Below are 113,759 nucleotides of genomic sequence, written 5' to 3'. Positions count from 1 at the left end.
CCGCCAGGTCGAGCGGTGTCTGCGTGAACTCCGCGACCGCGAACACCTGCTCGGCGAGCCAGCCAGGCAGCAACTCCGCCGGGAACGACGGCAGGAACCGGCCCTTGCCGAGTGGGATGACTGGCGACCATCCGCCCGGTACCTCGGCGTCGTCGAGCAACGCCCGGCCGGTCGCGACCACCTCGGCCGCGTTGGCGCCGGACGCGGCGAGCTGGGCGAGTTGGGCTCCGAGGTCGGCGACCTTCCGCCGTTGCGCCAGGTCGGCGACGATGCCCGCGTAGTGGGCCGCGTTGGCGGCTGACGGTGTCTCGGCCGTGAGCGTGTGCAGGTACGGTGCTCCACCCACCTTGCCGAGGTCGCCGGATTCGGCCAGGTGGGCAGTCACGGTGATGGGGTCGGTGGGTGTGCTGGCCGCGTGCATGCCGCACATGGCCTCCCACAGCACGCTGTGAGCCGGGCGGCCGAAGTCGCTGGGAGCCAGCGTCGCGGCGAGGTCGGCCATCAGTTTGGGAGCGAGCAGGGCGGCACCGATGACGGCTTGCTCGGCCGCCAGGTCGTATCCGGCTGAGACCACGGGTTAGCTCCTTTCGAGTGAGTAGAGGTGGCGGGATTTACGCGGCTCGGCGGCCGACCGCGCGCTGGTCTCGGTTGGAAAGCCGGCCCAGCCGAGGTGCCACCTCAGCGAGCAGGTCCCGCATGAGGTTGAGCGCGGTGGCAAGCTGCCAGCGGGAGGCTTTTTCGTTGCTGTGCAAGGGAATGCGGGCGCGGATCTCGATGTACTCCTGGTTTCCGGCGCGTACGCGGGTCAGCCACGCCCGGCCGCCGATGTCGTCGGCCGTGAAGTCGGCGGAGCGGTGTTCGTCGACGCCGCATCGGTGGTCGCGGGTGCACCAGCCGGTGTGCGGCGTCTCGGCCCGGACGATGCGGGCCATGGTCCGGGCCATCAGCGGGTGCCCTTGTCGTGCAGCTCCCGCAGGCCGTTGATGATCCGCCGGCCGATGCGCAGGCGACGGCCGTCGCCATGGCAGCGTCGGCAAAGGCCGAACGCGCGACCGAACGGCGACCGACGTTTGCCGGTTCCCTTGCAGCGTCGGCAGGCGCCGAAGGGCCAGATCCAGCAGCCGAGGCCGTAACAGAGAGTGGCAATCATGAAAGCGGCGATGAGTAGGCCGAGCAGGGTGGTTTCGGGGGTTGCGGTCGCGGCGAGGGTGGGCACGCAAAGCCTCCAGGGAGCGGTTCGGGGCTTGAGCTGGGGTTGGGGCGACCCGCGACCGGTCGGTGTATGGCCTGACCAGGCCGGTCGCGGGGTCGAGTCGCGTTGACGCGACCGGTCGCGGGCGGGACGCGACCGTCAGGCGGCTTTGCGGCGGCTGATCGCGGCGTCGATGTCGTCGGCCTTGGCTCCCTTGAGCGCCTTGCCGTTCCGCTTGACGTCTACGCTGCGTACACCGAAGGATCGGATCTGCGCCGAGATCGACTCGGCCGTGATGTCGGCGTAGAACTCGTGCATCCGATCCGTCAGCCGCGCGGCGATGTCCTCCCACTGGAGGCCCCGCTCGGTCTGCTCGAACACCGAGCGGACGTCGGCGAGCACGTCCCGGGCGATCCGGGCGACGTCCTCCCCGGCCGCCATCCCGGACAAGGTGCCCGCGGCCTCCCGCAGCTTCCGCGCCTCGATCAGGATCTTCTCGGCGTCGTCGCCATCGGCGAAGTAGGTCCGCACGGTCGGTGTGGCATCCGACGCGCCGCGCAGGATGCCGACGCCCTTGTAGCTGGGCAGCAAGGTTGAGCTGTCGAAGCCTTCGGAGTACGCCCCGGAGCCAAGGACGAGGTCGGAGACCTGCCACGACCCGGTACGCAGGGAAAGGCGGACCTGGTGGTTGTCGCGGAAGCTGATGAATTGCTGCGCGACCTGCCCGTTCCCGATCCCGCTGGGTCGCTGGGTGGCGTCGACGAAGATGACGCCGGCCGCCGGGGCGACCTTGACCAGGTAGACCAGCAGTGAGGCGATCTCCTTGCTGATCTCGCCGAGGTCGAAGTATTCCTGGAATTCGTCCAGCACGATCATCCGTACCGGCATCCGGTACTTCAGATTTCGGGAGATCTCACGGGTCAGCTTGCCTTCCGGGCAAACATCGACAGGCAGCTTCGACAGCCGCTCGTACCGGTCCTGCACGTCGGCCTTGATCTCCCGCAGCGCCTCCACCATCAGCTCGGCGGGGTCGCCGTCGCGGGTCATGGCGAGGCCGAACGCGCACTTATCGGCGACCATGGCGAACTTTCGCCAGTCCGGCTTACCGCCACCGTCGAGGACGGTCAGTTTCACGTACGGGTCGAGCGCCGCGTACAGAGCCAGCAGCCGCGCGGAGAACGTCTTTCCCTGCCGGGGCTGAGCGCCGATCAGGTTGGAGGTCCACATCAGCGGTAGCTCGACCTTGTTGCCGCGTTCGTCCAGGCCGAAGGGGGCAGGCTGCCAGATGTCGGTTGCCTTGCCGCGCAGCAGCGGGGTTCGGCCGGCGCTCTGCGAGAGCGGGTCGCGGTCGGCGACCCACAGGGTGTGTCGCCGGTGTGAGCTGGGGTCGCGGGTGATGAACACCTGGGAGACCGCGACGTCCAGACCTGAGGCGATTGCGCCGCGCGCCTTGACCGCGTCGTCGAACGTCTTGCCGTACGGCAGATCGATCGACACCTGAGATCCGGTCCCCGAGGCGTCACGAGCCATCGTCGAGCCGAATCCGATCTGCTGATGTGGCTTCTCGGGGTGGCCGAGGCCGGCGGCGTAGTACGCCCGCAGGATGATGTCCGGGTTGACCCGCCGGAACCGACCCGCCACGGTTGCGGGAGTGATGATCGGCCGATCCGTCGGCCGCCCGATGTGCGCGAGGCCAGCGACCGCGGGGACCAGGGCGACAGCGAGCACCCACCATGGCGCGGTGACCCACAAGACAGGACCGCCGATCGCGATGACCAACACCTCGGCGGAGAGGACCAGGAATCGCCACAGCCGGGTGCCCTTGACCTCCCGGTGAAGCTTGAGCCACATCGCCGGATCGTTGGCGTCAGCGGCTGCCTGCCGAAGCCGGTATTGCTCGGTCACCCACCACCAGGTGATCTGCTGACCAGCCAGTCGGAAGATACCGACCACCGCCCAGAACGTGGCAAGGATGGCGTACTTCGGAGTCCGCAGCGCGTGAAAGCCGATGCGATAGGTGGTGACCGCGCACGTCTGCCGGATGCTGTGTTTGATGTTCGGCCAGGTCGACCAGCCGACTGGCACAATCGGTACCCGGCCTGACGCGGCGGCCGGCGGATCGACCGGCATGCCGCCGGGCGTTGGCGACTCGTCGAGGGTGACGTCGAAGTGCGTGCCAGGGGCGGGATTTCGGCGGGTACGGGCGGCGTCCAGGTCGACGACGTCGGCGACGTCGCTTTCTGCTGCCTTCCAGTCGAAGTTCTCGTCAGGGGTGGGATTCTGCGGGACCATCAGGTTCTCTCCCGTGGATTCGCCTTGCGGGTTGACGGGGTGAGGAACCGGCGGCACAGCACGGGTTTGCGAGGCCATGAGCTGTGCCGCCGGGCGGCGTTATCGGGACCGTTCGTGGTCGGCGGAGTAGAGAAAGCCGAACAGCGCCTGTCGCAGCTCGATCAGGTCGAGATAAGCGACTGGCCGCGTATAGCCGTGCTTCTCCAACAGTTCGGCAACGTCGATGAGCAGCCAGAACGTGAATCGCTCATCGACGTCGGCCGGTGTGAGCGGATAAGTGCGTTGGGCAGTCATGTTTGGTCGCTCCTTCCGTGTGATCAGGCGGCGGCAAGGGAGGGCGTTTCCGCAGGAACCGGGGTGGATGGTGACGCCACGCTGGCGGCAGCAGCGGGCAGGTAGCGGCGTGCGGTGCTCTCGCTGACTCCGGCCTTGGCAGCGATTTCCGCCACGCTCGCGCCCGGCATCTTGGTGGCGGCCTTGGCGACTTTGCCGGCCGACGCGGGACGTGGTTTGACCCGCCTGACGGGCGGCTTAGTAGCCACCGGAGCAGCAACCGGCCGAGGTACAGGAACCGGCACCGGATTGGCGACCGGAGCGGCGACCGTGACAGCGGCAGATTCGGTCAGTGCGCGGATCCGGCCGCCGATCTCAACGAGGCTGACCGAGGCCACCACGATCAAACCGTCCACACTGAACGGCAGCAGGTACGGTGACGCTCCGCTCTCGCCGTAGTGGGCCGCGACACCAGCCATATGCCAGTACGAGACCCACGCGGCGATACCGGCAATGACCGCCGTCGCAGCAAGCCGGGCGAACGACGTCGCACCTCGGCGAGCCGGGATCCGGGAAATCAGCTCTACAGCCAGCAGCAGCGACAGCGGCGACCACGCCGAAATCGCCTGACTGATCGGATTGTCGTCCGCGTGCAGCACGTTGCCGGCCAGCGACGCCGCGATGCCAAGGGCGAACACCGCGCGGACGGCCCAACCGAGCCGCTTGAGACGGTGGAGGTCGTTGTTCATCAGGCGACCGCCTTCCGGACGGTCGTACGCGTGGCCAACTCGGCGGCCGTGCGAGTGACAAGGGCTTCGGCCCGGCGCAGACGTCGCCAGTCCAGGGCAGTCGGTCCGCCGTGGTCGGCGGCGTTGATGATGGTGATCTCGGCGTCCAACACGTCCAGCTCGGCGGCGATCAGCGGCCACTCGACCTCGATCGCGTCCAGCTCAGCCGCAGTCGGACCGTCAGGGATGCGGTGAAGCTTGCTCACGGGATGTCCTCCGGGAAGGGCTGATCGCACGGCCGGCGGCCGTGCGATCAGCAGAGACAAGGGGAAGGCGAGCAGGGCCGCGCCAAGCGACACAGCCCGTGAGCAGCGGGATACGGCGTGATGCGCTCGCCCGGCACATCGCGTTGAGTCCATAGGCGGACAGGTCTGGCGGCCGTACAAAAGTCACGGCCGAACACCCGGACAATCCCGCTGCTCACGTATTGAGTTCTCAAAGAGCGACCGGACACGGCGGTGTCATGGCGTACGGCAACAAGTGCCGCCGTTCCCGTCCTACCGACCGGCTGAACAACCTGGCTAGCCAGGCCGTCCGAGATCAAGGTAGGGCGACTTGGCTAGTCAGGTCAACCCCCGAAATTGGAACTTCCCTGGCTTGGCTAGTCAGATGTATGGTGGTCGCGTGGCTGAGAACCTCGACTACCTGGGCCAACTTGATCCCGACGACCCGAAACAGGCATCCCAGCAAATCGCCAACAAACTCCGCGCGGCGATCCTCACCCGTCGCCTACAGCCGGGAGACAGGCTTCCGTCGCAGCCTGATCTAGCGACCCGCTACGGCGTCGCGCGGGAAACCGTGAAGCGCGCTCTTGAATTGCTGCGGTCCGAACGACTGATCGTCACCCGGCAGGGCAGCGGCGCGTTCGTCCGCGCGCAGACACAACGAGCCGTCGAGCTACGCCCGCACATCGAAGCCGCTTTCGAGCGCACACACGTCTCCATTGACTTTGCGGGATTCTCCGGTGAGACGCTGCGGGACGCACTTGCCGAAGCTCTCGACAAGGTCCGCGCCGGCCGGCTCGCCCCAGAGACCATCGCTGTCCGCGTACTGATCTCCGACATGACCGCACCGATGGCGTTGCCTGCACGCGCCGAAACTCAGTCGGACGATCCGGCGGTCCGGGAGCGTGCCGAGCGGATCACCCGCCGCGCCGCAGACGGCATCATCGACCAGGTAGCCGAGCTGGGCGATCTCGGCCTGGTCCGCTCCGCCACCGCGGAAGTGCGGATGCACCGGGCGTCGCCGCTGTTCAAGCTCTACCTTCTCAACGGCGAAGAGGTCTTCTACGGCTTCTACCCGGTCGTCGAGCGCACCGTATCCATCAAGGGTGAGCCCATGGCCATCTACGACCTGATGGGGAAAGACGTCCCGCTCTTCCACTACGCGATCACGGACGACGACACCTCGCACGGCAACCAATTCGTTGACGCGTCCCGCCAGTGGTTCGACTCGGTGTGGTCGACGATCGCGTACCGGTACGAAGGATGAGCGGCGACCTCGCAGGGCTGCTCGTTGAGGTCGACGCGATCCTTCTCGACTTCGACGGCCCGGTGTGCAGCATTTTCGCTGGGTATCCAGCGCACGACGTGGCAGCCGAGCTGGTTGAACTGTTGCGTCACCACGATGTCGATCTGCCACCGGGCTTGGCTGGTGAAGCAGACCCTCTTGAGGTGCTCCGATGGACCGGCTCGACCGGCAACTACGACGTGACCCGCGCGGTTGAAGAAGCACTCTGCACGGCCGAACGGCGTGCCGTAGGCACAGCCGCGCCTACGCCGTACGGGCGGGAGACCATCGTGGCGGCCCGGCAAGCGGGCTTACCGGTGGCTGTCGTCAGCAACAACTCAGCCGGCGCAGTGACCGCGTACCTCACGCTGCACAGACTTGAAGGCCACGTAGCCCATGTCATCGGACGCGCGTTCGCTGAGCCTGCACGCATGAAGCCAAACCCTGAGCCGATCCTGCATGCTGTTCGGGCCCTGGAGGTGTCGCCGAGTCGATGCGTCCTGGTCGGGGACTCCATGTCGGACATCGAAGGGGCCAGGGCGGCCGGCACACAGGTACTGGCATTCGCCAACCGTCCTGAAAAGGTCGACCGGTTCAGTAAAGCCGAGCCAGACGCCCTGATCACCAGCATGGGGTCGATCGCAGAAGAACTCATCAGGAGGTGCGAAGAGCCCGACGAAGAGTCACTCGGCCGAATCGGCTGACAAGGGCGAAACGAAGGTGCCGCGCTGCGGCACGGTGAATACCAACCCTCGTTCACGGAGCACCGCGACCGCACGGCGAACGGTACCCCGGGCGAGACCGAACTCTTGGACGAGTTGCACCTCGCTGGGAATCGGCCGATTTGGCTGCCAATTGCCGCGTTCGATCCGCTCGACGAGAATCTCGACGAGTTGGAGATAGGGCGGCACAGGCCCATCCGGCTCGATCACGCTCTCAACGTAAACGACCGCCATCGACCGGGTACTAATATCCACCTACTTGTACGAGCATGGACAAGCCTGTACGAGCCAGACCCGAAACCGACCACCGAAGCCGGAGAGGTAAGCCGTGGAAGGTCACCTACCGAAGCGCCCGACTTGGGAATGCGGCAACTGCGGTCGGCCATGGCCGTGCGCTAAAGCCCAAAACGAACTATCTCTCGAATACCAGGGAAACAGGTCTTCCTTGCTGCTGTACCTGGCACTGCTTCGATGGTCCGCCTTCGACGACTTCGCGGCTGATGGTGCAACCTCTCCTGAGATAGACGACCGCTTCTTCGCCTGGCTCCGGTGAGGTTCCTACACGCATACCGACTGAGAATTTTTAGTAAGGAGCAACTGTGAGTATTCATGTGACCGTAGGCGAGATCACCAGCCGGCCGGACGCCGCAAGCAGCAGAGGAACCGTCAGCGTCACCCTAGCAACGCCTTCGGAAGGCGCTGCGGAAGAATCAATGATCGAGGTTACTTCCAGTCTCAACGAGTCAGCTTGCGTTGTTAGGCTCACGATCGCCGAATCCGAGATCCTGCAAAATGCCTTGGACAGCCTTATCCTTGAGGCGGCAGTTCCTGGGCTAGGCACTGAGTCGTCCGCTAGGGGTAGATACTGATACCTCGCAGATATGCCCCACGTTGGAGGGCGCGGGCATATCCGTTACTCCAGTGACTCCGGTGCCTCGCTGATCGACCAGCACATGAACTAGGAGGCTCGCCACGGCCATTGCGGCCGCGATATACGCGGCGGCGGTCAGGGTGGCCCTAAGCGGGCCGAACAAGCGCAATGCGAAGCTCAAGGGCCAGAAGCCGGCCGCCGTGCCGAACAATGGCCGTCGCAGCTCTAGCTTGAACTAACCGCAGAAGCCTTGGCGGGACATCGGTCCTGACCAAGGCTTCTGCACATGGAGCGGGTGACGGGAATCAAACCGCACTGAACAGCTCAGAAACCGTAAAAGATCCCAGCTAGTCGCCCGGTCGCAGATTGGAGAGGTCCCGAGTGGCCCGGAGTGACCTCTCACGGCTCGGCCTAATGGGCGCATCGGAGGGCTGTCCCTGCAACGACGACTCAACCTAGGGCGCCATTCGCGGACGGAGGACCTTCCTCCGATTCGTTTGCGTTTTTGGATTCCTCGTCAACTAGAGCGAGATACGGCAATACGAGTATCAAATACTGCTCCGCTGGCTGCCCGATCGCCCCCTTTGTGAACCCTTCAAAATACTTCTCCTCCGTGAGCACAAAGCCAGCGAACCCAACAGCGGCGATGGTCCCCAGCAGAAATGCAACGTGTAGATATGGACCAGTCACGAAGCTAATCTCCCAAACGAAGAAATCGCCATTGATTCTGCCGATCCCCGATTTGGACCAATCGGTAGCCAGCGATTGGGGCATAATCACGAGTGCAAGTAAGTAGAGCAATGCCGTGACGGCGATCCACACGCCGGCCAGAATTGAGATCACCCGCGCTGACGCTATTCTACGGAAGCGCTTTGCCATTACCGCGACGGCACGAGTGAGCCGATCGGTTGTTACATCCGAATCAGCATCGAATGCGTCCGCCAGTCGCGCAATTGCAGCGTCGGAATCAATGTTCTCCGCTGGCTTGTTGAGATTCTTCGCAAGACGTTTCCAGGCGTCATGCACCGGTAGGTCTCGTGCATTCAGTGTTTCGACCACGTTCAGGAGTACCGTCGCGACGTCGAGTCGTCGAAGGCGAACCAGCAAATAGATCGAGAGCGGGATCAGCGTTAGAGCCGCGAGCAGGACAATGCGCCACCCCGATGCCACTGCCATGCGCCATGGATCCTCGGAGATCAGAGGCAAGAGTACTAGCAATAACGTAATGGGTATGAAAAAGGGAACATGAACCGTAAACCTAATTGCCCGCGCCGCCCACCTAATCCCGGCAATCACAAGAAACGGGAGAAAATGAGTGATGAAAAGAGTGTCATAGTCGCGATCAATAAGCAAGTATAGGCCAATGGCAATCCATGTGGCCATGTAGGCAAGATATCCGAGTAGATTTGTGCACCCCTTCGCCATCACCGCGAGAACCAATAGAACCAATGATGCGAAGATCGCGGCCGCGGTGGTCCAGAAATCCCATCCCAGCCGGACGGAAGAAAATAGAACAAGTCCCGAAAGTATCGATAGAAGGAGATTCTGGCTAAGGACGTTGGCCAGCCGACCGGAAGTCTTCGGCTCATCTTTGCAAACTTCGCCGAATCCCTGGGCCCGCAGTGCCCGAGTCAGAAGCACACGTAGCGTGACGGTGCCGCCGGTCGACGCACCAGAATTTGACGAAAGTTCCTCTTTACCGCTCATACCGCCTTCGAACTTTCGTGGCTCGCTATGGGTCACTATTCCGGGGCAGGTACTCCCAGTGCTACGCACGTACGGAGGACAGCCAGGGGCACGCTGCTTCAGTTCAATGCCTCTGGGTGGTGGATGAACGTCGCTACTTGATCGGACTACGCGGGAGCCTTGGTTGCGAGCACGTAAGCGATGAAGGTCATACCTACAATCAGACCAATCAAGAATGCGTACAAGGTTGGTTTCCACGCCACCACAACTTGGGCCGGTGGAAGCTGAACTACGCCCTGCATCCTATCGGCGTGTAGGTCAATACTTTCGACAACGTTTTCGAGGCGTCCAATAAACGCATCTCTCTCATATGACGAGATCAGGCTATCCAGGGATCTCGATAGGTCCTCAAGTCGATTAGCTGTGTCCCCCGCACTGCTTACAGATTTCTCGAAGCGGTCAACATTTTCGAGCGCACCTTCGAAGCTCCGACCAGCATAAGCTAGAGTATTGGCAACGTCCTCGTTAATGTTCTGCCCAGCCGTATACAGGGCGTGGGCAACATCCTCATTGATACTGCGCGCGGCAAATTCGAGTGAATATACAACGTCGGGTGAAACCAGGCCATCGTTGATCGCCCTTTTGAGCAGTTCAGCGAGCGGTGGAGCCTCCTTTGACAGTTTCGACAGCACTGCTCTCGTTGCGTCGTCGATCAAATTGATTGGCGCGTAGTTGTCCCGACCAACAAAAGTGCCTGGCCCCGAATTGGTTTGGGAAACTTGGGGACGTTCGTTATGTTGCGGCGTAACCACCTCTATCGCACCCCAGGAGGCGTGATAGCGCCGAAGTTGTCTCGACCGACGAACGTTCCAGGACCTTGGTTCTCCTGCTTGGCTACGAACATCGTGTCTGCTCGATCAGGGCGAGACTCGGCCATCGCTGTAATCTCGGCTCTTGCGTTGGGATTCTCAGCCAGGTAAGCCGCCATGAACGCCACCCAACGCGCTTTCACGTCCGCCTCGGTCGTCAGTTGCTGCGCCAATGCCTTGGCGTCCTCCTCGATGGCCTGAAGTGCGGACGGCTCGGCTTCCTGCTTGCCACGTCCACGGAAGATGCGCCCGACCCAGGCTCGGGCGGCATCTACTTGACCGTTTAGTAGGTAGGCGACGACATTGCCGGCCGCTCCGGTGATCACGGCGGTCGTTTCTGGATCAAGCACTTGGGTAGCCCTCTCGTCAGGCCCTGCGGTAGTTCTGACCGATGCTGACTCTAGGAGAGGGGTATGACAGAAACGCGGTGCGCGAAGGTGTCCGATCAAGGACAGTGGTGACCTTCAGGCGACTGCTTCAAGATCGCCAAAGACCGGGCCATTCCCAGGCCATTACGGGGTAACACCTGAGGTCACTCAAGGCCATCTGAGGCGTGTTCGGGACGAGGTCAGCGGGCATGATCACCGGATCTTGTACGGTTCCCAAGCTGACAGTGCGGGTTCGATTCCCGTCACCCGCTCAAAGCTGGGTTGCCCCTGTCCGCAGAGTGCGCGGACGGGGGCTTTTCGCATGCCAGCCTGGGGGGGCGACCCCCCAGACCCCCACGGTGCGGTGGGCGCTCTGGGGAGCGTCAGGAGCGGTCCGCGCCATTACGGCGTTCTGTGGGCTGAGGAAAGAACCTGCCATCTCCTTGGCTCTTGGGGGCCCATCCCGAGCAAGCGGCGACGGTGCTACCGAACAACTGCGGTTGCGTCGGAATTAGCGATGACGGCGGCCAGCGCTTCGGCCTTTGCGAAGCTCCTGGACATGGAGAACGTGTTCTTGATGCCGTGGAAGGCGCGTGAGAACCCACCGTCGCCGAGCGCCTCCAAGTGGACCTCGCGACGTTCGTCGTGATCCATCAGATAAACCCGCACACCCCACGCGCCCATCGCGCCCTTATGAGAGGCCAGCAAGGCCACGGCGGGCTGAGCGTCGAACTGATCAAGTGGGTTGTTGCTGACCGTCAATGGTTCGACAATGGCCTTGTGGCCGTTCAGCGCCGTGTTGAGCATCGCTGCCACTTCGGCTAGGGGAATTGCGGTTTCCACCATGATCGATTTGGTCTGCATGACGCATCAGCCTTCTTCTAGTTGATCCCACGGGAGCAGCAACGGCGAAGCTCGGAAGCGAGGCCGAGCGACGGCAGGGTGGTTTGCTCTTACCAAGGTCAGGCACGGGTGCTTGGACATTCGGCGGCCTGTGCCGTCGTACGAGCGTCGAGCATGTAGCGGCCGCGACGAGTGGGCGAACGACGTAGCTCGTTCGGCAGGTCGACGCTGCCCTAATTTGCGGCAGCGAGAAGGCGCATTTGATCAGCTCAGGAGAAGGGAAACCGGGGGCACTCGCTGCTGCAATAAATCTTGTGATATTCAGTCGACGAGGCGGCCTGACCATAGCACCCCCTTGCTTCTGGAAGTCGGAAGAATCTCGTCATTCATCGATTTGGTCGAAGTAAAGAGATGCGCAGCGCAAGTCTGGAATTTCGGCTGAAAAAATAATCCCTGCGGCCGATATGCGGCAACACTTTGCACAGATTCTTGTCGGCGGAACGACCCGACAGCACCGACTCAAAGATCGGAAGCTCGCCGCAGCCACATATCAGGGCAAACAACCGCTCAATTGAAGCGGCCAGGCTGAAGTCAATGCCCGGGATGGTGCCGCCCAGGCCGCAGGTGACGACCCGTCCCAGAGCCGACCCGCATCCTCCTGGAGGTGGGGTCAGAGACCCGCCTTGGTGACGCCATACACGGCTTGCGAGTGGGTGTAGCCATCGCCGGCGTCTGAGGACAGCTGCCGGATGAGGCCCTTTCGCGAGAACGCGCCGAACTGAAGGTAGCTCTGGGCCGACCTGATGGCGTTCTGCTGCTCCAACGACACCGGCTCGGCGGCGGGGGCCATGGTGGTGGGCTTGTTGACCGTGGGAGCCGCCTTCTTGGTGGGCGTCACGGTGGGTTTCGTCGTCGGCTCTGTGGTGGCGGCGATGCTGGGCTCGCCGGCCAGGTCCGCGGCGGGGCTCGTGGCTGACACCGTCGCCGCGGCGTTCACGCCGTTCGAGGCGATCGAGCCCAACGCCGCCAGCACGATGATGCCGATGATCAAGGCCACTCCGCCAAGCCCGAGGCCGACGGCGGACTGGGTCCTGCGCACCGCCTTGGCCAGGGCGACGGCGCCGATGATGACGGCCACCAGACCGAGGAGCAGCCCGAGAACCGGCACCCAGGAGAGCAGGAGAGCGGCGATGCCGAGGCCGAGCGCCCAGAGCGGACTCCTGGCCGAGCGTGGGGCGATGGGCGATACCGGGGCGTAGGGCGGAGACTGGGTCATGGCCTGGGGACCTCTCGGTGGCTGAAGGCTCAACTGCCTGTCAAGCAACCTCTGACGGACGGAACCGCTCGGTCAGCCACCACTACGCCTCGACGAACGACAGGAAGTCCCCAGACCGAAGGTTGGTGCGGGTCAGGTGGTGGGGAGTTGGTTGATGCGGACCATGGTGCCGCTGGGGTCTCGGAAGGCGCAGTCCCGGATGCCGTAGGGCTGGTCGGTTGGCTCCTGGACGACCTCGGCGCCGGTGGACTGGATCTGGTCGAAGGTCTTGTCCACGTCGTTGCTGGCCAGGACCACCGTGGCGTAGCTGCCCTTGGCCATCAGCTCGGCGATGGTCTGTTGCTCGGACTCGGTTACGCCCGGGTCGGCCTTGGGGGGATACAGGACGATCGAGGTGTGGGGCTGGTCGGGGGAACCCAGGGTGATCCAGCGCATGCCGCCGTACCCGACGTCGTTGCGGATTTCCCAGCCCAAGGCGTCGCGCCAGAAGGTCAGGGACTCGTCGGGGTCGGTGGCCGGCAGCAGGGTGTTCGCGATGATCAGGCTCATGCGAACCACGTTAGGGCTGGCCGGGAGCGGGTGCTTCTCGAATCCTGATCGGTCTGGTGACCTGCTTGGCCACGCAGGCGGGGATGCCCTCGGTCTGGGTGGTGGCCAGTTTGCGGTAGGCGCTGGGGGACATGCCGACCAACTCGGAGAAGCGGGTGCTGAAGGTGCCCAAGGACTGGCAACCGACGGTGAAGCAGACATCGGTGACGGACAGGTCGCCCCGGCGGAGCAGGGCCATCGCCCGCTCTATGCGTCGGGTCATCAGGTAGCTGTAGGGGGACTCGCCGAAGGCGGAACGGAACTCGCGGGACAGGTGGCCGGACGACATGTGCACGCCCCGGGCCAGGGCGTCCACGTCCAGCGGCTGGGCGTACTCGCGGTCTATGCGGTCGCGGACCCGGCGGAGCAAGGCCAGGTCACGGAGCCGCTGCTCCCGCTTCTCGTCGACACCCACGAGCAACAGAATGCCTGCTCGCGGCCGGTGTCGACAAGGGAAGGTCCACCTAGGAGTTCAGGTCGTCGCCGGTGAGCAGGCCCCGGATGCTCACGTTGCGCGGGCATTCGTCGATGATCACGGCGGTGCCCACGGGGATGGCGCCCAGCTCGGACACCAGCTGGTAGAGGGCGCGGGACTGGGAGCCGGTGGTGGCCCAGTCGTCGACGACCAGCACCCGGTCCTCGGGGCCGATCAGGCGTGACCGCACGCCCAGGCGTTGTGGGTCGCCGCGGTGGTCGGCGGGCACGTCGGCCCAGGTCATCGGCTCGGCGATGGGCCGGCGGGCGCCCTCGCGGTAGGCCTCGACGAAGCCGATGCCCAGCGCCCGGGCGACCAGCGGGCCCACCAGGAATCCGGTCACCTCGGGCGAGACGACCACGGTCGGACTTTCGTGGGCGAACAGGCTGCCCAGCGCCAAGCCGAGACCGTCCAGAATGTGGGGATCTCGCCACCAACCCGAGCGGTCACTGACCAGTACCTCACTGTCGGGGCCGGGGTCGGTCCACCGGAACGCGGCGATCAGTCGGTCACGGAGATCGGATGTCACCGGCACATCCTGACATCGCCCGTGTGGGGGTGTCGCCGCCGACCGAACGAGGCGGATCTACCAGGTGGTCAGAACCTCATCAGACTACGGGTCAAGTTGGTGCGGTTGCCGTGCTCGATCAGGCATGCTGTGCGCGTACCCATGGCTAATTTCTTTGCGTCGGGCCGTCGCCCGCTGAGCCCAGGATCCCGCGCCGGACTCGGCGCGGCCCTCGTGCTGCTCGTGGCCGTGTCCGCCGTGGAGCTGATCGACACCACCCGGGCCAGCTTCGTCGGGCTGTTCGCGGCCGTGCCGTTCCTGGCCGCCGTGTTCGCCGGCTGGCAGACCACGCTGGGTGTAGGCGCGCTGGCGACCGTGGTGGGCATGGTGTTCGCCAGCACCGACCAGGAGTACAGCGTCTCCGGCCTGGTCAACGTGGTCGGCATCATGCTGGCCACCGGCATCGCCTCGGCGGTCGCGACCATCCGGCAGCGGCAGGCCGAGCAGATCGTCGAGTTGCAGCGGCTCGCCGCGGTCGCCCAGCAGGCGGTGCTACGCCAGCTCGGCCCGCAGGTGGGCGCCCTCGCGGTGGCCGGCCGGTACATCTCGGCGACGGCCGCGGCGGACATCGGTGGAGACCTCTACGAGGCGCTGGACACGCCGTACGGGGTCCGGATCATCATCGGCGACGTACGCGGTAAGGGCCTGGACGCGGTCCGGCTGGCCAGCATCGTGCTGGGGTCGTACCGGCATGTCGCGTACGAGCGAGCCGATCTGCGCGCGATCGTGACCGATCTGGACCGGGCGGTGGCTCGCGGTGTCGGCGACGAGGACTTCGTGACCGCGGCTCTGGTCGAGGAGCGCGGCGGCACGCTGACCATTGTCAACTGTGGACATCCGTCGCCGCTGCTGCTGCGTCGCGGTCGGGTGATTCCCCTCGACCCGCCCGCTCCGGCCCCGCCGCTGGGCTTCATGCCGGTCGCCCAGCCGCGGGTCGAGCGGCTCGAACCGGGCGACCGGCTGTTGATGTTCACCGACGGGCTCGGTGAGGCCCGCCGGGAGGGCGAGTTCTTCCCGACCGCCGACCGCGCGTGGCGGCTGCTCGGTCACGGGACCGTGGGTGACGGCCTCGCCTCGCTGGAGACCGCGCTGGTCGACTGGGTGCATGGTCACCTGGACGACGACATCGCCCTGGTGCTGATGGAGTACGCCGGCCCGGGCGCCGATCCGGCTCAGCCGATGCCGAGCTGGGAGGTCGGGGCCGCCGGGTCTTGAGACATGCTCAGCCGGAGTCGTTCTAGGCGACCGCCGGTTGGGTCTCCGCGGTGGGCTCGGGCGTCGGGTCGGGCGCGGGAACGGGTTCGGGCTGACGGTGCTTCCCCACGTACTTGCGGGGCTGGGCGGCCTGGCGAGGTTCCGGAATCAGGCTCTTGATCGTGGCGAACACTGTGACCTCCTGGCCGTGGGTATACGTCCCTCACGTACACCCGGAGCAACGAGCCGGTCCGGCCGTCGATACGTCGCATTCGGCGCGGCGACTTGCAAATGGCCGAACGGTTGTCCCACTTCCCACCCGATCGGAGACGTTTGAGGCGCGGATCGACGGACACCGTCCCCCAGGGCGTGTGATGTCACAGATCGACCAGCGGCTTGTCGACCCTTACCCATCGGTAATACAGTGGCTGTTACTGACGGGTAACTCACGTTCCGGGAGACGGGGCAGGGCCACATGACGCACTACTTGAGCAACCTGCGCGACCTCGAGTTCAACCTCTTCGAGGTGTTCGGGGCCGACAAGGCGTTCGGGCAGGCGCCTTATGACGAGATCGACGCGGACACCGCACGTGACATCCTCCGCGAGGTCAACCGGATGGCGCGGGAGGATCTGTCGGCCGGCTACGCGGCCGCCGACCGTAACCCTCCGGTTTTCGACCCCGAGACGCACACCGCGCCGCTTCCGATCGAGTTCAAGGAGGCGTACGCCAAGTTCATGGCGTCCGGCTTCTGGCGGCTCGACCTGCCCAGCTCGATCGGCGGCACGCTCGCCCCGCGGGCGCTGTGGTGGGCCATCGCCGAGAACGTGCTCGGCGCCAACGCCCCGGTCTGGATGTACGCCAACGGCCCCTCCTTCGCCCACGTGCTGAAGAACGAGGGCACCGCCGAGCAGCAGAAATGGGCCGAGCTCTTCGTCGAGAAGGAGTGGGGCGCCACCATGGTGCTCACCGAGCCGGACGCCGGCTCGGACGTGGGCGCCGGGCGTACCCGGGCGATCCCGCAGCCGGACGGCTCCTGGCACATCGAGGGCGTCAAGCGCTTCATCACCTCGGGTGAGCACGACCTCACCGACAACATCATCCACTACGTGCTGGCCCGCCCGGTCGGCGTCGAGGGTGTCGGCGGCCCGGGCACCAAGGGCCTGTCGTTGTTCCTGGTGCCGAAGTTCCACTTCGACGCCGAGACCGGTGAGCTGGGTGAGCGCAACGGCGTCTACGCCACCAACGTCGAGCACAAGATGGGCCTCAAGGCCAGCAACACCTGCGAGATGACCTTCGGCGAGCACGGCACCCCGGCCAAGGGCTGGCTGCTGGGTGACGTCCACCAGGGCATCCGCCAGATGTTCATGATCATCGAGTACGCCCGCATGATGGTCGGCACGAAGGCGATCGCCACCCTGTCCACCGGTTACCTCAACGCGCTCGAGTACGCGAAGAACCGGGTCCAGGGCGCCGACCTGACCGAGAACAGCAACAAGGCCGCGCCGCGGGTCACGATCGTCCACCACCCCGACGTACGCCGATCGCTGATGCTCCAGAAGTCGTACGCGGAGGGCCTGCGCGCCCTGGTCATCTACACCGCCACCTGGCAGGACCGGGTCGCCATCGCCGAGGCGGCCGGCGACACCGAGACCGCCAAGGCCGCGAGCCGGGTCAACGACCTGCTGCTGCCGCTGGTCAAGGGCGTCGGGTCGGAGCGGGCGTACGAGTTGCTGGGCGCCGAGTCGCTGCAGACCTTCGGCGGTTCCGGGTTCCTCCAGGACTACCCGCTCGAGCAGTACGTCCGGGACGCCAAGATCGACACGCTGTACGAGGGCACGACCGCGATCCAGAGCCTCGACCTGATCTTCCGGAAGATCGTCCGGGACCAGGGTCAGTCGCTGGCCTCGATCGCCACCGAGATGCAGGGCTTCATCGAGACCGAGGCGGGCAACGGGCAGCTCAAGGAGGAGCGGCTGGCGCTGGGCCGGGCGCTGGGCGAGCTCAACACCATCCTCGGCGTGACGATGACCTGGCTGGCCGGCGCGCAGGGTGGCGACACCCGCGAGCTGTACCGGGTCGGGCTGACGTCGCGTCGCATCCTGCTCGCGCTGGGTGACGTCATCGTGTCGTGGCTGCTGCTGCGCCAGGCCGAGGTGGCCCTTAAGGCGCTCGGTGGCGAGCTCAAGCCGGCCGACAAGCACTTCTACGACGGCAAGGTCGCCGCGGCGCGGTTCTTCGCCCGCGAGGTGCTCCCGCGGATCGGCTCCGACCGCCGGATCATCGAGAACACCACGCTCGACCTGATGGACCTGCCCGAAGAGGCGTTTTAGTCTCCGATTCCACCCACGGCCCGCGGATACCTATCCGCGGGCCGTGTGCCGTTTCAGCAGGTCCATCGAGCCCGGTTCGGTGTCGGACCACAACAACCCCGAGTGGTGTATGGCCAAGCCGCACGTCTTGAGCCCGGTGAAGTCCGGATCCTCCCGGTCCGATCGCAATAGAACAGACACATCGGACATCGTGGGGTTGTGCCCGACGATCAGCACCGTGGCCACGTCGTCCGGCACCCGCCGCAGCAGGTCGATGACCTCGGTCCGGCCGCCCTCGTAGAGCCCGTTCTCGTAGTGCACCTCGGGCGACGGCGCGGACGGTGCCGCCTGGGCCAGCGCGACCGCGGCCGCGTGCCAGGTCTGCCGGGTGCGCGCGGCGGGCGAGCAGATGACCAGGCCCGGGGCCAGCCCCTCGTCGGCCAGCCAGGCTCCCGCGGCGTCGGCGTCGGCCGCCCCCTTCTCGGTGAGCCGCCGGTCGAAGTCCAGATGATCGCCGGGAGTCTCCGCCTTGGCATGGCGTAGCAGCACGAGCGTCCGCTTTTCCGTCATCTGATCAGCTTGCCTGATTGAGGATTCGGCCGCCGGGGTAAACACGGCATCGACGTACGACCGTGGAACACCGTTGCCACCACCCCGGCGGCATCCAGCTAGGAGGGCCCGATGGGCATCGGCGGAAGCATTTTCCTACTCGCGTTGGGCGCCATTCTGGCGTTCGCCGTGAACGCGGACATCAGCGGACTGGACATCAACGTCGTCGGCTATGTCCTCATGCTGGCCGGGCTGGTCGGCTTGATCGTCACCGTCTGGTTCTGGAACAGCCGGCGGCGCACCGTCGTGCAGGAGCGGACGCCGATCGTCCGCACCGACGGCCGGGTGGTGGACGAGGTCCGCACCGTCCGCCGCGAGGACCCGCCGCCGCCCCCCGGCTACGGCGCCTGAGCGAAGTACAGGTGTTGCCTATACGCGCTCAGAGCAGCTCTGAGCGCGTATAGGCAACAGGCGCGTGAAGGCGAAACAGGCGCGGATAGGCAACAGGCGGTTACAGCGCCGCTCGGATGGCGTCGGTGATCGGCGTCGCCGGGCGGCCGAGCAGTTCCTCGAGGTCGGCCGGGCCGGTCTCGAGGGCGCCGTTCGCCGCGCCGCGGTCGGCGTCGGAGATCACGGCGGCACCGCCCTCGGGCAGGCCGACGCCGATCAGGAACTCGGCGTACTTCTCCGGTGACAGGTCGGTGTAGGTCACCGGCTTGCCCGACAGCTCGGTGATCGTGGCGGCCAGCTCGGGCATGGTGAAGCCGGGTCCGCCCAGCTCGTACACCCGGGCCTCGCCCTTGATCAGCGCGGCGGCGGCCGCCTCGGCCAGGTCGGGCCGCGCGGCGGCGCTGATCCGCCCGTCGCCGGACGCGCCGAACAGGCCGTTCTCGACGGCGCCGCGGAAGTCGTAGTTCTCGTAGTACCAGCTGTTGCGCAGGAAGACGTGCGGCAGGCCGGACTCGCGGATCATCTGCTCGGTGGCCTGGTGTTCGCCGGCCAGGATCAGGTCGGACGTGTCGGCGTGGGCGATGCTCGTGTAGAGCAGCAGGGACACCCCGGCCGCCTTGGCCGCGTCGACCACGTTGCGGTGCTGCGGGATGCGCTTGCCGGGCTCGCTGCCCGAGACGAAGAGCACCTTCTCGGCGCCGTCGAAGGCCGCTCGCAGGGCCGCCGGGTCTTCGTAGTCGGCGTGCTCCGTGCGTACCCCCAAGTCTTTGATCTTCTCGATCCGGCGACCCGTGGCGACGATCTGGTCGGCCGGCACACCCCGCGCCAGCAGCGATTCGACGGCGTGGCGGCCGAACGGGCCGGTGGCTCCGGTGACGACGATGGTCATCTGATTCTCCTGCGATTGAACGGCGGATGACTGTCACCGGGAGACAACCGAGCAGGTGGAGGATCACTTCCCAACAGAGAGTGGGCACCTTGAAGTGCCGTACGTACCTGAGGGATAGTGTGCAGGTGGACGCCGATGTGTATTCGAAGAACTGCCCCAGCCGCCAGGTGCTCGACCGGATCGGCGACACCTGGAGCGTGCTCGTCGTGAGTCTGCTCAAGGACGGGCCGCAGCGGTACACCACGCTGCAACGCCAGATCGAGGGCATCAGTCCCAAGATGCTCACCCAGACGCTGCGCGGGCTGGAACGTGACGGTCTGCTGACGCGTACGGTGCACGCCGTGGTGCCGCCGCGGGTCGACTATGCGCTCACGCCGCTGGGCGAGAGCCTGCTCGGGCTGGTGGGCGCGCTCGAGACGTGGGCCACGACGCATATCGACGACGTGCAGGCGGCCCGGATGGCCTACGACGCGGCCTGATTCTTGCGGGTGGCGGTCACCGCGGCGATCATCCGGCGGACGACCGCGGTGGTGCGGGCCAGGTCTTCGGCGTCGACGTCGGCCGTGGCCGCGCGCATCCGGACGCCCAGCGGGGTGAAGAACTCGCCGGCCATCTGACGGGCCGGCTCGTGCATGGTGACCGTCACCCGGCGGCGGTCCCTGGGGTCACGGGTACGCCCGACATGCCCCGCCGCCTCCAGCCGGTCGACCAGGGCGGTCGCCGCGGCCGGGCTCAGGCCGAGGCGCTGGGCCAGCTCACCGATGGTGATCGGGCGGCCGGCGGCGTCGCCCGTGCTGATCCACATCACCGCGTTGAGGTCGCTGCGACCCAGGCCGTGCTCGCGGGCGAACGCGTCCACGAACACGTCGCTCTCGACCGTGAACACGCGGAGCGCGTCGATCAGGTCACTCAGAAGTTCATCCCGTTCCGGTTGCCGCGGCACGGCCGACATCATATCTTTTCCATCATCGAATATTTCGACGGTGGAAAGGTTCGGCATGTGGTTCCTCAGTCGGGGTTGGCGCCGGTCTCGTGCTGCTGGCCACCGTCCTGCTCTCCGGGCTGGCCTTCGCGTTCTCGCCGGCGCAACCCGACGCGTCGCCGACCGACGGCCTGCCCGCCGGGGCGCAGGCCACTGACGTCACCGCCCTCGCCGACCGCTTCCCCAGCGGCCGCGAGCTCTCCGCGATCGTCGTCATCGAGCGTGCTTCCGGCCGCCTCTCCGAAGCCGACAACGCGGCTGTCTCCGCGCTGGCCGGGACCCTGGAATCCCGTCCGGTTCCGTCTCCCGATGGTCAGGCGGCTCTCCTGCCGGTGACATTGCCGTCGGCCGACGCGGTTGACGATCTTCGAGCCCAGGTACGCGCGGCGAATCTGCCCGCCGGCCTCACCGGGCAGGTCACCGGCGGGGCGGCGTTCGGCCGCGACATCGCGGCCGCGTTCGAGGGCGCCGACGTCACGCTGCTGCTCGCCACGGCCGGGCGTTGGTGCTGGTGCCGCGCGGGGTGTTCTGGCCGGTCGTGCCGCGGGAGGGCAGCGCCGACCCGACATCGACCGGCGTGTGGGCGCGGGTCGCCCGGGTGGTCGGCCGCCGGCCCGCCGCGGTGCTGCTGGGCGCGATCGTCGTGCTGGGGGTCGGCTCGCTGGGCCTGACGAAGATCGACATTGGACTCGCGCAGACCGAGCAGTTCCGGGTGAAGCCGGAAGCGGTGACCGCACAGGAGGCGCTGGCGCGGCACTTCCCGGCCGGGGCGGCGCAGCCCGCGGTGATGATCGTTCCCGCTTCCGCCGCCTCCGCCGGCGATGTGGCCCGCACGATTCCCGGTGTGGCCGCGGTGCAACCGCCCGAGACGTCGGACGACGGCACCCTGCTCAAGTTTCCGGTGCAGCTGACCGACGACGCCGGGACGCCGGCCGCCGACCAGACAATCAAGCGGCTGCGCGAGGCGGCGCCGGCCGCCCTGGTCGGCGGGCAGCCCGCCGCCGACCTCGACGAGCGGACGGCCAACCTGCGCGACGACCGGGTGGTGGTGCCGCTGATCCTGGGCGTGGTGCTGCTGGTGCTGCTCATCCTGTTGCGATCGTTGCTGGCGCCGGTCCTGCTGCTGATCACCGTGGTGGCCTCGTACGCGGCCAGCCTCGGCGCGGCGGTCGTCGTGCTGCGCACCTTCTTCGACCAGCCCGGCCTGGCCAGCAGCGTGCCGTTGCTGAGTTTCCTGTTCCTGGTCGCCCTGGGCGTCGACTACAACATCTTCCTGATCACCCGGGCCCGCGACGAGACCAGGGCGCGCGGGGACACCCGGGCCGGGACGTTGCGGGCGCTCGCGGCCACCGGCGGCGTGATCACCTCGGCGGGCATCCTGCTGGCCGCGGTGTTCGCCGTGCTGGGCGTGCTGCCGGTGATCGTGCTGACCCAGATCGGCGTGATCGTCGGCCTGGGCGTGCTGATCGACACGCTGCTGGTGCGCACGATCGTGGTGCCGGCGCTGGCCCTGCTGCTCGGCGACACCTTCTGGTGGCCGTCCCGCCCGGCCGCCCGCGCCCGCCCCGCCGTCGATCCTCAACCCGCTTTCACGAGCGGCGGATCCGGGGATCGCTGAGGTAGACCTCACGAGCCGTCGACAGCGGGCCGCCGGCCGCGCTCACCGCCGCCAGCTCGTCGAGGAGGGCGACGTCGGCCGGCGGGAGCTGGTCGTAGTGGATCGGGATCAGGCCCCAGTTGTCCCAGGGCAGGGTCTCGACGGCGTTGAGGGCGGCCAGGTCGCGGATCACGTTGCCCTGCACCTCCCACATGCCGCTCAGCCCGGCCGAATGAACGCCCAGCGTGGCCGGGTCGCGGTGGCCGGCGCGACACTCCTGCCAGGCCTGGCCGCCGACCAGGAAGCCGTCTCTCGGCACGTCGAGCGGGTCGACCTCGAGCTTGGTGTAGGTGCCGGGGTCGGCGCTCGCCACCTGGGCGTCGATCAGGCGCCAGCCGTCGTCGTCCCAGACCTCGGCCACCCAGTGATCGTCGAACCAGCCCTCGGCGAAGTACCCGGCGAACCCGACCCGGGCGCGGGCCGGGCGGCCCTGCGCGCGGAGCATGGACACGAGAAGGACGGCGAAGTCGCGGCAGGTTCCGGCGAGACGCTCGGACGGCGGCTTCGGGTCGAGCCCGCCCAGGTGGGCCAGGATCGCTGCCACGTCGCGGGTGTCGGCCTCGGACCGGCGGGCCGGCGGCAGGTCGAAACCGAACGCCGCGGTGAGGTCGCGATGGACCACCAGGCCGCCGATGACCTGCGTCAGCGTCGCGACGTCGGGTGGCAGGCCGTCGAAGGCCGGGCCGCCCGGATCGGTGGTGGGGCTCTGCCGCCGGTAGAAGTCCAGATCGTCCATGCCGACGACCCTAGGACGCGGGTACGACAGAAAGGACGCCTAGGCGAACAGGGCGAAATAGATGGCGATGTGGTGGCAGAGGGCCGCGACCAGCGTGCAGGCGTGGAAGAACTCGTGGTGGCCGAAGACCGTCGGCCAGGGGTTGGGGCGGCGCAGGGCGTAGAAGACCGCGCCGGCGCTGTAGGCGACACCGCCGGCGCAGAGCAGGACCAGGGCGGCCACGCCGCCGTTGGCCAGGACCTGCGGCATGATCGCCACGGCGCCCCAGCCCAGGGCCAGGTAGAGCGGGGCGCTCACCCAGCGGGGCAGGTGCGGCCAGATCATCTTCAGGGCCACCCCGCCCAGGGCGCCGACCCAGATCAGGGTCAGGGTGAGGAGCGCCTGGGACGACGGGAGGAGCAGGACGCAGAACGGGGTGTACGTGCCGGCGATGAAGATGAAGATCATCGAGTGGTCCATGCGGCGCATGATCTGGTAGCCGCGTTCGGACCACACCCGGCGGTGGTAGAGCGCGCTGATGCCGAACAGGCCCAGCACCGTCACGCTGTAGACGAGGCAGGCGAAGAACGGGGCGAGGCCCGGCCGGCTCGCCGCGATCGAGCAGAGGACCGCTCCGCAGGCGAGCGCGACGAAGAACGCGAACTGGTGCAGCCGGCCGCGCATGCGCGGCTTGCCGAGGTCGGCAGGCTTCATCCGGAAGGGCGTCTGAGTCGTCACGCTCTCCAGGTTACGACACCGTAGGTTACCTGCAAGTAGGGTTAAGTCGCATAGTCACGCGTCAAGGCCCCGCAGGACCAGTGGCAACCGGACATCGCCGTCAGAACCGACCACGATGGGTACGCCCCAGTCCTGTCTCGTGAGGTGACAGGCCGCATGTTCCACGTCGGCGTCGCAGGTGGCGGCCTGGGCCACCACCTGAAGCACGCCGGTGCCCTCGGCGAGAACGAGGCGGCGGCTCAACTGGGTCGTCACGCCGCCACCCTCGACCAGCAGGCCGGGCGGCGAGGCGGAAACGGTCAGCCGGGTGGACGGGCCGAACTGCTCGTCCAGCTTCTGACCCGGCGCCGGCGTGAAGATCACATCGAGCGTCACCTCGCCGGCGGCCAGGAGCGACGGCGGGCGCTCGGTCCGCTGCCGCTCGCCGCTGACCGTGCTGCTCACCGCGCCGGGGGCCAGCCGCACGACACGATGGGCCCCGGACTCGACGACCAGCACCTCGCCGGCGCCGGTGACCAGGACGTCGCTCGGCTCGGCCAGGCCGGAGTCGATGGTCGACACGGTCCGCGTGGCCGGGTCGTAGCGGCGGATCGCCCCGTTGTAGGTGTCCGCGATCAGCACGTCGCCGTCCGGGAGGGCGGCCACCCCGAGCGGATGCTGGAGCAGCGCCTCGGCCGCCGGGCCGTCCACGTGCCCGAAGTCGAACAGGCCCTGCCCGACCGCGGTGTGCATCTCGCCGTTCTCGATCCAGCGCAGCGCGGACGTCTCGCTGTCGGCGATCCACAGCCGGTCGCCGGCCGCGGACAGGCCGGACGGCTGCGCCATCCAGACGTCGGGGATCGGTCCGTCGCGGAGGGACTCGACGGTGGTGCCGGCATAGACCCCGACCGTACGGCGAACTGGGTCGAACCACCACAACTGGTGGATGCCGGCCATCGCGATGATCACCTTGTCGTCGAACCAGGCCAGGTCCCACGGCGAGGAGAGGTCGGCGGCCAGCGCGTCGTGCGCATGATCGTCCACGGTGGAGCGCCACGGCCGGCCGCTGCCCGCCACCGTGGTCACCTCGCCGGTGTCGAGCTTGAGCCCGCGCAGCAGGTGGTTGACGGTGTCCGCGACGATCACGTCGTACCCGGCGATCTCGGCGGTCTTCTCCGGCAGCAGCAACAGACCCTGGGGTTCGGCGAAGCCACCTTCGAAGCGGCGGATCTCCGTCTGACCGGTGGGATCCAGGGAAACGACCGCATGCCGGGCCGAGTCGGACACCAGCAGATTGCCGTCGGGCAGCTCGATCGCCTTGCCCGGGAAGCGCAGCATCGTCTCGGCGGGCGCCGGCGACACGTACGGCGAATCACCGACCCGCAGGCCACCCTGCCCGACCAGTTCGTCGATCAGCCGGGACAGCCCCTCGGCGTGCCCCTCGCCGGCCATCGACGCGACCAGGTAGCCGTGCTGGTCGATCACCGCGAGGGTGGGCCACGCCTTGGCCGCGTACTGCTGCCACATCGTCATGTCGACGTCGTCCAGCACCGGGTGGTGCACGCCGTAGCGCTCCACCGCCGCGGCCAGCGCCGCCGGGTCACGCTCGTGCTCGAACTTCGGCGAGTGCACGCCGATCACGACCAGCACATCGCCGTACTTCTGCTCCAACGGCCGCAACTCGTCCAGCACGTGCAGGCAGTTGATGCAGCAGAAGGTCCAGAAGTCGAGCAGCACGATCTTGCCGCGCAGGTCGGCCAGAGTGACCGCCGCCCCGCCGGTGTTCAGCCAGGCGCGGCCACGCAACTCCGGGGCCCGCACCCGCGGGCCCTTCGCGATGTCGGCCATCAGGGGCGCGGCTTGAGGCAGAGCACCTGCGTGCGGCCGTCGCTGGTGGGATTCAGCACGTACGGCTGGCCCGGGTCGGCGCACTTCTCCTTGGCGTCGGTCACCGACACCACCTCAAAGGCGCCCGGCTCGGTGCAGACCGACTTGACCGCCTCGTCACCGTCCCGCTTCACGCACTCGCCGGCCGTCACCTCGAACCCGGCGGCACCGCTGTCGTCACCACCCGAGAACAGGTAGACCAGCCCGAACACCAGGCCGAGACCGAGTACGCAGACCAGCACCACGATCAGCACGATCGGGAACATCCGCACCTTGTTCGGCGGGGTCTCCACCTTGGCCGGCGGGGCCTCGGACTCGGGCCGGAACTGCTCGAACCGGCTCTGGTCGTCGGGCACCGGGGGCGCCCAGTTCGTGGTGGCATCCGGGCCGGGCGGGCTGACCGTGCCCGGCGCGCCCGGGTAGACGCCACCCATCCGCGGGCGCTCGCCCTCCATCCCCGGCGGGGGCGGCTGGGCGCCGGGCGGCGGGAAACCGTCCACATGCGGCGGTGCGGCGTGCATCTGGGGCAGCGCGCCCGGCGGCACGTACGGGTCCGGACGGCCGCGACCGGAGATGTCGGTCGTGTGCTCGCCGTAGTGATCGTTCGAGCCGGGCGGCGGACCGACCGGGCCCACCGGCATCGGCGGCATACCCGGCGGCGGCGGTCCGGCCGGCCGGCTGCGGCCGGCCACGTCGGTGGTCAGCTCCGAGAACGGCGGGCCGCTCGGCGCGTCCGGCGGGTTGACCCGGGCGCTCGCGCCCGGCCTCGCCTGTCCTGGTGATTGCGGCGCGGCCGGCGGGGGTCCGCCACCCGGGCGCTGGTACAGGGCGTGGTCCTGCGGCCCGCCCGGTCCGGGTTTGTCCGCCTCGGACCTGGCCTTCTTGTCCCACGGCCAGGCGCCGTCGTCCTCGGGCTGGTCGTCCGGCGGCGTCGGCCCGGCCGGCCTGCCGTAGACGCGGGCCTGGGGTGTCGGGGCCGCCGGGACCTCGTCGCGGGAGACGCCGCGGCCGCCCATCGGCACGGAGGCGCTGGCCGAGACCGGGCGTGCGGTGCCCTTGGCCGGGCCGCCCTGGTCGCTGGGGTCGCGCGGCTGCGGGACGCCGCGGGCCTCGCCGGAGGTCGGCGCGGGCGGGAAAGCCGCGCCGAAGGGTCCGTCGGGGTCGTTCTCGTCGGGTCCGCTCGGCTGCGCGGGGGTCCCGCTGGTGGCAAACGACGCTCCGGGTACGCGCTGAGCACCGAAAGCGTTGCCACCCTGGTCGCCGAACGGCGACGCGGCCTCGTCCCCGGGCCGGCCGAAGGGTTGTCCGGCCTCGTCCCCGGGCCGGTTGCCGTCGCCGGGCCGACCGCCGAACGGGCCGCCCGAGGATGGCTGGCCGCCGAAGGCTTCGTCTCCGGGGCGGCTGGCGAACGGGCTGCCTGAGGACGGGTCGGTGCCGGGGCGGCTGCCGTAGGTTGAGGCGGCTTCCTCGCCGGGCCGCGCGCCGAACGGGCTGCCCGGCTGGTCGGCGCCGGGGTGGCTGCCGAAGGGTGATGCCGCTTCGTCGCCAGGCCGGGCGCCGAAGGGCCCACCCGAGGACGGGTCGGTGCCGGGGCGGCTGCCGTAGGTCGAGGCGGCTTCGTCGCCGGGCCGGGAGCCATAGGGGTCGTTGCCCGGTCGGCTGCCGAAAGGTCCGCCTGAGGACGGGTCGGTTCCCGGGCGAGCGCCGAAGGTTCCGCCGGATGACGGGTCGGTGCCGGGGCGGGCGCCGAACGGGCCGGAGGCGGGCTCGTCGCCGGGGCGCGGGCCGAACGGACCGGACGCGGCCTCGGCGCCGGGGCGTGGGCCGAACGGGCTCGCGGATGCCGCATCGTCGTCGAACGGGTTGCCCGACGCCGGGTCGTCGCCGGGGCGGGAGCCGTAGGAGCCGGCCGACGCGCCATTGGCGCCCGGGTGACCGCGGAACGGGTTGTCCGAGGCCAGGTCGTCGCCGGGGCGGGAGCCGAACTGGCCGGCTGCCGCGTCCGAGCCGTCGAACGGGTTGCCCGAGGCGGACTCGTCACCAGGGCGCGATCCGAACTGGCCGACCGCTGCGTCAGAGCCCGGACGACCGCCGAACGGGCCGGGGTCAGAACCGGGGTGACCACCGAAGGGGCCGCCGGACGCGGGGTCGCCTGGGCGTGAGCCGAACGGCGGCTCCGCGCCGGGGCGTGAGCCGAAGGGCGATCCCGAGGCGGGCTCGTCGCCGGGGCGGGCGCCGAACGGCGAGGGGTCGTTGTCGGGGCGTGCACCGAAGGCGTGGCCGTCACCGGGGCGCTGACCGAACGGGGGTTCGTCGCGAGAGCGGGAGCCGAACGGAGGTTCGTCGCGAGAGCGGGAGCCGAACGGGGGCTCGTCGTCAGAGCGGGAGCCGAACGGGGGCTCGTCGTCAGAGCGGGAGCCGAACGGGGGCTCGTCGCCGGGGCGTGAGCCGAACGGTGAAGCGGAGGCGGCCTCGGCGGCGGGCGGCGGGCCGAACGGGGAACCGGCCGACGGGTCGTTGCGCGGGCCGAACGGGGTGCCGGCCGCGGGCTGCTCCCCAGGGCGGGCGCCGAACGGTGGCCCACCGGCGGCGGCCTGGTCGTCGGGGCGGGAGCCGAACACCGGTCCTCCGGGGACGGCCTGGTCGTCGGCGGGCGGGCGGGCGCCGAACGGTGGGCCGCCGGCCGCGGGCTGGTCGTCGGGGCGGGATCCGAAGGGCGACTGGCCGGACGGCGGCCCGAAGGACGGGTCGGGCTCGTCGCCGGGGCGCTGGCCGAAGAGGGCGCCGGCGCCGGGGGCGTTGCCGGCGCGCGGACCGAACGGTCCGTCGTCGTCGGTGACCTGGCCGAAGACCGAGCCGCTCGGCTTGCCGAAGACTGATCCGCCGGCCGAGGGCTGGTCACTCGGCGTAGCGGACGGAGGGGGCGGAGCCTGGTCGGGTGACGGCGGTTCGCCACGGCGAGTGAGGCCGAACACACTTCCGCCCTGGGGTGGCTCGGCGGCGGGACGGACGCTCGTGAAACCGGAGAACGACGAGACGCTCGCGGGGGTGGACGGCTGGCGCTGAGGGAGCGGGCCGCCGCCCTGGGAGACCGACGGCTGCTCCGGCGACGGGCGCTGCGGCAGCGAGCCGAACGGCGACTCGCCGGCCGGCGGCGCGGCGTCGCCCAGAGAGGAAGAGCGCTGCGGGAGACCATCGGCGGCCTCCGCGCGCGGGGCGGCCCCGTCGAGGGAGGTCGGGCGCTGGGCCGGCTGGCCGAAGGGCGAGTCGCCACTGGACTGGGGGCGTTGCGGGGCGCCACCGAAGGGGGAGTCGCCAGGAGACTGGGGGTGCTGGGGGGCGCCGCCGAAGGACGAGTCGGCCGAGGGCTGGCGGATCGGCAGTTCGCCGGGGTGGCCGTTGCTCAGGCCGGAGCCGGGCTGGCGCTGGGGCATGCCCTGGTCACCCGGGGGAGGGAAGCCGGGGCCGCTGGTCAGTGTCGCGCCGGGCACCCGGGACTGCTGGTCGCCGAAGGGGCGCTGGCCACGGGTGGGTGAACCGGCGGCGAAGCCGGTGTAGTCGCCGGTGCGGGCGCCCGACCGGTACGGGTGTTCGTCCGGCTCGTCGCCGGGAGCGCCGGAAGGGCCGGCGCCAGGACCGGAAGAGCCGGCCGCGCCAGGACCGGAAGGACCGGCCGCGCCGGGAAGAGCGCCGGGGAGGTCAGCGCCGTAGCGGGTGCCGGGCGCGTCGGGGAACTGGCGGCCCGGAGGCGGCGGAACGGCCGGCACCACGAAGGGCGAGCCGCCGTTCGGGGTGCTCTGCGGCGGCGGGCCGTACGTGTGTGGTTCGTGCTCGCCGTCGGAGTCCGGCGGGAAGCCCTCCCCACCCGGAGCGCCGTTGCCCGACGTGGCCTCGGCCGGTTGCCGACCGGCGTGGTGCCCCTCGGACGTCATATCCGCCTCCTCCATCGCTTCTCGGCCGGACGGCATCGCGGAAGGAAACCCGCCCGCCGGGGTGCGCACCCTCGGCGGCCGTGCCCATCGACCGGCCTGGCCGTGCGGGACCGCCGGCCGTGGGGAGCGGACGCCGGATCCCGGTCGCGGCCCCCGGCGGAACCCTCCGACCGGGCTGGCGACCGTGCCCAACCGTACCGGGCGTTGCGGCCGGTCGGAACTCCGGTGTACGTCCGTAGGCGTCACATTCCGTACCTATCGGAAGGCCGGAAAAAGATGGCCCGCCCGGGCTGAGCCGGGCGGGCCATGATCGCCGCTGGGGGGCAGCGATGGGGGAAAGCGCCTGGTTCCACGTTCGCTTCCGGGGCGCTTGCGCTGGTGGCGAATGTGGAACTGGGGTTCGGTCTAGGAGAAGTGCCGCTGCGTGAAGATCGCGATCTCATCACGCATGGTCTGGGTCGGAGCCGACTGCCACGCGCGCTGGAGAGCGCGGTTCTCACGGGAGATAACGCGGCGGCGGCGGATGCGGTCGATCATGCTCACGGTGTTTGCTCCTCGTCTTCCGGTACACCACGAGTGTGGCTCGCCGGAAGACGAGTTGCCAAACGATTAGAGGGTGACGCCGAGCACCCGCCTAAGAATCGTAGGTATTAGGTCCAGGAGAGCAAAGCTTCCTCGGGGTCTTCGAGGAACCGGCCGATGTCGCGGAGGAACTTGCTGCCCAGCTCACCGTCGATGATCCGGTGGTCGAAGGACAGCGCGAGCGTGGTCACCTGACGGATCTTGATCTTGCCCTTGTGCACCCACGGGGTGGGGCGGATCACGCCGAAACAGAGGATCGCCGCCTCGCCGGGCGGCAGGATCGGCGTGCCGGCGTCGACCCCGAAGACCCCGACGTTGGTGATCGACAACGTGCCACCGGCCATGTCGGACGGTGGCGTCTTCCCGGTCTTCGCCACCTGGACCAGGGAGTTCAGCGCCTCGGCGAGCTCGCGGAGGGTGAGCGCGCCGGCGTCCTTGACGTTCGGCACGATCAGCCCGCGCTCGGTGGCCGCGGCGATGCCCAGGTTCACGTAGTCCTTGACGATGATCTCGCCGGTGTCGCCGGACCAGGTCGAGTTGACCATCGGGTGCCGCTTGACCGCGACCAGCACCGCCTTGGCCACCAGCAGCAGCGGCGAGACCCGCAGGTCGCGGAACTCGCGGCGGTCCTTGAGCCGGTCGAGCGCCCTCATTGAACGGGTGACGTCGACCGTGAGCCACTCGGTGACGTGCGGCGCGGTGAACGCCGAGGCCACCATGTTCTGAGCGGTCAGCTTTCGGACACCCTTGATCGGGATGCGCTGTTCGCGAGAGCCGGCTTCCGGAGCCGCGACCGGTTGGACAGCGGCGTGCACGTCCTCACGGGTCACCGAGCCGGACGGGCCGGTGCCGACCAGCCCCGACAGGTCGACGCCCAGGTCACGGGCCAGCTTGCGCACCGGCGGCTTGGCCAGGACGCGGCCGTTGGCGGGCGCGGCGGGAGCCGGGGCCGCGGTGGTCGTAACCGGGACGTCGCGGGGCGGCGTGACGGGCGAGGGGCTGGGCGCGGTGAGAGGACGAGCAGGCGCTGTGGGCGTACCCAATCTGGTTCGTCTCTTCGCGGTTGTGGTTTTCGGGCCGTAACCCACCAGCACCGCGGTCCGCCCGCCGGGCGCCGCACCACCGATCAGGCCGGGCTCGACCATCCCCTCCTCGGGGGCGACCTGCACCTCGGCCAGCGTCTCGGGTGACGGCGCCGGACCCGCGGACGGATCCGTGTCGATCGCCACGATCGGCGAGCCGACCTCGACCGTCGTGCCGGCCTCGACGTAGATCTTGGCGACCCGGCCGCCCCACTTCGCCGGGATCTCGACCGCCGCCTTGGCCGTCTCGACCTCGACGATCGGCTGGTTCAGCTCGATCAGGTCGCCCACCTTGACCAGCCAGGACAGGATCTCGCCCTCGGTCAGACCCTCGCCGAGGTCGGGCAGGTTGAACTCCTTGATCCGCGACATCGGGGTCACCACCCGAACGCGCGGTCGACGGCGTCCAGCACCCGGTCGAGATCAGGCAGGTACTCCTCCTCGACGCGGGCGGCCGGATAGGGGATGTCGTAGCCGGTCACGCGCAGCACCGGCGACTCGAGCGAGTAGAAGCACTCCTCGCTGACCCGGGCCGCGATCTCGGCGCCCAGGCCCAGGTTGCCCGGCGCCTCGTGCACCACGATGCAGCGCCCGGTCTTCCGGACCGAGGCGAAGACCGGATCAAGATCGAGGGGCGAGAGGGTACGCAGGTCGATCACCTCGAGCTGCCGGCCGTCCTCGGTCGCCGCCTCGGCCGCGTCCAGAACCGTGCGGACCATCGGCCCGTAAGCGACGATCGTGGCGTCCGACCCTTCGCGGACCAGCCGCGACGCGTGCAGCGGGAAGTCGGCCGCGGCCTCGAGCTCGACCTGGCCCTTCTCCCAGTAGCGGCGCTTCGGCTCGAAGAACACGATCGGGTCGTCCGAGGCGATCGACTGCTGGATCATCTGGTACGCCTCGGCCGGGTTCGAGCAGGTCACCACCTTGAGGCCGGGCGTGTGCGAGAACAGCGCCTCGGGTGACTCGGAGTGGTGCTCGACCGCGCCGATGCCGCCGCCGTACGGGATCCGGATCACGATCGGCAGCGCCACGTTGCCGTTGGACCGGTAGAACATCTTCGCGACCTGGGTCACGATCTGGTCGAAGGCGGGGAAGACGAAGCCGTCGAACTGGATCTCGCAGACCGGCCGGTAGCCGCGGATGGCCAGGCCGATCGCGGTGCCGATGATGCCGGACTCGGCCAGCGGGGTGTCGATCACCCGCTCCTCGCCGAAGTCCTTCTGCAGCCCGTCGGTGATCCGGAAGACGCCGCCCAGCTTGCCGACGTCCTCGCCCATCACGATGACCTTGGGGTCACGCTCCATGGCGCGGCGAAGCCCGTGGTTGAGCGCCTTGCCCATGCTCAGAGTCTCGGCCATCAGTGCGCACTTCCCTCGAACGAGGCGTGGTAGGCGGTGAACTCGGCCCGCTGCCGGTCGATCGTGGCCGAACCGGTCGGGTAGACGTTGTCGAACATCGAGATCGGCTGCGGGTCGGGCATCTCCAGCACCCGCTCGCGCAGGTCGAGGGCGAGCGTCTTGGCCGTCTCGTCCACCTCGGCGAAGAAGTCGTCGCCGGCGATCTGCTGCTTGGTGAGGAACGCCCGCATCCGCGCGATCGGATCCTTGGCCTTCCAGGACTCCATCTCGCTGGCGATCCGGTAGCGCGACGGGTCGTCGGAGGTGGTGTGCGCGCCCATTCGGTACGTGTACGCCTCGATCAGCGTCGGCCCCTGGCCGGTGCGCGCCTGGTCGAGCGCCGTCTTGGTGACCGCGTAGCTGGCCAGCACGTCGTTGCCGTCGACCCGGACGCCCGGGAAGCCGTAGCCCATCGCCCGCCGGTACAGCGGCACCCGGGTCTGCCGCTCCAGCGGCTCGGAGATCGCGTACTGGTTGTTCTGGCAGAAGAACACGATCGGGGCGTGGAAGACACTCGACCAGACGAACGCCTCGTGCACGTCGCCCTGGCTGGTCGCGCCGTCGCCGAAGTAGGCGATCGCGGCCTCGCCGTCCGGGGTGCCGGTCTTGCCGTCCATCGTGATGCCCATGGCATAACCGGTGGCGTGCAGGCACTGCGCGCCGATCACGATCGTGTAGGTGTTGATGCGGAACTCCAGCGGGTCCCAGCCGCCCTGGTCGACGCCGCGGAACAGGCCGAACGGCATGATCGGGTCGACGCCACGGGTATAGAGCACGCCGTGCTCGCGGTAGGTCGGGAACGCCATGTCGTTCGTGCGCATCGCCCGGCCCGAGCCCACCTGAGCCGCTTCCTGGCCGAGGAGGCTGGCCCAGAGCCCGAGCTCGCCCTGACGCTGCAGGGCGACCGCCTCGGCGTCGAGCCGGCGCACCGTGACCAGGTCGCGGTAGAGGCCGCGGTACTCGTCGTCGGTGAAGTCGACGGTGTAGGTCACGCCGTCGTCGGTGGTGACGCTGTCGACGCGTTCGCCGTCCGGGGTGAGCAGCTGGACGAAGCCGCCGGCCGGAGCGTCCGCACCGGCCTCGCTATCGCCGTTCGCCATCTGTGTCTCCCTGTTCATCTCGTGCCCACGGCGGGGGTAGCCCGTCCGCGCGGCGGAACCGCTGGGGTGCCGCGCCTGACCCTGGTGAGGCTGCCGCGCGGCTCGCCGGCAGGAGTCACGCCCCCTGCCGGGGAGTGACGGCCCGCACCCTCGCCTCGCTGGTCGGCGAATGCGACGGCGGCGGTGCCGTCTGGTCCCCATCCTGGCAGAGAACGTGAGCCCCGTTACAGGTCGGGTCGATCACACTAACGAAATTCTGCTGTTACCTCGCAGCGGCGCTTTGTCCGGGTACGCCGCTTTTGGGCTCGGCCTTCCGCGCGAAACGCTCTTGGCCGCCGCTGCCTCCTAGCTCCCCCGTCGTTCACCCCACCAGCAGGCAGATCGGTGTTGATCTTTCTCTGGGGGAGCGGCGAGTGGTGCAGGAACCTGGCGACGACGGGCTGGTGCCCCCGATCAAGGTGCTCCGCCGGCGCCTGAACGGGGTATACCGCGCCGACGGGTTCCGCGGACCGACCCGTCGGTACGTCCTCATGGTGGCGCTGCTGGTCGGCCTGGCGTCACTGCCCACCCTGGCGGCCATCACGGCCGGCTCGAACGAACTCGACGACGGCCGCACGGGCGCCATGGACGTCCCGTTCCTGCCGCTGCCGTCGTCCGGGCCGGTGATCCCGATCCTCCCCGACCCGCCGCTGGACCCGTCGGCCGAGCCCGCCACTCCACCACCGTCCTCCGCTGGGCCCTTTGCCGGGCCGTCCGCTGGGCCGTCCGCTGGGCCGTCCGCTGGGCCTTTGGCCGCCGGGCCGTCCGCCGCTAGGCCCGAGAAACCCAAACCTCAAAAACCCCCGCTGGGGTACGCCCAGAGCACTCCGCCGGGGCGCCCGGGCGGGTCGGCGTCCCACCCGGCACCTCACCGTCCCACCTCATCGGCCAAGCCACAAGATCATCAGGACGAGTGGGGCTGGCTGCCGGCCGGTGGGTCCGGCAAGCCGGGCGGCGGATCTTCGAAGCCCGGTGGATCTTCGAAGCCCGGCGGCTCCGGGAACCCCGGCGGGTCCGGGACCGGCTCCGGCAAGCCCGGCGGCTCGGGCAAGCCTGGTGGGTCCGGGAAGCCTGGTGGGTCCGCGCCCGGTTCTGAGAAACCCGGTTCTGGGAAGCCCGGCGGCTTGGCACCTGGCTCCGGTGAGCCTGGCTCTGGCGAACCTGGCTCCGACGAGCCCGGCTCTGGCGAACCTGGTTCCGACGAGCCTGGTTCGGGGGAGCCCGGCGGCGACGAGCCTGGTGGGTCGGGCGCACCGCATGAACCGTCGGAGCCCGATGAGCCGTCGCAGCCTGGCGATGGTTGGCCGTGGACTCCGGATGAGCCGGTGCCCGGTGGAGATGATCAAAGCGACGACGAGCCCGCCTCGCCGGGGTTCCCGATGAAGCCGGTGCACCAGCCGCCGGGAACGCCGACCCGGCCCGATGAACCGCCGTTCCGCCCAGCACAGCCGCCCTGCCACGACCGGGGCAAATGCGGGTCACGGCCGTCGCATCACCACCGCCCCGACTGGTCGAACCACAAACACTGCGACGACGCCTCGCACCGGTCCCACTGGTCGCACCACCAGGACGGCGACGACAACGAGATCACCGTCCGCGTCGAGCCCACCGGCCGCCACGGCAAGCGCCGGACCATCCGCGAGCAGCCCACTGACTGGCAGGCCGCTCCCCAGCGCGCCGCCCGCGACAAAGCGGACTCCGATCGTGCCGGCCGCCGCGGCAGGCAGGCCAGCGACGCCCGCGGTCCAGCGAGGCCGGTCAAGAACCGCGCCGCGGATCGTCACCACGGACGCGATGAAGCCGAGGCCAACACCGGTCGTGCAGCAGACCGGGCCAGCAGTCGCGCCAAAGCGAATCCCACCAGCGACCGCGACGCGGATCGAGTCGGCGGGGGCCGTGGTGACGCGGGCCGTGGTGACGTGGACCGTGGTGACGGGGACCGTGGTGACGTGGACCGTGGTGACGGGGACCGTGGTGACGTGGACCGCGGTGACGGGGACCGCGGTGAGAGGGACGCCCGCGGAGGGCACCACGACGGCGGACTGGACAAAAAGGACAGCGTCGCCAAGCGCGGGAAGTCGCAGAAGTTCGTGAGCTCGATCGTCGCCCGCCGGTCGCCCGACCGGTCCGAATCCACCCGGAGGTCTTCCGTGGCCGAGCGCCCGCACAACGTCCGACCCGCCCGTTCCGCCGAGCGCACCCACAACAGCCGGCGCTACCACCACGCCGCCGAGACGCGCCCGGATGAGCCGCAGTCGGGTGGCCGTTCCTACCGCGGACACCACCGCGCCGAGAGCCGGCACGGCGTCGACGGCCAGCACCGCGCGGACGAATCCTGGGCGGTCAGCCACCACGGCCGCCACCACGCCGGGCAAACCCGCCACCAGTGAGTGGTGCCTATAGGTGCGCAGAGCAGCTCTGCGCACCTATAGGCACCAGGGCAGGTCAGTCGCCTGGGCGCCGCAAAACGATCCTGCGCATCAGTGCAGGTCAGTCGCCTGGGCGCACGGAGACGACCCGACGCGTCAGGGCGGGTCAGTCGCCGTTGAGGCGGTGGCGGTTCTGGTCGATCCAGGCGTCGATGGCGTCCGCGTCGTTGGGGTCGACGCCCTCGGAGATGAGCTGGGCCACGGCCGCGGTGGCGGGGCTTCGCCGTTCGCCGGTGGCGTAGAGGCGGGCGAACTCGGGGATCATCTCCTCGACCACGTCGTCGATCTGTTCGCCGGCGGCCATGGGCAGGCCGCGCATGCGGACCGCGTACGAGCTCCAGGCCCGGGTGACCCTCGGCAGCATCGCGGCGTCGTCCATGTCGAGGACGGCGCGCCGGTGCACCCAGTCGAGCAGGAACAGCCCGGCCACCGCGGGGCTCCAGCGCAGCGGGTCGGCGTCGGGCAGGCTGCTCGCGTGGTCGGTGATCAGGCTCAGGCAGAAGTGCAGGCTGGCCAGCTCGTCGTCGTTGCGCAGCTCGTCGAGGCCGAACCGGGTCGCCTCGGGTGACGACATGAAGTCGCGCATCAGCTCGGGCACGCTGCGGGTGGGCGGCTCGGGCAGCCGCGGCACCGTCGAGGCGGGCAGGGTCTGCAGGCGGGACACGGCCAGGGCGCGGTCGGTGGCCAGCGAGCCTTCGGACGGGAGGTCGGTCAGCCCGTCGGTGATCTCCAGGTGGCGGTCGACCTCGTGCCGGAGGCGGGCCGGGTCTTCCTCGCGGAACCAGGTCAGCTCGTCGGCCGCGCACATCTCGCGGACCTGGCCGAGGATGCGCGAGGCGGGACTGCCCACGTACAGGTCCTTGGCGATGCCGATGTTGTGGTCGACCAGGGCCACCAGGGCGTGGTCGGCGCCGCCGTCGGTGCTGTCCTCGTACGCGAAGGTGACCAGGTAGGACGTCTGGTCGCCGTACACGTCGCCGTAGGCGTAGCAACCGGTGGCCCGGACCCGCCCCACCTGGTCGGTCCAGGCCGGCGCCTGCGAACCGGGCCGCACCTCGCCCGCGCCGGCCGCCTCGGGCACCAGCCGGGCGAACACCGAGCGGATCGCGGTGGCCGATGCCGTGCGGCGGCGGGTGGTCGCGCCGAGGAAGTTGCCGACGAAGTCTTGCACCGCCGCGGCGCGATCGTGTTCCGCCACCGCGTAGACGCTTCCGAGCAGCGCGGTCGCGAGCATCTCGGCGTCCAGCGCGCAGTCGAGCTTTGCCACGTCACGGGCCGCGTGCAGGACCGCTTCGTACGGTGTCTGAGGGGCCGCCATGCCGCGAGCGTACTCGTCCCCGGGCCTGCTGGAACTACTCAGAACGGACGGCGGCCAAGGCTTCACGCGCCTGTGCGTACGCGTTCAGCACTTCGCGGACCGGCGCCACCACGTGCTCGCGGGCCACCCCGGTGACCGCGCTCCGCAGCCGCTGCTCGGCGCGTCGCTGTGTTCGCCGGGCGGCCCAGTTGATCAGGGGTTTCAGCAGCAGCCAGAGCAGGATCCCGAGCACCAGGCCGCCGACCAGGAGCACCAGCGGCAGCGCGAAGCCGGCGATCTTGATGACGTCGAGGGGGGCCAGGTCGAAGGCGCCGGCCACCAGCCAGCCCAGCCCGCCGACGGCGGCGACGAGCAGCAGCCACTGGAGGCCGCCGACGAGTCGCCACCAGATCGGCGTACGCCGCATACCCAGGTCGGTGGACCCGACGGCCCGGTCGAGGGCGTCCGGCAGGTCGTCCGACCGGGACCGGGACGCGGTGTTCAGCGCCGGGGACCAGACCGCGGGGATCGGCGCGGCGGCACGGGCGGCGACCGCCCGCACGCTGAGCCCGACCGCGGACTTCTGGGCGGCGGTGGCGGGTGGCACCGAGGTCCGCGACACGACGTCGGTGTCCGCGGCCGTGAGGTGCAGCCGCTTCAGGGGGTCGGGCCGGAGCTTGTTCAGGCCGCGGACCAGCGGCCAGCCGGTCGCGGCGGCCGCCCGCTGCCGGTAGGCCGAGCCGGTCGCCGACGCCACCGCGGGCACCCCGGCCGACGCGGCCAGCGCCTCGGACAGCTGCCGCACGGTGGCCCGGTCGACCTCGTCCTCGGCGGCCGGCGGACCGATCATCTCGGCCAGATGCTCGCTCACCGCGTCGAGGTCACCGGCCAGCCGGCGCAGCGCCGACTGCCGTTCGGCGACCGTTTTCTCGAGCGTCTCGCGCAGCTCGGTCAGCATGCCCGGCTGCTTGGCCGAGGTGGCCAGCACCGGTGCGGACGCGAGCCCGTCCTCGTCCAGCAGCCGGCGCAGGTCGGCCAGCACCAGCTCGGTGTCGGCCGAGGACAGCCGGTCGGCCTGGTTGAGCACGACGATCGTGACTTCGCCGATCTGCCGGAACTGGCGCAGGTAGGCGTTGTGCAGGATCCGGTCGCCGTACTTCTGCGGGTCGACCACCCAGATCACCTGGTCGACCAGGCCGAGCAGCCGGTCGACCTCGAGCCGGTGCCCGCGGTCGACCGAGTCGAAGTCGGGCAGGTCGAGCAGCACCAGCCCGCGCAGCGCGGCTTCGTCGTCGCCGTCCAGCGCGCTCTCCCGCACGTAGCGCTGCCGTGGCAGCACGCCGACCCAGTCGAGCAGCCGGTTCGCCTGCTCCAGAGGGCCCCACACGCAGGCGTGCGCGACGCCGGTGGTCGGCCGGCGGACACCGACCGGTGACAGCTTGAGCCGGGCCAGCGCGTTGAACAGGCTGGACTTGCCGCTGCCGGTGGACCCGGCGAGCGCGACCACGGTGTGGTCCTGGGACAGCTTGAGCCGGATCCCGGCCCGCTCGACCAGCGTGTGCGCGGCGACCAGGTCACCGTCGGGCAGGTACGGGTCGGTCACCCGCAGGAAGCGGGACAGCGACTCGAACCGGCCGACCAGCCGATCGGCGTCGATCCGGCCGTCGTCACGGGTCAGGGATCCGCGCACCTTCTCCACCAGACTCATCTTTCACCGACCGCGGTCAACGCGAGTTCGCCCCGCGCGCGTTCCACCTCGGCGGCCGCCTGACGCAGCGTGGCCGCCGGCTCCAGTTCGAGATTCACCGCGGCGGTACGGTCGGTGAACCGGGCCGCCTCGGCGTCGAGCAGTTCGTCCACGCGGGACAGCAGGTTCTCGCGGGCGCGGGTGGCGAGCGTACGAATCGCCTGATCTCCGAAGATCGCCTCGAGCAGCTTCTGCGCGGCGAGCGTGGTGCCCGCGCCGACCGCGACCTCGGCGCCGGTGGGTATGAACGCCGTCGAGGTGAAGACCGCGATCATCACGGCAAGACCGACACCGTTGACCGCGTACGCGCCGGCGCGCGCCACGAACCGCTTGTCACCGGCCTCTTCCCGGACCAGCTCCAGCACCCAGTGCTGCCAGTCCCGGACCAGCCGGTCGGCCCGCTGCGGCAGGTCGGCCGACGGCTTGACCATGGCCGGCTCGAGCAGCGCGGCCCCGGACGGATGGGCCTGCCACGCCCCGTAGGCCTGTTCGGCCGCGTCCGACGACACCCCGCGCAGCAGCGTGACCAGCTGCGACTCCAGTGCCGCCTGCAGGTTGCGCCCCGGCGAGGGCCGCCCGGTGAGCACCGAGATGACCTTGTCCCGCAGCTGGCCGACCCGCGACTCCAGTGCCCGCAGGAACTCGCCGGTCCCGACGAACTCCTGCCAGCGGGCCAGCACCTCGCCGCGCAGCAGCCGGCCATCCTGGAGCCCGTCGTCGACCGTCCGCTTGGCGTTCCGGTAGGCGGCGGTCACCCGCTCGTCCAGCGCGGACGCCGCCAGCGCCTGGTCGTCGGCCGCGTCCGCCAGCCCCTCGACGGCCGGGCCGAGCGCGGACAGCGCGCCGTCCAGCGTCTGCCGGACCACGGCGGAGCGGGCGTTGGCGTCGGCGGCCAGCGTCTCGAACCAGTCGTGCAGCGGCCGGGTCACGTCTTCCGGCAGCAGCGCCTGCCCGCCCAGGGCCACCTCGGGCAGCACGAACAGCGGCGCCGCGGCCATGTCGTGCTGGGCCAGCATCTCGCCCAGGTGGGCGGAGATCTCGCCGGCGGCGTCGGGCGGCACCCGGTCGAGCACCAGCGCGATCACGGTGCCGCGCAGGCGGGCGGTGGTCAGCAGCTCCCACGGCACCGCGTCGGCGTAGCGCGCGGCGGTGGTCACGAACAGCCACAGGTCGGCCGCGGCCAGCAGCTGCGCGGCCAGTTTGCGGTTGCCCTCGACCACCGAGTCGATGTCCGGGGCGTCCAGGAAGGCCAGGCCGGGCCCCATGGCCGGCGCGGTGACCAGCTGGAGCGTGCGCGGGTCGGAACTGGACACCGTGGTCCGCACCAGCCCCGGCAGCAGCTCGCCCTTGCGGAACCAGGGCATGTCGTCCGGGTGCCCGACCAGCACCGGCGAGCGGGTGGTCGGCCGCAGCACCCCGGACGCGCTCACCGGCGCCCGGACCAGGCTGTTGACCAGCGTCGACTTGCCCGCGCCGGTCGATCCGCCGACAACCACGAGCAGCGGCGCGTCGAGCCGGGCGAGGCGCGGCAGCAGGTAGTCGTCCACCTGCGAGACCAGGGCTTTGCCGATCCGTCGCGCTTGGTCGGCCGAGGGCATCACCATCGGGTACGCCGCGGCGCCGATCGCCGCGCGCAGGTGGGACAGGGCCTCGGCCAGCTCGCCGACGGCCGGTGACGCCTCGGCCGGTGGCGCCGTGGGGACCGGCGGCGCCGCGGTCGTGGGGACGGCCGGCGCCGCGGGTGCCGGGGCGTTCCGCGGCGCGAGCGCCAGCGCCAGCGGCTCCTGCAGCGTCGGGTCGGGCGTCAGCACCGGCTCGGTCTTCGCGGTTTCGGCGATCGGTTCGGTGGTCGGCTCCGTTGCCGGTTTGGCGTCGGCGACGGGCGCGGTCGGCTCCTCCGACTCGGCCACGTCGGCCGTGGCCCCGTCGTCCGGGGTCTCCACCAGGGTGGGCTCGTCGACGGCGACCTCAGCGACCGGGTCAGCGGGGTCGTCCGGGTCGTCCGGGTCGTCCGGGTCGTCCGGGTCGTCCGGGTCAGCGGGGTCCGGCGGGTCGACCGGGTCCGGCGGGTCGACCGGGTCGGCCGGGTCGACGGGGTCGGCCGGGTCAGCGGGGTCGGCCGGCTCCGTTTGGGCGGCGGCCGATGACCCGGCCGGCGCGGCGGCCACGGTGGGTTCATCGTCCGGCTCGAGGCTTGACCCACCACCACGCCCGGCGGTTGGCAACGGCGCGTCGCCGGCAGCTGCTGTCTGCTCGACCTGACGGGACTGTTCTGTCCGCGTATCCAATGGTTTATCGCTCTGAGAAGTTGATTTTTGCCCCTTGGATTCGGACGTCGGGGAGCCGGGCGCGGCGGAGGCCGCCGGACCTGCCGCGTCACCCTGCGTCGTCACGCGTAAAGCGTGCCCGATCTATACGACACAGACAACAGGTACCCGTGTGCCGTGACCGGACAGGAATGTACCGGACGGGACTTGCGTCGCATCCGCTCAACTTCGACTTGACGACGTGCGGGCCCGTGGCATGATTGAGTCCGGTCCGCTCAACTTGCGGCCCGACAAGACGTAGACAAGAAGCGAGGATTCCCAACATGGCACGTGCGGTCGGCATCGACCTCGGCACCACGAACTCCTGCGTCAGCGTTCTGGAAGGGGGCGAGCCCACCGTCATCGCCAACGCGGAGGGCTCCCGGACGACCCCGTCCATCGTCGCCTTCGCGCGTAACGGGGAGGTGCTGGTCGGCGAGGTCGCCAAGCGCCAGGCGGTGACCAACCCCGACCGGACCATCCGTTCGGTGAAGCGTGAGGTGGGCACCAACTGGTCCGTCGACATCGACGGCAAGAAGTACACCCCGCAGGAGATCTCCGCGCGGGTGCTGATGAAGCTCAAGCGCGACAGCGAGGCCTACCTGGGCGAGACGGTCACCGACGCGGTGATCACCGTCCCGGCCTACTTCAACGACGCGCAGCGCCAGGCGACCAAGGAGGCCGGCGAGATCGCGGGCTTCAACGTCCTGCGGATCGTCAACGAGCCGACCGGCGCCGCTCTGGCCTACGGGCTCGACAAGGGCACCAAGGAGCAGACCGTTCTGGTCTTCGACCTCGGCGGCGGCACGTTCGACGTCTCGCTGCTCGAGCTCGGTGAGGGCGTCATCGAGGTCAAGTCGACCTCGGGTGACAACCACCTCGGTGGCGACGACTGGGACCAGCGGGTCATCGACCACCTGGTCAAGACCTTCCGCGGCGCCAACGGCATCGACCTGAGCCAGGACAAGATGGCGCTCCAGCGTCTGCGTGAGGCCGCCGAGAAGGCGAAGATCGAGCTGTCCGCGGCCACCACCACCAGCATCAACCTGCCCTACATCACGGCCGGGCCGGACGGCCCGCTGCACCTCGACATGAGCCTGAGCCGGGCCGAGTTCCAGCGCATGACCCAAGACCTGCTCGACCGCACCAAGGCGCCGTTCGAGCAGGCCATCAAGGACGCCGGCGTCAAGGTGTCGGATGTCGACCACGTGATCCTGGTCGGCGGCTCGACCCGCATGCCCGCCGTCTCCGAGCTGGTCAAGAGCCTGACCGGCCGCGAGCCGAACAAGGGCGTGAACCCGGACGAGGTCGTGGCGGTCGGCGCCGCGCTGCAGGCCGGCGTGCTCAAGGGCGAGGTCAAGGACGTCCTGCTGCTCGACGTGACCCCGCTGTCGCTGGGCATCGAGACCAAGGGCGGCATCTTCACCAAGCTGATCGAGCGCAACACCACGATCCCGACCAAGCGTTCCGAGGTCTTCACCACGGCCGACGACAACCAGCCGTCCGTGCTGATCCAGGTCTTCCAGGGCGAGCGCGAGATCGCGGCGTACAACAAGAAGCTCGGCACCTTCGAGCTGACCGGTCTTCCGCCGGCGCCGCGCAACGTGCCCCAGATCGAGGTCACCTTCGACATCGACGCGAACGGCATCGTGCACGTGGCCGCCAAGGACATGGGCACCGGCAAGGAGCAGAAGATGACGATCACCGGCGGCTCCGCGCTGCCGAAGGACGACATCGAGCGGATGATGCGCGACGCTCAGGACCACGCCGACGACGACAAGAAGCGCAAGGAGGACGCGGAGACCCGCAACCTGGCCGAGCAGCTTCAGTGGCAGACCGAGAAGTTCCTGGCCGAGAGCGGTGACAAGCTCCCCGAGGACAGCCGCACCAAGATCTCCGAGGCGCTGAGCGAGCTGCGTGGCGCGCTCGGCGGCAACGACATGGACAAGATCAAGACGGCGCACGAAAACCTTGCGAAGGTGTCCCAGGAGGCCGGTTCGCTGCTCTACGCGCAGCAGCAGGCCGACGCTCCGCAGGACGCCCCCGGCCCCGACGGCGCCCAGGCGTCCGGTGGCGCGGGTGCGGCCGGTGGCGCGACGACCGGCGGCCCGGCCGGCGGTCAGCAGGACGACGTGGTCGACGCCGAGATCGTCGAGGACGACAAGAAGTGAGCCGCGCGGAGGACGAGAACGACGGTCAGGCGACCGAGCGGGTCGTCATCCGCGACCGGCGCAAGATCAACCCGAACGGAAAGTCGGCAGGGGAATCCGTGAGCGACGCCAAGGAGACGAAGGCGAAGGAGTCCAAGCGGGCCAGCGGCGGCGCACACCGCGCCGCCGACCCGGAGGAGGGCGCCGAGGTCGTGGCCGAGAAGCCGGCCGCGGCGCCGGAGTCGCCGTCGCCGTCCACGCCGGCCCCGCCCCCGCCCCCGGCTCTGGGCGCGGAGCTCGAGGCGTTGCGTCATGACCTCGAGGAGCGGACGCGTGACCTGCAGCGGGTGACGGCGGAGTACGCCAACTACCGCAAGCGGGTCGACCGTGACCGGGGCGCGGCCGCCGAGCAGACCACCGGCGCGGTGCTCACCACGCTGCTGCCGGTGCTCGACGACATCGATCGTGCCCGCGAGCACGACGATCTCAAGGGTCCGTTCGCGACGGTGGCCGAAGTGCTGACCGCGGCCACCGGCAAGTTCGGCCTGGTCGCGTTCGGTGAGAAGGGCGATCCGTTCGACCCGACCCGGCACGAGGCGGTGGCCCACCTGACGTCCCCGGACGTCAAGGAGCCGACCTGCGTCGAGGTCATGCGCCGGGGTTACACGCTGGGCGAGCGGCTGCTGCGGCCCGCCCTCGTCGCGGTCGCCGACCCGGAGTGATTCGGCAGATGACCCCACCCGCCGGTCGGCCGGCGGGTGGGGTGGCGACGCAGAGGAGGTGGATGAGTTGAGTTCGAAGGACTGGCTGGAGAAGGACTTCTATGCCGTCCTCGGGGTGAGCAAGTCCGCCTCCGCCGACGAGATCAAGAAGGCCTACCGCAAGCTGGCGCGTGAGCTTCACCCCGACCGGAACCCGGGCAACCAGGAGTCGGAGGACAAGTTCAAGGCCGCGTCCGAGGCGTACGACGTGCTGTCGGACGACAAGAAGCGCAAAGAGTACGACGAGATGCGCTCGCTGTTCGGTTCGGGCGCGTTCCGCCGGGGCGCGCGGTCCGGCAGCGGGTTCGACCCGTCCGACCTGTTCGGTGGTTTCACCGGCGCGGGTCAGGCGGGCGCGCCCGGCGACAAGCGGTTCGGTGGCGCCGGTTTTTCCGACATATTCAGCTCGATCTTCTCGGGCGGAGGCAACACCGCCGGGCCGCGGCGCAGCGGGCCACAGCGGGGCCGCGACGTCGAGGCCGAGGTCACCCTCGACTTCGTGCACGCGGTCCAGGGCACGACCCTGCCGCTGACCCTGCGGTCACCCGGCGTCTGCGACACCTGTCACGGCAACGGCGCCAAGCCGGGGACCGTGCCCAGGACCTGTCCGCAGTGCGCCGGCACCGGGCTGATCTCCCGCAACCAGGGGTCGTTCAGCTTCTCCGAGCCGTGCCGCGAGTGCCAGGGCGCGGGGAGCATCGTCGATCAGAAGTGCCCGGAGTGCCGTGGCACCGGTGGCGTCACCAAGAACCGCACGATCAACGTGCGGTTCCCGGCCGGCGTCGGCGACGGGCAACGCATCCGGTTGAGCGGCCGCGGTGAGCCGGGTGAGCGCGGCGGGCCCGCCGGCGATCTGTACGTGCAGGTCAAGGTCCGGCCCGACGACCTGTTCGGGCGCAGTGGCGACGACCTGACGCTGACCGTGCCGATCACCATGGCCGAGGCCGTGCTCGGCACCGACCTGCGGGTGCCGACCATGGACACCCCGGTCACGCTGCGGGTGCCGCCGGGCACCCCGAGCGGCCGCAAGCTGCGGGCCCGGGGCAAGGGCGTGCAGCGCCGCAACGGTGAGGCGGGCGACCTGATCGTCACCGTGGACGTGCAGGTGCCGGCTCAGGTGTCGGACGAGGCACGGGACGCCCTGGAGCAGTTCGCCAAGCTCACGCCCGCGGCCGGGCGCGATCGCATCGACGCGCGACTGCGGAGACTTGGGTAAGTTCCGTGATGAGGGTCGATCGTTAGAGGAGGTGGCACATGTATGAAGAGATCCACATCTCGATGGAGCAGGCCTCCGACGCGAAGGTCCTGATCATCTCCGTGGCCGCCCGGCTGGCCGGCATGCACCCGCAGACGCTTCGGCAGTACGACCGGCTCGGCCTGGTGCAGGCCGGCCGGGCCGGGGGCGGCGGCCGGCGATACAGCGAGCGCGATGTGGCGCTGCTCCGCGAGGTGCAGAAGCTCAGCCAGGACGACGGCGTCAACCTGGCCGGCATCAAGCGCATCATCGGGCTCGAGCAGCTGGTCGGCGACCTGCAACAGCGGGTGGCCGAGCTGGAGGCCGAGCTCAACGAGACGTACGCGCGGCTGGCCGAGGCCGAGGCGATGGCCGCCTATCCGGGTCGTGACCTGGTGCGCCAGAGCCGCCCGTCCACCGCGTTGGTGGTCTGGCGGCCGCGCAAGCCCTGAAGCAGCGGTTCGGAACGCAGGGGTCTGCTCGCCTATCGGTGAACAGACCCCTGTGTGTCAGCGGCGGTGGCGTCAGCGGCGGTGGAAGAGCCCCAGCCGGCGCGGGTGCCGCACCAGGCCGCCCTCGATCCACTCCTCGTAGTCGAAGAGCTCGGGCCGGGTCATCAGCACGCGGCAGTTGTGGGCCCAGATCTGCATCGGCTCGTCGCCGACCTCTTCGGCGCGCTCGACATACTTCTTCAGCCGGCGCTTGCGCTGTGAGGACGCGTTGGGGCGGACACCGTCGGCGGCGTAGATGTACATGCAGTGCAGCGCGAACCGACGCGCCGGGCACTGCCGGTCCATCGCCAGCTCGAACAGGGTGGGGCCGAGGACGTCGCCGGCGATCAGCAGGTCCCAGTCCGGAGGCATGGAGTCGAGCGGCACGGCCTCGGGGTGGTATGCCCACGCCTGAAGCTCGTCCGGACTCGGGTCGACCGGGTTCGCGAATCCAATGAATGTCGATTCACGCAAGCTCACGTTCGCCGCCTGTGTGTCTCTGAGCACGAAACTGTCAGCGGAACGCTAGCGCGCACCGGCCGCCGAGCGAAAGGTCTACTCGTTCACATTCTGGTACTGATCAGTAGCTTTCTGCAGCACCACGAGATAACCCTGGTCAGTCGGGTGTCACCACGGGTGTCGCGGCGCGGGACGCGGCGACACGCCGGCGGATGAATGCCTTGAACCACACGTAATCCGTCAAACGCGCCAACATCGGTCCGCTCACCACCGTGATCAGGACGTAGGCGGTGGCCAGCGGGGCCAGTTCCGGCTCGACGCCGGAGGCCACCGCGAGGCCGGCGATGACAACCGAGAACTCGCCGCGCGGCATCAGCGCCAGCCCGGCCCGCACCCGGCCCGGCAGCGCGATGCCGACCCGGCCGGCCGCGACGTAGCCGGTGGCGACCTTGGTCAGCATGGTCAGCACGGCCAGGCCCAGCGCGGGCAGCAGGACCGGCGGCATGTCGGCCGGGTTGGTGGACAGCCCGAAGAACACGAAGAACACCGCCGCGAACAGGTCGCGGAGCGGGGACAGCATCTCGGTCGCGCGGTGCGCCACCGCGCCGGAGAGCGCGATGCCGACCAGGAACGCGCCGACCGCGGCGGACACGTTGAGCTCGGCCGCCACGCCCGCGACGAACAGGGTGAGGCCGAGCACGCTGAGCAGCAGCGCCTCCGGGTCGCGGACGGACATGAACCGGGAGATCGCCCCGCCGTACCGGATGGCCACCACCAGCACCGCGACCACCGTGACCACCGCGACGGCCAGCGCCTCGAGCCCGCCGATCAGGCCCATCCCGGCCAGCACCGCGGTGACCAGCGGCAGGTAGAAGGCCATCGCCAGGTCCTCGATGACCAGCACGGACAGGATCACCGGGGTCTCCCGGTTGCCGAGCCGGCCCAGGTCGCCGAGCACCTTGGCGATCACGCCCGAGGACGACACCCAGGTGATGCCGGCCAGCACCAGCGCCGCATCCCAGCCCCAGCCCAGCAGGAACGCGAAGGCGGCACCGGGCAGCGCGTTGAGCAGCATGTCGAACACGCCGGCGGGCGCCGAGGCGCGCAGGTTGCCGACCAGTTCGGTTGCCGAGTACTCGAGGCCGAGCATGACCAGCAGCAGGATCACGCCGATCTCGGCGCCGACTTCGATGAACTCCTCGCTGGCCGAGAGCGGCAGCAACCCGCCGTGCCCGAAGGCCAGCCCGGCCAGCAGATAGAGCGGGATGGGCGAGAGCCCGATCCGGCGGCCCAGCCGGCCCAGCATGCCGAGCGCGAAGAGGAGGGCGCCGACCTCGATGAGGAGGATCGTCGTCTCGTGCACGGCTCAGTCGTCGGTTTCGCCGGCCAGGATCGCCGTCACGCCGTTCAGGCCCTCACGGGTGCCGACCGCCACCACCACATCGTTGGCCTCGAACTGGAACGACGGGCCGGGGGAGGCGATCACCTCGCGGTCGCGCAGGACGGCGACGATCGAGGCGCTGGTGCGGGTGCGGGCCCGAGTGTCACCCAGCCGCCGGCCCACGAACGGCGAGCCGGCCGGCAGCGCGACCTGTTCGGTGAGCAGCCCGGCGGCCTGCTGGCGCAGCCCGGCGAGCTGGCCCAGCATCAGGGAGGCGCCGAGGACGTCGGCCAGGGCCTCGGCCTCGTCGTCGGTGAGCGGGATGGAGGCGAGGCAGGCGTCCGGGTCGTCCACGTCGTAAAGGACCAGGTCGCGCCGGCCGTTGCGGTGTGAGACCACCCCGACCGTACGGCCGGAGGAGGTGATCAGGTCGTGCCGGACGCCGATTCCCGGCAGCGGAGTCTGTTCTACCCGTGCGCGCACGTTCTCAACGCTAACTCACGGACAGGCGCGGTCTGGTCTTTCCGACCCGCAGCACCAGGAGCAACACCAGGCCCACGGCGCAGAGGGCGGCGCAGAACACGTACGCCAGCCGGTAGTCGAACCGCTGAGCCACCCCGAACAGCGGACCGGCGAGCATCGCCCCGATCGGGAAGGTGTTGGTGAACAGGGTGGTCGCCCGGCCCGGTTCGGCCGGCAGCAGGTCTTGCACGAAGCTGATCGACGGACCGGAGACCGCGGCGATGAACAGCGCGTTCATCAGCTGGGCGGCGAGCAGCATCCAGACCTCGCCGGCCGAGAACACGATCAGGAAGTAGGCGATACCGCAGGCCGCGCCGCCGACGATCACCGCGCGCACCGGCACCCGGGTGGCCAGCCAGCCCAGCGCGAGCAGCAGCGGGATCTCGAGCAGCGCGCACAGCCCGAGCACCAGCCCGGCGTCGGACACCTCGCCGCCGAGGTTGCGGCTGATGTGCAGCGGCAGCGCCTGCACGCCCAGCGTGAGCGGGCACTGCAGCGCCGTGAAGATCACCGTGACCAGGATCAGCGTGCCGCGGCCCGGTCCCGGCGTCGGGCCGGCCGGGGTCACGTCGCCGGTGACCGGCTCGACCGGGCCGACGTCGGGCAGGGTGACCGCGGACAGCAGGGCGGCCAGCGCGTACAGCGCCGCGGCGACGCCGTAGACCAGCCGGAAGCCACCCGCCTCGATCATCACCGCGGCCAGTGGCGGCCCGGCCACCCAGGCGATCGAGAAGACCGTGCGCAGGCTGGTGATGCCCATCGCCGACCGGCCCGGCACCACCCGTTCCAGCACCTCGCGGGCGTACGCGAAGGATTGGGGGAAGAGCGAGCCGGCGATGGCCAGCAGGGTGACCTGGATGCCGAAGACCGCCCAGTAGTCCCGGACGACCGTGAGCAGCCCGGCCCCGACCAGGCCGAACAGCGCCGCGCCGATCAGCAGCCGGCGCCGGATCGGGTGGCGGTCGGAGAGCCGGCCGATCAGCGTGCCCGCCACCACGCCGGAGAGCGGCCCGGCGATCAGGATCACGGTGACCTGGATCGGGTTGGCCTCGACCTCGGTGTTGAGGAAGAGCGAGAGGAACGGCACCACCAGGGCGATCGAGACGCCGACGGTGAGGAAGACCAGGCCGAGCGGCAGGAAGGTGCGTGCCAGGCCACGACGGGTGGTGAGGGTCGGCATTCCTCAGACGTTACGGCGCACCTATGACAACAAGGGTTGTTCGCGACCTACCTCGACCCTCGCACAGCGTTCGTGACGACTTTGGTCTCCACCGTCGCGAATAAGCCTTGCCGAGTCGACGATTAGGGTTGAGCGGACTAGGCTCAACTCTGCGAGTCCGTGTTTGTCTTCAGGGGAGCTCATGAACGCCGAACGCCTCACGACCAAGAGCCGTGACGTCATCAAGGCGGCCGCCGCCGACGCCGGTCAGCGTGGCCACGCGACCGTCGAGCCGTGGCACATGCTGCTGGCTCTATTGGACACCGGCGGGTCAACCGCCCCCGGCCTGCTACGCGCGGTCGGCGCCAATCCGATCGACATCCGGCGGGCCGCCGTCCGCACGCTGGAGCAGATGCCCTCCGCCCGTGGGTCGAGCATCGGCGAGCCGAGCCTGTCCCGCGAGTTCGTCAACGCGATCGGCGAGGCCGAGCTGCTGGCCAAGCCGCTCGGCGACGAGTACGTCTCGACCGAACACCTGCTGGCCGGCCTGGCCCGGGTCGGCGGTGGTGTCGGCAAGGCCCTGCGCGACGTCGGCGCCACCGAGGAATCGCTGGTCGCGGCCTTCCCCGAGGTGCGTGGCGGCGATCGCCGGGTGACCTCGGAGGAGCCCGAGGAGAGCTACAAGGCGCTCGAGAAATACAGCATCGACCTGACCGCGCTGGCCCGCGAGGGCAAGATCGACCCGGTGATCGGCCGGGACGCCGAGATCCGCCGCGTGGTCCAGGTGCTTTCCCGCCGTACCAAGAACAACCCGGTCCTGATCGGTGAGCCCGGCGTCGGCAAGACGGCGATCGTCGAGGGCCTGGCCCAGCGCATCGTCGCGGGCGACGTGCCCGAGTCGTTGCGCGACAAGCGCCTGGTCTCGCTCGACCTCGGCGCGATGGTGGCCGGGGCGCAATACCGCGGCCAGTTCGAGGAGCGGCTCAAGTCGGTGCTCGAAGAGATCCGCAACTCCAACGGCAAGGTCGTCACCTTCCTCGACGAGCTGCACACGGTCGTCGGCGCCGGCAAGGCCGAGGGGTCGATGGACGCCGGCAACATGCTCAAGCCGATGCTGGCCCGCGGCGAGCTGCGGATGGTCGGCGCGACCACCCTCGACGAATACCGCGAGCACATCGAGAAGGACCCGGCGCTCGAGCGGCGCTTCCAGCCGGTCGTGGTCGGCGAGCCGAGCGTCGAGGACACCATCGGCATCCTGCGCGGCCTCAAGGGCCGGTACGAAGCCCACCACCGGGTGCAGATCACCGACGGCGCGCTGGTCGCCGCGGCCGCGCTGTCCGACCGCTACATCACCGAGCGGTTCCTGCCCGACAAGGCCATCGACCTGATCGACGAGGCCGCGTCCCGGCTGCGCATGGAGATCGACTCCCGTCCGGTCGCCCTCGACCAGCTCCAGCGTCAGGTCGACCGGATGCGGGTGGAGAAGCTCGCGCTGACCAAGGAGACCGACCCCGCGTCCCGGGCCCGGCTCGAGAAGCTGGAACGTGACCTGGCCGACCGCGAGGAGGAGCTGACCGCGCTGACCGCCCGCTGGGAGCGCGAGCGGGGCGGCCTCAACCTGGTCGGCGAGCTCAAGAAGCGGCTCGACGAGACCACCGCCGAGCAGGAGCGGGCCCAGCGTGACGGCGACCTCGAGAAGGCGTCCCGCCTGCTCTACGAGGTCATCCCCGCGCTGAAGAAGGACATCGAGGCGGCCGCCGCGGCCGAGACCGACGCGCCCGCCGAGCCGCCGATGGTCAAGGAAGAGGTCGGCGCCGACGACATCGCCGAGGTGATCTCGTCGTGGACCGGCATCCCGGCCGGCCGGATGCTCGAGGGCGAGACCGAGAAGCTGCTCCGCATGGAGGAGTCGCTGCGGGCCAAGGTGGTCGGCCAGGCCGAGGCGGTGGCCGCGGTGGCCGGTGCCGTCCGCCGCGCCCGGGCCGGTGTCGCCGACCCCGACCGCCCGACCGGCAGCTTCCTCTTCCTCGGCCCCACCGGCGTCGGCAAGACCGAGCTGGCCAAGGCGCTGGCCGAGTTCCTGTTCGACGACGAGCGGGCGATGGTCCGGATCGACATGAGTGAGTACGGCGAGAAGCACTCGGTCGCCCGCCTGGTCGGCGCCCCGCCCGGGTACGTCGGCTACGAGGAGGGTGGTCAGCTGACCGAGGCGGTGCGCCGCCGTCCGTACAGCGTGGTGCTGCTCGACGAGGTCGAGAAGGCCCACCCCGACGTCTTCGACGTGCTGCTCGCGGTGCTCGACGACGGCCGGCTCACCGACGGACAGGGCCGTACGGTCGACTTCCGCAACGCCATCCTGGTGCTGACCTCCAACCTGGGCTCGTCGGTCATCTCCGACTTCACGCTCAGCGAGGACGCGCGCCGCGAAGAGGTCATGGCCACCGTCCGCTCGCACTTCAAGCCCGAGTTCGTCAACCGGCTCGACGACATCGTGGTGTTCCACTCGCTGACCGCGCGTGACCTCGCGGCGATCGTCGAGCTCCAGCTCGGCCGGCTGCGCAAGCGGCTCGGCGACCGGCGGCTCAACCTCGAGGTCAGCGAGGCCGCACTGCTGTGGCTGGGTGAGCGCGGGTACGACCCGATCTACGGCGCCCGGCCGCTGCGGCGCCTGGTGCAGTCGGCGATCGGCGACTCGCTGGCCCGGGCCCTGCTGGCCGGGGAGATCACCGACGGCGACACGGTGCTGGTCGACCTGGGTGACGACAAGGACACCCTGGCCGTACGCAGCGCGTAGGAGCAGGACACGAAAAAGCCCCGGGCGACGTTGCCCGGGGCTTTTTCTCAGTCGCGCGCCACCCGTTGCCGGTAGGCGTGGGTCATCAGGATGTCTTCGAAGGCATGCTCGCCCTCGTCGGACCAGATCCTGATCCCGCCCCGGACGAGCTGGTAGCGCACGTCCTTGTAACGGGTCCTCGTGTCGTCATGGTGAACGACGGTCAGGGTGTCGGCGTGTGGCATGGGACTCACCGGTCCTTTGCGGGTCTGGGGCGGCCGCGGTGTGGTCACGCGGCCGGCGCAATCGGGTGGGTGCCCGGATCCGGTCTGCCTGCTCCCCGGCGTCATAGGTGCGCGGTCGGCGACTCGGACGGGCACGGTGGGCCGCTGGGGGTCTCTCCTGCCAGCTGGGCGCCACGAGGACGAAGTGTAGGTGCCCGGATCGGCCGGTGTCGTCCCCTGAAGGGCCGACATCCGTGGGATAAAAACCACCATCTCGGGCGATGTTGCCACAGAGGCCAGGGCCGTGTGCCGTTGTGCGGGGATGGCGCCCGCCCGATACCGTGAACGAATCTACGAGGGGGGATCGTGACCAATCCGACGCACCCGGGGCAGCGCCCGGTCACCGTCAGCGTCTCCACCTATCTGCTCTGGGCCGCCGCGGCCTTAGTGCTGTTGCAGAGCATCCTGTCGCTCTCGATGGTCAGCACGACCACGCGCGTGACCACCGATCTCTACGAGGGCAGCGCGGCCGAGGGCATCGAGTCGTTCCTGGTCATCTCGGTGGTCGGCGGTGCGGTGCTCTACGTCCTGCTCGCGGCCACCTTCGCGATCCTGGCCATCTTCAACAACCGTGGCCGCAACGGCGCCCGCATCACCACCTGGGTGATCGGCGGTCTGATGGTGTGCTGCGGCGGCTTCGGCCTGCTCGGCCAGGCGGCCACCGGGCCGCTGAGCAGCCTCGAATCGGCCAACTCGACCGGCGGGCCGACCAGCTCGGAGATCCAGGCGGCGCTCGACAGCGCGCTGCCGTCCTGGTACCAGCCGTCGGTGCTCACCCTGAACGTGCTGTGGACGCTGGCCACGCTGGCCGCGCTGATCCTGCTGGCGCTGCCCGCCTCGAACGCGTACTTCCGCGCGCCGGCCCGGGGCTTCGACCCGTCGGTGCCGTACCCGGCGTACCCCGGTGGCCAGCCGCCGTACCCGCAGTACCCGACGTCGGGCCCGCCGCAGCAACAACAGCCGCAGCAGCCGCAGTACCCGACCTACCCGCCGCAGCACCCGACCGGTCAGCCTCCGGCCCAGCCGCAGCCTCCGGCCCAGCCGCAGCCTCCGGCCCAGCCCCAGCCGCCCGCCCAGCCGCCTCCGCCGCCCTCGTCGGACGCGTCCGACCCGTGGGCCCGGCCCGAGGGCGATCAGCGGCCGCCGTCCGATCCGACCGCGCAGCCCTGACCGGACGATCATCCGGGTAGGTTCCCCTCATGTCCTACGCCGCCACGTATCCCCCTCAGGCGCCTCCACCGGCCGCGGATCCGCCGCGCCGGCCGGTCGCGACCCAGCTGGCGGCGGTGCTGCTGCTGGTGATGGCGTTCGTCGGCCTCGCCTACGCGGTGGTCACGCTGATCGTGACGCCCGGCGTGATCGACCGTTTCCGCGCCGACGCCGGCAGCGCGGCGAGCGCCGACGTCGACGGGTACGTGACGGTGGTGTGGACGTTCGCCGCCCTCGGCACGGTGCTGGCGGTGGTGCTGTTCGCGCTCTACATCGTGCTGGCGCTCGGGCTGCGCCGCGGCAGCAACGGCTCGCGGATCGCGACCTGGGTGGTCTGCGCGCTGGGCGTGCTCGTCGGGTGCGGCTCGGCCATCGCGGTGGGCGCGCAACGAGCCGGTGACGGTACGCCGGGAACGCTCGGTTCCGCGCTGACCGAGGCGTATCCGGGGTCCTGGATCGGCCTGAACGTGACCCTGCTGGTCGCGCAGATCGTCGGCTACCTGATCGTCGCGCTGCTGCTCGTGGTCAGCCGGGGCTACTTCCGCCCGGCCGGCGACCCGGCCCAGCGCTCCCAGTCCTATGTCGCATTGCCGACATACGGATCGGCGAACGCCTATCCCGGTCAGCCTCAGCCGATGGCCGGTCAGCCTCAGCCGGTGTCCGGCGCGCCCGGTCACCACCCGACGGCCGCGTTCCCGGCGTCGCCCACCTTCCCGGCCACGACCGCTCACCCGGCTGGTTCCGCCCACCCGGCCGCGGCCTTCCCGGCGGCGCCACCAGTCGTCCAGCCGCCCTACGGCCCGCCTCAGCCGGCCGTGGTCCCGCCCGGTGCGGCGCCCACGGCCGAGGACCACGCTTTCTGGTCCCGCCCAGCGGCCGCCGCCCCCGCATCGGCCCAGCCCACACCGGGTGCGGCCCCGTCCGCGCCGCACCCCGCTCAGCCCACCCCGGCCGATGCGCCCGCCGACGCCGGCGCCGCACCGGGCGGCCGCCTCGCGTCCGAGGAGGCGGCCCGGTCCGACCAGGCCGCGCCGATCCCGCCCGCGGCCGCCTCGCCGACCCCGGTGGCGCCGCCCTACGACGAACCCGACCGTCCGTCGGGGTCGTCCGGCGCCGGCAATGACGTCAAAGAGTGAAACGCCGAGGGTGCAAACGGACGTGACATCGGTCACACCGCATAGGCCTTAACGGATCTAGTGGCGGGATAGGCCATCGACCAGCGCCATTGCCTGCATACCGCGCGATTGTGAGATTGGCCAGAATCCGATGAGTACTGACCGGAACCGGTGCCGACCGGCCGTGAGAGTGGTTACTCAGCGTTGCCGGCTGAGAATCGGCTGTGCGTTCGCCGAGGTGAAGCCGGGTGTGCACGGTCACCCTTGCGTGTCGGGACATTGATGGTTGTGTGTCACCCGAACGGGTACCGTTGACCACCGAGGATGGGTGGGTCACGGCCGTCCGGCCAGCCTCACACCGGCCTTATCGGCGGGTGTTTTCTGACGTACGGCTAAAGGTGTTATCGCGCGTTGAACGCTGCCGCCCCAGCGACGTTCAGGGTTAGATCTCGCTCCTGAGCCGCGGATAGGTGCTTTGAGCAGCGTCGATCCCTTACGGATCGCCCTAAATCGACGGTCATTCAGTAAACAATATTTCCAATAGACCCGCCGTACTGGCGAGGGTCAATTGTTCCTTTCCGCCCCGGCGGGGCGGAACGGTCCGGTTTCCGGCAGCCAGTACTCTCAGATGTAGGGAAGGGCGCTACGACCTGCGTAAATTCATCGACTAAAGGGTCGTTGCACAGTGTTGTGGCGTGCTTTCATCGGGTCGTGAAGCAAGGGGACGGCAAAGGGTGCCGGCGCAGCACCCGGCCGAGCTTCACGTCGCGGGTGGCGGAGGGCCGCCGACGGCAACGTGGCCAGACGGATCGACGAATCGACAATGTGAAGCGTCTCACTCCGAGGTGGGGGATCGAGAGCTTGACGGCGTTGGGCAGCGACCAGACGGCTGCTGAGGCGTTGCAGGAGGCAGAGACCGAAGTCGGTGCCGAGGAATGGGCGACCAACGGAACCCGCAGGGGCGACGGGAAGTCGAACAGATAGACCAACCCGGTGCTCGATGTCGGCCTTACGGCCTGAAAGTCAGCCGGTTCGTTCCTGCATCCATGCAGGAGAATCGATGCAGTTGGTGGAAGGATGGAGATCGTGGGAACTGCGTTGGCGGAAATGACAATGCCTCAGATCTCGCCCCTCGCGGGCGAGCCGATTGAACGTGCCGACGCCGAGCGTCTGGCGGGAGTGCTCAAAGCACTCGCCGACCCCGCACGGCTGCGGCTGCTCAGCCTCATCCAGTCCGCAACGGACGGCGAGGCGTGCGTCTGCGACCTTACGGCCCCGCTTGGCCTCTCGCAGCCCACTGTTAGCCACCACCTGCGGATCCTCACCGAGGCAGGGCTGCTCGAGCGTGAGAAGCGTGGCGTGTGGGCGTACTACCGGCTGGTCCCGACCGCGATCGCGACCATCGCCGATCTGCTGACCCCGCCGCGTAAGCGGGCGACGAAGAAGGCGCGCTGAGCACCAAGCTGACCGACAAGGGCAGCGTTCTGCCTGGCGTCACCACGTCGTTGGCGTGACGCCAGGCTCGAGGACTCAGGAGTTATTCGGGTGAACTACGTCCCCGGCGATCTGCGCGATCAGCTCGCGTTTGTGGGATATGACGTGGTCCAAGCCGGCCTGGTCTGTGGATCGGGCGGCAACCTGTCGGCTCGTATCCCGGACGAGGACGCCTGCTGGGTCACCGCGAGCGGCGCCTGGCTCGACCGCCTCAGCCGCACCGACTTCACGGCGGTGCGGGTCTCGGACGGTGAGCCGGCGACGGTCGGGCTCGTGCCCGGAACGTCCGGCCGGCAACACCTCGAGCCGACCAGCGAGCTCGCGCTCCACCTGGCGCTGTACCGCGCCCGGGAAGACGTTCAGGCGATCGTCCACCTGCACCCGCAGACGGCGCTGCTGCTGGACGCGCTGGGCGAGCACATCCGGATCGTCACCACCGACCACGCGTTCTACCTGCGCCGGGTCTCGACGGTTCCGTTCCGGCTCCCCGGCACCATCGAACTGGCCGCGCTGACCGCGGCGATGGCCGCCGACGGCACCGACTGCCTGATGCTCAGCCAGCACGGGTGCGTCGTGATGGCGGACACCGTCGAGCTGGCCCACAAGCGTGCCCGCAACCTGGACGAGGCCGCGCAGCTGACCTACCGCGCCTTGACCGCCGGCCGCCTGGACGGCCTGCGGGAGTGTCCGGAGGAGTTTCTCGACCGCCTACAGGCGGCCGCCCCCGTCACCATCTGACCGCTGGCCGTAGACGCCGCCGCCGTGGTGCGGCGGGTGTGGCCGGTGCTCCTCGATCTCGTCGTGGATCGAGTCGGCGATGCCCACCACGGTGGCCGCCGCGACCACGCCGATCGCGGTCGCCGGGCCGGCCACCGCTTCCGGATCACCCTCGGCCGCCTGGCGCTTCTTCGCCTTTCGCTCGCGGAGCATCTCGAGCGCGATCGGCAGCACCGAGATCAGCACGATCAGCGCGACCACGGGCAGGATGTACCGGTCGATGTGGGCACCGACGACCTTGTAGATCGAGCCGGCCAGCAGGTAGCCGATCAGCAGGATGCCGTCGGTCCAGAGGACGGCGCCGACGATGTTCCACATCAGGAACTGCCGGGCCGGCATGCCGAGGGTGCCGGCCACCGGGTTGAGGAACGTCCGCACGATCGGGATGAAGCGGGCGAGCACCACGGCCTTGGCCGGGCCGAACTTCTCGAAGTAGTACTCGGCCTTCTCCACGTACTCGCGCTTGAACAGCCGCGAGTCGGGGCGCTCGAACATCTTGCGGCCGTACTTGCGGCCGAGGAGATGGCCGAGCTGGGCGCCGAGGATCGCGCAGATCGGGGCGCCGATCAGCAGTCCGACGATGGAGATCTTGGTGCCGTCGCCGAACATCGCGTCGGCCACCGGCGACGCCGCGACCCCGGCCAGGAACAGCAGCGAGTCGCCGGGGAAGAAGAAGCCGACCAGCAGGCCGGTCTCCGCGAACAGGATCGCCCAGACCCCGTAGAGCCCGAAGGTCTGCAACAGATCCTTCGGGTCGAGGGGGTTCAGGGCGAGCTGCTCGTCCAACGCACGGAAGTCCACGGGGAGCCAGGGTACCGGCAGATATCTGGCACTTCCCTGTGTACGGCCTGAGCGTTCACAACCTCGGGTCGACCGGCTCGGACTCGCAGGCCAGAACGGCGAAGACCAGCTCATGGATGCGCCAGGTGGCGGCCCCTTCGGCCAGCCGGTCCAGCGCCGCCAGGCCGAGCCCGTGCTCACGCAGGGCCAGGTTGCGCTTACGTCCCAGCGACCGCCGGCGCAGCCCGCCCAGCTGGTCCGGCCGGGTGTACTCGGGGCCGTAGATGATCCGCAGGTACTCCCGGCCGCGGCACTTCACCCCGGGCTGCACGAGCCGGCCCTGGTGGTCGGTGACCTTCAGGCCGGCGTACGGCTTGACGACCATCCCCTCACCACCCGCCTCGGTGAGCGCGAGCCACCACTCGGTCGCGGCCGCCTCCGACGCCTCGTCGCCCAGGTCGACCACGATCCGCCGGGTCGGCGTGAACAGCGCGGGGTCGGCGGCGACGAGCCGGTCGGCCATGGCCAGGTGCCAGCCGTGGTCGCGATCGGCGTACGAGACGCCCTGGCCGGCCAGCACCGCGAACGGCGCCAGGGTCACCGGCTCGTCGGTCGCGTACGTCCGGTACGCCGCCGAGTAGCCGTCGATCTCGGCCGACCGCAGCGCCAGCCGGTCTCGCAGCTCACCGACGTCGAGCCCGCGCCCGGAAGCGGCCGAGACCACCGACAGCGCGGCGGGCAGGGCCGCACGCCCAGCCGCGCCGACCCCGGCGTAACGGGTGCGGATCAGCGACGCGGCCTTGGCCGACCAGGGCAGCAGCTCACAGTCGAGCAGCAGCCAGTCGGTGTTCAGCTCGTCGAAGAGCGGGGTGGCGGCGGCCCGGATCCGGCCCAGGAGCTCGGTCGAGTCGGGGAAGAACGGCCGCCCGGTCCGGGTCCAGATCGCACCGCCGGAACGGGACACCCGGACCACGGCCCGCGAGCCCATGTGCTTCTCCTCGCACACGACCCGGCTGGCCCCGGCCGCCCGCAGGTCGCCGAAGGCCGACGCCGGGTGTTCGAGGTAACCGTCGAGCGTCGACGTCGAGCAGGGCGCCATGGTCGGCGGCAGCCACACCAGGTCGGCCGGGTTGATCGCGAACCGGCCCATCACCTCCAGCGCGGCCGCCGCGTTCTCGGCCGGGATGGTCGTGCGGCCGTACCCGTAGTCGATGTGCCGGCGTCCGGTCACGTCGGCGATGTCCAGTTCGTCGGCCGGGCGCGACGGGGCGACCAGCGGGCGGGCGGGCGCGTAGTACTCGCGCTCGGCCGGCACCGCCACGATCTCGCGGGACGGCCAGCGCAGCGCGGTCAGGGTGCCGCCGAAGACGCAGCCGGTGTCGAGGCAGATGGTGTTGTTGATCCACTCCGGCACTGGGGTGGGCGTGTGCCCGTACACGACGGCGGCTTGGCCACGGTAGTCACGGGCCCAGGGGTAGCGCACCGGCAGGCCGTACTCGTCGGTCTCGCCGGTGGTCTCGCCGTAGAGCGCGAACGAGCGGACGCGGCCGGAGGCCCGGCCGTGGTAGGCCTCCTTGAGCCCGGCGTGCGCGACCACCAGGTTGCCGCCGTCCAGCACGTAATGGCTGATCAGGCCGTCGATGAAGCGACGCACCTCGGTCACGAAGGAGTCGTCGGTGAGTTCAAGCTGCGCGAGGGTCTCGGGCAGGCCGTGGGTGAGCTGGACGTTGCGGCCGTTGAGCTTGCGGGCCAGCTTCTGCTCGTGGTTGCCCGAGACGCAGAGCGCGTCACCGTCGGCCACCATGTTCATCACCAGGCGCAGCACGCCGGGGGAGTCGGGGCCGCGGTCGACCAGGTCGCCGACGAAGACCGCGGTGCGGCCCTCGGGGTGGCGGGCCCGGTCGTCCTGGACGACGTAACCGAGCTTGGCCAGGAGCAGGTCGAGCTCGGCCCGGCAGCCGTGCACGTCGCCGATGATGTCGAACGGGCCGGTCAGCTCACGCCGGTCGTTGAACAGCTTCTCGTACCGGATGGTGGCGTTCTCGATCTCGTCCGGCCCGCGCAGCACGTGCACCTTGCGGAAGCCCTCGCGGGCCAGCCGGCCGAGCGAGCGCCGCAGGTCGCGGGACATCCGGCTGATCACCTGCGGGCCGAAGTTCCGGTCGGGCCGGGCCTCGGTGCGTTCCCAGGCCAGCTTCTCGGGCACGTCGAGGACGATCGCGACCGGCAGCACGTCGTGCTCCTTGGCCACCTTGACCAGCTCGGCCCGGCCGTGCTGCTGCACGTTGGTGGCGTCGACCACGGTGAGCCGGCCCGCGGCCAGCCGCTTGCCCGCGATGTAGTGCAGCGCCTCGAAGGCGTCGGACGAGGCGGACTGGTCGTTCTCGTCGTCGGCGACCAGGCCGCGGAAGAAGTCGGAGGACAGCACCTGGGTCGGCTTGAAGTGCTTGCGCGCGAACGTGGACTTGCCCGACCCGGAGATGCCGACCAGCGCCACGAGGGCGAGCTCAGGGATGTCGATCTGGGTCATGCTGATTCCTCCTTCCGGAAGATCGCCATCTGGGTGGGCGTACCCAAGGCCTCATCGATCTCGCCGACGCCGCGCATCTCGACCGCATAGCCGTAGGCCTCGGCGGTGGAACGGGCCCACCCGCCGAACTCGGCGCGGGTCCACTCGAAGCGGTGGTCCGAGTGGCGCAGGCCGGTCAGGCCCTCGTAGCGGACGTTGTACTCGGCGTTGGGCGTGGTCACGACGACCGTGGCCGGCTGGGCGTGGCCGAGGACGCTCGCCGCCAGCGCGGGCAGCCGGGGCGGATCGAGGTGTTCGATGACCTCCATCAGCACCGCCGCGTCGTAGCCCCGCAGCCGGTCGTCACGGTAGGTGAGCGCCGACTGGAAGAGCTTGAGCCGGGCCCGCTTGCGCTCCGGCATCCGGTCCAGCCGCAGCCGGCGTTCGGCCAGGTCGAGCGCCCGCGACGAGACGTCGACCCCGACGATCTCGGCGAAGTGCGAGTCTTTCAGGAGCGCGCCGAGCAGGGCGCCGCCGCCGCACCCGAGATCGAGCACCCGGGCCGCGCCGGCCTCGCGCAGGGCGGCCACGATCGCGTCCCGTCGCTGCTCGGCCAGCGACTGCCGGCGGGCGACCGGCAGCTCGGCCTCCTCGTCGGTGGCCGTGTCGGCCGGCGCGTCCACGCTGTCCGGGTCGGCCTGGTCGAGCTGTTCCAGCGCGCTCGCCGCCATCGACTTCCGGTGGGCCAGGTAACGCCGGGTGATCAGCACCTTCTCGGGGTGCCCGGCCAGCCAGCCCTCGCCGGAGCGCAGCAGCTTGTCGATCTCGTCCGGCGCCACCCAGTAGTGCTTGGCGTCGTCCAGGACCGGGAGCAGGACATAGAGGTGGTTCAGCGCGTCGGCGACGCGGATGGTCCCGGTCAGGACCAGATCGATGTACGGGCTGGGCCCGGCCAGCGGATGTGTCTCGGGGACGTCGTCCAGCGGGATGGGCGTGGCCACCACCCGCCAGCCGAGCGGCGTGAACAGCCGTTCGGCCAGCTCCGGCGTGCCGCGCAGCACGGGCACCCGCAGTTCCAGCGGCAGCGCCCGCTCGGCCAGCTCGGGCCGGTCCTTCGAGCGGCCGCGCAGCGCCGACCGGAACACCTTGTTCAGGGCGCCGGCCAGCAGGCTGGAGGCGGCGTACGGCCGGTCGTTGACGAACTGACCCAGGGCGAACGCGTCGGCCCGTCCCCGCAGCCGCTGCGGATCCACGTCCAGCAGCAACGCCGCCGTGCACCGTTCCTCGGTCGCCTCCGGGTACAGCACGTAGGCCGTACCGGTGGGCAGGTCGGCGGTATGCACCTTGTCGGGGTGCTTCACCAGCAGGTAACCGAGGTCGGTGGCCGGGCGGTGCGTGGTGGTCAGGGTCAGTAGCACCGGGACATGATCCCAGCGTGGCGTCCCCCGCGCCGACCGGTTTTAGCCCATCCCCGATTTCCGATCCGCGTAATCGCTGCGGAATACTGCGAGGCTGGAGGACAGTGCCTACTCAGTGAAGAGCCGGTACGCGCGATCATGACCCCGCTTCGCTCGGCCATGACGCGGTCCTGCCCTCTGCCGCAGGCGAAGATCTAAGGAGTAATTCCGATGCCCATCGCGTCCCCAGAGGTCTACCGCGAGATGCTCGACCGCGCCAAGGCCGGCGCGTTCGCGTACCCCGCGATCAATGTGACTTCCTCGCAGACCCTCAACGCCGCCCTGCAGGGGTTCACCGAGGCCGGCAGCGACGGCATCGTCCAGATCTCCACCGGCGGCGCCGAGTACGTCTCCGGCCCGACCGTCAAGAACATGGTCACCGGCGCGGTCGCGCTGGCCGAGTTCGCCACCGAGGTGGCCAAGAACTACCCGGTCAACATCGCGCTGCACACCGACCACTGCCCCAAGGACAAGCTCGACAAGTACGTCCGCCCGCTGCTGACCGTCTCCCAGGAGCGGGTCAACCGGGGTCAGGCGCCGCTGTTCCAGTCGCACATGTGGGACGGCTCGGCCGTGCCGGTCGACGAGAACCTGCGGATCGCCGAGGAACTGCTGGCCGAGTGTGCGAAGGCCCACATCATCCTGGAGATCGAGGTCGGCGTCGTCGGCGGCGAGGAAGACGGCGTCTCGGCCGCGATCGACGACAAGCTGTACTCGACCGTCGAGGACGGCCTGGCCACCGCCGCCGCCCTCGGCCTGGGTGAGAAGGGCGTGTACATGACCGCCCTGACCTTCGGCAACGTGCACGGCGTCTACAAGCCGGGCAACGTCAAGCTGCGCCCCGAGATCCTGAAGGAGATCCAGGAGGCGGTCGGCGCCAAGTACGGCAAGGAGAAGCCGTTCGACCTGGTCTTCCACGGTGGGTCCGGCTCGCTGTTGTCGGAGATCCACGGCGCCCTGGACTACGGCGTGGTGAAGATGAACGTCGACACCGACACCCAGTACGCGTTCACCCGCCCGGTCGCCGACCACATGTTCAAGAACTACGACGGCGTCCTCAAGATCGACGGTGAGGTCGGCAACAAGAAGGCGTACGACCCGCGGGCCTGGGGCAAGCTGGCCGAGGCCGGTCTGGCCCAGCGCGTCGTCGAGGCGTGCGAGAACCTTCGCTCGACCGGAACCACTCTCTCGAAGTAATCGCACCGTCACGGCCGGTCTCCTTCGCGGGAGGCCGGCCATTCCTGTGTTGCACGGTTACGCACGGGTATGGGTACGATCGTCCTCCGTCTCCGATGGATGGAGGTGACCGTGCTCGGTATCGAAGGTTATGAACCTGTCTGGCACCACGACGCCGAGGCCCTCGCCGCCGTGCATCGACACCGGTTCACCAAGCTCATCGGCCGTCCGCTGCAGTCCGGCTGGCTGATGTGGGACATCGCCGAGCGCGGCTGGTTCGCCGACGGCCCGGTCGTCCTGCAGTTCGGCAAGACGCATGTCGAGGTAACCCACCGTAAGTTCGACGAGTGCGCGATCACCTGGAACCAGATCGACATGCGCGTCCCGATCGACTGGTACGAACACTTCGACTGGCGCCCCGACCCGCACGCCGCCCTCCGCAACGCCCGCGGCAAGGTGCTGCGCGCGGTCAACGTCATCGAGCTGGTGACGACGGCCGAGTGGCGGCCGCGCATCCTGCACGCGGTCGAGTTCCTCTTCGACGGCGCCCGCCTGGCGATCTACAACGCGATGGACGAGAACGGGCTGACCGACGTGCCGGCCTCGGACCTGCCGGTGGCCAACACCTACCGCCGCGTCCACATCGCCTGATGGCCACGCGCCTCTCTGAGCGAGCGCGGCTCTATACGCGAACGCGCCTCTATACGCGAACGCGCCTCTCTATGCGAGCGCGGCGACCGCCTCGTCCAAGGAGTCGGTGACCACGATCAGGCCGGACTGGTCGCCGTGCGGCGAGCGGGCCAGCAGGGGGCGGAGCAGGGCCTCGACCGGCAGCTGGGCCCAATGGTCGACGCCCAGGAAGACGAAGGCGCCGGACGGACCATCCGTACGGTAGAAGGTCTTGGTCGCGGCCTGGAAGATCTCCTGGACCGTGCCAGCCCAGCCCGGCGCGAACACGATCCCGCCCCGCGACAGCCGCAGGATCGAGTCTTCCCGTACCGCGTTGGAGAAATACTTGCCGATCTGGCCGGCGAAGAGGTTCGCCGGCTCGTGACCGTAGAGCCAGGTGGGCAGGGCGAGGCCGCCGTTGGTCAGGCCCGCTTCCGCCGGGTACGCCGCCCGTACGGCGATCGCCGCCGCCGTGAACGGGTCGTGATCGTGGAAGTCCGGCGCCCTGCTCAGGTCGTCGATCGCGGCGTTCAGCTCCGGCCGACCGCGCTGGGAGAAGTAGGCGCCCAGGTTCGCCGCCTCCATCACCCCCGGCCCGCCGCCGGTCACGATCAACCGGCCGGCGCCGGCCAGGCGCCACGACAACTCGGCCGCCATCCGATAGGCGGCCGACCCGCGAGGCTCGGCGTGCCCGCCCATGATCCCGACCGGCCGGGGCGCCTCGGCGTCGTGCGTCCGGGCCCAGCCGGCCAGCGCCTTGCCCAGCGCGTTGTCGATCCCGGCGTCGTGCAGCCGCTGCGCGATCGCCTCCCGGATGTCCGGCGTTGCCCCACCGTGGTCGAGGAAGTGCTGGTAGACGCTCGTGTCGTACATGCCGGCGAAGCCGTTCTGGGTGAACCCGGCGGCAAGATCCTCAGGCGTGTAGAGCAGGGCCGGGTGCGTCGGGTACGGCCGCGTCTCGAACGGCGGCACCACATGCGCGCCCCGCCGGGTAAGATCGACCTCCACCTCGTCGGACGCCATGTGGCAGCCCAGGAACAGCGTCTCGCGCACGTCCACGTCGGTGAAGTCCGGCGGGTCGACGTCCAGCCGCAGGCCCAGCACGACCAGGCCGGCCAGGGACCGCTTGGCGTGGTGGGTGTCGAACTCGGCGCGCGACTCGATCTCGTCGGCGGTCGCGTCGAACGGAAGATTTCCGCCTAAGACTGGCTGCAGGGGGTCACCGGGCATGCCGGTAGGTTACTGAGTCATGCACAACCTTCTCCCCGAGCCGCCCGCCACGCTGCTGCCGGCCCAGGCCGACGCCGATTCCGCGCTGGCCGAGGCCCGCGCCGTCGGCACCGCGGAGGCGTACGCCGCGGTGGCCGCCCGCTTCCCGGCGTTCAGTGGCGCCTGGGCCGCGCTGGCCGAGCTGGCGCTGACCGCCGGCCAGCCGGTGACCGCCTACGCGTACGCCCGCACCGGATATCACCGCGGCCTCGACGCCCTGCGCCGCAACGGGTGGAAGGGCCAGGGCCCGGTGCCCTGGAAGCACGAGCCCAACCAGGGCTTCCTGCGCTGCCTGCACGCGTTGTCCCAGGCGGCCGACGCGATCGGCGAGGCCGACGAGGCGGCCCGCTGCGCTCAGTTCCTTCGCGACAGCGACCCGGCCGCGGCCGACGCCCTCTCCTAGGGCCGGGTCATGAACAGGCCTTAAGTCCTCAGGCCAGGAACCTCCGCACTTCGGCGGCGAACTGCTGCGGGGCGGTGTGGGTGGCGAAGTGGGACTGGCCCGGCAGCACCACCCGGGTCGCCTTCGGCATCGCCTCGGCCAGCGCGTCCATCGTGGCCGGCATCGGCGCCCACGTCTCCCCGCCCTGGATGATCAGGGTGGGGAGGCTCACGTCGGCCCAGCGCCCGAGGTCGGGGCGGTCGGCGGCCATCGCCTCGAGGTCGTGGAGGCTGCCGGCGGCCTCGGCCGGATCACCCTGACCGTCGAAGGCCGCGAGGATCTCGGCCGGCACCCGCGCGACCCGCTCCGCGAACAGCCGGATCGCCCCGGGCACGTCGCCCGCGTCGAGCAGGTCCCGGTAGGGCTTCAGCGCGTCGGTGCCGCTGGTGAACAACGGCGGCTCGAACAGCGCGATCTTGTTCATGGTCTCGAGCCGGAGCGCCGCGTGCAGGGTGACCACGGCGCCGTAGGATCCGCCGACCACGTGGGCGGTCCCGCCGGTCGCGGCGATGACGGCTTCGAGATCAGACACATCGTCCGCGTACGTCTTGGAGCGCCGGCCCGGGTCGCTGGGCTGGTAGCCGCGCCGCGCGTAGACCCAGAGCTCGTAGTCCTCGTCGAGGTGGGGCACGACCGGGTCCCACGAGTCGAGCCCGCCGGCCGACCCGTGCACCAGCACCACCGCCGGTCCCCGCCCGCGTCGCCGGACCGCCAGCAGCGTTCCGTCGGCCGAGGTCACCGTCATGTCTCGCTGCTCGTCTCCCACCCGCGGGAGTCTGGCACCCGGCCACCGGCCGCGCACCGGGGTTCTCACGGGAGTCTGGGCCCGGCCGGACGGCGCGCGCCGGGTTCTCACGGGACGATGACGACCTTGCCGGAGACCGTGCGGGACTCGGCCAGGCTCAGGGCGGCCGCGGCGTTGGCGAGCGGGAACTCGGCGGCGATCTGCGGCGTGACGACTCCCTCGGCCACCAGCTTGAGCACCTGGGTCAGGTCGGCGGCCAGCCGGCGGCGGAATGAGGCGCGGAAGCGCAGGCCCGCCCAGAAGCTGTAGAAGTTGGCCCGCTTGCCGTTGGGCAGGTAGTTCCAGAGCAGCAGCCGCCCGTAGGACTTGAGCACCGGCAGCTGCGCGTTGCCCTCCTCGTCCTTGGTCGCCGCGGTGCCGTACGACACCAGCGTCCCGCCGCGCCGCAGCAGCGCCCACGAGTCGACCAGGGCGGGCCCGCCGACGTGGTCGAACACCGCGTCCACCCCGTCCGGCGCCAGCTCGCGGATCTGCCGGTACATCTTCTCGGGATCGCGGTAGTCGACCGGGATGGCGCCCAGCCGGCGCAGGGTCTCGTGGTGACGCTCGGACGCCGTGCCGATCACGGTCATCCCGGCGTGCCGGGCCAACTGGACGAGGGTGGAGCCGACCCCGCCGTTGGCGCCCAGCACGACGATCGTCCCGCCGCGCCGCACCCGGGCGCTGCGGTGGAGCATCTGCCAGGCCGTGACGCCGTTGACCGCCACGGTCTCGGCGGCCGCCGCCGACACCTGGTCGGGCACCGGCACCAGGTCGGCCGCGTCGAGCTGCAGGTGGCTGGCCCAGCCGCCGGTCTTGATGACCGCGGCGAACCGGCGCCCGACCAGCGCGGGGTCCACGCCAGGGCCGACGGCGGTGACGGTGCCGACCACGTCGTAGCCCGGCACGAACGGGAACGCCGGCTGGTCGTAGTACTTGCCGCGGCGCATCTGCTGCTCGGCGAACGAGACGCCGGTCGCGTCCATCCGCAGCGTGACCTGGCCCTGGGCCGGCGCCGGCAGGTCGCGGACCCGGACCTCGAAGCCGCTCGGCTCGACCTTGCCCGGCATCACGATCTCGTTGGTCTGCATGGCTCTCGACTCCTCGCTGTTCGCTCGTATGCTTACAGCCGTAAACATACGACCGTAGGACGGCCGACGCAAGGGTTAACGGAGATAAGTTTGCATGTGTAAGCTGACGGCATGGCAGACATCGAGACGGCGCGTACGCGCAACCGCCGCGGCGAGGGCGCCCGCCTGCGGGACGAGATCGTGGGCGCGGCGGTCGACCTGCTCGACGAGACCGGCGACCAGAGCGCGATCACCCTGCGCTCGGTCGCGCGCCGCGTCGGCATCGCCGCCCCGTCGATCTACCGGCACTTCCCCGACCAGCCGGCCATCATGCTGGCCGTCGTGCAGCAGGCGCTGACCGAGCTGGAGGGCGAGCTGAGGGCCGCGATGGCCGCGGCCGGCGACGACCCCCGCCGGCAGTTGTACGCCGTGAGCCACGCCTACCTGGGCTTCGCCGAGAAGCATCCCGAGCGCTACCGCAGCGTGTTCGGCGGCCTGTGGAAGCCGGCGCTGGGCGAGTCCTCGGTGACCGCCGACGACCTGGCCGCGCTGGGTGACGCCACCCTGGGCCTGCTCGCCGAGATCCTCGAGGCCTGCGTGACCGCGGGCCACTCCACCAGCACCGCCCCGGCCGCCGACGCCGTCGCCCTGTGGCTGGGCCTGCACGGCCTGGCCCACCAGCGCAGCGTCTCGGCCGTCTGGCCCTGGCCGCCCGAACTCGCCGACCGCATGATCAACGCCCTCGCCCACCTCGGCCCGAGTTAGGCCTGGTCAGCGCCCTCACGCACCTCGGGCCGGCCTCGACCTGCCGGCCGCTGCGATCCGGCCGGGCCTTCTCTAGAGGCCCTCGGCGACCGCGGCGGCGATCTTGAGCCAGGCGTCCTTGGTGCCGGTGGAGAGAGCGCCGTAGCGGATCGGCTCGCCGGAGTCGATCACCTTCTCGTACGGCGCCAGCAGGACCGCCCTGGTGCGGGCGGCGAAGTGGCGCTGGATGGCCGGCAGGTCGATGTCCTTGCGGGTGGTCGGCATGGTCACCACGCTGATCGCCTGGCGGACCAGGCGCTGGCGGCCGGTCTGTTCGAGGTGGTCGAGCATCCGGGCCGCGGTCTCGGCCGAGTCGTTCCGGGCCGACATGGTGATCACCAGCTGGTCGGTGGCGTCCATCGACGCCTGCCAGTTCTGCGCCCGGACGTTGTTGCCGGTGTCCACGAAGATCAGCTTGTAGAAGCGGCTGACGATCTCGCGGATCTCGGCGAAGGCGCTGGCCGTGAGCATCTCGCCGGCCGTCGCGGACTCGTCCGAGGCGAGCACGTCGAACATGCCCTCGCCCTGGGCGCGCACGTACTGGGACAGGTCGCCGACCCGGCCGTGCGAGCCACGGAACAGGTGCAGGTCGCGCATCATGTCGCGGACCGTACGGGCGTGGAAGTCCTGCTGGGCCCGCATGCCCAGGGTGCCCTGGGTCTCGTTGTTGTCCCAGGCCAGCACGTACCCGCCGCGCTTCTGGCCGAAGGTCATGGCGAGCAGCAGCACGGCCACGGTCTTGCCGGCGCCGCCCTTCGGGTTGACCACGGTCACCTGGCGCAGCCCGCCGAAGTTCCGGCGGACCATCTCGACGTCCTGTTTGTACTCCCGCTCGTACTTGCCGGGGGCCATCCGGACCAGGCCCATCGTGCCCTTCTGGAGCAGCGCGCGCGGGCCCATGGTCGCGGTCGGCTCGGCCGGCTTGGCCAGGCGGCGGCGGGCGAACTCCTCGGCGGTCGGCGTGCCGTCGGTGCCCCACGGGACCTGCTGGTACGGGTCCTCGGGCGGCGGCTGGTGGGGCTGACGCTGGTCGACCTGAGGCGGGTACGGGCCGGGCCGCTGCTGCTGGTGCGGAACCGGCGGAGGCGGCGGTCCGGGGCGCTGCTGCGGGCCGGGCTGAGGCGGCGGCGGACCCGGCTGGTGCGGCGGCGGTCCGGGCTGCTGGTGCGGCGGCGGGCCGGGCTGCTGCGGGCCGGGCTGGGGGCCGGGGTGATGCTGCGGGCCGGGGTGATGCTGCGGGCCGGGGTGCTGCGGGCCAGGGTGCTGCGGCTGCGGGCCCGGCGGCCGGTAGACCGGTCCGGTGCCGTTCTCCGCCGACGGACGCTGCGGCTGAGGCTGCGGGCCGGGCGGGGCCGGCTGCGGCGGTGGGGGCGGCGGCACGCCAACCCGGGCGCGCCCCTCAGCATGCGGAGCCGAAGCGGCCTCAGAGGACGGTGTAGGTGAGTGCGTGGGCGCGGGATCGGCCGGGGCACTCCGCTGCTGAGGCGGCTGGGCCCACGGCGAATCCGACGCCGGCTTGCCGTCCGATCGGTCGGCGCCGTTGCCCTCGGCCGGCGGCTCGGCCTCCAGATTCGCCCACGGCGTGGACGGCGGAGACACCGGGGCCGGCGACGGCGTGGAGACCGGCGCGGGCGGCGGCGGAACAGGCGTGGCCTGCGGCGGGACTGGCGGAACCGGCGGGACGGCCGGGACCGGCGGCGGCACGGAGGCCGCGCCCACCGGCCGGGGAGGAGGCGTCTCATGCGGCACCGGCCGCCCGCCGTGCACCGGAGCGTCCAGCTCCTCCGGCGGCCAGAACGGCTCGACATCCCGGTCAGGCGTGGCGCTGTTGCTCGTGCCCGGGACGTAGACGCGGTCGGCGTTCTCGTCCTCCACGGATACTTCCTCCCCCGGTCAAGTGCCCGTACTGGGTTTCAGCCTCGCACAGGCGCTCCGGCCGCGTACACCGCCCATGCGCCCGGCTCGATCCACCATGATCGCTTTCGGCTGGTGGAGCCCCCGACACCGTCGTCGAGGAACTGCACCTCGCCGTCGCGGGGCAGGACCGCCACGGCCCGTCCGCGGGCGCGACGCACCTCTACCCGTACCCGCGTCGGCCGGAACCTTTTGCGGGCAATCACCGGAACCGCCACCGCCACCTCGACCCGCCCGTCGGTGGGGTCGCCGTCGGCGAGCAGCCGCAGGCCGTCGAACTCGGCGTACCCGGCCGCGTTGCCGATCGCGCAGGCCAGAATGGGATCGGTGCCGTCGGAGAGCACCGCGTCGTCCACCTCGATGCGGCCCCGCCACGGCACCGCGCGCCCGTCGTCGTCGGCGCCGCCGATCAGCGCGCCGTCGATGGTGACCGACCCGCCGTCGTTGCGCAGCAGGTCGAGGCGGCGCACCGAGTCACCCAGCACCGCCTCGGCGACCTGCCGCGGCGTGCGCGGGAGCCCGAGCTGGGCGGCGAGATCACCGGTCGCGGCGGCGTCCAGCGGCAGGATCGCCAGCGGCGGGAGGTCGGGCACGGTGCGGTCGGCGGCCAGGTCGTCAGGCCGTTTGCTGGGCGGGGGAGCGTACCGCCGGACCAGCCGGCGCACGACGGCGCGCAACTGACCGTCGGTGGCCGCGGCGACCACCAGCCGATGCTTCGAATCCGAGGAGGGCCAGGTCAGGCCGTCGGGCCGGGCGGGGCCGTCGAAACGCGCGAGCGCCTCGTCGATCTCCGCGTCCGAGGCGGCGACCACGGTCTCGACGCGCGCGCCGGCTTCGCGGAGCTCGTCGGCACAGACCAACACGGGGGTACGAGGTGAGCACGCCGACTGGCACCCGTCGCAGGAGGATCCGCAACCCCCGCCACCCTCGGCCAGACTGAGCAGCACGACGTCATACACGCTGATCAGAGCACCGAGTGTCGTTCGATGACGGCCTCGCGACCGGGGCCGACACCCACGATGGAGATCCGCGCGCCGATCTTCGACTCGACGAACTCGACGAAGTGTTGCGCGTCCTTGGGCAGGTCCTCGAAGCGCCGGCAGCCGGTGATGTTCTCCTTCCAGCCGGGCAGCGTCTCGAAGATCGGCGTCGCGTGGTGGAAGTCGGACTGGCTGAGCGGCATGTCGTCGTGGCGCACGCCGTTCACCTCGTACGCCACACAGACCGGAATCTCGTCCAGCTCGTCGTAATTGTCGAGTTTGGTCAGGGCGAAGTCGGTGACACCGTTGATCCGTTGCGCGTACCGGCCGATGACCAGGTCGAGCCAGCCGATCCGGCGCGGGCGGCCGGTCGTCGTGCCGTACTCGTGGCCGACCTCACGCAGGTAGTCGCCGAACTTGTCGTGCAGCTCGGTCGGGAACGGGCCCTCGCCGACCCGGGAGGTGAACGCCTTGAGCACGGCGACCACCCGGTCGACCCGGGTGGGCGGGATGCCGGCGCCGGTGCAGGCGCCCCCCGCGGTCGCGTTCGAGCTGGTCACGAACGGGTAGGTGCCATGGTCGACGTCGAGCAGCGTGGCCTGGCCGGCCTCGCAGAGCACCACCTTGCCGTCGTCCAGGGCCTGGTTGAGCTCGAGCGCCGTGTCGCCAACCATCGGGCGCAGCCGCTCGACGTAGGACAGCAGCTCGTCGATCACCTCGGCCGGCTTGATCGCCGTCCGGTTGTAGATCTTGGTGAGCACCTGGTTCTTGAAGGAGAGCGCGGCCTCGACCTTCTGCCGCAAGATCGACTCGTCGAAGAGGTCCTGCACGCGCACGCCGAGCCGGTTCATCTTGTCGGCGTACGTCGGGCCGATGCCCCGGCCGGTGGTGCCGATCCGGCGGGCGCCCAGGTAGCGCTCGCTGACCTTGTCGAGCGAGCGGTTGTACGACGGGATCACGTGGGCGCTCGAGCTGATCCGGAGGCGGGACGTGTCGAAGCCGCGTGCTTCGAGCCCGTCGATCTCGTCGAACAGCACGGCCAGGTCGATGACCACGCCGTTGCCGATGACCGGGGTGACGCCCGGTGACAGGATGCCGCTCGGCAGGAGGTGGAGCGCGTACTTCTCGCCATTGATCACGACGGTGTGACCGGCGTTGTTGCCGCCGTTGAACTTGACGACGTAGTCGATACGGTCGCCCAGCAGGTCGGTCGCCTTGCCTTTGCCCTCGTCGCCCCACTGGGCGCCGACCAACACGATCACTGGCACAGCTCTGAACGCCTTCCGTCGCGTACCTCGTACGCGGGAATGCCCGGGTACTGCCGAAGTTTACCCTCGGTAGGATCCTCTGCTGTGCGCGTCCTTTTGATCGGGTCCGGTGGGCGGGAGCACGCCCTCGCGGTGAGCCTCGCCGCCGACCCCTCCGTCGACCAGCTGATCGTCGCTCCCGGCAACCCCGGCATCGCCCCACTGGCGACGCTGCGCCCGGTGACCGCGACCGACCCGGCCGCCGTGGCGGCGCTGGCCGTCGAGGTGGCCGCCGACCTGGTGATGATCGGACCGGAAGCGCCGCTGGTGGCCGGGGTCGCCGACGCGGTGCGGGCCAAGGGCGTCGCCTGCTTCGGGCCGTCCGGGGCGGCCGCCCGGCTGGAGGGTTCGAAGGAGTTCGCCAAGTCGGTGATGGCCGCGGCTTCGGTGCCGACGGCGCGTTACCGGGCGTGTTCGACGGTCGACGAGGCGCGGGCCGCGCTTGGCGAGTTCGAGCCGCCGTACGTGGTGAAGAACGACGGCCTGGCCGCCGGCAAGGGTGTCGTGGTCACGTCCTCGGTGGACGAGGCGCTGGCCCATGCGCGCGACTGCGGCCGCGTGGTCGTCGAGGAATTCCTGCCCGGCCCCGAGGTGTCACTGTTCGTGGTGACCGACGGGGTGGCGGCGGTGCCGCTGATGCCGGCCCAGGACTTCAAGCGGGTCGGTGACGACGACGCCGGGCCGAACACCGGCGGCATGGGCGCGTACGCCCCGCTGGCCTGGGCGCCGGCCGACCTGGTCGAGCGGGTGATGCGCGAGACGGTCGAGCCCACGCTGGCCGAGATGCGTTCGAGGGGTACGCCGTTCGCCGGCCTGCTCTACGTCGGCCTGGCCCTGACCCCGGCCGGCCCGAAGGTGATCGAGTTCAACGCCCGCTTCGGTGACCCGGAGACCCAGGTCGTCCTGGCCCTGCTGGCGACGCCGCTGGCCGGCCTCTTGCACGCCGCGGCCACCGGCACGCTGGCCGAGCACCCGCCGCTGGAGTGGCGCCCGGGCGCCGCGGTGACGGTCGTGGTGGCCTCGCACAACTACCCGGGCCCGCCGCGCACCGGCGACGTGATCACCGGCGCCGAGCGTCCCGGCGTGATCCACGCGGGCACGGCCCGCCGCGACGACGGCGCCCTGATCTCGGCGGGCGGCCGGGTCCTGTCGGTGACCGCGGCCGGCGGCGACCTGGCCGAGGCGCGGGCGGCGGCCTACGCCCTGGTCGGCGACATCACCCTGGACGGCTCCCATCACCGCACCGACATCGCCCTGAAAGCCGCCCGGAGCGAGCTCGACGGGCGCCCCTGAACTGATCAGGGACGCCCGTCGGGCCAAGGCGGAGGTCAGGCCTTGGGGATGTCGAAGAGCTTGGCGACCTGGGCGGCCAGGGCGAGGTCACCCTTCGCCTTGATCTTGCCGGTCATGAACATCATCATCGGGTTGCCGTCGCCCGAGACGACCTTGAGGAACGTCATCGGGTCCATGGTCATGGCCAGCTTGGGCTCGCGGGCCGGCTGGTTGGTGACCGTGCAGGCGCCGTTCTCGATCACCGTCTCGTAGGTGTCGCTGCTGCCCCCGGCCCCACCGGTGATGATCCAGTGGATCACCGCCTGGGTGCTGCCGGCCCGGTCGGCGCGGAAGAGCGTGGGCATCCGGTTGAAGATCTCGTCGAGGATCTTGTTGCGGTTCTCGCCGCCCATCACCTCGGCGATCTGTGCGTCCGGGGTGGCCTTGACCAGCGTGGCGAACTCCTTCGGGCCGAGGGCCGCCAGGGACTCCGGAGTGAACTCAGTCATGGTTGCGGACCTTTCGGGATCATCGCTGTCGCTACTCGCCAGTAACCCTAGCGAGAACGCGCCATTTCCGCGCAGTCTGCCGACCCCCAAAGAAGCGTTGGACAGTCGACCCGCCGTTGTGCCACACTCCCCAACATGTCTTTGGGGGAAGAGGACGACAAAGCCGCGCTCCGCGCGATGGCCCATCCCGTACGCCTGCGGATCATGTCCTTACTGACCGGCGCGTCGCTGACCGCCGCCGAGGTCGCCCGTGAACTCGGCCTGACCCACGCCAACGCCAGCTACCACCTGCGCAACCTGCATGCCGGCGGCATGATCGCGCTGGCCGGCGAGGAGAAGATCCGCGGCGGCGTGGCCAAGCGCTACCGCTACCTCGCCAGCGAGGACCGCGGCCTGCCGAAGACGCCGGACGGCAATCGGATGCTCTTCGCCGCCGCGGCCAACGAGCTGAGCCGGCGGACAACCGCGGCCAAGTGGGACGGCCCCAAGGTGATGGCCGACGCCGAGCTCTGGATCGACCCGGCCGGCTGGAAGCGCATCAAGGAGTCGATCGCCGAGCTGATGATCGAGCTGCATCTCGCGGCGAAGCCACCGCGTGCGCCCGGAACCATCCGCACCTCGACCACGGTGGCGATGTTCGAGATGGAGGCCGAGGCATGATCCGGGAGTCACTCGGCCCGTTGAAGCTGGCCGGCTACCGCACCTGGCTGGGCGGCCGGGTGACCAGCGCGTTCGGCAACAGCATCGCCCCGATCGCGCTGGCCTTCGCCGTTCTCGACATCAGCGGCTCACCCCGCGACCTCGGTCTCGTGGTCGGCGCGCGGACGCTGGTCAACGTCCTGTTCGTCCTCTTCGGCGGCGTGCTCGCCGACCGGCTGCCCAAGAACCTCCTGCTGGTCGGCTCGTCGCTGGCCGCGTTCGCCAGCCAGGCGATCGTGGCCGCGCTGGTCCTCACCGGCACGGCCACCATCCCGTTGCTGATCGGGCTCAGCGCGTTCAACGGCATGGTCGGCGCGCTCTCCTGGCCGACCTCCTCGGCCCTCGTCCCGCAACTCGTCCCGCCCGAACTCCGCCAGCAGGCCAACGCGGTCGGACGGCTGTTCTTCAACGCCGCCAACATCCTGGGCGCGCCGATCGGTGGCATCATCGCCGCCGCGGCCGGGCCGGGCTGGGGCATCGCCGTCGACGCGCTCACCTTCCTGCTCGCGGCGATCTTCTACGGGCTGATCAAACTGCCGCCCGCCGAGCCCGCTCCGGTCGCCGAGAGGCAGAACATCTTCCGCGATCTGCGTACGGGCTGGGTCGAGTTCCGTTCCCGCACCTGGCTGTGGGCCGTCGTGGCCGGGTTCTGTGTGGTGAACGCGGCCCTGGCCGGCGGCCTCGGTGTGCTCGGACCGGCGGTCGCCGACGACACCTTCGGGCGCGAGCGCTGGGGCTTCGTGCTCGCCGCGGAGACGGCCGGGATGATCATCGGCGCGGTGATCGCCATGCGCCTGCGGGTCCGACGGCTGCTCTACTTCGGCGTGGTGGCGACGGCGTTCGTCGGTCTGCAGATGTTCGTCCTCGGCGTGCACCCGGTGTTCCCGCTGATGCTCGCGGCCGGCTTCATCGCCGGGGTGACGATCGAGCAGTTCGGGATCGCCTGGGAGACCACGATGCAGGAGCACGTGCCGGGCGACAAACTGGCCCGGGTCTACTCCTACGACATGCTCGGCTCGTTGCTCGCGGTGCCCATCGGCCAGGTCGCGGTCGGGCCGTTCGCCGAGGCCTTCGGCATCGAGACCACCCTGGTCGGGCTGTGCGCGCTGACCCTGCTCGCGGTGGTCGGCATGCTGTGCAGCCGCGACGTTCGTCACCTGGAACACGCGCTCGGAGAGCCCGGGCCGTCCACCGTGAAAGAATCCGTCGCGTGATCATCCCCGATGTGCTCGCCGCCCGGTACGCGTCCGCCGACCTCGTCGCCCTCTGGTCGCCGGAGGAGAAGGTGCGGATGGAGCGCCGGCTCTGGGTGGCGGTGCTGCGCGCGCAGGGCGAGCTGGGCGTCGAGGTGCCCGAGGGCGCGATCGAGGCGTACGAGAGGGTGCTCGACCAGGTCGACCTGGCGAGCATCGCGGCGCGCGAGCGGGTCACCCGCCACGACGTGAAGGCACGGATCGAAGAGTTCAGCGAGCTCGCCGGCTTCGAGCAGGTGCACAAGGGAATGACCTCCCGCGACCTGACCGAGAACGTCGAACAGCTGCAGATCCGGGCCTCGCTCGAGCTGATCCGCGAGCGGGTCGTGGCCACGCTGGCCCGGCTGTCCGCGCTGGCCGTCGAACACCGCGACCAGATCATCACCGGCCGGTCGCACAACGTCGCGGCCCAGGCCACCACGCTCGGGAAACGTTTCGCCTCGGCGGCCGAAGAGCTGCTCATCGCGTACGAGCGGCTCGATGATCTGATCGCGCGTTACCCCCTCCGCGGCCTGAAGGGTCCGGTCGGCACCGCCGCCGACCAGCTCGACCTGCTCGACGGCGACCCGGCCGCGCTGGCCTCGCTGGAGGCCAGCGTCGCGCAGCACCTGGGCTTCGAGCGGGTGCTCAGCTCGGTCGGCCAGGTCTATCCGCGCTCGCTCGACTTCGACGTGGTGTCGGCCCTGGCCCAGGTCGTGGCCGGTCCGTCGTCGCTGGCCACCACGATCCGGCTGATGGTCGGGCAGGAACTGGTCACCGAGGGCTTCAAGCCGGGCCAGGTGGGCTCGTCGGCGATGCCGCACAAGATGAACACGCGCTCGTCGGAACGGGTCAACGGGCTGGCCGTGATCGTCCGCGGCTACCTGTCGATGGTCGGTGAGCTGGCCGGCGACCAGTGGAACGAGGGCGATGTGTCCTGTTCGGTGGTTCGCCGGGTGGCTCTGCCCGACGCGTTCTTCGCCACCGACGGCCTGTTCCAGACCTTCCTGACCGTGCTCGACGAGTTCGGGGCGTACCCCGCGGTGATCGCCCGCGAGCTCGACCGCTTCCTGCCGTTCCTGGCCACCACCAAGATCCTGGTGGGCTCGGTGCGCAAGGGTGTCGGGCGCGAGACGGCCCACGAGGTGATCAAGCAGCACGCGGTCGCGGTGGCGCTGGCCATGCGCGAGAAGGGCGCGGCCGGCAACGACCTGTTCGACCGGCTGGCCGACGACGGGCGGCTGCAGCTCTCCCGGGACGAGATCGACGCGCTGGTGGCGGATCGGACGGCCTTCACCGGTGCGGCGCATGCACAGGTGAAGACCGTCGCCTCCCGGATCGCGTCGATCGTCGAGGCACATCCGGCGGCAGCTGAATACCGGCCGGCGCCGATCCTGTGATGCCGCCGGGACCGGGCGGATCGTGGGTCACACCCTGCCCCGGCGGAGCTTTCTTCTAGACCCCGGAGACCTGGGTGATCCAGGCCCGGTTGTACGCGACGCTGCCGTAGTACTGGTTGGCGGTGCCGTCGGCGGTGCTCGCGACGCCGACCTGGGCGCCGTTGTAGACCTGCGGGCCACCCGAGTCGCCACGCCAGGCGTTGCCGTTGACCCGGGTGCTGCCGATCGCCCGGCCGCCGTACGCGTCGGACTGGTTGGTGCTGGTCACCCGCACGCTCGCGGTCTTCAGCACCGACGACGCATCACAGCCCGAGTAGCAGGTCATGCCCCAGCCGTAGATCGAGTTCGTCGAGCCCACCGGCGGGTACGCGCTGCTCAGCGGCATGTAGGTGGTGGAGATCGAGCTGCTCAGCCGCATCAGGGCCAGGTCGCTGCGGGTCGAGGTGGAGGAGACCGTACGCGTGACGCCACCCGAGCCGCGGTTCACGCTGCCGACCCGGACCGACATCGAGCCGCTGATGCAGTGCCGGGCGGTGAGCACGTAGTTGGCCGAGATGATCGTGCCGGAGCAGGTGAAGCTGCCGTTGCTGAACACGGCGGCGGCCCAGGGCGCGGAGGCGACGGTGCCGCCCCCGATGATCTGGGGTGTGACCGGGTCGACGGCCGCGATGGCGGCCGAGGGGATGGCGAACGCGCTGGTGAGCGCGGCGGCCAGCGAAGCGACGAGGATGCGGGGGCGCATTCCGGGGCTCCTTCTTCGGGGGTAGGGGTCCCTCGGAACGTACTTGCCAGTAACGAGCCTGCCTAGAACTCAATTGACACCTATCACGGTGTGATGACCGCCCTGATTTGGCGATCATCACACCGGTCGTGGCCGTCCCGGGCGAGCGCGCAGGTCAGGGCGTTTCGGGTCGGCTGGTCGACACCTGCCGACCGACCGGCCGCGAGGCCGACAGGGTAGGCTTTCGGCTGCTCGCCCCTTATCAGGGGCACACCCAAACTGCGCACCTACACAGTCAGGAGTGCCCGTGGCTCGCGTCGTCGTCGACGTCATGCTCAAGCCGGAGATCTTGGATCCGCAGGGCCAGGCGGTCGCGAACGCGCTGCCTCGGCTCGGCGTCAACAGTGTGTCCTCAGTCCGGATCGGTCGCCGGATCGAGATCGAGTTCGCCGAGGAACCCGACCTCGACACCGCCCGTGAGATCGCCGACAAGCTGCTCGCCAACCCGGTGATCGAAGACTTCCACATCTCGATCGTGGACGAGTCCGCTCCCGCCGAGGTCGCGTGACCATGCGTATCGGTGTGGTCACCTTCCCCGGCTCGCTCGACGACGGGGACGCGGCCCGCGCGGCGCGCATCGCCGGCGCCGAGGTGGTCCGGCTCTGGCACGGCGACGCCGGCCTGCACGGCGTCGACGCGGTCGTCCTGCCGGGCGGCTTCTCCTACGGCGACGCCCTGCGCTGCGGGGCGATCGCCCGGTTCGCCCCGGTGATGGAGACGCTGGCCGACGCCGCCCGCGGCGGCCTGCCGGTCCTGGGCATCTGCAACGGGTTCCAGATCCTCTGCGAGGCCCATCTGCTGCCCGGCGCGCTGACCCGCAACCAACACCTGCACTTCCGCAACCGCGACCAGTTCCTGCGCGTCGAGTCCGCCTCGACCGCCTGGACCAACGCCTTCACCGCCGGGCAAGAGATCCTGATCCCGGTCAAGAACGGCGAGGGCTGCTACGTCGCCGACGAGCACACCCTCGACCAGCTCGAGGCGGACGGCCGCGTGGTGGCGCGATACACCCGTGGCAACCCGAACGGCTCGCAGCGCGACATCGCCGCGATCACCAACGAGGCCGGCAACGTGGTCGGCATCATGCCCCACCCGGAACACGCCGTGGAGGCGCTGACCGGCCCGTCCCTGGACGGCCTCGGCTTCTTCACCTCCGTCCTGCGGGCCCTGGCCGGGGCGACCGCGGGCGGTCAGCTCGCAGGGGGACAAGACCGATGACGACCCAGCAACAGTCGGGGTTCGCCGCCACCGATGTCCTCATCAACTCCTTCGGTGACGGCCCCGACACCGTCGAGCGGGCGCGGGACACCCCCGAGGAGCTCCAGCCCCACACCGACCTCGGTCTCAAGGACGACGAGTACGACCGCATCCGCCAGATCCTCGGCCGCCGTCCCACGGCCTCCGAGCTGGCCATGTACTCGATCATGTGGAGCGAGCACTGCTCCTACAAGTCGAGCAAGGTGCACCTGCGCCAGTTCGGTGAGAAGACGCCGAAGAACACCCGCATGCTGGCCGGCATCGGCGAGAACGCCGGCGTCGTGCAGATCTCCGACGAGCTCGCGGTGACCTTCAAGGTCGAGTCGCACAACCACCCCAGCTTCGTCGAGCCCTATCAGGGTGCGGCCACCGGCGTCGGCGGCATCGTCCGGGACATTCTGGCGATGGGCGCCCGCCCGATCGCGGTGATGGACCCGCTGCGCTTCGGCGCGGCCGACCACCCCGACACCGCCCGGGTGCTGCCCGGCGTGGTCGGCGGCATCGGCGGCTACGGCAACTGCCTGGGCCTGCCCAACATCGGCGGCGAGATCGTCTTCGACCCGACGTACCAGGGCAACCCGCTGGTCAACGCCCTGAGCATCGGCGTGCTGCCGGTCGAGCGCCTGCAACACAAAGAGGCGGCCGGCGTCGGCAACATCGTCGTGCTGCTCGGCGCGCGAACCGGCCGCGACGGCATCGGCGGCGTGTCCGTGCTGGCGTCGGCCACCTTCGACGAGGGCGCCGAGACGCGTCGCCCGTCGGTTCAGGTGGGCGACCCGTTCATGGAGAAGCTGCTGATCGAGTCCTGTCTGGAGCTGTACGACGCCGGTCTGGTCGTCGGCATCCAGGACCTCGGCGGCGCCGGCCTGACCTGCGCGCTCACCGAGACCGCGGCGGCGGCCGGCACCGGCATGCGGGTCTACCTCGAGCGGGTACCGCTGCGTGAGGCGTCCATGTCGCCCACCGAGATCCTGGCCAGCGAGTCCCAGGAGCGGATGCTGCTGATCGTGGCGCCCGAGATGCTCGAGCGGGTGCTGGCGGTCGCCGAGAAGTGGGGCGTCTGGGCCACCGCGATCGGCGAGGTCACCCCGAGCGAAGAGAACGGCGTACCCGGCCGGCTGGTCATCACGTGGAACGATCACCTGGTCGTCGACGTCCCGCCCGGTTCGCTGGCCGACGACGGCCCGGTCTACGCCCGGCCGATCCGCGAACCCGCCGACCTGATCCTGCTGCAGGCCGACCGGGCCGAGACGCTGCCCCGGCCGACCACGGCCGACGAGCTGCGGGCCACGGTGCTGCGGATGGTGGCGTCACCGAACCTCTGCGACAAGACCTGGGTCACCGAACAGTACGACCGCTACGTGCTCGGCAACACGGTGCTGGCCCAGCCGGAAGACTCCGGCGTGCTGCGCATCGACGAACGCACCGGGCTCGGCGTGGCCCTGTCGGTCGACGGCAACGGCCGATACACCCGGCTCGATCCGTACGAGGGGGCCAAGCTCGCGCTGGCCGAGGCGTACCGCAACGTGGTGGTCACCGGCGCCGAGCCGGCCGCGGTCACCGACTGCCTCAACTTCGGCTCGCCGGAAGACCCGGCCGTCATGTGGCAGTTCGCCGAGGCGGTCCGCGGCCTGGCCGACGGCTGCCTCCAGCTGGGCATCCCGGTCACCGGCGGCAACGTCAGCTTCTACAACCAGACCGGCGCGGCCGCCATCCACCCGACGCCGGTGGTCGGTGTGCTGGGCATCCTCGACGACGTCGCCCGGCGTACCCCGATGGGCTTCCCGCCGCCGCCGACCGCCGAGGGCGACCTGCTCTTCCTGCTCGGCGAGACCCGCTGTGAGCTGAGCGGCTCGGAGTGGGCCTGGGTGGAGCACTCGCACCTGGGCGGTCGCCCGCCACAGGTCGACCTGGCCCACGAGCAGGCGCTCGGCAAGCTGCTGGCGCGGGCGTCCCGGGCCGGCCACGTGAGCGCCGCCCACGACCTGTCCGACGGTGGCCTGTCCCAGGTCCTGGCCGAGAGCTGCCTGCGCCGCAACATCGGCGCGCGGGTGACGCTGTCCGAGGAACACCCGGCGTTCGTCTGGCTGTTCAGCGAGTCGGCCGGCCGGGTGCTGGTGGCGGTGCCGCGTGGTCACGACAAGGCGTTCGTGGCGGCGGCCCGCGAGTTCGGGGTGCCGTGCACCGCGATCGGCGCCACCTCGAACGAGCCGGTCCTGGAGATCGTCGACCAGTTCACCATCGAGCTCGACGAGCTGCGCGCCGCCCACACCGAGACGCTGCCCAGGCTCTTCGGCGGCACGGCCGAACTGGTCAACCGCCTCGGCGACCCGGAACACGCCGCTCACCCGGAGCTCGACGCCCCGGCGGCAACCGACGCTACGACCGCTGCCGGCGTCCCGGCCGCCACTGCTGCCACCGACGCCTCGGCCGGGGCCGACTATTCGGTGCCGGCGGATTCATCGGGCCCGGAAGGATCCTCGGCCCCGGCGGGCGACCAGCCGGCTGCCGTGTCGTCCGACGCCTCGACGTCGGGCGATGACGCTCCCGACGACCCGGCCGCCGGCTCGGCTCCGGTCGACGAGCCGACGTTGGTCGAGGAGTCCGCGGACGGCAGCACCTTCGAGTCCCAGGCGGCCAAGGACCCGGCCGGCGTTCTCGCCGAGTCGGACCTTCCCGCCGCGGCCCCTTCTTCCGCCGCCGACGAGCAGCCGGCCGAGACCGACGAGCCGGCCGAGACCGACAAGGTGGCCACCGGCACGGCTCAGGTCCCCACCGAGGGGACCAAGACCCAGCCACCCACCCCGCCGGACAACTTCCCCACCGCCGACGTCAAGTAGCGATCACAGCGCCGCCCTTCGCGACAAAAGGGCGGCGCTTCGGTCAATCAAGCGCCGCCCTCCATCGGAGGGCGGCGTCGCCATTTCCAGCATTCTCAGCGCGGCAAAAAGGCCGGACCCCCAACCCGGGGATCCGGCCTTCACGTCACTCAGGCTTGCTCAGTCGTCCATCCACGGCAGCCGCCGCTGACCCGGACGAGCGGGCTCTTCCGGCGCCGGCGGCCCCTGCCGAGGCGGCCCACCACGCCGTCCACCCTGTCCTTGGTCGGCACCGTAGTAGCCGCCCTGGCCACCACCCTGGGCACCGCCCTGGTCGTACCCGCCGCGCTGGTCGTAGCCGCCACCGGAGTCGTACCCGTTGTCGTAGCCGCCGTCGTACGCCTGCTGCGGCTGCTGCGGCTGCTGGTATCCGCCGCCACCCGCACCACCGTAGGTGCCGCCGTCGGCCGGAGCGCCACCAGCAGCCGCGCCACGCGGGTCGTAGCCGTTGTCGTACCCGGCGTCGTAATTGGCGCCGGCGCCGCGCGGGTCGTACCCGTTGTCGTAGCCGGCGTCGTACCCGTTGCCGGGCGCGGCGCCGTAGTTGCCACCGGCCTGGGCCCCGTCGTCCCACGACCCGTACTGCTGCTGTGGAGCCCCGCCCGGCCCGTACGCCGCGCCCCCAGCGCCCGGCGGCGCCTGCTGGTAGTCGTCGGCGTAGTCGGCCGGCTGGTACATGCCGGTCGGCTCGTCGTAGCGCTGCTGCGGCGCCGGCTGCGGCTGGCCACCGTAGTAGCCGCCACCACCGGCCGCCTGGCCGTCGTCGTAGTACTGCTCGTCGTACCCGCCGCCCTGGGCCGGAGCCGCCGCCGCGCCGTAGGTCTGCGTCGGCGAACCGTACGGCTGCGCGCCGCCGGTGCCGGCGTACCCGGTCTGCTGAGCGGGCACACCGTAGGGGTCGGGGAACTCGTCCTCCGGCGGCACCGCGCGCTGGAGCACGGTCGGCGCGTCGGCCATCCCGCCGGCACCGGCCACCATTGTCGCGTCCGCGCCCCGGGCGCCGACCGGCGCCGCCACGCGGGTGGCGTCGTTGCCGTACGCCCCGCCGCGACCCGCCGGGCCGGGACCGGGACCACCGGGCACGCCGTCCGGGTCGCTGTCGTCGCCGCCACCGCTGTTCCGGCGGCGCATCAGGACCAGCACGATCGCGCCGACACCGGCCGCGACGAGCAGGCCGCCCAGGATGATGAAGAGCAGTGATCCGTTGCCGTCGTCGCCGGCCGTCTTGTCGGCGTTCAGCGGGGGCGTGCTGGCGTCGTCGGTCGCGTCGTCGGTGGCCTCGTCATCGGCGGGAGCGCTGGCCTCCTCGGTGGCCGACGGCGTCGCGGACGGGCTGGCGCCGGCCTTGATCGGCAGCGTCAGGTTGACCGTGACCGTCTTGTTCGCGCCGCCCTGCACGTTCACGGTGGCCGGGTCGTAGCCGTCCTTGCCGGCCCCGACGGTGATCGTGCCCAGCGCGATCGGCTTGTTGTCGGACGAGCTGAAGGCGAACCCGCCGTCGCCGTTGCTGGTGGTCTCGTACCGGTGAGCGGCGCTGTCCTGCATGATCACCTGGGCGCCGCTGATCCGCTTGCCCTTGTCGTCCTTGATCCGGCCGGAGACCTGCCGCACGTTCTGCGGCTTGTCGGGCCCGGTGACCTGGATTTCCTCGGCGGCGCCGGACGCGCGGTTGTTCAGCAGGATCTGCACGCGGAAGGTGCGGGTCTGCCCGGCGGGCACGTCGGGTGCGGTCAGCGTCGAGGTGAGCGACTCTTCCTTACCCGCCTTGAGGGTGACCGAGTTGGAGCAGCCGCCACACTGCATGCCGCCGCTGTTGACGGTGACCCGGACCTGGTTGTTCTGGCCGGGCACATCGATCTCATCGGTGTTGCGCACGGTGTAGCGCAGCTGGACCTGCTTGCCCGACTCGACCTCCGTCTGGACGCTGTCGATCTGAGCCTCCAGCCCAGCCGCCAGAGCGGGTGAGGCGGTCGCCGCGATCATGCCGCCGACCAGCGCCAATAACGCACCGGCCTGGGCCGCTCGGCCTCGTAGGTGCGTCGTCACGTCCACCACCTCTCCCGGTCGCACGGTTCTCCGGCCGCCTGTTGAGGTCCGGTAGATCCGGCGACGATTTACACCGTCGGCCACTATGCCCTGTCGCGGGTACATTGCGCGACCCAGGGCCGCCGGGACTTCTCTCGGTTACGAGTCGTATCGTCCCGACGTGTCCCCTGCGCACAATAATTCCGAGTCCGTCCGGAGCGCGTTGGACGCGCTGGATCGCGGCGACCAACCCGACCGTACGGTGCTGCGCGACGCCGTCCGAGCCCTGCTGGCGGCGCTGGCGCGAGACGCGCCGGGCCGATCGGTCGAGGTCCGGGTTCCGCCGTTCGGCGCGATTCAGTGTGTTCCCGGTCCCAGGCACACCCGCGGCACACCGCCCAATGTGGTCGAAACCGACCCGATGACCTGGCTGCTCGTCGCCACCGGACGCCTGAGCTGGGCGGATGCCGTCGCCACCGGCAAGATCCACGCGAGCGGCATCCGGACCGACCTCAGCGAGTTCCTGCCGGTGGAAAGCCCGTGACACAGCCGTGACGAGGCTTCGACGAAGCTGGTGACGGGTACGGCTGACCCGGGCCGGGCCCTGGCGCCTCGCGTACACTCAGTGGCGAATAAGCGGATCTGCACGAGGGAGCAAAGTCTGTGCCCCGAGGCGACGGCCGATTGACCAACGATCTCGACCCCCAGGAGCGTGGCCCGCAAGATGCCTGTGGCGTCTTCGGGGTCTGGGCTCCCGAGGAAGAGGTTGCCAAGCTCACATATTTCGGGCTCTTCGCACTCCAGCACCGCGGCCAGGAGGCCGCCGGCATTGCGGTGAGTGACGGTTCGGGTGTGGTTGTGTACAAAGACCTCGGCCTCGTGTCGCAGGTCTTCGACGAGCCGACCCTCGCCAGCCTCAAGGGCCACCTGGCCATCGGACACGCGCGTTACTCCACGACCGGCGGGTCGAACTGGGAGAACGCACAGCCGACGATCCGCGCGACCACGGCCGGCACGACGATCGCGCTGGCCCACAACGGCAACTTGGTCAACACGGCCGAGCTGGCGCGTGAGGTGGCCGACCTCGGTATCGAGCTCGACCCGGGCCACACGTCCGACACCGCTCTAGTGACCGCTCTCCTGGCGGCCAAGCCCGACCTCTCGGTCGAGGCCGCGGCCATGGAGGTGCTCCCGCGTCTGCGGGGCGCGTTCAGCTTCGTCTTCATGGACGAGGGCACGCTGTACGCCGCCCGCGACGCGCAGGGTGTCCGGCCGCTGGTCCTGGGCCGGATGTACCGCGGCTGGGCGATCGCCAGCGAGACCGCGGCACTCGACATCGTCGGCGCCAGCTTCGTCCGCGAGGTGGAGCCGGGCGAGATCCTGGCGATCGACGAGCACGGCCTGCGCTCGTCGCGGTTCGCCGCGCCCGAGCCCAAGGGCTGTCTTTTCGAGTACGTCTACCTCGCCCGTCCCGACACCACGATCGCCGGCCGCAACATGTACTCGGCCCGCGTCGATGTGGGCCGTCGCCTGTTCCGGGAACATCCGGTCGAGGCCGACGTGGTGATCGGCGTCCCGGAATCGGGCATCCCGGCCGCGATCGGGTACGCCGAGGAGTCCGGCATCCCGTACAGCGCGGGTTTCATGAAGAACGCGTACGTGGGCCGCACCTTCATCCAGCCCTCGCAGACGATCCGCCAGCTAGGCATCCGGCTGAAGCTGAACCCGCTGCGCGAGGTGGTCCGCGGCAAGCGGATCGTGGTGATCGACGACTCGATCGTGCGCGGCAACACTCAGCGTGCCCAGGTGCGTATGCTCCGTGAGGCCGGGGCGCTCGAGGTGCACGTACGCATCTCGTCCCCGCCGGTGAAGTGGCCCTGTTTCTACGGCATCGACTTCGCCACCCGGGCCGAGCTGATCGCCAACGGCCTGGAACTCGAGGGCATCCGGCGCTCGATCGGCGCCGACTCGCTGGGCTACGTTTCGCTGGACGCGCTGATCTCGTCGACCGAGCAGCCCAAGTCGCGGCTGTGCATGGCCTGCTTCGACGGGGTTTACCCGATCGAGCTGCCGGCCGGCAACCTGATCGGCAAGCACGTGCTGGAGGGGGTCGGTAAGCGCGCCTCGATCCCCGACGACCAGGAAGCGGCGGTCGCCGAGCTCGAGGCCGAGTACGACCCGCGCGATTCTGTGGTCGACGCGCTGCAGCGTCCGTAAGACACTCAAACTTCAGCAGCAGGTAGCACAGCCTTAAGGGGATTACCGTGACGCACGTGTCCGAGCGCAGCAGTGCCGGCTCGAACGGCGCCGAGGGGTCGGAACACACGCCTTGGACGGCCAACTCCGGCCGCGGCGGGCGCAAGCGCACGGTGACCTACGCGGACGCCGGCGTCTCGATCCACGCCGGCGACCGCGCGGTCGAGCTGCTCAAGTCGAAGGTGAAGCGGACCACCCGCCCCGAGGTGATGGGTGACCTCGGTGGCTTCGCCGGCCTCTTCCGGCTGAACACCGCCAAGTACAAGAGCCCGATCCTGGCCTCGTCGACCGACGGCGTGGGCACCAAGCTGGTCATCGCCCAGCAGCTCGACATCCACGACACGATCGGCATCGACCTGGTCGCGATGGTGGTCGACGACCTGGTCGCGTGCGGCGCCGAGCCGCTTTTCCTGCTCGACTACATCGCCTGCGGCGAGGTCGTGCCGGACAAGGTGGCCGAGATCGGCGCGGGCATCGCGGACGGCTGCCGGTACGCCGGCTGCGCGCTGCTCGGCGGCGAGACCGCGGAACACCCCGGTGTGCTGCGCCCGGATGAGTACGACGTCTCCGCGACCGGCGTCGGTGTGGTGGAAGAGAGCGAGATCCTCGGCCGTGAGCGGGTCGAGATCGGCGACGCGGTGATCGCCATGCGCTCGTCCGGCCTGCACAGCAACGGCTACTCGCTGGTCCGGCACGTGCTGCTGGGCGCCGGCCGGATGCGGCTCGACTCGGTGGTCGACGACTTCGGCTCGCAGCGCACGCTCGGCGAGGAACTGCTGACCCCGACCAAGATCTACGCGAAGGACTGCCTCGGCCTGATCGAGGAGACCGACGTACGCGCGTTCTCCCACGTCACCGGCGGCGGCATCCCGGGCAACCTGGTCCGGGTCCTGCCCGAGCACGTGGACGCGGTGGTCGACCGCGCCTCGTGGCGCCCGCAGCCGATCTTCGACCTGATCCAGGCGAAGGGCCGCATCGAGGACCACGAGATGGAGGCCACGTTCAACATGGGCGTGGGCATGTTCACCGTGGTGTCCTCCGACGACGCCGACCGCGCGATGGCCTATCTCACCGGCCGCGGCATCGAGGCGTGGCAGGTCGGCGAGATCATCGACGGCACCGGCCAGGTGCAGATGGTGGGCCAGTACACCCGGGGCTGATTCTTGTCCCTCCGGTTAGTTGCATCCGATTCTTGTGAGGTCGGACACCGCCGGAAAGATCGGGAAATGATCTGCGGTTGTCGATTTGTCGGTACCGCCGATCTTCCCTGCCTGGACGAGGCGACTTAGCCTGGCCTTGGTCGATGTTGCCGGGGGTGGGCTATGGCGTGGAGTGGGATGAAGGGCGTTTCCGCCACGCCCAGCTATGTGGTCATGCAGCCCACGACCCTCTGCAACCTCGACTGCGCCTACTGCTACCTGCCGTTCCGCAAGGACGACAAGCGGATGCCGGTGGCCGTCTCGGCCGCCGTGGCCGAGGCGGTCGCGCCGTGGTCGCGTACCCAGCGCTTCTCGATCGTCTGGCATGGCGGTGAGCCGCTGGCCGCGGGCCGGGACCACCTGGCCGCGCTGTTCGCGCCGTTCGGTCCGGCGGTCGAGCACCACATCCAGACCAACGCGACGTTGATCGACGACGCCTGGTGCGACTTCTTCCAGGCCCATGACGTACGGGTGAGCGTCAGCGTCGACGGCCCCGAGCACCGTAACGGCGAGCGCGTCACCCGCGGTCACCGTCCGGCCTACGACCGCATCGCGCGTGGCATCCGCGTACTGCGCCGGCGCGACATCCCGTTCTCCGCCCTGTGCGTCGTCGGGCGCCCCGAGCCGGGCCTGGCCACCGAGCTGTACGACTACTTCCTCGACCTGGGCTGCGAGGTCCTCGGCATCAACGTCGAGGAGCAGGAGGGCGTGAACGAGCGCACCAACCGGCACCCGGCCGCCGACGTCACCGCGTTCTGGTCGGAGCTGGTCGCCGCCTGGCGCCGCGACCCGCGGATCCACCTGCGCGAGATCGAGTGGTCGCTGCGCTACGCCGCGGCCGTGCTGGACGGCAACGCGGACGCCGTGCTGCCACGCCGGCTCGACCCGATCCCGACGGTCGCGCACGACGGCTCGGTGGTGCTGCTCTCGCCCGAGCTGGCCGGCTTCCACGACCCTCGGTACGGCGACTTCACCAGCGGCAACGTGCTCACCACCCCGCTGGCACAGATTCTGGCCGGCGCGGCGGGCACGCCGTGGATCGCCGAATTCCTGGAGGGGGTGGAGGCATGCCGCCGCACCTGCCCGTACTTCGGCTTCTGTGGGGGCGCCCACGCCGCCAACCGCTACTTCGAGCACGGCCGGTTCGACGTGACGGAAACCGATCACTGCCGGAACAGCAAGATCCGCCTCTTGGAAGGGGTCCTGGACCATGCCCGAGATCACGAGCCCACCGCAGTCTGACGGCGTGCAGCCCGACCGCGTGGCCGACGATCCCGTGACGGCCCGCGTCCGGGACGCCGGCAGCGGCCTGACCGCGCTGCTGGCCGAGGCCGAGGCGGCCCGGCACCAACGGGCCGAAAGTGCGCAGGAAGAAGCTCAGGATGGCGGCACGGCAGTGTGCGCCTGGAACCACTTCGAGAACATCCCCACGTTCTACAACTGGAACAACCGGCCACGCTGAAGCGCGGCACCGGAACCCCACGCGAGATGACCCGCGTGGGGTTTCCTGTTACCGGTGGAGAACGGGATGCTCGATTGACCGATCACACAGGGGAGCACGCGGTCAGCCGCGTGCTCTCGTCTGTGCGATCCGGGTTCAACCGTCAACGCCTCGAAGGCGACCAGCGGTCTTCCTGGTCGTCCGCATCATCATGGTCCTCGTCGTCGTCAACGAACTCGTCGTTGTCGTCGTCGAGGTGATGGTCGGACTTGCCACCAGCACCCGCCAACTCGCGCTGCAAGGCGGTGAGGTCGGTGTTCGGGGAGTGGTACTTCAACTCCCGGGCCACCTTCGTCTGCTTGGCCTTAGCACGGCCGCGCCCCATGGCTCGACCCCCTCGCACAGAATTCGGGGCAGCCCGAAGGCGGGCCCCGATGACGTCAGGCATCTCTCGTGGGTCTTACGGTACATGGATGATGCCGCCTTCGGCACCTCGGGTTGTGTGAGACACGACCGCGCGTCGCGGCGTGTCTCAGCGGAGATAGACGCTGCGCAACCTGCCGACCTCGGTCATGCGACGCTCGGCGAGCCGATCCGCGGCCAGGGCCGGTGGCACACCCTCGTTCCGGGCGAGCTCGAGGATGCGGCGCGTGGTCTGGAAGATGCCGGTGGCGCGCAGTTTCGCCCGCTCGAAATTGAAGCCCTCGATCTCGTCGGCGACCTGGATCACACCGCCGGCGTTCACCACGTAGTCCGGCGTGTAGAGGATGCCGCGCTCCTCGAGCAGCTTCTCGATGCCGGGGTGGGCGAGCTGGTTGTTCGCCCCGCCGGTCACGACCTCGGCCCGCAGCAGCGGCACGGTCTCGTCGTCCAGCGCGCCACCCAGGGCGCACGGGGCGTACACGTCGATCTCCGACGTGATCAGCGCTGTGGTGTCGGCCATCAGATCGATCTGGGGGTACGTCGTCCGCGCCCACTCCTGCGCCGCCTCGCTGACGTCGGTGGCCACCACCGCGGCGCCGTCCTCGATCAGATGACCGGCCAGATACTTGCCGACCTTGCCCAGCCCGGCGATGCCGACCCGGCGGCCGGCCAGCGTCGGGCTGCCCCAGGTGTGCTCGGCCGCGGCCCGCATGCCCTGGAAGACGCCCCACGCGGTGAGCACCGACGAGTCGCCGGCGCCACCGTGCTCGGCGCTGCGGCCGGTGACGTACCGGGTCTCGCGGGCGATCAGGTCCATGTCCGGGACGTAGGTGCCGACGTCGCAGGCGGTGTAGTACCGACCGTTGAGCGACTCGACGAACCGGCCGTACGCCCGCAGTAGCGCCTCGCTCTTCAGCTCGGCCGGGTCACCCCAGATGACCGCCTTGCCGCCGCCGAGGTCGAGCCCGGCCAGCGCGTTCTTGTAGGCCATGGCCCGGGACAGCTGCAACACATCGGCGACCGCGTCGTCCTCGCTGGCGTACGGATAGAACCTGGTCCCGCCGAGGGCCGGACCGAGCGCGGTGGAGTAGATGCCGATGACCGCCTTCAGGCCGGATTGCCGGTCCTGGCAGAAGACGACCTGTTCGTGACCGGTGGCGTCGGTGCCCTCGGTGTGGAACACGCCCATGTGATGCTCCTCGGGATGTGGACCCTTGTGGGGTCGCTTGCTTGGCGGCCCCGCGGGGTGGTGCAGGCCTCACGACCGACTCTATGACCTTGTGCGCCTCTCGTCAGTGCGGCGGTTTGCGTGAAAGGATCGCGGCGTGCCGTCACTGTTCGCGTCGTACCTGCGGGTTTACGAGCCGCTGACCGCCTTCGACCGCGACCGGCAGGTTTACTGGCGCCGGTACGCGCGGGAGGGTCGCGCCCTGGGCCTGGCCGAAGGACCGGTCAAGCAGCGCACGGCCGTGCTCGAAGCGCTGGGCGCGGGCTGGACCCGGTTGCCCGACCTGCCCGACGAGGCGTACGTGCTGGAGTGGGCGGACACCCTGCTGGTCTGCCCCTGGAACCTGCGCCTGCGGGTGGCCGAGGCGGCCCTGAACGCCCGGGACGGTGTGCCGTCGGTGCTGGCCGACGCGTTCGTGCCGCCGGTGCTGGCCGGCCAGGCCAAGGCGATCGTGGATGACTGGCGCAGCGGCGCCAAGGTGCTGGAGCACGGCGTGCCACGGGTGCACGAGCAGATCGCCACCTGGGGCGTGCCACTGCGCTGGTTCGTCTTCGTCGACCTGGACGAGCGCGAGATCGTGCTGGACGGCAACCGCCGCACCCTGCGCTACCGCACCGAGATCTCCAAGGCGCGGCGGCGCGCCCACCGGGCCGTCTCGGTGCTGCGCAAGTCGCTGGGCGACGCCCCGATCACCGAGGCGGTGGAAGAGGGCACCAAGTGGCTCGAGGAGTTCCATCCGCGGTCGGTCGTGGAGCTGGATTATGGCGGTTTGACCAGTCTCCTTCCGGAGGACGATCTGGCCCAGGACGATTCACCCGGATTGGTAGCAGCCGGACTTTCTGCCCTCTCCCGAGGCGACGCCGATGCGGCTACTGAGGCATACGAGAAGATCGTGGCGCGATGGCGGGCCGTCCAGCTTCTGGAACGATGCAATTGAGCAGCCAAAATGGCGCTAAATGACGACGCTGGGAACGCTCCCAAGGCGAACACTCTTCGTGATCAGCCGCTGCCGAAGCGTGATAATCAGACCAAACGGCACACTATCTGGCGTAGAAAACACGGAAAAATCGGACAAGCTTCAACCGTCTATCTAGGGACGTTCAGCCGTTCGGGCCATGTCGGACATCGGGGACTAGCCGGACCATGAGAGACGCACCGGCCGGCGGGACCCCGGCCGATGTCGTTTAGGTACCTGTGGAGGAGTGACCGATGGCATCGCGTACGCACGACCCAGAGCCGCTACTAACGCCGGCCGAGGTGGCGTCGATGTTCCGAGTCGACCCGAAGACCGTCACCCGGTGGGCGAAGGCCGGCAAGCTCAGCGCTATTCGAACGCTGGGCGGCCACCGTCGTTATCGGGAGTCGGAGGTTCGCGCCCTGCTGCAGGGACAGATTCCCGCGCAGCGTCAAGGCGACTGACACCGCGTCGACGAAGATCGTTGCAAGGGGCGAACGCTGGGGAAGGCGATCGCCCCTTCTACGTTCCCGGGTGCACCAGAATGATCACGGTGCCCTCGGCGCCGCGGCGGATCCGGCTCCCGATCAGGGACAGCCGGCCGAACAGGCCATACTTCCGCCCCAGCTCCGCCGACACACGCTTGCGGTCCTCCCTGGTGCCGAACCGGGCCTGACCCTCGACCACGTCGCCGGTGGTGTTGCCGCGGAAATCGCACGCCTGCACGGTGACCCGGGGGTTGTTGCGGATCCGCTTCACCTTGTGCGTGCTCTTCGGCGTCCAGAAGGCGATCTCCGCGCCGTCCGGCATCACCCAGAGCGGCGTGCCGACCGCACTCCCGTCCTTGCGGAACGTGGTGAGCAGCGCATATTTCGCCGCGCCGATTTGCTCCAGCGTCGCCATGGCTAAAGAGTAAGCGGAGTGGATCAGCCCCCGATCGGCGACGTGTTCGGCGACATGGTCACGGACGCGTACGCGGTCCGTACCGGCATCGGCCCCCGCCCCCTGGCCGGTGGACGCGTGCCCCGGCCCGTGATCGAGGTGATCGAGCGGGACGACGGCCTGATCAACGGCGCGCCGGCCGACCACTACCTGGCCGAGCCGGACGAGTGGCAGCCGCACGACCACCGGGCCCTGCGCCTGTGCCGTGGCCACGTGCTCGACATCGGCTGCGGCGCCGGCCGGGTGGCCATCGAGCTCCAGCGCCGCGGCGTCGCCGTCACCGGATTGGACACGTCGCCCGGCGCCGTCGCCGTCGCGCGCCGTCGCGGGCTGCGGGACACCGTCGTCACCACCGTCGACGAGTACGCCCGCGCGACCGCCCGCTATGACACATTCCTGCTGCTCGGCAACAACCTGGGCCTGATCGAGGGCGCCGACCGGGCGCCGGTGCTGCTGGCCGCGCTGGCGTCCCTGGCCAACCCCGGGGCCCGGATCGTCGCCCAGGGCACCGACCCGTACGGCACCACCGACCCCGTGCACCTCGGCTACCACGAGCGCAACCGGTCACGGGGCCGCCTCGGCGGTCAGCTCCGGCTCCGGCTGCGCTACCGCCTGCTGGCGACCGACTGGTTCGACTACCTGGTCTGCTCGCCCGCCGAACTCGAGCCGCTGCTGGCCGGCACCCGGTGGCGGCTCAAATCGATCGACGACAAGGACCACCCCTACTATCTTGCCGTCATGGAGCTGACCGGATGAGCGCCCCGCTCTCCCGCGATCAGGTGCGCCTCAGCCGCCGCGTCTCGATGGTCCTGCGCCACCGCCCCGAGTCGGTGGGCATCACCCTGGACCGCAACGGCTGGGTGCCGGTCGACACGCTGACCGCGGCCCTGGGCATCACGCGCTCCGAACTGGAGGCCGTGGTCGACGGCAACGACAAGTCCCGCTTCGTCATCGAGGACGACCGCATCCGCGCCAGCCAGGGCCACTCCCGCCGGGTCAACGTCGACCTCGACCTGATCCCCGCCGACCCGCCGCCGGTGCTCTACCACGGCACACCCAGCGCCAACCTCGAGCCGATCATGCGCGAGGGCCTGCGCCCGCGCAGCCGCACGCACGTCCACCTGTCACCCGACACGTCCACCGCCACCCGGGTCGGTTCCCGCCGCTCGCCCGACGTGGCCATCCTCCGCGTCGACACCGCCGCCATGACCGAGGCCGGCCGCATCTTCTACCGCAGCGCCAACGGCGTCTGGCTGACCGACGCCGTGCCGCCCGCGTACCTCTCCCGCTGAAAGTTCCCCCGGCACGACCAAATCAGTGCTGTTCTCGTACGGGCAGCCGGTCGGCGCCACCAGGTGGTTCCTCGCCGGTGGTCAGCCGGGCGCGCCTATACCTTTTGTGCGGCCCACCCGACCGTCGCCGAGATCCGCTGCTCCCACTGCGGCGAGCTGCTGCACGCCGCCGACACCGACGTCACGCCGCTGCGCTGACCCTCATGTCTTCATAAAGGACGCCTGAAGTCTCACCGGCCCAGCCGTCGCGGCATCGACAATTGTGGCGATGACCAGGGTGGCTGATCGGTATCGGTTGGTGGACCAGCTCGGCGTCGGTCGCTCGTCGGTGGTGTGGCGGGCGTACGACGACGTTCTTGGTCGTGGGTCGCGGTCAAGGTGCTGTCACCGGAGGTGGCGCAGCGCGCGCGGCTGCTCGATCGGATCCGGGCGGCCGGGCGGCTTCGAGACCGGTTCGTGGCCGAGGTGTACGACGTCGGCGAGACCGAGGCCGGGCTGCCGTTCGTGGTGATGGAGCTGGTGCCGGGGCGGTCGCTGGGCTCGCTGCTGGCCGAGGGTGAGCTGTCGTATCCGACCGCGGTGACCGTCGGCGCGCAGGTTGCCGCGGCCCTGGCGGCCGCGCATGCCCGCCGAGGAGCCCACTGAGGAAGCCGATGCGGAACCCGGCGCGGCGGAACCCGGCGCGGCGGATCCAGGATCGGCGAAACCCGGCGGACCACTGGGTGGCCGAGTTCGCCACGCTGGCCGGCCAGGCGGCGGATGCCGGGACCCGGGTCGGTCTGGAGTTTCTGCCCTGGTCCAACGTCAAGACCGTGCACGACGGGCTGGCCATCGCCGGCGCGGCGGATCACCCGGCCGGCGGTCTGATCATCGACGTCTGGCACACCGAGCGGGCGCACACGCCGCCGGCCGAGCTGGCCGACGTCCCGGTGCGGTTCATCGTCGGTGTCGAGCTCAACGACGCGGACGCCGAACCGGTCGGCACGCTGTTCGAAGACACCGTCACCCGGCGGCGCCTGTGCGGTGAAGGAGCCTTCGACCTGGCCGGCGTCATCACGGCGTTGCGCGTGGCCGGCTGGCACGGGCCGTGGGGGGTCGAGATCCTCTCCGACGATCATCGGCGGGCGCCGCTGGCCGAGGCCGTCGACGCGGCGTTCCGCACCGCGAAGGCTCAGCTCGACCGGTAGGGTCCGGCGAGGCGCATCGACGGGGAGGAACGCGATGAATCATCTGGAAGCGCGCGGCCAGAACGGCACGGTCACCTTCGACGGCGCCGAGATCATCCTCACCCGGAGCCGCCTTCTCGGTACGCCGTTCGACCAGCGAATCCCGGTCAGCGCCATCGCCGACGTCGAGCTGCGCCCGGCCGGTTCCCTGGTCAGTGGCTTCATCAAGTTCCGGCCGGCCGGTGGAACGCCCCCGACCGGCGCCGACATCGTGTTCAGCCGGCGCCAGGAGCCGCAATTCGCCGCGCTGCGCGACGCGGTGGCGGAAGCGATCGGCCGGCGCGGCGCCGCGGCGGGAGCCATCGGCCGGCGCCCGGCCGAGGAAGGATCGGTCGCCGACGAGTTGACCAAGCTGGCCCGGCTGGTCGAGCTCGAGCTGTTGACCCGCGATGAGTTCGACGAGCAGAAGGCAAAGCTCTTGAGAGGGTGACCACGCACGCAGAATGAAGGCCGCGCGGCTCTGTTTTGGACGCGTCAGCGGCCAGGAGCCGCGTGGCCGGCCTCGGCGGGAGCGACGGTCGGCGCCACCCACCTACATACGACATCCTGATTTTGACTCTCTGTAGTTTCCTCTTCACGCTGGATGGACCTTCGCCGGCCGCGAAACCGCCGGTAAATTGCCCTTTTCTGCATCCTCAGCGCAGGGACGTCGCTCGGGACTCCGGTTACGTATCGCAACAGAGAACATCGGGGTCGGCATCCAGGGAGGAGCGACGTTGCTGAAGTTCAAGAACGGCGCGGAGCAGGCGGCATACACGTTCGCGGAGGCCCTGAGCGAGAAGGGCATGGCCTGCATGAAGCAGGCCGAAGAGGCGGCCGAGGCGTTCCAAGCCGGCAAGCAGCAGATGCGACGCCAGTTCAAGGCGCGCGGGCTGTCCCAGGTCGACGCGGACATCCGCTGGTCGGGCATGACCGCGGCGAAGAAGGCGCTGTCCGACAACGGGTGGTACATGAGCCAGGCCACCATGTACAACCAGGCCGCGGCGGTCCAGTACGCGAAGGCCCTCTACCTCAAGGGCGGCGACGACTAGGCCGCGCGGTGTCGCAATGTCGCGATCGTCGAGCCGGCCAGCGCCAGCAGGCACTCGGGCAGCTGGCCGTCGGTGATCGCGGCGCTGAACAGGGCCTCGCCGGTGGAGACGTCGCCGTTGACGTACGCGCTGACGAACCGTGCCACCCAGCGCTTGTCGTAGCGCGCGTCGTCGATGCCGGGGAAGTCGAGCGTCCAGGCGCCGCCGAGCGGCACGTTCTGCCCGACCATGGTCGCGGCCAGACACCAGGCCACGTCGTAGGCGCCCACCACCCCGGAGCGGTCGACCACGGCGTCGAACGTGCCGACCACGGCATCACTGTCGCCGCTGAGCGCGCAGTGGAGCACCTGCGTAGCGTCGTCGAGCGCATGCTGTGGTACATCGGTCACGGAAAGAACGTACGTGGTTCCGTCAAGGTGTGCAGCGATCATGCGGCACGAAGCAGGCAGGTCAGCCTGGCCGTGCACACCCGGTCACCCGCCTCGTCGGTGATGACGATCTCGTAGGTGGCCACCGTCCGGCCCCGGTGCAGCGGTGTCGCCGTGCCGGTGACCAGCCCGGAACGAACCGCTTTGTGATGGGTCGCACTGATGTCGACGCCCAGCGAGACCGGCCGGTCGACGGTCTGCCCGTGCAGCGCCGCCCCCACCGAACCGAGCGACTCGGCCAGCACGCACGAGGCGCCCCCGTGCAGCAGCGAGTACGGCTGGGTGTTCCCCTCCACCGGCATCGTGGCGACCACCCGTTCGGGCGACGCCTCGAGGAACTCGATGCCCATCCGATCGCCGAGCACCCCGGCCGGGCCGATGTAGTTATCCACAGGCCGTGACGCTACCGGTCGCGCAGGTGGTGTCCGCCCCCTATGGTTCGACGGAGAATCGTTCTAGGAGGCACCATGACCGAGCCGCAAGAAGTCGTCGAGACCCGTGGCGACGACCGCGTCGACCTGATCGCGACCGACACGACGGGCGACGGCAAGCCCGACGTCTGGGTTGCCGACACCGACGGCGACGGCAAGCCCGACCTGTTCCAGTTCGACACCAACGGCGACGGCAAGGTCGACATCACGATGGTCGACCTCGACCAGGACGGCACGCCCGACGCGGTGGTCGACGGCGACGGCGGGTTGCCGCCGGCGGTCTGACCCGTCAGTCCAGGCATCCGGTCAGCGCCGCGGCGTAGGTGCCGTCGCTGAGCGGGTGCGGCTTGTCGCCTCCGAAGCCATAGCTGGTCGCCTGGGTCCCACCGGGCACGATCAGCTGGAACAGCCGGCGGCCGTCGGTGCACGACATCGCGGTCACGAGCATCGTCACGCCGTCGGCGCCCTTGCATTCCTTCGTCGAGGCGGGCGCGGTGATCGGGCCCGCCGCCGGGAACATGTCGTCGCAGGCGGCGATCCCGGGCTCGGACGACGCCGCGGCCACCGGCCGCAGGTTGATGAAGATGCCCTGATCGGCGCAGGCCGACTGGAGGCCGGTCAGCTGGGTGGCCAGCGGCTGCAAATAGACGAGGTTGTTCTCGCCCGCCTGGCCGGCCTGCCACACCACGTCGATCAGCTTCGTGCCGTGGTCGCGGATGTCGTCGTAGCGCGAATCGGCGAACACCTTCCGGATCTTCCGGTACTCCGGCTCGGTCAGCTTCGCGTCCGGCTCCTGACCGGCGTACGACCGGTCGCCCGCGGCCATCGCCTCACACGCCACGATCCCCGGGTCCTTGACCGCGATCTTGCGGTAGGCGAACCAGCCCCCCGACGCCGCGAACACCACCGCGATCACGAGGACCAGCCACGGCCACACGGCGCGCTTGTCGTCGTTCACGTCCCCACTCCATCGCGCGCGCGGGCTTCCCGGCAGCGGCCCAACGGACGCACCCCACCGCCGACCGGCCAGCGTTTCCCCCCACTTCAAGATCTTCATTTCGTGCCTGGGTGGTGGGTACAGACCGCAGCTCCCGCCGAGGCGCTCTCTTTAAGATCAAGAGCTGGATGTCGTAGCTGGGCGGGTGGCACTGACCGCTGCTCCCGCCGAGGCCGGGCGCGAGGCTCCAGGCCGCTGGCGCGGCCAGAACGGAGCCGCGCACCCTTCATTCTGCGTGCGTGGTCACTCCGGGTTTAGCGTGGTTCCCATGGCCAAGTACGAGCTGAACCCGTCCGGCGTCGCCCACGCCCGCAAACTGATCGAGGCCAAGCAGTACGTCCTCGACAGCGACTGGGGCGATTCTCAACCCCGGGCCGACGACGAGAACAAGTACCTCGAGAACCATTCGTGGGCGCAGTACGCCGAATGGTTCCTGGGCCTGACCGAGGGCGCCACCGACGAGACCAAGTCCCGCTACGCCTTCACCTACGGCGACCTCCGCCGGGTCCACCGCTCCGGCCTGATCGCCTGCGTCTACCGAGCAGCCGAGTGGCGCCACAAGGACGTCGAGCGAGCCGCCTACGACCTGCTCCAACTCCTCGACGAAACCTCCGGCAAGTAAATCCGACGCGTCCTGAACCAACCGGCGCGGCGTTGCGAAGGGCCGGACGGCGAAGTCTGACTATCGCGGGCATCTGGCTGAACGGCCGCAACGCGAATGTGGGACTCGGGTGGCACGGTCGGCCGCAGGCTGGGTAGCCGCTCGACGGAACCACAACAGGCGAAGCCCCGATTCGGGATCAATCAACCGGGGGAATGCCACCAGGCGCGACCATTGCAGCGCGGGGCTTCCGGGGGCTCGGCCCCCGGAGCAAATAGCGAGGCGGCCACCGGCTCGCACTATGCGAGCAGGAGACCGCCGGACGACTCGTGACTACCGGCGCGAGGCTTGCGGGCTTCGTCGCGCCGTTTCACGCCACGTCCGCCTTCTGCCAACCCGGCGGGAGCTTCTCAAGGCCGATCAGAACGTCAAGGCCGAGATGCTCCTTCAGCATGTATTTGAGATTGCGACCTTCGATGATCTCGATACGTCCGTTGGCTGCGGCAAAGTCGCGGCTAGCCTTGCCCACCCATGAGGTGGTGACGAGGACACCCTTGGCGGCGCGCTTGTGGTCCATCACGCCGGCAAGGGCGTGGACGGCTTCGAGACCCACGATCTTGCTGTAGCGCTTGGCCTGGATGATGCACAGTCCGCCGACGATGGGGTCCTCGTTGATGGCGACGCCGTCGACGCCTTCATCCTTGGAGGCCTGCGTGACCCAGGACTTCATGCCGATAGCTTCGAAGAGTCGGCGGATGAGGTGCTCGAACTCGCTGGGCGAGAGCTTTAGCAAATCGGTGCGGCTGTCCATGCCGGCGATAACGTCCATCTCGTCGACGAACTTGTACTTCGAAAGGTCGAAGGACACCACCGGCCGGACCGCTTCGAGGTGGTACGGGTGCGGGGAGACGATGGCATTGAGATGGCTGCGCAGGCACAGCACGGGATCCAGCTCAGGTTCATCAAGCTGCACCTCGGCGAACTTGTTTCGCTCCGCATCGATGCTGATGAGCAGCGGTCGGATGGCGCGGCCAGTAGCCTTGTCTTTGGTGGAGACGTAGCCATTAAAGACGATGCCGGTGACGAGATCCGGCGAGGCGGCGTCGAAGACCTCTGCGATGGTGCGGAGGGTCAGTCGCGCAAGAAGGTCGCCGTACAGCTTCTTGGTCTCGGGTTCCTTGCGTGGCACGGCCGTCATGCCTTTCGCCTTTGTGTAGCGGTAGGCGACGACGGTGGGCACAGCGTCCTGGAGTGGTAGCTCGTACTCAACGAGCAGCTCGCGGGAGGCGGGGTCGTAGTGGGCGGCGGCCTTGCCGGTGAGGCCCTCGGGGTAACGGGATTGGGCGAGAACATGCTGGAGGCGGTCGACGAAGTCAGTCGGGCCGCCGTTCGACAGGGCTGCGCTCAGTTCGAGTGTGGCGTCGGCTGCGCGTCTGTTTCGGCTGGCGACTAGCTGCGCGTACTCGATGATTCTCGCACTGAGGGCCTCGGTCCTGAACTCCGCTTCCGCGAGCTTGCGGGCGTGGTCCTCCTGTTCCGCCAGACGTTTTGCAACGGCTGCACCTTGGGCATTCGCGCGGGCGTCGGCGATTCGGCGTCGTTCTTCTGCTTGCTCCCGTTGGGTGGCCTCACGTGCCGCCTTGGTAGCCGCCTGCTCGGCTAGCCGTTGGGCCTGTACTTCATGCCGCAGCCGCGCCGCGTCGGCCTTCTTCGCTGCGGCCTCGGCCCGGTTGGCCTCACGGCGGGCCTCCGCTTCCTGGCGCTTCTGCTCGGCGATCAGCTCTCGGTGCCTGCGTGCCTCCGCCTGGGCTTCCAACTTCTTGGCCTGCTTGCGGGCGTCGATCATCTGAGCGATCAGGCCTTTGCGTTGCGCCATGCGCCCTCCGCCGTTCGAGACAGACAAGCACGACCATAACGCCGCCCGTAACGCATTGGGAAGGAGCGGTTGCGCATAGTAACTCCTCGGCCGGGGGAGGGTCGGTCTCGCGCGCTGGTTAGCCGTCGGTGGCCGTACTGCGCTGCGCTGCTGTGGGTAACTAACTGGGTGTCAACGGAGGTCTACAGCGACGGACAACCACGGACTTCGGCAGACTGCTATGCCTGGTCAGACATGCCGCTACTGGCGAAGAGGCCAAGAGCTTTCCTTGACACGGAGGTGTCAATTGGGCCGGTCGTGACACTTCTTGTACTTCACGCGGCGACCGCAGGGGCAAGGCTCGTTCCTCTCAGAACCCTTAAGACACCAGAGCTAAGACATCGACTGCCAAATCTGCCTGTATTGAATCAAGGCACCGCGCGGCGCGGCCGGACGCGCTCGGCCTGCTGGCGGCCTCCGGCCGGCATCGGCCGGCGCACCGGCCAAATCCTGCGACGGTGCTGAGGATCAGAACGGCGCCTCCGGCGGGATCTCGGGCATCTGAGATGGCTGTGGGCCATCCCGTCCACCAATCGCCCCAGGCGAAGCCGAGCAGATCGTCCTCATGGCGCCAAGGTCGTTCGTCCGGTAGGGCGCTCCACCTTGGCGCCATGAGGACGCCCCGCTCCACGGTGTGTGGGTCGACGGCGGACGGGATGGAGTGGGCGTTAGTCAGCACCACGCCGGTGGCGGTCTCAGGGTGATTCAGGCGAGACTTTCCGCTCTCGGACGGCAACGAACGTCCCGTAGTCCTTGGCCGCCTTGAAGAGGGTATTCAGGCCGGGTCGGTCGCCAGCCAGCGCGTAGTCGAGCCGAAGCCCCCACGTCTTGGAATGTCCGTCGAACGAAGCGCCGCTGGACTTGATGAGGTCGGTCTGCTGCCCGAACTCCGGGCCGTCGTGGTGCTCGGCGACGATGAGCAACTCGTAGTCGCTAGTCTTGCGCTCGCTGATGTCGGTCATGTGTTCGAGGCTGACCGCAAGTCGCCGGCCCGTTCCCCGTTCAAGGTGCTCGGCTATGTCCGGAGCATGCCGCCAATCCATCAGCGTGCCGTTGACCCGCCGACTCGGGTCAGGCAAGGCGCACGGCGGAACTGGACAAATGCCGTTCGGATGTCAACGGCTCGCGGGCTCCAAGATTGCCCGCTCGGTGATGAACAGCCAGCCGGACAGACTCTGTGGGTCCGCCATCCGAGGCCGGCGACCCGTGCATCGAACGTGCGATTTGCAACGATGATCATGGGCAATCACCGGGAACCAAGGAACAACACCACCGCCGTGATCAAGCCCGGAAAGCAAAACGCCCACCATGCGCTTCCGCAGGTGGACGGTGCTCAAAGCCCGGCGAGGCTGAGGTGGCCAGGGGCGGGGTCGAACCGCCGACCTTCCGATTTTCAGTCGGACGCTCGTACCAACTGAGCTACCTGGCCGTGATGGTACTTGGCGGTCCTGACGGGACTTGAACCCGCGACCTCCGCCTTGACAGGGCGGCGAGCACTCCAACTGCTCCACAGGACCTTGCTATTCAGTTGCCGTACCCCCAACGGGATTCGAACCCGTGCTACCGCCTTGAAAGGGCGGCGTCCTGGGCCACTAGACGATGAGGGCAACTGCGCCATCATTGCATACCCGCAATGGTGCCGGTTGTTTGCCCCAACCGAGCCCCCCGCTTGAGGCTTGGAAAGCATACGTGATCCTCATGCTCCCCTCCAAACCGGTATCCGATATCGCTGTGACCTGGGGCTATGCGGCGGCTGCGGCGGTTACGACCTGGAGGGCCTCGGTCAGGCCGCCCAGCAGGGGGACCTCGGCGGGCAGATCCTGCTTGTTCCAGCCGGGGCCGGCGGCGGCCACCAGGAAGGGGCGGTGCGGGCCGGTCAGCAGGCGGTCGAGGTGGGCGGTGTCGGCGGTCCCGGGGGTCTGTGACCAGATCACGACCACCGTGGGGCCGGTGCGTTCGACGGCGCCGGCCAGGGCGTCGGGGGGTACCCGGGCGCCCAGCAGGCGGCTGGCGAAGCCGGCTTCGGCCAGGGCCGCGGCCAGGGCCTCGAGCGGGAGGGTGTGCTGTTCCTCGTTGGCCGCGGTCAGCAGGATGCGGGGGGTCACGCCGGCGGGCGGGCGGGAGACGGCGCCCAGGGTTTCCGTGACCGTGCGGGAGAGCAGGTGTTCGACCTCGATGTACTTGAGGGTGGCGGCGTAGCGCTCGCCGATGCCGAACAGCACCGGCATGATCACCTCGTCCCAGGCGCGGACGACGCCGCGGCGGGAGATGGTCATCTCGAGGATGTCGCGCTGGGCCGCGGCGTCGAGGCGGATGGCGGCGCGGGCCAGGCCCCGGGCGGTTGCTCCGGCGCGTCCGACGGGGATGGCGTGGCCGCCGCCGTCGCGGGCGGTTGTTTCCGGCGGGTCGGTGGTCCAGGCGGGGTCGGCCGGCGCGGTGTTCTCGATGGGTACGGGCATGCGCCTCGCCCAGGCCGCCGCCTCGGCCGGCGCCACACCCTGTGCGGTGAGGCGACGCATGACCTGGAGCCGGTCCATGTCGTCGGAGGTGTACCGCCGGTGCTGTCCGGGCGCGTGCTGGCTCGGCCCCAGCCCGTACCGCTGGTGCCAGGTGCGCAACGTGGTGACGGCGACGCCGAGGCGGCGTGCGACCGCCCCGGCCGTCAGCGCCTCATCCATCACCGCCCCGCATGCCCTGCGGAGCGGAGGGGACGGAGGACATGGGCGGGGCGGGGAAATCAGGGGCGGGGGAATCAGGGGCGGGGGCGTCGGCGGCGACCCCGAGGACGCCCCGGAGCCACGGGACGTAGGTGCGGCTGTCGGCGGCCACCTGGTCGCGCAGCTCGTCGGCCGGCGCCCAGCGCAGCGCGGCCACTTCGGCCGGGTCGGGGCCGGTGGGAACGGCGGCGGGGACGGTGCCGATGAGCACGTGGTCGTACTCGTATTCGACGCGTCCGCTGGCCGGGTCTTCCGCGTAGTACGGGTACACGCCGACCACCGACAGCGTGACCCCGCTGATGCCGATCTCTTCCTCGAGGCGCCGGGCCGCCGCGTCGACCAGGTCTTCGCCGGGCCCGGGATGTCCGCAGGCGGTGTTGCCCCAGCGCAACGGGAAGCGGGTCTTCACCGCCGCCCGCTGCTGGAGCAGCACCCGCCCGTCGGGGTCGCGCAGCAGCACCGAGAACGCCCGGTGCAGCTGGCCGGGCGCGCGGTGCGCCTCGTCCACGGTCATCGACCCGATCGCCGCGCCGTCCGCGTCGACCAGTTCCACCAGGTGTGACTCCCGGTTCACGCGCCGACCACCCGTGCGGCCGCGAGTTTGCCCGAGATCAGCACCATCGGTACCCCCACTCCAGGTTGCGTGCCCGACCCGGTGAACACCACGTTCTCCAGCTTCGGATGTAGGTTGCCGGGCCGGAAAGGCCCGGTCTGGGTGAACGAGTGCGCCGCCGCGAACGGGGTGCCGGCCGCCATGCCCTGCGCCTCCCAGTCGGCGGGCGTCACGATGCGCAGCACTTCCACGCCGTCCCGGAAACCGATGTAGCCGCGGCGTTCCAGCTCGGCCATCAGCTGGTCGGCGTAGACCGGGCCGAGCCGGGCCCAGTCGAGCGGGGCGGTGTCGAGGTTCGGCGTCGGCGCCAGCACGTAGAAGGTGTCGGGCGTGGGGTGGGTCACCAGCAGCGACGGGTCGCTCATCAGCTCACCGCGCCGGATCACCTCGTCGAAGGTGCCCTTCCAGGCGCCCCCGAAGTGGATGTTGTGGTGGGCGATCTTCGAGTACGACGCCTTCGACCCGACGTGCAGCACCACACAGGACGGCGAGTAGCGGAGCCGGCGCGGGTACGCCGATCCGGTCAGCGCGAAGGCCACCGGCAGGTCGGGATTGAGGACGACCACGTCGGCCGGGATGCGTTCGCCGTCGGTGGTGATGACTCCGGTCGCGCGGCGGCCGGCGACGTCGACGGACGCGACCGTCGTCCCGTACCGGAATCGCACCCCGTGTTTGGCGGCGGCCCCGGCGAGCGCGGTGGGCACGGCGTGCATGCCGCCCTTGGGGTAGTACACGCCGGCGACCGAGTCGAGGTAGGCGATCACCGCGTAGATGGCGAGCGCGTCCTGCGGGGCGAGCCCGGCGTACATGGCTTGGAAGGAGAAGATCCGGCGGGTACGCGGATCGCGGAAGAACTGGTCGATCTTCGGCTGCAGCCGGCCGAAGCCACCCATCCCGAGCAGCTTGAGCAGGTTGAGGTTGACCAGGTCGAGCGGGGTGTCGAGGTTCTTGTCGATGAAGTGGTCGCGTTCCAGCTCCCACAGCCGGCGCGAGTAGTCGACGAACCGCAGGTATCCGTCCGCCTCGCGCGGCCCGCAGACCCGGGAGACCTCGGCCGCCATCCGGACCGTGTCGGTCCGCACGTCCAGCGTGGACCCGTCCGGATAGTAGGCGCGGTAGGCCGGGTCGAGTGGCGTCAGCTCGAGCCAGTCGGCGAGGTTCTCGCCCACCGCGTTCAGCGGCTCCTCGATCAGCGACGGCATGGTGAGCACGGTCGGTCCGGTGTCGAAGTCGTACCCGTCGACCGACAGCCGTCCGGCTCGGCCGCCGGGGACCAGTTCGCGCTCGACCACGGTCACCTCGCGTCCGGCCGCGGCGAGGTAGAGCGCGCAGGAGAGCCCGGCCAGGCCGGCCCCGACCACGACGACTCGATCGGTCGGTCCCGTCACGGTTCGCACGGCGTTCATCATGCCGGTCGGTTCGTGGCGGCGACGGCCAGGTGGGTCAGCGCGTCACACGCGTCGGGGTGGATCGGTGCCTCTTGCAATGCGGCCAGCCCTTCGTCGACGCGGCGGCGGATCAGCGCCTCGACGCGTTCGGGCGCCCCGGTCTCCTGGATGACCGAGGCCATCCGTTCGATCCGGGCCCCGTCGGCGGCGAGGGTGCGGTCGGGTGCGAGTTCGGCCAGCTGCGCGGGGGTCGCGAACCGGCGGGCCAGCATGAGCAGGGCGGTGGGTTTTCCGGTACGCAGGTCGTCGCCGGTCGGTTTGCCGGTGACCATCGGGTCGCCGTACACGCTGAGCAGGTCGTCGCGCAGCTGGAAGGCCTCGCCGACGCGGGAGCCGTATCGGGCGTACGCGGCGTCGGTGTCGGACCGCGAGTCGGCCCCGGCCAGGGTGAGCCCGAACTGGAGCGGCCGCTGCACGGTGTACTTGGCCGTCTTGTAGCGGGCGACGAGCAGCGCGCGTTCCAGCGACCAGTCGTCCGGCCGGGTCTCGCCGAGCACGTCGAGGTATTGTCCCGCCACGGTTTCCACGCGCATCCGGTCATACCGGCCGCGTACGGCGAAGAGCGTGGCCGGGCTCAGCGCGGCCCGGGCCATCAGCTGGTCGGCCCAGACCAGGCAGAGGTCGCCGAGCAGGATCGCCGAGGTTTCGCCGAACTTGACGGCGTCGCCGCGCCCCTGATCGTGGTCGTGCCGCGCGGCGAAGATGCGGTGGGCGGTGGGTGCGCCACGCCGGGTGGCCGATTCGTCCATCACGTCGTCGTGCACGAGGGCGAAGGTGTGCATGAGTTCGAGCGCGGCGAGCGCCGGGACGATCGGCTCGAGTGGTTCGTGCGGCTCGGCCGGGTCGGCGACGCCGCGCCAGCCCCAGTAGGCGAAGGTCGGCCGCAGCCGCTTGCCGCCGCCGAGCACCAGGTCACGGCCGGTGCGCGCGAACGCGCCGAGGGCCGGGTCGACGGCGTCGAGGGTGGCGATCTGGGTGGCCAGGAAGTCGGCCAACGTGCTCTCGACCTGGGCGTGCAGACCGGGCTCCCCACAACTCTGGTGGGGGATCGCATGTCCCGTGAGGGTGTCATTGGCCACGTGCTGGACAGTACCGTAGACTCTGAGTTGCGTCGATTGCTGAGTCGATTTCGTTAGGATGGACACCATGAGCGACGACCTGTCCGCCTCCTACGAACGCTGCCGTGAGCTGCATCGACGCCACGGGCGCACCTACTACCTCGCCACTCGCCTGCTACCCACGTGGAAGCGCCGTCATGTGCACGCGCTGTACGGATTCACGCGGTACGCCGACGAGATCGTCGACCGCACCGAGGATCTGCCGCCGGCCGAGCGCGCGGCGCTGCTCAACGAGTGGTCCGAGCGCTTCCTGGCCGGCCTGCGCGGCGAGCCGATCGACGACCCGCTGCTCCCGGCCGTCCTGCACACCATCGCGGTCTTCGACCTCGACCTGGCCGACTTCGACGCGTTCCTGCGCAGCATGGCGATGGATCTGACCGTCACGTCCTACGACACCTACGACGACCTGCTGGGTTACATGGAGGGCTCGGCCGCGGTGATCGGCACGATGATGCTGCCCATCCTCGGCTCGCCCGACCCGGTCGCCGCCCGTGAGCCGGCCCGCCAGCTCGGCCTCGCCTTCCAGCTCACCAACTTCATCCGGGACGTCGCCGAGGACCTCGACCGCGGCCGCACCTACCTCCCCGACGACCATCTGGCGCGTTTCGGCGTGAGCCGCGAGGAGCTCCAGCGGCGGGTGGCCACCCCCAAGATCAAAGACCTCATCCGGTACGAGGTGAGCGTCGCCAAGGACCACTACCGGCGGGCGGCGCCCGGCATCCCGATGCTGCAACCGGCCTCCCAGGCGTGCATGCGCACCGCGTTCCGGCTCTACGGCGGCATCCTCGACGAGGTGGTCGCGGCCGACTACGACGTCTTCACCCGCCGGGCTACGGTCCCGAACCCCCGCCGCGCGAGCGTCGCGATCCGCTCGATCTTGACCAGGCCCGGAACGCCGGTGGAGGTGCTCGCGTGAAGACCGCGGTAGTCCTGTTCACCCGTGATCTGCGCGTACGCGACAACCCGGCGCTCGCCGCGGCCTGCGCCAACTTCGACCGGGTCGTCCCGCTCTACGTGCTCGACCCCAGGCTCCAGGGCCTCTCACCCAACCGCACCCGCTTCCTGCACGAGTGCCTGGCCGACCTCCGGGAGACGCTGCTTGGCAAGGGCGGCGACCTGGTGATCCGGCGCGGCGACCCGGTGGCCGAGACGATCAAGCTGGCCCGCGAGGTGCACGCCGAGGGCATCGCGCTCACCTCCGACGTCAGCGCCTACGCGCGGCGCCGCCAGGACCGGTTCGAGGCGGAGGCGGCCCAGCACCGGATCTCGTTGCGGCTCTTCCCCGGCGTGACCGTTATTGATCCCGGTGACGTGAAGCCCGGCGGCGGCAACGACCACTACAAAGTGTTCTCCCCGTATCACCGCGCCTGGGCTGGGGCGAAGTGGCGGGACGAGGTAGCCACCCCGCGCAGCGTCACGCTGCCGGACGGCCTCACGACCGGCCAGTTGCCCCCCGTCCCGACGGGTGAGTCACCGGACGCGCTGCCCGGCGGCGAGACGGCCGGGCGCCGCCGGGCCACCACCTGGCTCGAGCACACCGAGCCGTACGACGATCGGCACAACGACATGCCGGCCGACGGAACGTCGCGGCTCTCGGCGTACCTCCGCTTCGGTTGTGTCTCTCCGCTCGCGCTCGCCCACGCCGTGCGCAAGCAGAACGGCCCAGGTCTGGACGCTTTTGTCCGGCAGCTCTGCTGGCGCGACTTCTACTACCAGGTCGCGTACGCCTTCCCGAAGCTGTCCACCGAGGCGCTCCGGAGAACCGGCGAATCCCATGGCTGGCGGGACGACTCGGACGCCCTGCAACACTGGCAGGACGGGCTGACCGGGGTGCCGGTGGTGGACGCCGGGATGCGCCAGCTGCGCGCCGAGGGCTACATGCACAACCGCGCCCGGCTGATCACCGCGTCGTTCCTCACCAAGCACCTCGGCCTCGACTGGCGGCCCGGCGTGGCGTGGTTCTTCCGCTGGCTGAACGACGGCGACGTGCCGAACAACTCGGGCAACTGGCAGTGGGTGGCCGGGACCGGAAATGACACCAAGCCGTACCGTCGCTTCAACCCGATCCGTCAGGGCGAGCGCTTCGACCCTGACGGCGTGTACGTTCGTCGCTACGTACCCGAACTCGCCTCGATCGAGGGCAAGGCGGTGCATCAGCCGTGGCGCCTGCCCGACGCCCAGCGGCGTGCCCTCGACTACCCGGAACCGCTGGAGTCCCACCGCGACGAGGCGGTCTGGTTGCGTCCGTAGTTTCCGTCGGTTCGCCGGCGGGAAGCGGGTCCCGCCGACGTTGCGTTCGTCCGTTCGGCCGGCGGGACCCGCGCTGTATTTCCCACCCGACCGGCGTGGAAACGCTCCCAGTCACTGCGGCAGGGTGCGCCAGGTTCCGTAGCGGTGCACGGCGATCCCCCCGAAGGCCGGCTCGGTCCGGGTCGCGGCGTCGACCTTGGCCAGCTCGGCCGCGAGCACGGTCGCGCCCTCCTCGTGGAAGGTGCAGTGCGCGCAGTCCGGCAGCGTCTCGGTCTCGGCGCCCAGCCGTACCCGCTTGGCCTGCACCGCGCCGCGGTCCAGCCAGTCCTCGCCGACCGCCATGATCGAGTTCGGCCCGGTGCCGGAGTCGCGGTAGCTCATCACGGTCACCGCGGTGACCCGGCGCAGCACCTCGTCCGCGAAGTTCTTGTTGCCGACCTGGTACTCGCCGTACCAGAACGGCACGTCCGCCTCGAACGGCAGCGAGGTCGCCGCGCGCATCTTGTCCAGCAGGCTCAGGAACGACTTCAGCGTCGCCTGCTGGTCGGTCGACCAGGCGGTGAGCAGGTACGGCTCCACATCCAGGTGCACGCCGGCGAAGAGGCCGGTCTTCAGCGCCGTCTTCTGCCAGGCCAGGGCCGCCCGGTGGTCGGTGACCCAGGACGTGTCGCCGCCCAGCGCGGACAACTTGATCTTCTGGGCCCCGGCCTGCGCACGCATGTCCTGCAGCCGGGCCAGGTCGCCGTTCACCAGGACCGACGGCGAGACGTGGACGAAGATCTCGGACACGCCCTGCTGCGCCGCCCAGGTGACCACCTCGGTGGCCGGGTTGTCGCCCCACAGCCACATCGCGCGCGTCGCCGCTGGCATCGCGGTCATCCTGACCTTGCCCGCGGTCGACACCTCGGGCACCGCCAGCGCGGCCGCGACCATCATGAGCACGGCTGCCACCAGCCCGGACCGCCATCGCCCTCGCATGAATCGTCCCCCCGCGCTCGGTGTTCCGTCGTTCCGCGGAGGTTCAGAATCGGGTGTCGGACCGGTCGGTTGAGGAGTTGAGCGCCGCCTCGATCCGGTCGACCGTCGCGAAGTCGCCCAACCGCCTGGTCACGTACGCGACCGCCAGCCCACGCCCCGGGTCGGCCCAGCCCGCGTTGCCGCCCAGCCCGCCCATGCCCCAGGTCCCGTCCGCCTCGAGCTGCACGCCCAGCCCCCACGTCAACGGGTCGCCGCCGATGAAGCGATCGACGCCGGTGAACTGCCCCGTCGCCATCATCGCCCCCACCGGCCGGCGCATCAGCTCGTCGTAGAACCGGGCCACACCCAGCGCCGTCGCATGCATGTTCACCGCCGGGACGGTCGCCGACCGCCACAGCTCACCGTTCACCACGGCCAGGTCGCGGGCGCCGGCCGGGTTCCCGACCGCCCGCTCCTTCACCGAACCCGGCTCACCGGCGTTGCGCTCCGGCCAGTCCGGCGCGTCGAACTCCAGCTCGGCGCACCGCGCCCGATCGGCGGGGCCCAGCCCGAAGGCCAGGTCGGCGCCGAACGGCCCGGCGATCTCCTCGGCCACGAACCGGGCCGGCGACCGGCCGTCGACCCGGCGTACCAGCTCACCCAGCAGATGGCCGTAGGTCAGCGCGTGCTCGGCGGCGACCGTGCCCGGCGGCCACTCCGGCGACGCGGCGGCCAGGTCGGCGCAGAGCACGTCCCACTCGGCCCACGACTCGGCCGGCCGCGGCACCGGGAACGCCGGCAGGCCCGCGGTGTGCGTCAGCGCCTGGCGTACCGAAGCCTCGGTCTTGAAGGACGGCCAATGCCGGGCGATCGGGTCATCGAGGCCGACCCGCCCCCGCTCCACCAGCCTCAGCACCGCCAGCGCGATCACCGGCTTACCCACCGAATAGACGTTGACCAGCGTGTCCGCGTCCCAGGGCACGGTCCGGGCCGAGTCCCGCCACCCCTCGCGCAGATCGACCACGACCTGCCCGTCCTTGACCACAGCCAGCGCCGAACCGCCCCGCGGCTCCTGGTCGAACGCCTCTCGCAGCGCGCCTCCGATCGACATCTCCGTAACCTAACCTGAGCCCCATGGCAGCTGAGGTGCGCGAAGCGGACGTTGTCGTGGTCGGGCTCGGCGTCGGTGGCGAGGAGGTGGCCGGGCGGCTCGCCGAAGCCGGCCTCAACGTCGTCGGCATCGAACACACGCTGGTCGGCGGCGAATGCCCGTACTGGGGGTGCATCCCCAGCAAGATGATGATCCGGGCCGGCAACGCGCTCGCCGAGGCCCGCCGGATCCCCCAGGTCGCCGGGTCGGCCACCGTGCGACCCGACTGGGCGCCGGTCGCCCGCCGCATCCGCGAGGAAGCCACCGACAGCTGGGACGACAAGGTCGCGGTCGACCGGTTCACCGGCAAAGGCGGCCATTTCGTACGCGGAACTGCCACCCTGACCGCCCCCGGCCGCGTCCGCGTCGACAACCAGGAGTTCACCGCGGCCCGCGGCATCGTGATCGCCACCGGCACGTCCGCCGTCATCCCGCCGATCGACGGCCTGGCCGGCACCCCGTACTGGACCAACCGCCAGGCCATCGAGGCCGCCACCCTCCCCGACCGCATGATCGTCCTCGGCGGCGGCGCCATCGGCGTCGAACTCTCCCAGGTCATGGCCCGCTTCGGCGTCGCCGTAACCATCATCGAGGGCGCGCCGCGCATCCTGTCGGCCGAAGAACCCGAGTCCTCCCGGACGGTTCTGGAGGCGTTGACCCGAGACCAGGTCAAAGTCCTGACCGGGGTACGCGCGAAGCACGTCCACCATGACGCCTCCGGCTTCACGGTCACGCTCTCCGACGAGACCGTGGTCACCGGCGACCGCCTGCTCATCGCCACCGGCCGAGCCGCCCGCCTGCAGAGCCTCGGACTGGAGGCGATCGGCCTCGACCCCGCCACCCGGTTCCTCACCACCGACTCCCGCATGCGCGCCGCCGCCGGCGTCTGGGCGGTCGGCGACGTCACCGGCAACGGCGCCTTCACCCACATGGCCATGTACGAGGCCGACATCGCCGTCCGGGACATCCTCGACCAGGGCGGCCCCGACGCCGACTACCGAGCCCGCCCCCGGGTGACCTTCACCGACCCCGAGATCGGAGCGGTCGGCCCCACCGAGGCCCAGGCCCGCGCCGCCGGCGTGGACATCAAGGTCGGACACGCCGCCCTGCCCTCGACGTCCCGTGGCTTCATCCACGGCCCCGGCAACGACGGCTTCATCAAGCTGATCGCCGACCGCGAACGAGGAGTCCTGATCGGCGGAACCACCGCGGGTCCGGCCGGCGGCGAAATGCTCGGGGCGCTGTCGGTCGCCGTCCACGCCGAGGTCCCGATCGCGACGCTGAGCAGCACAATCTGGGCGTACCCCACGTTCCACCGGGGCCTGGGCGACGCCCTGCGCGCCCTGGCCTGACCACTTATCCACAGCCACCCAGGCCCTGTGGATAACCGACTTCCCCACCCGATTTCCGGCCTACTCTCAGGCCCACCCAGTGCCGGGGTGGGGGAGGAGGCGGCGCGTCGCGCAGCGCAACCCACCCCCCACCGAGGTGGGCGTCCCGGCCGCGGTGGTCACACGCTGTGCGGTGGGCGGGTCAGCGCAGGGACAGGTCGGCGGTGACGGTCGTGCCGCTGGGGCCGGTCGAGATGCGTACCGTCGCGAAACGTCGGGCCAACCACAAACCTCGACCACCGGGGGTACGGGGTGATGGCAGACCGCCGGCGGCCATGGCGGCCTCGCTCATGCCGGGGCCGTTGTCTCTGACCTGGCAGATCAGGTGGGCGCCCTCGCGTCGAAGGGTCAGGTGGCCGGCGCCGCCGCCGTGCCTGATCGCGTTGCCGCAGAGCTCGTGGACGACGAGGACCACGTCCTCCAGGCGCTGTGGCTCGAGCCCGAGCTCCGAGACATGTGCGGCCACGGCCGCCCTCAGGCCGGCGAGATCGCCCACGCCGAAGGGCAGGTCCAGGGAGGCGCGTGGGGTGGTCCAGCCGGCTGCGGAAGGCGGGCGGTTACGACGCTCCCCTACGTACGGAGTGCTCAGTTGCTCGGGTAAGACCGCCATGGGAGCGCTAGTACCCGCTGGCCACCGTGGGCATGCGACCCGGTGAACCTTAGGAAAACCCGGCGCTGACCTGCGGTTATGAGGAACACTGGTCCCCGATTTGGAGTGCGGGCGGACGACCGGGTAATGTTCTCTCTCGGCAGGGGAACGGGCGAGAGCGCGGCGCAAGTCGCGATGGCCGTCCTGCCAGTCCTCCTAGTTCACGGTGCGGGGCTTTGCTGCGCGCTGCGGGTTGGAAGGACGTACTGGAACGGAACGGCACGAACCGGGAGATACCGGTTGACAGGGCCAGGACGAGACAGTAAAGTTGAACGAGTGCCCCGAGGGCGGGCCGCTTACCAAGGCGGCAAATCTTCGGTGTGTGGTTGTTCTTTGAGAACTCAACAGGGTGCTTGATAAGCCAGTGCCAATTTATGGCGAGGTTTTGTTTTGCCTCGCAATTCCTTTGGCAACAAGATTGTTTGTTGCTGGGATTTGAAATATCTCTAGATTTTGTTGGAGAGTTTGATCCTGGCTCAGGACGAACGCTGGCGG

Annotated in this window: 109 protein-coding genes, 3 tRNA genes and 2 pseudogenes (1 of these 114 running past the window's edge); 46 read left to right on the top strand and 68 right to left on the bottom strand. The window is 70.0% G+C overall.

The window, feature by feature from the left end; all coding sequences use genetic code 11:
• The 7 genes from AB0M54_RS26965 to AB0M54_RS26935 all read right to left on the bottom strand — a co-directional run.
• On the bottom strand, positions 1-574 hold the beginning of the coding sequence (locus AB0M54_RS26965) for a DUF3987 domain-containing protein (RefSeq protein ID WP_364474347.1). Its footprint begins 1,376 nt before the window's first position; only the first 574 of its 1,950 coding nucleotides appear in the window; its start codon is at positions 572-574; the stop codon falls past the left edge of the window.
• A gap of 37 nt (positions 575-611) precedes the next feature.
• On the bottom strand, positions 612-944 hold the full coding sequence (locus tag AB0M54_RS26960; RefSeq protein WP_364474345.1) for a hypothetical protein: 333 nt from the start codon (positions 942-944) through the stop codon (positions 612-614).
• Positions 944-1,216 (bottom strand): hypothetical protein, encoded by a 273-nt coding sequence (locus AB0M54_RS26955; RefSeq protein WP_364474343.1) that lies wholly within the window; start codon positions 1,214-1,216, stop codon positions 944-946. Before AB0M54_RS26955 ends, AB0M54_RS26960 begins: the two co-directional genes overlap by 1 nt.
• 135 nt (positions 1,217-1,351) lie before the next feature.
• Positions 1,352-3,484, bottom strand: a complete 2,133-nt coding sequence (locus AB0M54_RS26950; RefSeq protein WP_364474341.1) for a cell division protein FtsK — start codon at positions 3,482-3,484, stop codon at positions 1,352-1,354.
• 99 nt (positions 3,485-3,583) lie between these two features.
• Positions 3,584-3,778, bottom strand: coding sequence for a hypothetical protein (locus tag AB0M54_RS26945; RefSeq protein WP_364474339.1), 195 nt, complete (start codon positions 3,776-3,778; stop codon positions 3,584-3,586).
• A gap of 23 nt (positions 3,779-3,801) precedes the next feature.
• Positions 3,802-4,506 (bottom strand): DUF2637 domain-containing protein, encoded by a 705-nt coding sequence (locus AB0M54_RS26940; RefSeq protein WP_364474337.1) that lies wholly within the window; start codon positions 4,504-4,506, stop codon positions 3,802-3,804.
• Complete coding sequence (locus AB0M54_RS26935; protein ID WP_364474335.1) at positions 4,506-4,751, bottom strand: DUF6284 family protein; 246 nt, start codon at positions 4,749-4,751, stop codon at positions 4,506-4,508. The genes AB0M54_RS26940 and AB0M54_RS26935 overlap by 1 nt, the downstream gene beginning before the upstream one ends.
• A 418-nt stretch (positions 4,752-5,169) precedes the next feature.
• On the opposite strand from AB0M54_RS26935, the gene AB0M54_RS26930 reads away from it, so the two are divergent.
• Together AB0M54_RS26930 and AB0M54_RS26925 are read left to right on the top strand one after the other, a co-directional pair.
• Positions 5,170-6,036 (top strand): GntR family transcriptional regulator, encoded by an 867-nt coding sequence (locus tag AB0M54_RS26930; RefSeq protein ID WP_364474333.1) that lies wholly within the window; start codon positions 5,170-5,172, stop codon positions 6,034-6,036.
• Entirely contained in the window at positions 6,033-6,758 is a 726-nt protein-coding gene (locus AB0M54_RS26925; protein WP_364474331.1) for an HAD-IA family hydrolase, read from the top strand. The genes AB0M54_RS26930 and AB0M54_RS26925 overlap by 4 nt, the downstream gene beginning before the upstream one ends.
• Here AB0M54_RS26925 and AB0M54_RS26920 read toward each other — a convergent pair.
• The 9 genes from AB0M54_RS26920 to AB0M54_RS26880 form a co-directional block, all read right to left on the bottom strand.
• Positions 6,738-6,986 carry a GntR family transcriptional regulator gene (locus AB0M54_RS26920; protein WP_364474329.1) on the bottom strand — a complete coding sequence of 83 codons (249 nt, stop codon included), beginning with the start codon at positions 6,984-6,986 and terminating at the stop codon, positions 6,738-6,740. The two genes, AB0M54_RS26925 and AB0M54_RS26920, sit on opposite strands and share 21 nt — an antisense overlap.
• A 1,111-nt stretch (positions 6,987-8,097) precedes the next feature.
• Positions 8,098-9,354 carry a hypothetical protein gene (locus AB0M54_RS26915; RefSeq protein ID WP_364474327.1) on the bottom strand — a complete coding sequence of 419 codons (1,257 nt, stop codon included), beginning with the start codon at positions 9,352-9,354 and terminating at the stop codon, positions 8,098-8,100.
• Positions 9,355-9,500: 146 nt separating this feature from the next.
• Positions 9,501-10,145 (bottom strand): hypothetical protein, encoded by a 645-nt coding sequence (locus AB0M54_RS26910; protein WP_364474325.1) that lies wholly within the window; start codon positions 10,143-10,145, stop codon positions 9,501-9,503.
• A 2-nt stretch (positions 10,146-10,147) separates the two neighbouring features.
• Positions 10,148-10,552, bottom strand: coding sequence for a hypothetical protein (locus AB0M54_RS26905; RefSeq protein ID WP_364474323.1), 405 nt, complete (start codon positions 10,550-10,552; stop codon positions 10,148-10,150).
• Between the two features lie 501 nt (positions 10,553-11,053).
• A complete protein-coding gene (locus tag AB0M54_RS26900) occupies positions 11,054-11,434 on the bottom strand; it encodes a hypothetical protein (RefSeq protein WP_364474322.1) in 381 nt (126 codons plus the stop codon).
• A gap of 649 nt (positions 11,435-12,083) precedes the next feature.
• The gene (locus AB0M54_RS26895; RefSeq protein ID WP_364474320.1) at positions 12,084-12,581 is read right to left on the bottom strand and encodes an Ltp family lipoprotein; all 498 of its coding nucleotides are present in this window, start codon (positions 12,579-12,581) and stop codon (positions 12,084-12,086) included.
• A gap of 240 nt (positions 12,582-12,821) precedes the next feature.
• A complete protein-coding gene (locus tag AB0M54_RS26890; protein WP_364312042.1) occupies positions 12,822-13,238 on the bottom strand; it encodes a VOC family protein in 417 nt (138 codons plus the stop codon).
• Between the two features lie 10 nt (positions 13,239-13,248).
• Positions 13,249-13,692, bottom strand: coding sequence for a helix-turn-helix transcriptional regulator (locus tag AB0M54_RS26885; RefSeq protein WP_364312040.1), 444 nt, complete (start codon positions 13,690-13,692; stop codon positions 13,249-13,251).
• A gap of 49 nt (positions 13,693-13,741) precedes the next feature.
• On the bottom strand, positions 13,742-14,281 hold the full coding sequence (locus AB0M54_RS26880; protein ID WP_364312037.1) for a phosphoribosyltransferase family protein: 540 nt from the start codon (positions 14,279-14,281) through the stop codon (positions 13,742-13,744).
• A 141-nt stretch (positions 14,282-14,422) separates the two neighbouring features.
• Here AB0M54_RS26880 and AB0M54_RS26875 point away from each other — a divergent pair, with 141 nt between their 5' ends.
• The gene (locus AB0M54_RS26875; protein WP_364474318.1) at positions 14,423-15,535 is read left to right on the top strand and encodes a PP2C family protein-serine/threonine phosphatase; all 1,113 of its coding nucleotides are present in this window, start codon (positions 14,423-14,425) and stop codon (positions 15,533-15,535) included.
• Between the two features lie 22 nt (positions 15,536-15,557).
• Here the strand turns inward: AB0M54_RS26875 and AB0M54_RS26870 are convergent, their stop codons facing one another.
• Complete coding sequence (locus AB0M54_RS26870; protein WP_364312033.1) at positions 15,558-15,707, bottom strand: hypothetical protein; 150 nt, start codon at positions 15,705-15,707, stop codon at positions 15,558-15,560.
• A 282-nt stretch (positions 15,708-15,989) separates the two neighbouring features.
• On the opposite strand from AB0M54_RS26870, the gene AB0M54_RS26865 reads away from it, so the two are divergent.
• On the top strand, positions 15,990-17,846 hold the full coding sequence (locus AB0M54_RS26865; protein WP_364312030.1) for an acyl-CoA dehydrogenase: 1,857 nt from the start codon (positions 15,990-15,992) through the stop codon (positions 17,844-17,846).
• 30 nt (positions 17,847-17,876) lie between these two features.
• On the opposite strand, the gene AB0M54_RS26860 is transcribed toward AB0M54_RS26865, so the two are convergent.
• A complete protein-coding gene (locus tag AB0M54_RS26860; RefSeq protein ID WP_364312028.1) occupies positions 17,877-18,395 on the bottom strand; it encodes a histidine phosphatase family protein in 519 nt (172 codons plus the stop codon).
• A 111-nt stretch (positions 18,396-18,506) separates the two neighbouring features.
• Here AB0M54_RS26860 and AB0M54_RS26855 point away from each other — a divergent pair, with 111 nt between their 5' ends.
• Positions 18,507-18,785 (top strand): DUF6458 family protein, encoded by a 279-nt coding sequence (locus tag AB0M54_RS26855; protein ID WP_364312026.1) that lies wholly within the window; start codon positions 18,507-18,509, stop codon positions 18,783-18,785.
• A 100-nt stretch (positions 18,786-18,885) separates the two neighbouring features.
• On the opposite strand, the gene AB0M54_RS26850 is transcribed toward AB0M54_RS26855, so the two are convergent.
• The gene (locus AB0M54_RS26850) at positions 18,886-19,713 is read right to left on the bottom strand and encodes an SDR family oxidoreductase (RefSeq protein WP_364312023.1); all 828 of its coding nucleotides are present in this window, start codon (positions 19,711-19,713) and stop codon (positions 18,886-18,888) included.
• 119 nt (positions 19,714-19,832) lie between these two features.
• Between AB0M54_RS26850 and AB0M54_RS26845 the strand changes: the two genes are divergently transcribed.
• Entirely contained in the window at positions 19,833-20,192 is a 360-nt protein-coding gene (locus AB0M54_RS26845; protein WP_364316909.1) for a helix-turn-helix domain-containing protein, read from the top strand.
• Here AB0M54_RS26845 and AB0M54_RS26840 read toward each other — a convergent pair.
• Complete coding sequence (locus tag AB0M54_RS26840) at positions 20,177-20,665, bottom strand: MarR family transcriptional regulator (protein WP_364474429.1); 489 nt, start codon at positions 20,663-20,665, stop codon at positions 20,177-20,179. The two genes, AB0M54_RS26845 and AB0M54_RS26840, sit on opposite strands and share 16 nt — an antisense overlap.
• A gap of 80 nt (positions 20,666-20,745) precedes the next feature.
• On the opposite strand from AB0M54_RS26840, the gene AB0M54_RS26835 reads away from it, so the two are divergent.
• Together AB0M54_RS26835 and AB0M54_RS26830 are read left to right on the top strand one after the other, a co-directional pair.
• Positions 20,746-21,366 (top strand): MMPL family transporter, encoded by a 621-nt coding sequence (locus tag AB0M54_RS26835; RefSeq protein ID WP_364474316.1) that lies wholly within the window; start codon positions 20,746-20,748, stop codon positions 21,364-21,366.
• Positions 21,273-22,313: an MMPL family transporter gene (locus AB0M54_RS26830; protein ID WP_364474314.1), complete on the top strand. Its 1,041-nt coding sequence runs from the start codon at positions 21,273-21,275 to the stop codon at positions 22,311-22,313. Before AB0M54_RS26835 ends, AB0M54_RS26830 begins: the two co-directional genes overlap by 94 nt.
• Here AB0M54_RS26830 and AB0M54_RS26825 read toward each other — a convergent pair.
• From AB0M54_RS26825 to AB0M54_RS26770, 12 genes are all read right to left on the bottom strand, one after another.
• Positions 22,285-23,088 (bottom strand): transglutaminase-like domain-containing protein, encoded by an 804-nt coding sequence (locus tag AB0M54_RS26825; protein ID WP_364312018.1) that lies wholly within the window; start codon positions 23,086-23,088, stop codon positions 22,285-22,287. The genes AB0M54_RS26830 and AB0M54_RS26825 overlap by 29 nt on opposite strands.
• Before the next feature lie 39 nt (positions 23,089-23,127).
• On the bottom strand, positions 23,128-23,805 hold the full coding sequence (locus tag AB0M54_RS26820) for a hemolysin III family protein (RefSeq protein ID WP_364312015.1): 678 nt from the start codon (positions 23,803-23,805) through the stop codon (positions 23,128-23,130).
• 54 nt (positions 23,806-23,859) lie between these two features.
• The gene (locus tag AB0M54_RS26815; RefSeq protein ID WP_364474428.1) at positions 23,860-25,623 is read right to left on the bottom strand and encodes an NHL domain-containing thioredoxin family protein; all 1,764 of its coding nucleotides are present in this window, start codon (positions 25,621-25,623) and stop codon (positions 23,860-23,862) included.
• A gap of 8 nt (positions 25,624-25,631) precedes the next feature.
• Positions 25,632-29,603: a hypothetical protein gene (locus AB0M54_RS26810; protein ID WP_364474312.1), complete on the bottom strand. Its 3,972-nt coding sequence runs from the start codon at positions 29,601-29,603 to the stop codon at positions 25,632-25,634.
• Between the two features lie 405 nt (positions 29,604-30,008).
• Positions 30,009-30,146 (bottom strand): hypothetical protein, encoded by a 138-nt coding sequence (locus tag AB0M54_RS26805; RefSeq protein ID WP_364312010.1) that lies wholly within the window; start codon positions 30,144-30,146, stop codon positions 30,009-30,011.
• 107 nt (positions 30,147-30,253) lie between these two features.
• On the bottom strand, positions 30,254-31,639 hold the full coding sequence (locus AB0M54_RS26800; RefSeq protein ID WP_364312007.1) for a dihydrolipoamide acetyltransferase family protein: 1,386 nt from the start codon (positions 31,637-31,639) through the stop codon (positions 30,254-30,256).
• A 5-nt stretch (positions 31,640-31,644) separates the two neighbouring features.
• Complete coding sequence (locus AB0M54_RS26795) at positions 31,645-32,628, bottom strand: alpha-ketoacid dehydrogenase subunit beta (protein ID WP_364316904.1); 984 nt, start codon at positions 32,626-32,628, stop codon at positions 31,645-31,647.
• Positions 32,625-33,764 (bottom strand): pyruvate dehydrogenase (acetyl-transferring) E1 component subunit alpha, encoded by a 1,140-nt coding sequence (pdhA, locus tag AB0M54_RS26790; protein ID WP_364312006.1) that lies wholly within the window; start codon positions 33,762-33,764, stop codon positions 32,625-32,627. The genes AB0M54_RS26795 and pdhA overlap by 4 nt, the downstream gene beginning before the upstream one ends.
• Before the next feature lie 1,517 nt (positions 33,765-35,281).
• Entirely contained in the window at positions 35,282-36,187 is a 906-nt protein-coding gene (locus AB0M54_RS26785; RefSeq protein ID WP_364474310.1) for a hypothetical protein, read from the bottom strand.
• A gap of 151 nt (positions 36,188-36,338) precedes the next feature.
• Positions 36,339-37,550, bottom strand: a complete 1,212-nt coding sequence (locus AB0M54_RS26780) for a hypothetical protein (protein WP_364312001.1) — start codon at positions 37,548-37,550, stop codon at positions 36,339-36,341.
• 34 nt (positions 37,551-37,584) lie between these two features.
• The gene (locus AB0M54_RS26775) at positions 37,585-39,237 is read right to left on the bottom strand and encodes a GTPase (protein WP_364474308.1); all 1,653 of its coding nucleotides are present in this window, start codon (positions 39,235-39,237) and stop codon (positions 37,585-37,587) included.
• Positions 39,234-40,934 (bottom strand): ABC transporter, encoded by a 1,701-nt coding sequence (locus AB0M54_RS26770; RefSeq protein ID WP_364316901.1) that lies wholly within the window; start codon positions 40,932-40,934, stop codon positions 39,234-39,236. Before AB0M54_RS26770 ends, AB0M54_RS26775 begins: the two co-directional genes overlap by 4 nt.
• Positions 40,935-41,866: 932 nt before the next feature.
• Between AB0M54_RS26770 and dnaK the strand changes: the two genes are divergently transcribed.
• From dnaK to AB0M54_RS26750, 4 genes are all read left to right on the top strand, one after another.
• The gene (dnaK, locus tag AB0M54_RS26765) at positions 41,867-43,753 is read left to right on the top strand and encodes a molecular chaperone DnaK (protein ID WP_364474306.1); all 1,887 of its coding nucleotides are present in this window, start codon (positions 41,867-41,869) and stop codon (positions 43,751-43,753) included.
• Positions 43,750-44,454: a nucleotide exchange factor GrpE gene (gene grpE / locus AB0M54_RS26760; protein ID WP_364474304.1), complete on the top strand. Its 705-nt coding sequence runs from the start codon at positions 43,750-43,752 to the stop codon at positions 44,452-44,454. Before dnaK ends, grpE begins: the two co-directional genes overlap by 4 nt.
• Before the next feature lie 67 nt (positions 44,455-44,521).
• Positions 44,522-45,709 carry a molecular chaperone DnaJ gene (gene dnaJ, locus AB0M54_RS26755; RefSeq protein ID WP_364311989.1) on the top strand — a complete coding sequence of 396 codons (1,188 nt, stop codon included), beginning with the start codon at positions 44,522-44,524 and terminating at the stop codon, positions 45,707-45,709.
• 38 nt (positions 45,710-45,747) lie between these two features.
• Positions 45,748-46,179, top strand: a complete 432-nt coding sequence (locus tag AB0M54_RS26750; protein ID WP_364311988.1) for a MerR family transcriptional regulator — start codon at positions 45,748-45,750, stop codon at positions 46,177-46,179.
• Positions 46,180-46,251: 72 nt separating this feature from the next.
• Here AB0M54_RS26750 and AB0M54_RS26745 read toward each other — a convergent pair whose 3' ends face one another.
• From AB0M54_RS26745 to AB0M54_RS26730, 4 genes are all read right to left on the bottom strand, one after another.
• Entirely contained in the window at positions 46,252-46,698 is a 447-nt protein-coding gene (locus AB0M54_RS26745) for a hypothetical protein (protein WP_364311985.1), read from the bottom strand.
• Positions 46,699-46,834: 136 nt separating this feature from the next.
• Positions 46,835-48,040: a cation:proton antiporter gene (locus AB0M54_RS26740; protein ID WP_364311983.1), complete on the bottom strand. Its 1,206-nt coding sequence runs from the start codon at positions 48,038-48,040 to the stop codon at positions 46,835-46,837.
• A gap of 3 nt (positions 48,041-48,043) precedes the next feature.
• Positions 48,044-48,541 (bottom strand): cation:proton antiporter regulatory subunit, encoded by a 498-nt coding sequence (locus AB0M54_RS26735; RefSeq protein ID WP_364311981.1) that lies wholly within the window; start codon positions 48,539-48,541, stop codon positions 48,044-48,046.
• A 10-nt stretch (positions 48,542-48,551) separates the two neighbouring features.
• Positions 48,552-49,760: a sugar efflux transporter gene (locus tag AB0M54_RS26730; RefSeq protein ID WP_364474302.1), complete on the bottom strand. Its 1,209-nt coding sequence runs from the start codon at positions 49,758-49,760 to the stop codon at positions 48,552-48,554.
• Positions 49,761-49,941: 181 nt separating this feature from the next.
• On the opposite strand from AB0M54_RS26730, the gene clpB reads away from it, so the two are divergent.
• Positions 49,942-52,533, top strand: coding sequence for an ATP-dependent chaperone ClpB (gene clpB / locus AB0M54_RS26725; RefSeq protein WP_364311977.1), 2,592 nt, complete (start codon positions 49,942-49,944; stop codon positions 52,531-52,533).
• Positions 52,534-52,580: 47 nt separating this feature from the next.
• Here clpB and AB0M54_RS26720 read toward each other — a convergent pair whose 3' ends face one another.
• On the bottom strand, positions 52,581-52,757 hold the full coding sequence (locus AB0M54_RS26720) for a hypothetical protein (RefSeq protein ID WP_364311974.1): 177 nt from the start codon (positions 52,755-52,757) through the stop codon (positions 52,581-52,583).
• Between the two features lie 345 nt (positions 52,758-53,102).
• Between AB0M54_RS26720 and AB0M54_RS26715 the strand changes: the two genes are divergently transcribed.
• The 4 genes from AB0M54_RS26715 to AB0M54_RS26700 all read left to right on the top strand — a co-directional run bounded on the left by AB0M54_RS26715 (position 53,103) and on the right by AB0M54_RS26700 (position 57,352).
• Positions 53,103-53,966 (top strand): hypothetical protein, encoded by an 864-nt coding sequence (locus AB0M54_RS26715; RefSeq protein ID WP_364474300.1) that lies wholly within the window; start codon positions 53,103-53,105, stop codon positions 53,964-53,966.
• A 29-nt stretch (positions 53,967-53,995) separates the two neighbouring features.
• Entirely contained in the window at positions 53,996-55,141 is a 1,146-nt protein-coding gene (locus AB0M54_RS26710) for a hypothetical protein (RefSeq protein WP_364474298.1), read from the top strand.
• A 1,056-nt stretch (positions 55,142-56,197) separates the two neighbouring features.
• Positions 56,198-56,575, top strand: a complete 378-nt coding sequence (locus AB0M54_RS26705) for a metalloregulator ArsR/SmtB family transcription factor (protein WP_014440216.1) — start codon at positions 56,198-56,200, stop codon at positions 56,573-56,575.
• Positions 56,576-56,665: 90 nt separating this feature from the next.
• Positions 56,666-57,352: a class II aldolase/adducin family protein gene (locus AB0M54_RS26700; RefSeq protein WP_364474296.1), complete on the top strand. Its 687-nt coding sequence runs from the start codon at positions 56,666-56,668 to the stop codon at positions 57,350-57,352.
• Here the strand turns inward: AB0M54_RS26700 and AB0M54_RS26695 are convergent.
• The 3 genes from AB0M54_RS26695 to AB0M54_RS26685 are packed head-to-tail and all read right to left on the bottom strand — an operon-like array spanning position 57,323 to position 62,098.
• A complete protein-coding gene (locus tag AB0M54_RS26695) occupies positions 57,323-58,192 on the bottom strand; it encodes a DedA family protein (protein WP_364311963.1) in 870 nt (289 codons plus the stop codon). The genes AB0M54_RS26700 and AB0M54_RS26695 overlap by 30 nt on opposite strands.
• A gap of 55 nt (positions 58,193-58,247) precedes the next feature.
• Positions 58,248-60,701 carry a polynucleotide kinase-phosphatase gene (locus tag AB0M54_RS26690; protein ID WP_364474294.1) on the bottom strand — a complete coding sequence of 818 codons (2,454 nt, stop codon included), beginning with the start codon at positions 60,699-60,701 and terminating at the stop codon, positions 58,248-58,250.
• The gene (locus AB0M54_RS26685) at positions 60,698-62,098 is read right to left on the bottom strand and encodes a 3' terminal RNA ribose 2'-O-methyltransferase Hen1 (protein WP_364474292.1); all 1,401 of its coding nucleotides are present in this window, start codon (positions 62,096-62,098) and stop codon (positions 60,698-60,700) included. Before AB0M54_RS26685 ends, AB0M54_RS26690 begins: the two co-directional genes overlap by 4 nt.
• A gap of 210 nt (positions 62,099-62,308) precedes the next feature.
• Between AB0M54_RS26685 and fbaA the strand changes: the two genes are divergently transcribed.
• On the top strand, positions 62,309-63,334 hold the full coding sequence (gene fbaA / locus AB0M54_RS26680; RefSeq protein WP_364311956.1) for a class II fructose-bisphosphate aldolase: 1,026 nt from the start codon (positions 62,309-62,311) through the stop codon (positions 63,332-63,334).
• A 111-nt stretch (positions 63,335-63,445) separates the two neighbouring features.
• Positions 63,446-63,964, top strand: coding sequence for a hypothetical protein (locus AB0M54_RS26675; RefSeq protein WP_364311954.1), 519 nt, complete (start codon positions 63,446-63,448; stop codon positions 63,962-63,964).
• Positions 63,965-64,033: 69 nt separating this feature from the next.
• Here the strand turns inward: AB0M54_RS26675 and AB0M54_RS26670 are convergent, their stop codons facing one another.
• The gene (locus tag AB0M54_RS26670) at positions 64,034-65,212 is read right to left on the bottom strand and encodes a hypothetical protein (RefSeq protein WP_364311952.1); all 1,179 of its coding nucleotides are present in this window, start codon (positions 65,210-65,212) and stop codon (positions 64,034-64,036) included.
• Positions 65,213-65,231: 19 nt separating this feature from the next.
• On the opposite strand from AB0M54_RS26670, the gene AB0M54_RS26665 reads away from it, so the two are divergent.
• Complete coding sequence (locus AB0M54_RS26665) at positions 65,232-65,654, top strand: DUF3151 domain-containing protein (protein ID WP_364311949.1); 423 nt, start codon at positions 65,232-65,234, stop codon at positions 65,652-65,654.
• A gap of 28 nt (positions 65,655-65,682) precedes the next feature.
• Here AB0M54_RS26665 and AB0M54_RS26660 read toward each other — a convergent pair whose 3' ends face one another.
• Together AB0M54_RS26660 and AB0M54_RS26655 are read right to left on the bottom strand one after the other, a co-directional pair.
• The gene (locus AB0M54_RS26660) at positions 65,683-66,438 is read right to left on the bottom strand and encodes an alpha/beta hydrolase (RefSeq protein WP_364474290.1); all 756 of its coding nucleotides are present in this window, start codon (positions 66,436-66,438) and stop codon (positions 65,683-65,685) included.
• 107 nt (positions 66,439-66,545) lie between these two features.
• Positions 66,546-67,568 carry a medium chain dehydrogenase/reductase family protein gene (locus tag AB0M54_RS26655; RefSeq protein ID WP_364474288.1) on the bottom strand — a complete coding sequence of 341 codons (1,023 nt, stop codon included), beginning with the start codon at positions 67,566-67,568 and terminating at the stop codon, positions 66,546-66,548.
• A gap of 111 nt (positions 67,569-67,679) precedes the next feature.
• Between AB0M54_RS26655 and AB0M54_RS26650 the strand changes: the two genes are divergently transcribed.
• A complete protein-coding gene (locus AB0M54_RS26650) occupies positions 67,680-68,312 on the top strand; it encodes a TetR/AcrR family transcriptional regulator (RefSeq protein ID WP_364311941.1) in 633 nt (210 codons plus the stop codon).
• Positions 68,313-68,384: 72 nt separating this feature from the next.
• Here the strand turns inward: AB0M54_RS26650 and AB0M54_RS26645 are convergent, their stop codons facing one another.
• Genes AB0M54_RS26645 through AB0M54_RS26635 form a run of 3 tightly spaced genes read right to left on the bottom strand, consistent with a single transcriptional unit; the run spans position 68,385 to position 72,513 of the window.
• Complete coding sequence (locus AB0M54_RS26645) at positions 68,385-70,226, bottom strand: chromosome partitioning protein (RefSeq protein ID WP_364311939.1); 1,842 nt, start codon at positions 70,224-70,226, stop codon at positions 68,385-68,387.
• A 38-nt stretch (positions 70,227-70,264) separates the two neighbouring features.
• The gene (locus AB0M54_RS26640; RefSeq protein ID WP_364474427.1) at positions 70,265-71,200 is read right to left on the bottom strand and encodes a hypothetical protein; all 936 of its coding nucleotides are present in this window, start codon (positions 71,198-71,200) and stop codon (positions 70,265-70,267) included.
• A 29-nt stretch (positions 71,201-71,229) separates the two neighbouring features.
• Positions 71,230-72,513, bottom strand: coding sequence for an adenylosuccinate synthase (locus tag AB0M54_RS26635; protein ID WP_364311936.1), 1,284 nt, complete (start codon positions 72,511-72,513; stop codon positions 71,230-71,232).
• A gap of 84 nt (positions 72,514-72,597) precedes the next feature.
• On the opposite strand from AB0M54_RS26635, the gene purD reads away from it, so the two are divergent.
• Positions 72,598-73,845 (top strand): phosphoribosylamine--glycine ligase, encoded by a 1,248-nt coding sequence (purD, locus tag AB0M54_RS26630; protein ID WP_364474286.1) that lies wholly within the window; start codon positions 72,598-72,600, stop codon positions 73,843-73,845.
• A gap of 35 nt (positions 73,846-73,880) precedes the next feature.
• Here purD and AB0M54_RS26625 read toward each other — a convergent pair whose 3' ends face one another.
• Positions 73,881-74,333 (bottom strand): SCP2 sterol-binding domain-containing protein, encoded by a 453-nt coding sequence (locus tag AB0M54_RS26625; RefSeq protein WP_364311931.1) that lies wholly within the window; start codon positions 74,331-74,333, stop codon positions 73,881-73,883.
• A 135-nt stretch (positions 74,334-74,468) separates the two neighbouring features.
• On the opposite strand from AB0M54_RS26625, the gene AB0M54_RS26620 reads away from it, so the two are divergent.
• Genes AB0M54_RS26620 through purB form a run of 3 tightly spaced genes read left to right on the top strand, consistent with a single transcriptional unit; the run spans position 74,469 to position 77,664 of the window.
• Positions 74,469-74,993, top strand: a complete 525-nt coding sequence (locus AB0M54_RS26620) for a helix-turn-helix domain-containing protein (protein ID WP_364474284.1) — start codon at positions 74,469-74,471, stop codon at positions 74,991-74,993.
• Positions 74,990-76,246 carry an MFS transporter gene (locus tag AB0M54_RS26615; protein ID WP_364474282.1) on the top strand — a complete coding sequence of 419 codons (1,257 nt, stop codon included), beginning with the start codon at positions 74,990-74,992 and terminating at the stop codon, positions 76,244-76,246. The genes AB0M54_RS26620 and AB0M54_RS26615 overlap by 4 nt, the downstream gene beginning before the upstream one ends.
• A complete protein-coding gene (purB, locus tag AB0M54_RS26610) occupies positions 76,243-77,664 on the top strand; it encodes an adenylosuccinate lyase (RefSeq protein WP_364474280.1) in 1,422 nt (473 codons plus the stop codon). The genes AB0M54_RS26615 and purB overlap by 4 nt, the downstream gene beginning before the upstream one ends.
• 55 nt (positions 77,665-77,719) lie before the next feature.
• Here purB and AB0M54_RS26605 read toward each other — a convergent pair whose 3' ends face one another.
• Positions 77,720-78,406: a trypsin-like serine protease gene (locus AB0M54_RS26605; protein ID WP_364311920.1), complete on the bottom strand. Its 687-nt coding sequence runs from the start codon at positions 78,404-78,406 to the stop codon at positions 77,720-77,722.
• A gap of 286 nt (positions 78,407-78,692) precedes the next feature.
• Between AB0M54_RS26605 and purS the strand changes: the two genes are divergently transcribed.
• The 3 genes and pseudogenes from purS to purL form a co-directional block, all read left to right on the top strand.
• Complete coding sequence (gene purS, locus AB0M54_RS26600; protein ID WP_364311918.1) at positions 78,693-78,953, top strand: phosphoribosylformylglycinamidine synthase subunit PurS; 261 nt, start codon at positions 78,693-78,695, stop codon at positions 78,951-78,953.
• Positions 78,950-79,663 (top strand): phosphoribosylformylglycinamidine synthase subunit PurQ, encoded by a 714-nt coding sequence (gene purQ / locus AB0M54_RS26595; protein WP_364311915.1) that lies wholly within the window; start codon positions 78,950-78,952, stop codon positions 79,661-79,663. The genes purS and purQ overlap by 4 nt, the downstream gene beginning before the upstream one ends.
• Positions 79,660-82,002, top strand: a pseudogene (gene purL / locus AB0M54_RS26590) (phosphoribosylformylglycinamidine synthase subunit PurL); the annotation flags it as partial. The gene purQ and the pseudogene purL, both read left to right, overlap by 4 nt.
• A 699-nt stretch (positions 82,003-82,701) precedes the next feature.
• On the opposite strand, the gene AB0M54_RS26585 reads toward purL, so the two are convergent.
• The gene (locus AB0M54_RS26585) at positions 82,702-84,627 is read right to left on the bottom strand and encodes a carboxypeptidase-like regulatory domain-containing protein (protein ID WP_364474278.1); all 1,926 of its coding nucleotides are present in this window, start codon (positions 84,625-84,627) and stop codon (positions 82,702-82,704) included.
• Between the two features lie 160 nt (positions 84,628-84,787).
• On the opposite strand from AB0M54_RS26585, the gene AB0M54_RS26580 reads away from it, so the two are divergent.
• The 5 genes from AB0M54_RS26580 to amcA all read left to right on the top strand — a co-directional run bounded on the left by AB0M54_RS26580 (position 84,788) and on the right by amcA (position 89,523).
• Complete coding sequence (locus AB0M54_RS26580) at positions 84,788-85,150, top strand: sterol carrier family protein (RefSeq protein ID WP_364311909.1); 363 nt, start codon at positions 84,788-84,790, stop codon at positions 85,148-85,150.
• A 119-nt stretch (positions 85,151-85,269) separates the two neighbouring features.
• Positions 85,270-86,823 (top strand): amidophosphoribosyltransferase, encoded by a 1,554-nt coding sequence (gene purF, locus AB0M54_RS26575; RefSeq protein WP_364311907.1) that lies wholly within the window; start codon positions 85,270-85,272, stop codon positions 86,821-86,823.
• A 47-nt stretch (positions 86,824-86,870) separates the two neighbouring features.
• A complete protein-coding gene (gene purM, locus AB0M54_RS26570; protein ID WP_364311904.1) occupies positions 86,871-88,022 on the top strand; it encodes a phosphoribosylformylglycinamidine cyclo-ligase in 1,152 nt (383 codons plus the stop codon).
• A 177-nt stretch (positions 88,023-88,199) separates the two neighbouring features.
• Entirely contained in the window at positions 88,200-89,303 is a 1,104-nt protein-coding gene (amcB, locus tag AB0M54_RS26565; RefSeq protein ID WP_364474276.1) for a cyclophane-forming radical SAM peptide maturase AmcB, read from the top strand.
• Complete coding sequence (amcA, locus tag AB0M54_RS26560; RefSeq protein ID WP_364311898.1) at positions 89,272-89,523, top strand: multiple cyclophane-containing RiPP AmcA; 252 nt, start codon at positions 89,272-89,274, stop codon at positions 89,521-89,523. The genes amcB and amcA overlap by 32 nt, the downstream gene beginning before the upstream one ends.
• Before the next feature lie 142 nt (positions 89,524-89,665).
• Here the strand turns inward: amcA and AB0M54_RS26555 are convergent, their stop codons facing one another.
• A complete protein-coding gene (locus tag AB0M54_RS26555) occupies positions 89,666-89,887 on the bottom strand; it encodes a DUF3073 domain-containing protein (RefSeq protein ID WP_364311896.1) in 222 nt (73 codons plus the stop codon).
• Between the two features lie 147 nt (positions 89,888-90,034).
• A complete protein-coding gene (locus AB0M54_RS26550; RefSeq protein ID WP_364474274.1) occupies positions 90,035-91,114 on the bottom strand; it encodes a Glu/Leu/Phe/Val dehydrogenase dimerization domain-containing protein in 1,080 nt (359 codons plus the stop codon).
• Between the two features lie 136 nt (positions 91,115-91,250).
• On the opposite strand from AB0M54_RS26550, the gene AB0M54_RS26545 reads away from it, so the two are divergent.
• Positions 91,251-92,090, top strand: coding sequence for a hypothetical protein (locus AB0M54_RS26545; RefSeq protein ID WP_364311890.1), 840 nt, complete (start codon positions 91,251-91,253; stop codon positions 92,088-92,090).
• A 272-nt stretch (positions 92,091-92,362) separates the two neighbouring features.
• Positions 92,363-92,572 carry a BldC family transcriptional regulator gene (locus tag AB0M54_RS26540; RefSeq protein ID WP_030438450.1) on the top strand — a complete coding sequence of 70 codons (210 nt, stop codon included), beginning with the start codon at positions 92,363-92,365 and terminating at the stop codon, positions 92,570-92,572.
• Positions 92,573-92,630: 58 nt separating this feature from the next.
• On the opposite strand, the gene AB0M54_RS26535 is transcribed toward AB0M54_RS26540, so the two are convergent.
• Positions 92,631-93,011 (bottom strand): PPOX class F420-dependent oxidoreductase, encoded by a 381-nt coding sequence (locus AB0M54_RS26535; protein WP_364311888.1) that lies wholly within the window; start codon positions 93,009-93,011, stop codon positions 92,631-92,633.
• 54 nt (positions 93,012-93,065) lie between these two features.
• Between AB0M54_RS26535 and AB0M54_RS26530 the strand changes: the two genes are divergently transcribed.
• From AB0M54_RS26530 to AB0M54_RS26505, 6 genes are all read left to right on the top strand, one after another.
• A complete protein-coding gene (locus AB0M54_RS26530; protein WP_364474426.1) occupies positions 93,066-93,806 on the top strand; it encodes a methyltransferase domain-containing protein in 741 nt (246 codons plus the stop codon).
• Positions 93,803-94,342 (top strand): RNA 2'-phosphotransferase, encoded by a 540-nt coding sequence (locus AB0M54_RS26525; RefSeq protein ID WP_364474272.1) that lies wholly within the window; start codon positions 93,803-93,805, stop codon positions 94,340-94,342. Before AB0M54_RS26530 ends, AB0M54_RS26525 begins: the two co-directional genes overlap by 4 nt.
• Positions 94,343-94,735: 393 nt before the next feature.
• Complete coding sequence (locus tag AB0M54_RS26520) at positions 94,736-94,987, top strand: hypothetical protein (RefSeq protein WP_364474270.1); 252 nt, start codon at positions 94,736-94,738, stop codon at positions 94,985-94,987.
• 8 nt (positions 94,988-94,995) lie between these two features.
• Positions 94,996-95,529: a TIM barrel protein gene (locus AB0M54_RS26515; protein WP_364311878.1), complete on the top strand. Its 534-nt coding sequence runs from the start codon at positions 94,996-94,998 to the stop codon at positions 95,527-95,529.
• 34 nt (positions 95,530-95,563) lie between these two features.
• Positions 95,564-95,998 carry a DUF4429 domain-containing protein gene (locus tag AB0M54_RS26510; RefSeq protein ID WP_364474268.1) on the top strand — a complete coding sequence of 145 codons (435 nt, stop codon included), beginning with the start codon at positions 95,564-95,566 and terminating at the stop codon, positions 95,996-95,998.
• Between the two features lie 286 nt (positions 95,999-96,284).
• A complete protein-coding gene (locus AB0M54_RS26505; protein ID WP_364311874.1) occupies positions 96,285-96,599 on the top strand; it encodes a hypothetical protein in 315 nt (104 codons plus the stop codon).
• On the opposite strand, the gene AB0M54_RS26500 is transcribed toward AB0M54_RS26505, so the two are convergent.
• Both AB0M54_RS26500 and AB0M54_RS26495 read right to left on the bottom strand, forming a co-directional pair.
• Entirely contained in the window at positions 96,596-96,988 is a 393-nt protein-coding gene (locus AB0M54_RS26500) for a hypothetical protein (RefSeq protein ID WP_364311872.1), read from the bottom strand. The genes AB0M54_RS26505 and AB0M54_RS26500 overlap by 4 nt on opposite strands.
• Positions 96,989-97,026: 38 nt before the next feature.
• Positions 97,027-97,419, bottom strand: a complete 393-nt coding sequence (locus tag AB0M54_RS26495) for a hotdog fold thioesterase (protein ID WP_364311869.1) — start codon at positions 97,417-97,419, stop codon at positions 97,027-97,029.
• A 75-nt stretch (positions 97,420-97,494) separates the two neighbouring features.
• Between AB0M54_RS26495 and AB0M54_RS26490 the strand changes: the two genes are divergently transcribed.
• Entirely contained in the window at positions 97,495-97,743 is a 249-nt protein-coding gene (locus tag AB0M54_RS26490; RefSeq protein WP_364311867.1) for a hypothetical protein, read from the top strand.
• 4 nt (positions 97,744-97,747) lie between these two features.
• On the opposite strand, the gene AB0M54_RS26485 is transcribed toward AB0M54_RS26490, so the two are convergent.
• Positions 97,748-98,416: a hypothetical protein gene (locus AB0M54_RS26485; protein WP_364474266.1), complete on the bottom strand. Its 669-nt coding sequence runs from the start codon at positions 98,414-98,416 to the stop codon at positions 97,748-97,750.
• 307 nt (positions 98,417-98,723) lie between these two features.
• Between AB0M54_RS26485 and AB0M54_RS26480 the strand changes: the two genes are divergently transcribed.
• Positions 98,724-99,077 (top strand): hypothetical protein, encoded by a 354-nt coding sequence (locus tag AB0M54_RS26480; RefSeq protein WP_364311862.1) that lies wholly within the window; start codon positions 98,724-98,726, stop codon positions 99,075-99,077.
• A 349-nt stretch (positions 99,078-99,426) separates the two neighbouring features.
• On the opposite strand, the gene AB0M54_RS26475 is transcribed toward AB0M54_RS26480, so the two are convergent.
• The 10 genes and pseudogenes from AB0M54_RS26475 to AB0M54_RS26430 form a co-directional block, all read right to left on the bottom strand.
• Positions 99,427-100,932 (bottom strand): restriction endonuclease, encoded by a 1,506-nt coding sequence (locus tag AB0M54_RS26475; protein WP_364474264.1) that lies wholly within the window; start codon positions 100,930-100,932, stop codon positions 99,427-99,429.
• Positions 100,933-101,214: 282 nt separating this feature from the next.
• Positions 101,215-101,280, bottom strand: a pseudogene (locus tag AB0M54_RS26470) (SEC-C metal-binding domain-containing protein); the annotation flags it as partial.
• 386 nt (positions 101,281-101,666) lie between these two features.
• Complete coding sequence (locus AB0M54_RS26465; RefSeq protein WP_364474262.1) at positions 101,667-101,933, bottom strand: hypothetical protein; 267 nt, start codon at positions 101,931-101,933, stop codon at positions 101,667-101,669.
• 393 nt (positions 101,934-102,326) lie between these two features.
• Positions 102,327-102,400, bottom strand: a tRNA-Phe gene (locus tag AB0M54_RS26460).
• An 11-nt stretch (positions 102,401-102,411) separates the two neighbouring features.
• Positions 102,412-102,488, bottom strand: a tRNA-Asp gene (locus AB0M54_RS26455).
• A 17-nt stretch (positions 102,489-102,505) separates the two neighbouring features.
• Positions 102,506-102,578 (bottom strand) — tRNA-Glu (locus AB0M54_RS26450).
• Between the two features lie 135 nt (positions 102,579-102,713).
• A complete protein-coding gene (locus AB0M54_RS26445; RefSeq protein WP_364474260.1) occupies positions 102,714-103,652 on the bottom strand; it encodes a MerR family transcriptional regulator in 939 nt (312 codons plus the stop codon).
• On the bottom strand, positions 103,642-104,262 hold the full coding sequence (idi, locus tag AB0M54_RS26440) for an isopentenyl-diphosphate Delta-isomerase (RefSeq protein ID WP_364474258.1): 621 nt from the start codon (positions 104,260-104,262) through the stop codon (positions 103,642-103,644). Before idi ends, AB0M54_RS26445 begins: the two co-directional genes overlap by 11 nt.
• A complete protein-coding gene (gene crtI, locus AB0M54_RS26435) occupies positions 104,259-105,698 on the bottom strand; it encodes a phytoene desaturase family protein (protein WP_364311855.1) in 1,440 nt (479 codons plus the stop codon). Before crtI ends, idi begins: the two co-directional genes overlap by 4 nt.
• Before the next feature lie 8 nt (positions 105,699-105,706).
• Positions 105,707-106,768: a polyprenyl synthetase family protein gene (locus AB0M54_RS26430; protein WP_364474425.1), complete on the bottom strand. Its 1,062-nt coding sequence runs from the start codon at positions 106,766-106,768 to the stop codon at positions 105,707-105,709.
• 127 nt (positions 106,769-106,895) lie between these two features.
• Between AB0M54_RS26430 and AB0M54_RS26425 the strand changes: the two genes are divergently transcribed.
• Positions 106,896-107,783 carry a phytoene/squalene synthase family protein gene (locus AB0M54_RS26425; protein ID WP_364474256.1) on the top strand — a complete coding sequence of 296 codons (888 nt, stop codon included), beginning with the start codon at positions 106,896-106,898 and terminating at the stop codon, positions 107,781-107,783.
• Positions 107,780-109,117 (top strand): deoxyribodipyrimidine photo-lyase, encoded by a 1,338-nt coding sequence (locus tag AB0M54_RS26420; protein WP_364474254.1) that lies wholly within the window; start codon positions 107,780-107,782, stop codon positions 109,115-109,117. The genes AB0M54_RS26425 and AB0M54_RS26420 overlap by 4 nt, the downstream gene beginning before the upstream one ends.
• Positions 109,118-109,228: 111 nt before the next feature.
• On the opposite strand, the gene AB0M54_RS26415 is transcribed toward AB0M54_RS26420, so the two are convergent.
• Both AB0M54_RS26415 and AB0M54_RS26410 read right to left on the bottom strand, forming a co-directional pair.
• Complete coding sequence (locus AB0M54_RS26415; RefSeq protein WP_364311848.1) at positions 109,229-110,068, bottom strand: hypothetical protein; 840 nt, start codon at positions 110,066-110,068, stop codon at positions 109,229-109,231.
• 70 nt (positions 110,069-110,138) lie between these two features.
• Positions 110,139-111,185 carry a serine hydrolase domain-containing protein gene (locus tag AB0M54_RS26410; protein WP_364474252.1) on the bottom strand — a complete coding sequence of 349 codons (1,047 nt, stop codon included), beginning with the start codon at positions 111,183-111,185 and terminating at the stop codon, positions 110,139-110,141.
• Between the two features lie 23 nt (positions 111,186-111,208).
• Here AB0M54_RS26410 and AB0M54_RS26405 point away from each other — a divergent pair, with 23 nt between their 5' ends.
• Entirely contained in the window at positions 111,209-112,576 is a 1,368-nt protein-coding gene (locus AB0M54_RS26405; protein ID WP_364474250.1) for an NAD(P)/FAD-dependent oxidoreductase, read from the top strand.
• A 181-nt stretch (positions 112,577-112,757) separates the two neighbouring features.
• Here the strand turns inward: AB0M54_RS26405 and AB0M54_RS26400 are convergent, their stop codons facing one another.
• A complete protein-coding gene (locus tag AB0M54_RS26400) occupies positions 112,758-113,225 on the bottom strand; it encodes an ATP-binding protein (protein ID WP_364474248.1) in 468 nt (155 codons plus the stop codon).
• Positions 113,226-113,759 lie beyond the last annotated feature (534 nt).

This window comes from Actinoplanes sp. NPDC051470, assembly GCF_040682035.1.
Taxonomy (GTDB): Bacteria; Actinomycetota; Actinomycetes; order Mycobacteriales; family Micromonosporaceae; genus Actinoplanes.
Note: the sequence above shows the minus strand (reverse complement) of the source record. Positions and strands in the feature narration are given on the sequence as shown.

Coding starts and splice junctions, on each gene's coding strand:
- AB0M54_RS26960 (WP_364474345.1), bottom strand. CDS start 944: ATGGCCCGGACCATGGCCCGCATCGTCCGGGCCGAGACGCCGCACACC.
- AB0M54_RS26950 (WP_364474341.1), bottom strand. CDS start 3,484: ATGGTCCCGCAGAATCCCACCCCTGACGAGAACTTCGACTGGAAGGCA.
- AB0M54_RS26945 (WP_364474339.1), bottom strand. CDS start 3,778: ATGACTGCCCAACGCACTTATCCGCTCACACCGGCCGACGTCGATGAG.
- AB0M54_RS26940 (WP_364474337.1), bottom strand. CDS start 4,506: ATGAACAACGACCTCCACCGTCTCAAGCGGCTCGGTTGGGCCGTCCGC.
- AB0M54_RS26925 (WP_364474331.1), top strand. CDS start 6,033: ATGAGCGGCGACCTCGCAGGGCTGCTCGTTGAGGTCGACGCGATCCTT.
- AB0M54_RS26915 (WP_364474327.1), bottom strand. CDS start 9,354: ATGAGCGGTAAAGAGGAACTTTCGTCAAATTCTGGTGCGTCGACCGGC.
- AB0M54_RS26900 (WP_364474322.1), bottom strand. CDS start 11,434: ATGCAGACCAAATCGATCATGGTGGAAACCGCAATTCCCCTAGCCGAA.
- AB0M54_RS26890 (WP_364312042.1), bottom strand. CDS start 13,238: ATGAGCCTGATCATCGCGAACACCCTGCTGCCGGCCACCGACCCCGAC.
- AB0M54_RS26875 (WP_364474318.1), top strand. CDS start 14,423: ATGGCTAATTTCTTTGCGTCGGGCCGTCGCCCGCTGAGCCCAGGATCC.
- AB0M54_RS26865 (WP_364312030.1), top strand. CDS start 15,990: ATGACGCACTACTTGAGCAACCTGCGCGACCTCGAGTTCAACCTCTTC.
- AB0M54_RS26860 (WP_364312028.1), bottom strand. CDS start 18,395: ATGACGGAAAAGCGGACGCTCGTGCTGCTACGCCATGCCAAGGCGGAG.
- AB0M54_RS26855 (WP_364312026.1), top strand. CDS start 18,507: ATGGGCATCGGCGGAAGCATTTTCCTACTCGCGTTGGGCGCCATTCTG.
- AB0M54_RS26850 (WP_364312023.1), bottom strand. CDS start 19,713: ATGACCATCGTCGTCACCGGAGCCACCGGCCCGTTCGGCCGCCACGCC.
- AB0M54_RS26840 (WP_364474429.1), bottom strand. CDS start 20,665: ATGTCGGCCGTGCCGCGGCAACCGGAACGGGATGAACTTCTGAGTGAC.
- AB0M54_RS26825 (WP_364312018.1), bottom strand. CDS start 23,088: ATGGACGATCTGGACTTCTACCGGCGGCAGAGCCCCACCACCGATCCG.
- AB0M54_RS26810 (WP_364474312.1), bottom strand. CDS start 29,603: ATGACGTCCGAGGGGCACCACGCCGGTCGGCAACCGGCCGAGGCCACG.
- AB0M54_RS26800 (WP_364312007.1), bottom strand. CDS start 31,639: ATGTCGCGGATCAAGGAGTTCAACCTGCCCGACCTCGGCGAGGGTCTG.
- pdhA (WP_364312006.1), bottom strand. CDS start 33,764: ATGGCGAACGGCGATAGCGAGGCCGGTGCGGACGCTCCGGCCGGCGGC.
- AB0M54_RS26780 (WP_364312001.1), bottom strand. CDS start 37,550: ATGGCGGCCCCTCAGACACCGTACGAAGCGGTCCTGCACGCGGCCCGT.
- AB0M54_RS26775 (WP_364474308.1), bottom strand. CDS start 39,237: ATGAGTCTGGTGGAGAAGGTGCGCGGATCCCTGACCCGTGACGACGGC.
- dnaK (WP_364474306.1), top strand. CDS start 41,867: ATGGCACGTGCGGTCGGCATCGACCTCGGCACCACGAACTCCTGCGTC.
- AB0M54_RS26750 (WP_364311988.1), top strand. CDS start 45,748: ATGTATGAAGAGATCCACATCTCGATGGAGCAGGCCTCCGACGCGAAG.
- AB0M54_RS26730 (WP_364474302.1), bottom strand. CDS start 49,760: ATGCCGACCCTCACCACCCGTCGTGGCCTGGCACGCACCTTCCTGCCG.
- clpB (WP_364311977.1), top strand. CDS start 49,942: ATGAACGCCGAACGCCTCACGACCAAGAGCCGTGACGTCATCAAGGCG.
- AB0M54_RS26720 (WP_364311974.1), bottom strand. CDS start 52,757: ATGCCACACGCCGACACCCTGACCGTCGTTCACCATGACGACACGAGG.
- AB0M54_RS26710 (WP_364474298.1), top strand. CDS start 53,996: ATGTCCTACGCCGCCACGTATCCCCCTCAGGCGCCTCCACCGGCCGCG.
- AB0M54_RS26705 (WP_014440216.1), top strand. CDS start 56,198: ATGGAGATCGTGGGAACTGCGTTGGCGGAAATGACAATGCCTCAGATC.
- AB0M54_RS26690 (WP_364474294.1), bottom strand. CDS start 60,701: ATGACCCAGATCGACATCCCTGAGCTCGCCCTCGTGGCGCTGGTCGGC.
- fbaA (WP_364311956.1), top strand. CDS start 62,309: ATGCCCATCGCGTCCCCAGAGGTCTACCGCGAGATGCTCGACCGCGCC.
- AB0M54_RS26670 (WP_364311952.1), bottom strand. CDS start 65,212: ATGCCCGGTGACCCCCTGCAGCCAGTCTTAGGCGGAAATCTTCCGTTC.
- AB0M54_RS26665 (WP_364311949.1), top strand. CDS start 65,232: ATGCACAACCTTCTCCCCGAGCCGCCCGCCACGCTGCTGCCGGCCCAG.
- AB0M54_RS26660 (WP_364474290.1), bottom strand. CDS start 66,438: ATGACGGTGACCTCGGCCGACGGAACGCTGCTGGCGGTCCGGCGACGC.
- AB0M54_RS26655 (WP_364474288.1), bottom strand. CDS start 67,568: ATGCAGACCAACGAGATCGTGATGCCGGGCAAGGTCGAGCCGAGCGGC.
- AB0M54_RS26650 (WP_364311941.1), top strand. CDS start 67,680: ATGGCAGACATCGAGACGGCGCGTACGCGCAACCGCCGCGGCGAGGGC.
- AB0M54_RS26625 (WP_364311931.1), bottom strand. CDS start 74,333: ATGACTGAGTTCACTCCGGAGTCCCTGGCGGCCCTCGGCCCGAAGGAG.
- AB0M54_RS26620 (WP_364474284.1), top strand. CDS start 74,469: ATGTCTTTGGGGGAAGAGGACGACAAAGCCGCGCTCCGCGCGATGGCC.
- AB0M54_RS26615 (WP_364474282.1), top strand. CDS start 74,990: ATGATCCGGGAGTCACTCGGCCCGTTGAAGCTGGCCGGCTACCGCACC.
- AB0M54_RS26605 (WP_364311920.1), bottom strand. CDS start 78,406: ATGCGCCCCCGCATCCTCGTCGCTTCGCTGGCCGCCGCGCTCACCAGC.
- amcB (WP_364474276.1), top strand. CDS start 88,200: ATGAAGGGCGTTTCCGCCACGCCCAGCTATGTGGTCATGCAGCCCACG.
- amcA (WP_364311898.1), top strand. CDS start 89,272: ATGCCCGAGATCACGAGCCCACCGCAGTCTGACGGCGTGCAGCCCGAC.
- AB0M54_RS26555 (WP_364311896.1), bottom strand. CDS start 89,887: ATGGGGCGCGGCCGTGCTAAGGCCAAGCAGACGAAGGTGGCCCGGGAG.
- AB0M54_RS26550 (WP_364474274.1), bottom strand. CDS start 91,114: ATGGGCGTGTTCCACACCGAGGGCACCGACGCCACCGGTCACGAACAG.
- AB0M54_RS26540 (WP_030438450.1), top strand. CDS start 92,363: ATGGCATCGCGTACGCACGACCCAGAGCCGCTACTAACGCCGGCCGAG.
- AB0M54_RS26535 (WP_364311888.1), bottom strand. CDS start 93,011: ATGGCGACGCTGGAGCAAATCGGCGCGGCGAAATATGCGCTGCTCACC.
- AB0M54_RS26530 (WP_364474426.1), top strand. CDS start 93,066: ATGGTCACGGACGCGTACGCGGTCCGTACCGGCATCGGCCCCCGCCCC.
- AB0M54_RS26525 (WP_364474272.1), top strand. CDS start 93,803: ATGAGCGCCCCGCTCTCCCGCGATCAGGTGCGCCTCAGCCGCCGCGTC.
- AB0M54_RS26515 (WP_364311878.1), top strand. CDS start 94,996: ATGCGGAACCCGGCGCGGCGGAACCCGGCGCGGCGGATCCAGGATCGG.
- AB0M54_RS26510 (WP_364474268.1), top strand. CDS start 95,564: ATGAATCATCTGGAAGCGCGCGGCCAGAACGGCACGGTCACCTTCGAC.
- AB0M54_RS26490 (WP_364311867.1), top strand. CDS start 97,495: ATGACCGAGCCGCAAGAAGTCGTCGAGACCCGTGGCGACGACCGCGTC.
- AB0M54_RS26480 (WP_364311862.1), top strand. CDS start 98,724: ATGGCCAAGTACGAGCTGAACCCGTCCGGCGTCGCCCACGCCCGCAAA.
- AB0M54_RS26475 (WP_364474264.1), bottom strand. CDS start 100,932: ATGGCGCAACGCAAAGGCCTGATCGCTCAGATGATCGACGCCCGCAAG.
- AB0M54_RS26465 (WP_364474262.1), bottom strand. CDS start 101,933: ATGACCGACATCAGCGAGCGCAAGACTAGCGACTACGAGTTGCTCATC.
- AB0M54_RS26425 (WP_364474256.1), top strand. CDS start 106,896: ATGAGCGACGACCTGTCCGCCTCCTACGAACGCTGCCGTGAGCTGCAT.
- AB0M54_RS26410 (WP_364474252.1), bottom strand. CDS start 111,185: ATGTCGATCGGAGGCGCGCTGCGAGAGGCGTTCGACCAGGAGCCGCGG.
- AB0M54_RS26405 (WP_364474250.1), top strand. CDS start 111,209: ATGGCAGCTGAGGTGCGCGAAGCGGACGTTGTCGTGGTCGGGCTCGGC.
- AB0M54_RS26400 (WP_364474248.1), bottom strand. CDS start 113,225: ATGGCGGTCTTACCCGAGCAACTGAGCACTCCGTACGTAGGGGAGCGT.